General features: G+C 70.2%; 89 protein-coding genes, 3 tRNA genes and 5 pseudogenes (2 of these 97 cut by a window edge). 45 read left to right on the top strand and 52 right to left on the bottom strand.

Going from position 1 to position 115343, the window contains the following annotated elements; all coding sequences use genetic code 11:
- The 3 genes from mmsB to ACQCO7_RS13185 all read left to right on the top strand — a co-directional run.
- A protein-coding gene (mmsB, locus tag ACQCO7_RS13175; RefSeq protein ID WP_464072004.1) for a multiple monosaccharide ABC transporter permease crosses the window boundary here: on the top strand, positions 1-417 show its final stretch. Its footprint begins 831 nt before the window's first position; only the last 417 of its 1248 coding nucleotides appear in the window; its start codon lies off the left edge, out of view; it ends in the stop codon at positions 415-417.
- A gap of 57 nt (positions 418-474) precedes the next feature.
- Positions 475-1653 carry an aldose epimerase family protein gene (locus ACQCO7_RS13180; RefSeq protein ID WP_464072005.1) on the top strand — a complete coding sequence of 393 codons (1179 nt, stop codon included), beginning with the start codon at positions 475-477 and terminating at the stop codon, positions 1651-1653.
- A gap of 212 nt (positions 1654-1865) precedes the next feature.
- Positions 1866-3686 carry a pyridoxal phosphate-dependent aminotransferase gene (locus ACQCO7_RS13185; RefSeq protein ID WP_464072006.1) on the top strand — a complete coding sequence of 607 codons (1821 nt, stop codon included), beginning with the start codon at positions 1866-1868 and terminating at the stop codon, positions 3684-3686.
- 129 nt (positions 3687-3815) lie between these two features.
- On the opposite strand, the gene ACQCO7_RS13190 is transcribed toward ACQCO7_RS13185, so the two are convergent.
- The 8 genes from ACQCO7_RS13190 to ACQCO7_RS13225 form a co-directional block, all read right to left on the bottom strand.
- The gene (locus ACQCO7_RS13190) at positions 3816-4787 is read right to left on the bottom strand and encodes an arabinan endo-1,5-alpha-L-arabinosidase (protein ID WP_464072007.1); all 972 of its coding nucleotides are present in this window, start codon (positions 4785-4787) and stop codon (positions 3816-3818) included.
- Positions 4788-5026: 239 nt separating this feature from the next.
- Entirely contained in the window at positions 5027-5677 is a 651-nt protein-coding gene (locus ACQCO7_RS13195; RefSeq protein WP_464072008.1) for a DUF4360 domain-containing protein, read from the bottom strand.
- Positions 5678-5884: 207 nt separating this feature from the next.
- Positions 5885-6343 carry an RrF2 family transcriptional regulator gene (locus ACQCO7_RS13200; RefSeq protein ID WP_050373492.1) on the bottom strand — a complete coding sequence of 153 codons (459 nt, stop codon included), beginning with the start codon at positions 6341-6343 and terminating at the stop codon, positions 5885-5887.
- Positions 6344-6416: 73 nt separating this feature from the next.
- Positions 6417-7928 carry an arabinosylfuranosidase ArfA gene (gene arfA, locus ACQCO7_RS13205; RefSeq protein WP_464072009.1) on the bottom strand — a complete coding sequence of 504 codons (1512 nt, stop codon included), beginning with the start codon at positions 7926-7928 and terminating at the stop codon, positions 6417-6419.
- Between the two features lie 38 nt (positions 7929-7966).
- Positions 7967-8962: an arabinan endo-1,5-alpha-L-arabinosidase gene (locus tag ACQCO7_RS13210; RefSeq protein ID WP_464072010.1), complete on the bottom strand. Its 996-nt coding sequence runs from the start codon at positions 8960-8962 to the stop codon at positions 7967-7969.
- Positions 8963-8973: 11 nt separating this feature from the next.
- A complete protein-coding gene (locus ACQCO7_RS13215) occupies positions 8974-9834 on the bottom strand; it encodes a carbohydrate ABC transporter permease (protein ID WP_464072011.1) in 861 nt (286 codons plus the stop codon).
- Positions 9831-10778, bottom strand: a complete 948-nt coding sequence (locus tag ACQCO7_RS13220; protein WP_464072012.1) for a carbohydrate ABC transporter permease — start codon at positions 10776-10778, stop codon at positions 9831-9833. Before ACQCO7_RS13220 ends, ACQCO7_RS13215 begins: the two co-directional genes overlap by 4 nt.
- Positions 10779-10848: 70 nt before the next feature.
- Positions 10849-12207: an extracellular solute-binding protein gene (locus ACQCO7_RS13225; protein ID WP_464072013.1), complete on the bottom strand. Its 1359-nt coding sequence runs from the start codon at positions 12205-12207 to the stop codon at positions 10849-10851.
- A 226-nt stretch (positions 12208-12433) separates the two neighbouring features.
- Between ACQCO7_RS13225 and ACQCO7_RS13230 the strand changes: the two genes are divergently transcribed.
- The 4 genes from ACQCO7_RS13230 (at position 12434) to ACQCO7_RS13245 (ending at position 17038) form a co-directional block, all read left to right on the top strand.
- Positions 12434-13606, top strand: coding sequence for a M23 family metallopeptidase (locus tag ACQCO7_RS13230; RefSeq protein WP_464072014.1), 1173 nt, complete (start codon positions 12434-12436; stop codon positions 13604-13606).
- Between the two features lie 161 nt (positions 13607-13767).
- Positions 13768-14340, top strand: coding sequence for a toxin-antitoxin system, toxin component family protein (locus ACQCO7_RS13235; RefSeq protein WP_464072015.1), 573 nt, complete (start codon positions 13768-13770; stop codon positions 14338-14340).
- Positions 14337-15659, top strand: coding sequence for a DUF6545 domain-containing protein (locus tag ACQCO7_RS13240; protein WP_464072016.1), 1323 nt, complete (start codon positions 14337-14339; stop codon positions 15657-15659). Before ACQCO7_RS13235 ends, ACQCO7_RS13240 begins: the two co-directional genes overlap by 4 nt.
- The gene (locus ACQCO7_RS13245) at positions 15656-17038 is read left to right on the top strand and encodes an FAD-dependent oxidoreductase (protein ID WP_464072017.1); all 1383 of its coding nucleotides are present in this window, start codon (positions 15656-15658) and stop codon (positions 17036-17038) included. The genes ACQCO7_RS13240 and ACQCO7_RS13245 overlap by 4 nt, the downstream gene beginning before the upstream one ends.
- A gap of 82 nt (positions 17039-17120) precedes the next feature.
- On the opposite strand, the gene ACQCO7_RS13250 is transcribed toward ACQCO7_RS13245, so the two are convergent.
- Entirely contained in the window at positions 17121-17963 is an 843-nt protein-coding gene (locus ACQCO7_RS13250) for an SMP-30/gluconolactonase/LRE family protein (protein WP_464072018.1), read from the bottom strand.
- Positions 17963-18736: an IclR family transcriptional regulator gene (locus ACQCO7_RS13255; protein WP_464072019.1), complete on the bottom strand. Its 774-nt coding sequence runs from the start codon at positions 18734-18736 to the stop codon at positions 17963-17965. The genes ACQCO7_RS13250 and ACQCO7_RS13255 overlap by 1 nt, the downstream gene beginning before the upstream one ends.
- Before the next feature lie 169 nt (positions 18737-18905).
- Between ACQCO7_RS13255 and ACQCO7_RS13260 the strand changes: the two genes are divergently transcribed.
- Positions 18906-19487, top strand: coding sequence for a hypothetical protein (locus ACQCO7_RS13260; RefSeq protein ID WP_464072020.1), 582 nt, complete (start codon positions 18906-18908; stop codon positions 19485-19487).
- A gap of 12 nt (positions 19488-19499) precedes the next feature.
- Here ACQCO7_RS13260 and ACQCO7_RS13265 read toward each other — a convergent pair whose 3' ends face one another.
- Positions 19500-20366 (bottom strand): ATP-grasp domain-containing protein, encoded by an 867-nt coding sequence (locus tag ACQCO7_RS13265; RefSeq protein ID WP_464072021.1) that lies wholly within the window; start codon positions 20364-20366, stop codon positions 19500-19502.
- Between the two features lie 140 nt (positions 20367-20506).
- On the opposite strand from ACQCO7_RS13265, the pseudogene ACQCO7_RS13270 reads away from it, so the two are divergent.
- Positions 20507-20875 (top strand): annotated as a pseudogene (locus tag ACQCO7_RS13270) (PP2C family protein-serine/threonine phosphatase); the annotation flags it as partial.
- On the opposite strand, the gene ACQCO7_RS13275 reads toward ACQCO7_RS13270, so the two are convergent.
- Positions 20872-21597, bottom strand: a complete 726-nt coding sequence (locus ACQCO7_RS13275; protein ID WP_464072022.1) for a FadR/GntR family transcriptional regulator — start codon at positions 21595-21597, stop codon at positions 20872-20874. The pseudogene ACQCO7_RS13270 and the gene ACQCO7_RS13275 overlap by 4 nt on opposite strands.
- Before the next feature lie 335 nt (positions 21598-21932).
- Here ACQCO7_RS13275 and ACQCO7_RS13280 point away from each other — a divergent pair, with 335 nt between their 5' ends.
- From ACQCO7_RS13280 to ACQCO7_RS13320, 9 genes are all read left to right on the top strand, one after another.
- Positions 21933-23351, top strand: coding sequence for an SLC13 family permease (locus tag ACQCO7_RS13280; protein WP_464072023.1), 1419 nt, complete (start codon positions 21933-21935; stop codon positions 23349-23351).
- Positions 23352-23505: 154 nt separating this feature from the next.
- Entirely contained in the window at positions 23506-24948 is a 1443-nt protein-coding gene (locus ACQCO7_RS13285; RefSeq protein ID WP_464072024.1) for an acyl-CoA synthetase, read from the top strand.
- Entirely contained in the window at positions 24945-26432 is a 1488-nt protein-coding gene (locus tag ACQCO7_RS13290) for a carboxyl transferase domain-containing protein (RefSeq protein WP_464072025.1), read from the top strand. Before ACQCO7_RS13285 ends, ACQCO7_RS13290 begins: the two co-directional genes overlap by 4 nt.
- A 103-nt stretch (positions 26433-26535) precedes the next feature.
- Positions 26536-26877: a CU044_2847 family protein gene (locus tag ACQCO7_RS13295; protein ID WP_464072026.1), complete on the top strand. Its 342-nt coding sequence runs from the start codon at positions 26536-26538 to the stop codon at positions 26875-26877.
- A gap of 9 nt (positions 26878-26886) precedes the next feature.
- Positions 26887-28662 (top strand): VMAP-C domain-containing protein, encoded by a 1776-nt coding sequence (locus ACQCO7_RS13300; protein WP_464072027.1) that lies wholly within the window; start codon positions 26887-26889, stop codon positions 28660-28662.
- A gap of 32 nt (positions 28663-28694) precedes the next feature.
- On the top strand, positions 28695-29705 hold the full coding sequence (locus tag ACQCO7_RS13305) for an AAA family ATPase (RefSeq protein ID WP_464072028.1): 1011 nt from the start codon (positions 28695-28697) through the stop codon (positions 29703-29705).
- Complete coding sequence (locus ACQCO7_RS13310; RefSeq protein ID WP_464072029.1) at positions 29695-33789, top strand: SAV_2336 N-terminal domain-related protein; 4095 nt, start codon at positions 29695-29697, stop codon at positions 33787-33789. Before ACQCO7_RS13305 ends, ACQCO7_RS13310 begins: the two co-directional genes overlap by 11 nt.
- Positions 33790-33967: 178 nt before the next feature.
- Positions 33968-35005: a rod shape-determining protein gene (locus ACQCO7_RS13315; RefSeq protein ID WP_464072030.1), complete on the top strand. Its 1038-nt coding sequence runs from the start codon at positions 33968-33970 to the stop codon at positions 35003-35005.
- A 5-nt stretch (positions 35006-35010) separates the two neighbouring features.
- Positions 35011-36405, top strand: coding sequence for a sensor histidine kinase (locus ACQCO7_RS13320; RefSeq protein WP_464072031.1), 1395 nt, complete (start codon positions 35011-35013; stop codon positions 36403-36405).
- A 48-nt stretch (positions 36406-36453) separates the two neighbouring features.
- On the opposite strand, the gene ACQCO7_RS13325 is transcribed toward ACQCO7_RS13320, so the two are convergent.
- From ACQCO7_RS13325 to ACQCO7_RS13370, 10 genes are all read right to left on the bottom strand, one after another.
- Positions 36454-37041: a hypothetical protein gene (locus tag ACQCO7_RS13325; RefSeq protein ID WP_464072032.1), complete on the bottom strand. Its 588-nt coding sequence runs from the start codon at positions 37039-37041 to the stop codon at positions 36454-36456.
- 4 nt (positions 37042-37045) lie between these two features.
- Positions 37046-37876, bottom strand: coding sequence for a carbohydrate ABC transporter permease (locus ACQCO7_RS13330; protein ID WP_464072033.1), 831 nt, complete (start codon positions 37874-37876; stop codon positions 37046-37048).
- Positions 37873-38805 carry a carbohydrate ABC transporter permease gene (locus tag ACQCO7_RS13335; protein ID WP_464072034.1) on the bottom strand — a complete coding sequence of 311 codons (933 nt, stop codon included), beginning with the start codon at positions 38803-38805 and terminating at the stop codon, positions 37873-37875. The genes ACQCO7_RS13330 and ACQCO7_RS13335 overlap by 4 nt, the downstream gene beginning before the upstream one ends.
- Complete coding sequence (locus tag ACQCO7_RS13340) at positions 38802-40070, bottom strand: ABC transporter substrate-binding protein (protein WP_464072035.1); 1269 nt, start codon at positions 40068-40070, stop codon at positions 38802-38804. The genes ACQCO7_RS13335 and ACQCO7_RS13340 overlap by 4 nt, the downstream gene beginning before the upstream one ends.
- Positions 40071-40093: 23 nt before the next feature.
- Positions 40094-41002 (bottom strand): DUF6807 domain-containing protein, encoded by a 909-nt coding sequence (locus ACQCO7_RS13345; protein WP_464072036.1) that lies wholly within the window; start codon positions 41000-41002, stop codon positions 40094-40096.
- Positions 41003-41207: 205 nt separating this feature from the next.
- The gene (locus tag ACQCO7_RS13350; protein ID WP_464072037.1) at positions 41208-42770 is read right to left on the bottom strand and encodes an FG-GAP-like repeat-containing protein; all 1563 of its coding nucleotides are present in this window, start codon (positions 42768-42770) and stop codon (positions 41208-41210) included.
- Between the two features lie 449 nt (positions 42771-43219).
- The gene (locus ACQCO7_RS13355; RefSeq protein WP_464072038.1) at positions 43220-43639 is read right to left on the bottom strand and encodes a YeeE/YedE thiosulfate transporter family protein; all 420 of its coding nucleotides are present in this window, start codon (positions 43637-43639) and stop codon (positions 43220-43222) included.
- Complete coding sequence (locus ACQCO7_RS13360; RefSeq protein ID WP_464072039.1) at positions 43639-44313, bottom strand: YeeE/YedE family protein; 675 nt, start codon at positions 44311-44313, stop codon at positions 43639-43641. The genes ACQCO7_RS13355 and ACQCO7_RS13360 overlap by 1 nt, the downstream gene beginning before the upstream one ends.
- Entirely contained in the window at positions 44310-44627 is a 318-nt protein-coding gene (locus ACQCO7_RS13365; RefSeq protein ID WP_464072040.1) for a hypothetical protein, read from the bottom strand. Before ACQCO7_RS13365 ends, ACQCO7_RS13360 begins: the two co-directional genes overlap by 4 nt.
- A gap of 145 nt (positions 44628-44772) precedes the next feature.
- Complete coding sequence (locus ACQCO7_RS13370) at positions 44773-45273, bottom strand: VOC family protein (RefSeq protein WP_464072041.1); 501 nt, start codon at positions 45271-45273, stop codon at positions 44773-44775.
- 686 nt (positions 45274-45959) lie between these two features.
- Between ACQCO7_RS13370 and ACQCO7_RS13375 the strand changes: the two are divergent.
- The 4 genes and pseudogenes from ACQCO7_RS13375 to ACQCO7_RS13390 form a co-directional block, all read left to right on the top strand.
- A pseudogene (locus ACQCO7_RS13375) lies at positions 45960-48086 on the top strand (RHS repeat-associated core domain-containing protein); the annotation flags it as partial.
- A gap of 13 nt (positions 48087-48099) precedes the next feature.
- Positions 48100-48876, top strand: coding sequence for a hypothetical protein (locus ACQCO7_RS13380; RefSeq protein ID WP_464072042.1), 777 nt, complete (start codon positions 48100-48102; stop codon positions 48874-48876).
- A 59-nt stretch (positions 48877-48935) separates the two neighbouring features.
- Positions 48936-49378, top strand: a pseudogene (locus tag ACQCO7_RS13385) (RHS repeat domain-containing protein); the annotation flags it as partial.
- A 470-nt stretch (positions 49379-49848) separates the two neighbouring features.
- A complete protein-coding gene (locus ACQCO7_RS13390; protein WP_464072043.1) occupies positions 49849-50178 on the top strand; it encodes a hypothetical protein in 330 nt (109 codons plus the stop codon).
- Positions 50179-50443: 265 nt separating this feature from the next.
- Here ACQCO7_RS13390 and ACQCO7_RS13395 read toward each other — a convergent pair whose 3' ends face one another.
- From ACQCO7_RS13395 to ACQCO7_RS13430, 8 genes are all read right to left on the bottom strand, one after another.
- Entirely contained in the window at positions 50444-50632 is a 189-nt protein-coding gene (locus ACQCO7_RS13395; RefSeq protein ID WP_464072044.1) for a helix-turn-helix domain-containing protein, read from the bottom strand.
- A 343-nt stretch (positions 50633-50975) separates the two neighbouring features.
- Positions 50976-51941 carry a hypothetical protein gene (locus ACQCO7_RS13400; protein WP_464072045.1) on the bottom strand — a complete coding sequence of 322 codons (966 nt, stop codon included), beginning with the start codon at positions 51939-51941 and terminating at the stop codon, positions 50976-50978.
- 167 nt (positions 51942-52108) lie between these two features.
- On the bottom strand, positions 52109-54367 hold the full coding sequence (locus tag ACQCO7_RS13405; protein WP_464072046.1) for an RNA polymerase sigma factor: 2259 nt from the start codon (positions 54365-54367) through the stop codon (positions 52109-52111).
- Positions 54368-55258: 891 nt separating this feature from the next.
- The gene (locus ACQCO7_RS13410) at positions 55259-56698 is read right to left on the bottom strand and encodes a gamma-aminobutyraldehyde dehydrogenase (RefSeq protein ID WP_464072047.1); all 1440 of its coding nucleotides are present in this window, start codon (positions 56696-56698) and stop codon (positions 55259-55261) included.
- A gap of 336 nt (positions 56699-57034) precedes the next feature.
- Positions 57035-59350 carry a N,N-dimethylformamidase beta subunit family domain-containing protein gene (locus ACQCO7_RS13415; RefSeq protein WP_464072048.1) on the bottom strand — a complete coding sequence of 772 codons (2316 nt, stop codon included), beginning with the start codon at positions 59348-59350 and terminating at the stop codon, positions 57035-57037.
- Between the two features lie 17 nt (positions 59351-59367).
- On the bottom strand, positions 59368-59715 hold the full coding sequence (locus ACQCO7_RS13420) for a hypothetical protein (protein WP_464072049.1): 348 nt from the start codon (positions 59713-59715) through the stop codon (positions 59368-59370).
- A gap of 183 nt (positions 59716-59898) precedes the next feature.
- Positions 59899-61278: an APC family permease gene (locus tag ACQCO7_RS13425; RefSeq protein WP_464072050.1), complete on the bottom strand. Its 1380-nt coding sequence runs from the start codon at positions 61276-61278 to the stop codon at positions 59899-59901.
- 222 nt (positions 61279-61500) lie between these two features.
- Positions 61501-62484: a LuxR C-terminal-related transcriptional regulator gene (locus ACQCO7_RS13430; protein WP_464072051.1), complete on the bottom strand. Its 984-nt coding sequence runs from the start codon at positions 62482-62484 to the stop codon at positions 61501-61503.
- A gap of 267 nt (positions 62485-62751) precedes the next feature.
- Here ACQCO7_RS13430 and ACQCO7_RS13435 point away from each other — a divergent pair.
- Positions 62752-63095: pseudogene (locus tag ACQCO7_RS13435) on the top strand (transposase); the annotation flags it as partial.
- A 265-nt stretch (positions 63096-63360) separates the two neighbouring features.
- Here the strand turns inward: ACQCO7_RS13435 and ACQCO7_RS13440 are convergent.
- From ACQCO7_RS13440 to ACQCO7_RS13450, 3 genes are all read right to left on the bottom strand, one after another.
- Positions 63361-63434: transfer RNA gene (locus ACQCO7_RS13440), tRNA-Ile, on the bottom strand.
- Between the two features lie 190 nt (positions 63435-63624).
- A tRNA-Asn gene (locus tag ACQCO7_RS13445) sits at positions 63625-63697 on the bottom strand.
- Positions 63698-63702: 5 nt separating this feature from the next.
- Positions 63703-63775: transfer RNA gene (locus ACQCO7_RS13450), tRNA-Asn, on the bottom strand.
- Positions 63776-63911: 136 nt separating this feature from the next.
- Here ACQCO7_RS13450 and ACQCO7_RS13455 point away from each other — a divergent pair.
- From ACQCO7_RS13455 to ACQCO7_RS13470, 4 genes are all read left to right on the top strand, one after another.
- On the top strand, positions 63912-64202 hold the full coding sequence (locus ACQCO7_RS13455; RefSeq protein ID WP_010354784.1) for a hypothetical protein: 291 nt from the start codon (positions 63912-63914) through the stop codon (positions 64200-64202).
- A gap of 106 nt (positions 64203-64308) precedes the next feature.
- A complete protein-coding gene (locus ACQCO7_RS13460) occupies positions 64309-65760 on the top strand; it encodes an FGGY family carbohydrate kinase (protein ID WP_050373527.1) in 1452 nt (483 codons plus the stop codon).
- A gap of 219 nt (positions 65761-65979) precedes the next feature.
- Positions 65980-67713 carry an ABC transporter ATP-binding protein gene (locus tag ACQCO7_RS13465; RefSeq protein ID WP_464072052.1) on the top strand — a complete coding sequence of 578 codons (1734 nt, stop codon included), beginning with the start codon at positions 65980-65982 and terminating at the stop codon, positions 67711-67713.
- On the top strand, positions 67713-69641 hold the full coding sequence (locus ACQCO7_RS13470) for an ABC transporter ATP-binding protein (RefSeq protein WP_464072053.1): 1929 nt from the start codon (positions 67713-67715) through the stop codon (positions 69639-69641). Before ACQCO7_RS13465 ends, ACQCO7_RS13470 begins: the two co-directional genes overlap by 1 nt.
- 46 nt (positions 69642-69687) lie before the next feature.
- Here ACQCO7_RS13470 and ACQCO7_RS13475 read toward each other — a convergent pair.
- The 5 genes and pseudogenes from ACQCO7_RS13475 to ACQCO7_RS13495 all read right to left on the bottom strand — a co-directional run bounded on the left by ACQCO7_RS13475 (position 69688) and on the right by ACQCO7_RS13495 (position 76769).
- A pseudogene (locus ACQCO7_RS13475) lies at positions 69688-70935 on the bottom strand (RNA polymerase sigma factor).
- 369 nt (positions 70936-71304) lie between these two features.
- Entirely contained in the window at positions 71305-73203 is a 1899-nt protein-coding gene (gene dnaG / locus ACQCO7_RS13480; RefSeq protein ID WP_464072054.1) for a DNA primase, read from the bottom strand.
- A 58-nt stretch (positions 73204-73261) separates the two neighbouring features.
- Positions 73262-74518, bottom strand: coding sequence for an NAD(P)/FAD-dependent oxidoreductase (locus ACQCO7_RS13485; RefSeq protein WP_464072055.1), 1257 nt, complete (start codon positions 74516-74518; stop codon positions 73262-73264).
- Between the two features lie 88 nt (positions 74519-74606).
- On the bottom strand, positions 74607-75926 hold the full coding sequence (locus tag ACQCO7_RS13490; RefSeq protein ID WP_464072056.1) for a deoxyguanosinetriphosphate triphosphohydrolase: 1320 nt from the start codon (positions 75924-75926) through the stop codon (positions 74607-74609).
- Positions 75927-76007: 81 nt separating this feature from the next.
- Positions 76008-76769, bottom strand: coding sequence for a sirohydrochlorin chelatase (locus ACQCO7_RS13495; RefSeq protein ID WP_464072057.1), 762 nt, complete (start codon positions 76767-76769; stop codon positions 76008-76010).
- Between the two features lie 225 nt (positions 76770-76994).
- On the opposite strand from ACQCO7_RS13495, the gene ACQCO7_RS13500 reads away from it, so the two are divergent.
- Positions 76995-77681: a SanA/YdcF family protein gene (locus tag ACQCO7_RS13500; protein WP_464072058.1), complete on the top strand. Its 687-nt coding sequence runs from the start codon at positions 76995-76997 to the stop codon at positions 77679-77681.
- Here ACQCO7_RS13500 and ACQCO7_RS13505 read toward each other — a convergent pair.
- The 3 genes from ACQCO7_RS13505 to ACQCO7_RS13515 form a co-directional block, all read right to left on the bottom strand.
- Entirely contained in the window at positions 77668-78435 is a 768-nt protein-coding gene (locus tag ACQCO7_RS13505) for an enoyl-CoA hydratase-related protein (RefSeq protein WP_464072059.1), read from the bottom strand. The two genes, ACQCO7_RS13500 and ACQCO7_RS13505, sit on opposite strands and share 14 nt — an antisense overlap.
- A 61-nt stretch (positions 78436-78496) precedes the next feature.
- Positions 78497-79744: a ferredoxin reductase domain-containing protein gene (locus ACQCO7_RS13510; RefSeq protein WP_464072060.1), complete on the bottom strand. Its 1248-nt coding sequence runs from the start codon at positions 79742-79744 to the stop codon at positions 78497-78499.
- Positions 79741-81276 carry an amino acid adenylation domain-containing protein gene (locus ACQCO7_RS13515; RefSeq protein WP_464072061.1) on the bottom strand — a complete coding sequence of 512 codons (1536 nt, stop codon included), beginning with the start codon at positions 81274-81276 and terminating at the stop codon, positions 79741-79743. The genes ACQCO7_RS13510 and ACQCO7_RS13515 overlap by 4 nt, the downstream gene beginning before the upstream one ends.
- 685 nt (positions 81277-81961) lie before the next feature.
- On the opposite strand from ACQCO7_RS13515, the gene ACQCO7_RS13520 reads away from it, so the two are divergent.
- Together ACQCO7_RS13520 and ACQCO7_RS13525 are read left to right on the top strand one after the other, a co-directional pair.
- Complete coding sequence (locus ACQCO7_RS13520; protein ID WP_464072062.1) at positions 81962-83452, top strand: MFS transporter; 1491 nt, start codon at positions 81962-81964, stop codon at positions 83450-83452.
- Between the two features lie 78 nt (positions 83453-83530).
- On the top strand, positions 83531-83968 hold the full coding sequence (locus tag ACQCO7_RS13525; RefSeq protein ID WP_464072063.1) for a hypothetical protein: 438 nt from the start codon (positions 83531-83533) through the stop codon (positions 83966-83968).
- Between the two features lie 11 nt (positions 83969-83979).
- On the opposite strand, the gene ACQCO7_RS13530 is transcribed toward ACQCO7_RS13525, so the two are convergent.
- Positions 83980-84165, bottom strand: coding sequence for a DUF397 domain-containing protein (locus ACQCO7_RS13530; protein ID WP_464072064.1), 186 nt, complete (start codon positions 84163-84165; stop codon positions 83980-83982).
- 4 nt (positions 84166-84169) lie between these two features.
- Complete coding sequence (locus tag ACQCO7_RS13535; protein ID WP_464072065.1) at positions 84170-85057, bottom strand: helix-turn-helix domain-containing protein; 888 nt, start codon at positions 85055-85057, stop codon at positions 84170-84172.
- A gap of 163 nt (positions 85058-85220) precedes the next feature.
- On the opposite strand from ACQCO7_RS13535, the gene ACQCO7_RS13540 reads away from it, so the two are divergent.
- From ACQCO7_RS13540 to ACQCO7_RS13550, 3 genes are all read left to right on the top strand, one after another.
- Positions 85221-85400, top strand: coding sequence for a hypothetical protein (locus ACQCO7_RS13540; protein ID WP_464072066.1), 180 nt, complete (start codon positions 85221-85223; stop codon positions 85398-85400).
- Between the two features lie 521 nt (positions 85401-85921).
- Positions 85922-87724, top strand: coding sequence for a reverse transcriptase domain-containing protein (locus tag ACQCO7_RS13545; protein ID WP_464071883.1), 1803 nt, complete (start codon positions 85922-85924; stop codon positions 87722-87724).
- Positions 87725-87947: 223 nt separating this feature from the next.
- Positions 87948-88088 (top strand): ATP-binding protein, encoded by a 141-nt coding sequence (locus ACQCO7_RS13550; protein ID WP_464072067.1) that lies wholly within the window; start codon positions 87948-87950, stop codon positions 88086-88088.
- Between the two features lie 66 nt (positions 88089-88154).
- Here ACQCO7_RS13550 and ACQCO7_RS13555 read toward each other — a convergent pair whose 3' ends face one another.
- Positions 88155-89801 (bottom strand): M4 family metallopeptidase, encoded by a 1647-nt coding sequence (locus ACQCO7_RS13555; protein WP_464072068.1) that lies wholly within the window; start codon positions 89799-89801, stop codon positions 88155-88157.
- Between the two features lie 71 nt (positions 89802-89872).
- Between ACQCO7_RS13555 and ACQCO7_RS13560 the strand changes: the two genes are divergently transcribed.
- The 3 genes from ACQCO7_RS13560 to ACQCO7_RS13570 all read left to right on the top strand — a co-directional run bounded on the left by ACQCO7_RS13560 (position 89873) and on the right by ACQCO7_RS13570 (position 91870).
- Entirely contained in the window at positions 89873-90352 is a 480-nt protein-coding gene (locus tag ACQCO7_RS13560; protein ID WP_464072069.1) for a gamma-glutamylcyclotransferase family protein, read from the top strand.
- Between the two features lie 264 nt (positions 90353-90616).
- Positions 90617-91138 carry a hypothetical protein gene (locus tag ACQCO7_RS13565; RefSeq protein ID WP_464072070.1) on the top strand — a complete coding sequence of 174 codons (522 nt, stop codon included), beginning with the start codon at positions 90617-90619 and terminating at the stop codon, positions 91136-91138.
- Positions 91139-91252: 114 nt separating this feature from the next.
- Positions 91253-91870 (top strand): class F sortase, encoded by a 618-nt coding sequence (locus tag ACQCO7_RS13570; protein WP_464072071.1) that lies wholly within the window; start codon positions 91253-91255, stop codon positions 91868-91870.
- 10 nt (positions 91871-91880) lie between these two features.
- Here ACQCO7_RS13570 and ACQCO7_RS13575 read toward each other — a convergent pair whose 3' ends face one another.
- Positions 91881-92663, bottom strand: a complete 783-nt coding sequence (locus ACQCO7_RS13575; protein ID WP_464072072.1) for a sulfite exporter TauE/SafE family protein — start codon at positions 92661-92663, stop codon at positions 91881-91883.
- Between the two features lie 205 nt (positions 92664-92868).
- On the opposite strand from ACQCO7_RS13575, the gene ACQCO7_RS13580 reads away from it, so the two are divergent.
- The 4 genes from ACQCO7_RS13580 to nirD all read left to right on the top strand — a co-directional run bounded on the left by ACQCO7_RS13580 (position 92869) and on the right by nirD (position 97719).
- Positions 92869-93978: a polyprenyl synthetase family protein gene (locus ACQCO7_RS13580; protein WP_464072073.1), complete on the top strand. Its 1110-nt coding sequence runs from the start codon at positions 92869-92871 to the stop codon at positions 93976-93978.
- Positions 93975-94598, top strand: a complete 624-nt coding sequence (locus ACQCO7_RS13585; protein WP_464072074.1) for a biliverdin-producing heme oxygenase — start codon at positions 93975-93977, stop codon at positions 94596-94598. Before ACQCO7_RS13580 ends, ACQCO7_RS13585 begins: the two co-directional genes overlap by 4 nt.
- Before the next feature lie 182 nt (positions 94599-94780).
- Positions 94781-97372: a nitrite reductase large subunit NirB gene (gene nirB, locus ACQCO7_RS13590; protein ID WP_464072075.1), complete on the top strand. Its 2592-nt coding sequence runs from the start codon at positions 94781-94783 to the stop codon at positions 97370-97372.
- Positions 97369-97719: a nitrite reductase small subunit NirD gene (gene nirD / locus ACQCO7_RS13595; protein WP_464072076.1), complete on the top strand. Its 351-nt coding sequence runs from the start codon at positions 97369-97371 to the stop codon at positions 97717-97719. Before nirB ends, nirD begins: the two co-directional genes overlap by 4 nt.
- A 33-nt stretch (positions 97720-97752) precedes the next feature.
- Here the strand turns inward: nirD and ACQCO7_RS13600 are convergent, their stop codons facing one another.
- Positions 97753-99252 (bottom strand): sensor histidine kinase, encoded by a 1500-nt coding sequence (locus tag ACQCO7_RS13600; RefSeq protein WP_464072077.1) that lies wholly within the window; start codon positions 99250-99252, stop codon positions 97753-97755.
- Entirely contained in the window at positions 99249-100106 is an 858-nt protein-coding gene (locus ACQCO7_RS13605) for a response regulator transcription factor (protein WP_464072078.1), read from the bottom strand. Before ACQCO7_RS13605 ends, ACQCO7_RS13600 begins: the two co-directional genes overlap by 4 nt.
- Before the next feature lie 246 nt (positions 100107-100352).
- On the opposite strand from ACQCO7_RS13605, the gene ACQCO7_RS13610 reads away from it, so the two are divergent.
- The gene (locus ACQCO7_RS13610; RefSeq protein WP_464072079.1) at positions 100353-100958 is read left to right on the top strand and encodes a carbonic anhydrase; all 606 of its coding nucleotides are present in this window, start codon (positions 100353-100355) and stop codon (positions 100956-100958) included.
- Complete coding sequence (locus ACQCO7_RS13615; protein ID WP_464072080.1) at positions 100955-102715, top strand: SulP family inorganic anion transporter; 1761 nt, start codon at positions 100955-100957, stop codon at positions 102713-102715. The genes ACQCO7_RS13610 and ACQCO7_RS13615 overlap by 4 nt, the downstream gene beginning before the upstream one ends.
- A gap of 35 nt (positions 102716-102750) precedes the next feature.
- On the opposite strand, the gene ACQCO7_RS13620 is transcribed toward ACQCO7_RS13615, so the two are convergent.
- From ACQCO7_RS13620 to ACQCO7_RS13630, 3 genes are all read right to left on the bottom strand, one after another.
- A complete protein-coding gene (locus ACQCO7_RS13620; RefSeq protein WP_464072081.1) occupies positions 102751-103671 on the bottom strand; it encodes an oxidoreductase in 921 nt (306 codons plus the stop codon).
- 227 nt (positions 103672-103898) lie between these two features.
- A complete protein-coding gene (gene ppdK / locus ACQCO7_RS13625) occupies positions 103899-106619 on the bottom strand; it encodes a pyruvate, phosphate dikinase (protein WP_464072082.1) in 2721 nt (906 codons plus the stop codon).
- A 342-nt stretch (positions 106620-106961) separates the two neighbouring features.
- The gene (locus ACQCO7_RS13630; RefSeq protein WP_464072083.1) at positions 106962-108182 is read right to left on the bottom strand and encodes an ROK family protein; all 1221 of its coding nucleotides are present in this window, start codon (positions 108180-108182) and stop codon (positions 106962-106964) included.
- Between the two features lie 124 nt (positions 108183-108306).
- Here ACQCO7_RS13630 and ACQCO7_RS13635 point away from each other — a divergent pair, with 124 nt between their 5' ends.
- From ACQCO7_RS13635 to ACQCO7_RS13645, 3 genes are all read left to right on the top strand, one after another.
- Complete coding sequence (locus tag ACQCO7_RS13635; RefSeq protein ID WP_464072084.1) at positions 108307-109722, top strand: MGH1-like glycoside hydrolase domain-containing protein; 1416 nt, start codon at positions 108307-108309, stop codon at positions 109720-109722.
- The gene (locus tag ACQCO7_RS13640) at positions 109719-111656 is read left to right on the top strand and encodes an amylo-alpha-1,6-glucosidase (RefSeq protein ID WP_464072085.1); all 1938 of its coding nucleotides are present in this window, start codon (positions 109719-109721) and stop codon (positions 111654-111656) included. The genes ACQCO7_RS13635 and ACQCO7_RS13640 overlap by 4 nt, the downstream gene beginning before the upstream one ends.
- A gap of 197 nt (positions 111657-111853) precedes the next feature.
- On the top strand, positions 111854-113746 hold the full coding sequence (locus ACQCO7_RS13645; RefSeq protein WP_464072086.1) for a CDP-alcohol phosphatidyltransferase: 1893 nt from the start codon (positions 111854-111856) through the stop codon (positions 113744-113746).
- 4 nt (positions 113747-113750) lie between these two features.
- Here the strand turns inward: ACQCO7_RS13645 and ACQCO7_RS13650 are convergent, their stop codons facing one another.
- Both ACQCO7_RS13650 and dusB read right to left on the bottom strand, forming a co-directional pair.
- Positions 113751-114281, bottom strand: coding sequence for a hypothetical protein (locus ACQCO7_RS13650; protein ID WP_464072087.1), 531 nt, complete (start codon positions 114279-114281; stop codon positions 113751-113753).
- A 46-nt stretch (positions 114282-114327) separates the two neighbouring features.
- Positions 114328-115343: the 3' portion of a tRNA dihydrouridine synthase DusB gene (gene dusB, locus ACQCO7_RS13655; RefSeq protein ID WP_464072088.1), read on the bottom strand. It continues 127 nt past the right edge of the window; the window shows 1016 of its 1143 coding nt (coding positions 128-1143); its start codon lies off the right edge, out of view; the stop codon is at positions 114328-114330.

The raw sequence follows: 115343 nt of genomic DNA on the forward strand, positions 1-115343 counted from the left end.
CTGATGCGCAACTCGGTGTTCGGGCGGCACATCTACGCGATCGGCGGCAACCTCCCGGCGGCCAAGCTGTCCGGCGTCAAGGACAAGAAGGTCACCTTCCTTGTCTTCCTCAACATGGGCGTGCTCGCGGCCCTGGCGGGTCTGGTGGTCGCCGCCCGTCTGAACGCGGCCTCTCCGAAGGCGGGGCTCAGCTTCGAACTGGAGGCCATCGCCTCCTCGTTCATCGGTGGCGCGTCCATGAGCGGCGGTGTGGGTACCGTCCTCGGCGCGATCATCGGTGGTCTCGTCCTCGGCGTGCTGAACAACGGCATGAACCTTCTGAGTGTCGGCACCGACTGGCAACAGGTCATCAAGGGCCTGGCCCTGCTGGCGGCGGTCGGGTTCGACGTGTGGAACAAGCGCAAGTCCGGTTCGTAACCATCTCCGGGCCTCACCCTCCAGGGTGAGGCCCCACCCTCAAGGGGAGCCGCAGATATGGAACTGAACAGACGCACGGTCATCGCGGGCGCCGCAGCGGCGGGTATCGCCGCGAGCACCCTCGGCGGGACGGCCGAGGCGAGCACGGGTAGTACTTCAGGGGCAGCCTCGGGCGGCAAGGCTCCGACGCGGAAGCTCTTCGGCACGCTCGCCGACGGCACCAAGGTGTACGTCTGGTCGCTGGCCAACGGCGGGACGAAGCTCAAGGTCCTGTCGTACGGGGGTATCGTCCACTCGCTGGAGACGCCGGACCGTCACGGTCACTACGCGAACGTCTCCGCCGGGTTCGACAACCTGGACGACTACGTCGCCAAGTCCCCCTACTTCGGTGCGCTGATCGGGCGGTACGGCAACCGCATCGACAAGGGCCAGTTCACCCTGGACGGCAAGAAGTACCAGCTGTCCGTCAACGACGGCGTCAACAGCCTGCACGGCGGCGCCAAGGGCTTCGACAAGCACGTCTGGAACGTCGAGCCGTTCGTCAAGGGCACGGACGTCGGGCTGCGCCTGTACTACACCAGCGCCGACGGGGAGATGGGGTACCCGGGGACGCTCAAGACCAAGGTGACGTACACGCTCACCAAGCACGGCGACTGGGTCATCGACTACGAGGCCACCACCGACAAGGCCACCGTCGTCAACCTCACGAGCCACGTGTACTGGAACCTCGCGGGCGAGGGCAGCGGCACGATCGAGAACCACGAGCTGACGATCGCCGCCTCCCGCTACACCCCGACCGACTCCGGCCTCATCCCCACGGGTGAGCTGGCGCGGGTCGCCGGTACCCCCTTCGACTTCCGCAAGGCCAAGCCCGTCGGGCGCGACCTCCGCGCCGGGCACGACCAGCAGATCCTCGCCAAGGGGTTCGACCACAACTGGGTGCTGGACAAGGGGATCACGGCGAAGCCGGTGCACGTCGCGACGCTGCGCGACCCGAAGACCGGCCGTACCCTGAAGATCGCCACCGACCAGCCGGGGCTCCAGTTCTACTCCGGCAACTTCCTCGACGGCACCCTGTCCGGGACCGGCGGCCACGTCTACCGCCAGGGTGACGCGCTCTGCCTGGAGACGCAGCACTTCCCGGACGCGCCGAACAAGCCGGCGTTCCCGTCGACGACGCTGCGGCCGGGGCAGACGTACCGGACGCGGACGGTGCACACGTTCAGCGCGCGGTAGCAAGTCCCGTACCAGGGTGGGGATTTCACGAACGGACCCTGGTCATACGGACGTCGCCCACAGAAGACTCACAACTCCTTACCGATTTCTCAGTGGGTGAACAGCGCCACTCCAGCCTCCGTATGTAAGGGCGGCCCGTGCTTCTCCGCACGGGCCGCCCAGCCGCGACGGGCCCGGTCGTCCCCAACGGGCCCGCCCACAACGGAGGTTCCATGGCCGACAACGTCACCTCGTTGTTCCGCAGCACGGCGGCGCACAGCCCGTCGATGGCCGCGTTGACGCGAGAAGGCGGGGAGGGCACCGGCCCGGTCGACTTCTGTATCCCGTGCAACCCGTACTTCCCGACGCCCGCGATGTACGACGACATGGCGGCGCGGTTCCGCGACATCATCACGTACTACCCGAGCAGCGCCGACACGATCACGTCCGAGCTGTGCAACCTCCTCCAACTCCCCCCGCAGGCCGTGGCGATGGGGAACGGCTCCACCGAACTCATCACCTGGATCGACCACTTGCTGGTCCGCGAGTCGCTCGCGGTGCCGGTGCCGACGTTCGGACGGTGGACCGACCAGCCGATGGAGACGGGCAAGCGGGTCGACATGTTCCCGCTCCAGGAGGCCAACGGGTTCGTCCTCGACCTCGCGCAGTACGCGGAGTTCATCCGCGCCCGGGGGACGCGGGTCGCCGTGATCTGCAACCCCAACAACCCCGACGGCGGCTTCCAGCACCGGCAGGCGCTGGTGCAGTTCATGGACGCGATGGCCGACCTCGACCTCGTCATCATCGACGAGTCGTTCCTGGAGTTCTCCGACGCCGAGCAGGAGCCCAGCGTCGTCCAGGAGGCCATGCTGCGGCCGAACGTCATCGTGCTGCGCAGCCTCGGCAAGAACTTCGGGCTGCACGGGATCCGGTTCGGCTACCTCGTCGCGAACCCGTCGCTGGCCGGCAAGATCCGCTCGATGCTGCCGAAGTGGAACCTCAACTCCTTCGCCGAGCACGTGGTGTTCATGCTGAAGGACCACGGGCCCGAGTACGCCCAGAGTCTGATGCAGGTGCGCAGGGACCGGCTGGAGATGGCGAGCCAGCTCTCCGCGCTGCCGGGTCTCACGGTCTACCCCTCGCAGGGGAACTTCCTCTTCGTCCGTCTTCCGGTGGGAGCCGAGGGGACGGTGGTCCGCGACCGGCTGCTGACCGAACACCGGGTCCTGGTCCGGGAGTGCGGCAACAAGATCGGTTCCTCCAGCCGCTTCCTGCGGCTCGTGGTGCGCCCCCAGGTCGACGTACGCCGTCTGGTGTCCGGCATGGAACAGGTGCTCTACGGGACGCGCAGGGGCAACCCCGTGCCCGAGCTGGCCCCCGCGTTGGGGTACAGCTCCGGTACGGCCGCTGTCGACCGGCTGGTCACGAACGGCGCCGGCATGCAGGGACTTGCCGCTCAGGCCCTCGCGGCCGGCGCCCCGGCTCCGATGGCGGCGGCCGTCGGAGCCGGACTGCCTGGGCAGATGCCGGTGGCTCCGCCGGTTCCGCCGGTTCCCTTGGCTCCGCCGGTTCCCTTGGCTCCGGCGGCTCCCTTGGCTCCGGCGGCTCCCATGGCTCCCGCGGCTTCCATGGCTCCGGTGGCTCCGGTGGCTCCGGCTATGCAGCCCGCCATGATGCCTGCGGCGATGGCTCCGGCGCCCATGGCTCCCGCCATGGGGCAGGCGCCGATGGGGGCGCCGATGATGGCCGCTCAAGTGCCGCAGCAGATACCGATGCCGTCGAACGGGGCGGGCATTCCGATGCCGGCGCCTCAGGCGGTTCCGGCGCCTCCGCCCGCTCCGGCTCCGGCTCCCGCTCCGATGATGACCCCGGCTCCGCCGACCGGTGCGCCCGGGATGACGCCGCCCGGGATGACCCCGCCCGGGGTTCCGGCACGGGGTGGGCTCACCGCGGCTCAGGTCCGGGGGACGAACGGGCTGACCCCGGCGCCGGCCACGGGGTGGCCGAACGCGGGGAGCTGGCCGAACGCGGCGGGGATGGGGCAGGCGGGGTAGGGGCGGGCAAGGTAGGGGCAGACGGGGTAGTACCTGAGAGCCAGGGCGGTATCCGTAGTACTTCAGTATCGGGAGGGATACTGGGGGACTACGGGTGCCGCCCTTTCCTCGTGCCGGTGGCGGTGCCGGTCAGTAGGCCACCGGCCAGCCCGAGCTCCAGTTCAGCAGGTTGATGCCGAGCTTGGGGGTGCCATTGTCGTTGCCGTCGTAGTAGTGGTAGACGATCAGGTCGCCGTCGGAGTCGGCCATGACCGACTGGCCGCCGGGGCCGATGACACTGCCGTGGGTCTCCAGGACGGGGGTACCGCCGTTGTTCGTCAGGGCGACGCCGTTCTTGTCGTGGTACGGGCCCGTGACGCCGGTGGCGCGGCCGACCTTGACCTTGTACGTCGAACTCGTGCCCGCGCAGCAGGTGTCGTACGACGCGAAGAGGTAGTAGTACCCGTTCCGCTTCACGACGAACGGCGCCTCGACCGCCTTCGTCCCGGTGGGGCGGGACGCGATGGAGTACCGGGTCGTGTTGCTCGCGAGCTGCTTGCCGGTGCCGGGGTCGAGCTGGATCATCTTCAGCCCCGTCCACCAACTCCCGAACGACAGCCACCACTTGCCGTCGTCGTTCACGAAGAGGTTGGGGTCGATGGCGTTGTAGTCGCTGGAGGTGGCGGAGGTGTAGACGGTCCCCTGGTCGGTCCAGGACCCGGGCAGCCCGGTGGCCGAAGTGGCCAGCCCGATCGCCGACTTGTTGGACCCGAAGGTCGAAACGGCGTAGTAGAGCAGGTACTTGCCGCCGTGGTACGAGATGTCCGGCGCCCATGCCTCGGTGGCCCCGTACGAGGACCACCAACTCGGCTTGTTGGCGAAGGCGTCGCCCCCGGCGCTGAAGGCGACCCGGTCGGTGGAGGTCCGGTACGAGATCCCGCCCCCGGTCCCGTACACCAGGTACCGCCCGCCGGACGTCCGGATCATCGTCGGGTCGTGGATGACCGTACTCCCCGTCACCCGGCCGGGGTTGGGGTAGGCGGACGCCGCACTCGGCATCAACGCGAGCAGGAACGCGGCGGGCACCGCGAGCAACGCGGCCCGGCGGGAGGTACGGATCATCTGGACGCTCCTTGAAGTGGGGGGAGTTCGAGGGGAGGTTGCCGTTCGACGTCCCGAACGGCGGTCGCGTCATCGGACGGGACGGTAGAATCGAACCCTTTGCGCGTCAACGCCCCCGGCAGCCACTCGAAACTCTTCGAAAACACCGCACAGCGGAGCGGCCCCGGCGTCAACCAGGGCCGCTCCACCGGGTGTTGCCTCAACTCGCCACGTTCAAGCGGGAGTTGCTCCGGAGTGCGTCACTTCGCCGGGCACTCCTTCCACGCGACGTGGTAGATCGTCGAGAGCTCGCCGTCCGTCGAGTCCATGGTCATGAAGCTGACCTTGCCCGGCGACTGCGACCCGGCGGTCACCCGCACCTCGGTGTTGACGTTGAAGTTGCGCTGAACTCCGCAGGGCGCCCACACCAGTTGGGCCCACTCGGTGGAGTCGGTGGCCTGCCAGTTGTCGGTGAGGGCGCCGTTGAAGCTGTGGCTCTTGGACACCGTCTGAGGGGACCCCTGGAAGTAGTACGAGGCCCGCTGCATACCGCTCGCGCCGCGCTGGAGGGACGCGAAGCCCCGGTAGTCGACGCTCGCGATGGCGTAGGTGAAGCCGCCGGGGACGTGGACGACCATGCTGAGCTGACAGTTCTTGCGGAACGCCGTCGGGTCGGAGCTGCCGCCCGCCTGCGCGAGGTAGTCGCTGTAGGTGACGGTGAACGCGGTGTTGTCCTCGGAGACCGCGACGGCCGCGGTGCCCGCGGGGCAGCCGGAGCCGTTGATGGTCGCGAGGTTGATGACGATCTTGTCCGGCGGCGGGTCGACGAACACCGGGTCCGCCTGGGCGGGCAGCGCCGTGGCGAGGAGGGCGGCTGTCGCGCCGCCGAGCAGAAGTGCACCGGTTCTCATGGGGTCTCCCGTGAAACGGTCCGTGGGGGGTGGTCACGCCCCGGCCGGAAACCTGTGGAGAATCTGTGCGGTTTCCGTGAAGGCGGGGGCGAACGCATCGTAGGGACTGGGGAGTTCGGCGCCTACGTCGAACACCGGCCATTCACAGGAGTCCCGTTCACATACGGGTACTACGTGAGTACTACGTGAGTACTACACGGTTAGGACTCAGGGGTTCTCCCAGGCCGCCGGTTCCGCCGCCAGCGCCCGTACCGGACCCGGCAGCGCGTCCCCCGCGAGGTCCGCGATCGTGACGCCCTCCAGGATCCGCCGCACATTGGCCCGCAGCGCGATCCACAGCGGGAGCAGCGGCTCGGCGGTCCCCTTGTACGTCAGCTCCGTCGGCCGCTCCCCCCGTACGGAGACGATCGGCCCGTCCACCCCCCGGATGACGTCCGCGACGGTGATCTCGGCGGCGCCACGCGCGAGCCGGTATCCCCCGCCCCCGCCGCGCCGGCTGTCGACGACGCCCGCGCGGCGCAGATCGCCGAGGATCCCTTCCAGGAACTTGTGCGGAATGTCCTGCGCGAGGGCGACGGTCTCCGTCTTCACCGGGTCGTCGCCCTGGCGTACGGCGATCTCCAGTACCGCCCGTACCGCGTAGTCCGCCCGTGCCGAGATCCTCATGCGCCCATTGTGGGGGCAGTCTCCGGCACGGGCGGAACGGAGGCGGGCCCGCCTCACGCGGGGCGGGCGTGCCTCAGACGAGGCGAATGACGTTCCAGGAGAGCGGCTCCAGTACGGCGGTGAGGGTGCCGTCCGTCAGCGCGGTGCCCTCGGCCGCGTGCGGGGCGACCCGCTCGGGCTCGGCGAGGGTATTACGCGCATCGGGGTCGGCGTCGGCGAGGACGCTGTGCTCGACGATCCGCTCGACGCCGAGCCCCCCGAGAGCTACTTCCAGCGGTAGCTCCTCGGTACGGCTCCGGTTCACGGCGAACACGGTCACCGACCCGTCCTCCCCGCGTACGGCGGTGGCGTGCAGGAGGTCGGTCTCGCCGAACTTCTTCGTGTCGTACGTCGGCGAGTCGGCCCGGACGTCGAGGACCTCGCCCCGGCCGTACCGGGCTGCCTGGGCGAACGGGAAGAAGGTCGTCTGGCGCCAGGCCGGGCCGCCGGGCTCGGTCATGATCGGGGCGATCACGTTGACCAGTTGGGCGAGGCAGGCGACGGTGACGCGGTCGGCGTGCCGGAGCAGGGCGATGAGCAGCGAGCCGAAGACGACGGCGTCCATGACGCTGTAGTTGTTCTCCAGGAGGCGGGGGGCCTCGGCCCAGTCCCGCTCGCCGGAGTTCTCGATCTCGTGCCACTCCGAGACGTACCAGACGTTCCACTCGTCGAAGGAGAGGTTGATCTTCTTCTTCGACTTCAGCTTCGCGCCGATGTGGTCGGCGGTGGCGACCACGTTCTCGATGAAGGACTCCATGTCGACGGCGGAGGCCAGGAAGGAGTCGACGTCACCGTTCTCGGGCTGGTAGTAGGCGTGCAGGGAGATGTAGTCGACGAGGTCGTACGTCTCCTCCAGGACCGTCGCCTCCCAGGCGGCGAAGGTCGGCATGGACTGGCTGGAGGAGCCGCAGGCGACGAGTTCGACACCGGGGTCGATCTGGCGCATCGCGCGGGCGGTCTCGGCGGCGATCCTGCCGTACTCCCCGGCGGTCTTGTGGCCGGTCTGCCAGGGGCCGTCCAACTCGTTGCCCAGGCACCAGAGTTTGATGCCGAAGGGCTCCTTGTCACCGTGTGCTACCCGTAGCTCCGCGAGGGTAGTACCCGAGGGGTGGTTGGCGTACTCCTGGAGTTCGAGGGCCTCGGCCACCCCTCGGGTACCGAGGTTGAGGGCCATCATCGGCTCCGCCTGCGGGCCGAGCTTGCGCAGGAAGCCGATGTACTCGGAGAGGCCGAAGCGGTTGGTCTCGGTGGAGCGCCAGGCGAGGTCGAGGCGGCGGGGGCGGTCCTCGGCCGGGCCGACCGAGTCCTCCCACTTGTAGCCGGAGACGAAGTTCCCGCCGGGGTAGCGGATGGTGGTGACACCGAGTTCGCGGACCAGGCCGAGGACGTCCTGGCGCAGGCCCTCGGCGTCGGCCGAGGGGTGGCCGGGCTCGAAGATGCCGGTGTAGACGCAGCGGCCGAGGTGCTCGACGAACGAGCCGAAGAGCCGGGGGCTGACCTCGCCGACCGTGAAGGCGGGGTCGAGGGTGAAGCGGGCGGTGCGCATGTCTTCCTTTCGTGCTTCGGTGCTGTGGGCCGGGAGGGCTAGACGACGTGCGGCCAGCCGTCCCTCGTCCAGTCCAGTCGGTTCAGTCCCAGCTTCGGGACGCCGTTGTCCTCGGCGTCGTAGTAGTGGTACGCCAGCCAGTCCCGGCCCCGGTCCCGGAAGACCGACTCGCCCCCCGTACCCACGTACCTCCCGTGGCTCTCCAGTACGAGGTCGCCGCCTCCCTCCAGCATCGGCCGGCCCTGGCTGTCGGTATAAGGGCCGGTCACCGAGGTGGAGCGGCCCACCCTGATCTTGTACGTGGAGTTCACTCCGGCACAACAGGTGTCGTAGGAGGCGAAGAGGTAGTAGTACCGGCCGTGCCGGACGACGGACGGTCCCTCGACCGCGTAGGGCGCGTCGGGGCGGGTCGCGAGGTGGTGGACCTCGGCGCCCTCGACGGCCCGGCCGGTCCTGCGGTCCAGTTCGACCATGCGGATGCCGGTCCAGTACGAGCCGAAGCTCATCCAGAGCTTCCCGTCGGCGCGGATCAGCGCCGGGTCGATGGCGTTGAAGGCGTCGGTGCGTTCGGAGGTGAACGCCTTGCCGTGGTCGGTCCAGGTGCCGGGGAGACCGGAGGGGGAGGTCGCGAAGCCGATCGCGGAGTGGTTGGTGCCCCAGGACGAAACGGCGTAGTACAGCCAGTACGTGCCGCTGCGGTACGAGATGTCGGGGGCCCAGGGGTCGCCGGTGTCGTTGTACTCGTACCACCAACTCGGGGGCGTCGCGAAGGCGTTGCCCGCGTCGGTCCAGTGGACGCGGTCCGTGGAGAGGCGGGCGCCGATCACGCCGCCGGTCGAATAGGCCACGTATCCGCCGGAGTCGAGGCGGGTGACGGTGGGGTCGTGGATGATCTGCTGGCCGGTGATGGGCTGGGGGTCGGGGTAGACGGAGGTGGTTACGGGAGTGGGGGTGGGGGTTGCAGCGGCGTTCGCCGTCATGGGTGCGAACGCGAGGAGTGCTGCGGCCAGTACGGTCGTCGTCCGCAGGCGCATCGGAGCCCCTCTCACTGGCCCGCCAGACCGGTGTGGGCGACGCCGCGCACGATCTGGCTCTGGAAGAAGACGAAGACGATGATGAGCGGCAGTCCGGCGATGAGGCCGCCGGCCATGAGCTGCGGCCAGACGATGCCGAACGCGTTCTGGACGGTGGCGATGCCGTTCGGCATGGTCATCAGGTCGGGGTTGTTGGTCACCATGTACGGCCACAGGAAGTTGTTCCAGGACGCGATGAAGGTGAAGATGCCGACCGCCGACAGGGACGGCTTGGACAGCGGCAGCACGATCGTGAAGAAGATCCGCCAGCGGCCGGCGCCGTCGATGAACGCCGCTTCCTCCAACTCCCGTGGCAGGGACTGGAAGAACTTGTACAGGATGTAGACCATCGCGGCCGGCGCGCACTGCGGCAGGATCATCCCCCAGTACGTGTCGACCATGCCGAGGGACTGGACGGTCGTGAAGAGCGGCACGCCGAGGATCGCCGGGGAGAACATCAGGCCGGCCATGGTGAGCGCCAACAGGGCTGGTTTTCCCCGGAATTCGGTGCGCGCGAAGCCGTATCCGGCGAGGGCGGAGACGATCAGGACGAGGAAGGTGACGCAGACCGACACCACCACCGAGTTCACGAACCAGTTGGGGATGTTGCCGGCGTCGAAGACCGCCTTCCAGGACTCCAGGGTGAAGTCCTCCGGGATCCAGTGCGGGGCGGCGACCGACTCCTCGGGCGTCTTGAGGGACGTCGACAGCGCCCACGCGAGCGGGGCGAGCCAGAGCAGGGAGAGGCCGGCCGCGACGGCGGTCAGCGCGATCTGTCCGGGCGTCCAGGTGCTACGGGGCTTGCGGAGCACGGGAGTTGGCGTGGTGCTCATCGGGTGCCCGCCTCCTCTCGGTTGCGCAGCAGCCACATCCGGCCGAGCGCGACGGCCGCGACGATGACGAACAGGACCATGGAGATCGCCGAGGCGTATCCCACGCGGTAGTTGGTGAAGCCCTCTTCGAGGGTGTACTGCACGAACGTGCGGGTCGATTCCTCCGGTCCGGGACCGAACTGGTACATGACCACCACCTGGTCGAACACCTGGAGCGAGGCGAGGACTTGGAGTGCGATGACGAGCCCGGTGATGTTCCTGAGGCTCGGGACGGTGATGTACAGCAGCCGCTTGAAGGCGTTCGCGCCGTCCAACTCGGCGGCCTCGTACAGGTGTTGGGGTACCGCCTGGAGTGCGGCCAGGTAGAGGAGGAAGGAGAAGCCGACCGTCCACCACAGGGTCGCGACGACCACCGCGAGCAGGGCCGTCGACTTCTGGGTGAGCCAGGGGGTGTCGAGGCCGAGGACGTGGTTGACCATGCCGTTCGTCGGCTGGAACAGCCACCACCACAGGTTGCCGATGACCGCCGAGGGCAGCAGGAACGGCGCGAAGAAGCACAGCCGCCACACCCACTTGAAGTGCGCGGCGTGGTGCGCGATCAGCGCCATCAGCAGGGCGACGACGACGATCGCCGGGACGACGTACAGGGTGAACTTGACGCTGTGCCACAGCGAGGACCAGACGAGGGAATCCCCCAGCGCCTCACGGTAGTTGGCGAGTCCGACGAAGCTCGTGTGGTCGCCGGAGATGTTCGCGTCGGTGAGGCTGAGGTAGAGGCCGCGCACGACCGGCAGCAGCACGAACAGGCCGTACAGGACGAAGAAGGGGGCGACGAACCAGCCGCCGTGCTGGAAGCGGCGGCCCCAGCGGGCCTTGGCCGAGTCGGCGGCGGTGGCGGCATGGGGGCGCGCGGCGCGGGCGCCGAGTACGCCGGTGCTGCTCATACGTCAACTCCCTTGTGTTCTCCCTGGGGTTGGGCGATGTGGCGGGCGGCGCTCTCGCGGTCGGCGGTTCTCACGCGCTCTCTCCCTTCGCCTCCTGTGCGGCGGTCAGTCCGTCCATCGGGTTCTTCGACGCCAGCAGGTCCTCCAGCTCGCGCTTCATGCGGCGGGCCGCGTCGGCGGGCTTGCTGGAGCCGAGGCTGGAGGCGGCGATGACGGGGCCGACCTTGTTGGCCAGTACGCCGGTCGACCCCGCGAACCAGATGTGCGGCTCGGTCGCCGGGTGGTCCATCGCGGGCCGGGAGTACTCGTTCTGCGGGCTGAGCCTGACGTACTCCGGGTCCCTGAACGTCGGGAGATAGGCGGGGATATGGCCGCCGCCGGCCCACGCGGTGGCGTGTTTCACGAGGTACGCGGCGAGCCGGTGCGCGCCGTCGTTCGCGGCGCCGCCCCGGTCGGCCTGGTGGGGCAGGACGAAGGAGTGCGACTCGACGTGCGTCGCGGGCCTGCCGAAGACGGGCGGCAGCGGCTGCGCGCCGAACTCGACCTTGGCGCCCGCGTAGTACGGCACGGACCAGTTGCCCTCCCACGCGAACGGCGACCCGGCGATGAACGCCTCGCCGTCCGATGCGCCGACGGTGACGTACCCGTCGGTGACGTGCTTGCGGAGGAACTCCAGTACCTCGGTGGCCTTTTCGGTGTCGAAGGTGACGTGGGTGTGCGCGTCGTCGAAGTAACTCCCGCCGAGCTGCTGGTAGAAGGCGACGAAGAACCACCAGGAGAAATTCTGGTCGTTGGCGTGCAGCCCGAGTGTCTGTACGCCGGGCTTGAGCTGTTTCCTGGCCGCTTTGAGGACGTCGAACCAGGCGTCGACCGAAGTGGCCTCCGGCAGGCGGTCATTGGCGTCCAGGAGCCCGGCCTTGCGGCAGACGTCCTTGCGGTAGAAGTTGAGCTGCGCGTGGATGTCGAGCGGCAGGGCGTACAACTCGCCGCCGACGAGGCCGCGTTGCCACAGAACCGGGTTGAAGTCGGCTTCCTTCACCCCGTACTTGGCGAGGAGGTTCATGTCCCAGGGGTCGAGCAGCCGGCCCGGCGCGAAGCCGGGGACCCGGCCCTGGTGCATGATCCCGAGGTCCGGGGCGCGGTTGCCGGCGGCGGCCATGGCGAGCTTGGTGTAGTAGGGGCCGCCCCAGGAGAGGGTGGAGTCCTTGACGTCGACGTCGGGGTCGGCCTTGCGGAAGGCGTCGACCATCGCGACCATGTTGCCGCCGTCGCCGCCCTGGAAGAGGTTCCAGTAGCGCACCCGCGTCCGTGAGCCGGAGGCGAGCGCGTCGGCTCCGCTGCCGAGTGCGGCGAAGCCGAAGCTGCCCGCGACCACGAGGCCGCCGGCCGCTGCGAGAAGTTGCCTGCGATTCAGGTCAGGTCGTCCCATTGCCTGCCCTTGCTCTTCGAGTCCCGTTTATTGTCCGAAATATCGAATGATGCTCGTAACTTCGAACAGGGACCGTAGGTTCACTTCCGCCTCACGTCAATGGGTGCGACATGACTCGCGCGGAACGCGGACTCCGGGAGGAAACCTCGCCACATTCTTGATCGTCTTGCAGGTACCCCGGTAGCTGTAGTCCTCAGGTACCCCGCCCTCAGATAGGACCTCCACGATGCCCGACCTCCCCCCGGAAGCCGCGGCCCTGGCCCGCTTCCTCACGGCGGCCCCGGCCGACCGGCCCGCGCTGGCCCCGACCGTGGCCGAGGCGGTCGGTGCCGAGCGGCTGGAGGAGGTCGTCCAGCAGACCCTGGAGCGGATCGGCGGCTTCGAGGCCGTCGAGGACAGCCCCGACGGCCTGCTCCTGCGCGGCGGCAGTACGGACCGGGTCCGGGTCTGGGCGGCGACCACACCCGACGGCGAACTGACCGGCCTGCTCTTCGAGAACGTCCCCTACGCCCCGACACGCCCGGTACGCCGCCTGCCCGCGCCCCTGACCTGGGCGTTCACCCTGCTCCCGGTCGCCCTGTGGATCGTCCTGCCGCTCTGGGGCGCCGACGACCGCCTCACCTGGCTCGGCGACCTGTGCGTCCTCGCCGCGCTCCTCGTCCTCGCCGGCGGCTGGGGCGCGCCCGCCCAGCAGCCGCGCACCTCACGCCGGCTCGTCGTCACCGCCGCCGTCACCGCCGCCCTCGCCTCCGCCGTACGCCTGCCGGACCTGCCCACGGGTAGCCCCGGAGTACCCCTGGTCCTGGGGACGGGCCTCCTGCTCGGGGCCGTAGCCCTGGTGACGTACGCGCGCCGCTACCGCTGGGGTACGACTCTGTCGAGGCCGCTGCGCTTCCCGCTGGACGGCACCTGGTACGTCCTCCAGGGCGGCGGCGCGCTGATCAACCACCACGCGCGGATCCCCGAGCAGCGCGGCGCCGTCGACCTCGTCGGCCTCGGCCCGCTCGGCACCCGGACCGGACCGGGCCGCGACGCGCCCGCGTACGCCGCGTACGGGCGGGCCGTGCACGCCCCCTGCGACGGCCGGGTGGTCTCCGCGGCCGGCGCGATCGACGACCAGACGCCCGGCGAGATCCGCTACCAGCCCCTGTACGGCAACCACGTGTTCCTCGACACCGGGCACGAGATCGTCAAGCTCGCCCACCTGCGCCCCGGTTCGGTCACCGTGCGCCCCGGTGACATCGTCCGCACCGGCCAACTCCTGGGCGAGGTCGGCAACTCGGGCAACACCACCGAACCGCACCTCCACCTGCACGCCGAACGCGACGGCGTCGGCCTGGACCTGTCCTTCACCGACGTCCCCGGCCGGCTCTACCGGGGCCGGACGATCCGCCGGTGAAGGCGGCGGATCCGCTGGTGAGGGTCGCGGAGATCCGCTGGTGAGGGTCGTGGATCCGCCGGTGAGGGTGGCGCCGATTTCCACCGCTCCCTCATGACGCGGACACATCCACCCGCGTAGTCTCGAACCGGCTGCCGCAGGGCAGTCAGAAGGGGGCACCGATGGACATCGCGGGCGCGGCCCGGTTCACCTCCGCGCTGCGGCGGGCGAGGACCGGCTCGGCCATGCGCGGGCTCACCGCCGACCTGTTGGAGGGGCTCGGCCGGCGCGACCGACGCCCGTCCGGCGCACGGGAGTTGTGTCACGCGCTGTGCGAGGAGATGAGCGCGCGGCGGGGCGGGCGGCGGGTCGAGGTCCGGTTCGAGCGCTTCCCCGATGAGATCGATGTGACCGGACTGTGGGTGGAGTTCCAGGAGTTCGACCTGGTCATCGTCGAGGAGCGGGCCGAGGAGGTGCAGCAACTCGTCATCCTGGGGCACGAGTTGTGGCATCTGCACGCCCAGCACCGGCATCGGCACGCCGCCGTGGACGCGCTGTCCGGCTGGGAGGGCGTCCCGCTGACGGCCGCCGCCCGCGACGGCTCCCGCAAGGTCGACGAGGCCGAGGCCGACGACTTCGGCCACCGGCTCGCCGCCGCCGTACGCCCTTATCTGCGCCCGGAGAACGGCGAGTTGGTGACCGGAACAGCGCAACGGCTGCTGGGATACCCCGGGTTCGGGGGCCGGGGCCGATGAGGGTCGACCCGATCGCCGTCTCCTTCTGGGTACCGACCGCCATGCTGTGCGTGGCGCTCGCCATCAAGTTGCCGACGATCGTGCGGCTGTGGCGCGACCCTTTGCTGCGCGCGGTCGGCGGGCTGCTGCTGCTCGCCTGTGCGGTGTTCGTGTTCGTGGCACCGTCGACGATCCGCTGGACGAACCGGGTCACGGGCGTGCCCAACATCTCGGCGCCGTGGTGCTATTCGCTGCTCACCGCGTTCGCCGGTTCGTGTCTGCTGCTCATCATCGCCTGGCGCAACGGCCTTTCGGACCTGACGCCCTCGACGCGGCGCGCCATGTGGTGGGTGATCGGCGTCTACTCGGGGGTCATCGTCGCGCTGTGGACGCTGTTCCTCCTCGCGGACGTGCCCGTCGAGCGGGTCCGCGACCTGGACACCCACTACGCCAACACCCCTTTCATGCGGGAGGAGATCGTCCTCTACCTCCTCGCGCACTGCGTCGCCGTCCTCGTCACGAGCCGCCTCATCTGGAACTGGGTGCGCACCGAGGGCCTCGACGCGTGGCTGCGCTCGGGGCTGGTGTTCCTGGTCATCGGCTACGCCCTGAACCTGGTCTTCGACGCCCTCAAACTCACGGCGGTCGTGGCCCGTTGGACCGGCAACGACCTGGACCTGCTGAGTACGACGGTGGCGCCGCTCGCCGCGTGCCTGTCGGCGGTGCTGGTCGCCCTCGGCTTCATCCTCCCGCACACCGGTCAATACCTGCGCGAACGCTGGCTGTTGCACCGCACCCGCATCGAACTGCGCCCGCTGTACGTGCTGTTGAAGAGGGCGCAGGGGTCCGGCGTCCCGTTCACCTTGCGCGCGGGTGCCGAACTCCGCCTGATCCGGCGGGAGACGTTCATCCGCGACGTTCTGCTCACGCTGACCCGCCGCCTGGACGGGGCGGAGGCGAGCCGCGCCTACGAGGCGGCGGTGGCGCTGGGGCACCCCGCCGAGCGGGCCCGCGCGCTGGCCTCGGCCGTCGCGATCGAGGACGCGGTGACCCGCCCGGCCGACGGCGCATGGTCCGAGGCCGCCGACCATCCCGACCCGACAGCCCTGCTCCAGACCATCCTCGACGTCTCCCGCGCACTGCGCCGACCGGACGAGGTCGCCGCCGTGAGGGCCGCCGCCTGCCGGAAACGCGCTGCTCAGGAACCTGCCGCCGCTTTTCAAGAACCCACCGTCTCCCAGAAACCCGCCGTCTCCCAGAAATCCGCTGCCTCCCGGAAACCCGCTGCTTCCCGGAAACCCGCCGTCTCCGGGAAGCCCGCAGAAAGCAACCGCCCATGACCCGCACCGCCGTAGTCCTGGGCGGCTCCCTCGCCGGGCTGCTGGCCGCCCGCGCCCTCGCCGAGACCGCGACCGAAGTCACCGTCGTGGAAAGGGACTTGCTCCCCGACGAGGTCGCTCCCCGCAAGGGCCTCCCGCAGGCGCGCCACGCCCACCAGCTCTGGTCCGGCGGCGCCCGCGCCCTCACCGACCTCGTCCCCGGCATCGCCTCCCGCCTCGCCGAGGCGGGCGTACGACACCACCCGGTGACCGCCGACATGGTGGTCCTCTCCCCGCACGGCTGGTACCGCCGCTGGCCGGAGTCCCATCACATGCTGCTGGCGAGCCGGGATCTCCTGGACGCGACGGTCCGCGAGGCGGTCCTCGCCCACCCGCGTATCCAACTCCTCCAGGAGACGGAGGTGTCGGGTCTGACGGGAACGCGGCAGGCGGTCACCGGAGTGCGGGTCCGCCACCGGGACGGCACCGAACGGACCCTGGAAGCGGCCCTGTTCGTGGACGCGACCGGCCGGGCCTCCCGAACTCCCCACTGGTTCAAGGAACTCGGGCTTCCCGACCCGCCGCGCCGCGAGGTCGACTCCGGCGTCGCGTACGCCACCCGCCTCTTCCGCGCGCCCGAGGCCGCGCGCGGGTCGTTCCCCGTGGTCAACGTCCAGCCAGACCCGCGCACCGGCGAGCCCGGCCGGGGCGGGGTGCTGCTCCCCATCGAGAACGGCACCTGGCTCGTCACCCTGTTCGGCAGCCGGGGAGCCGAACCCACCGCCGACACCGAGGAGTTCAGCGCCTACGCCGGTACGCTGCGGCACCCGGTCATGGCCGACCTGATCGCGCGAGCGACCCCGCTGACCGACGTCTCCTTCACCCGGACCACCGCCAACCGGCGTTTCTTCTACGAACGTTCGCGGGTCTGGCCGGACAACTACACGGTGCTGGGGGACGCGTTGTGCGCCCTCAACCCGATCTACGGTCACGGCATGTCGGTGGCCGCCCAACAGGCGCTGATCCTGCGCGATGTAACGCTCCGTCACGGTCTGGGCGCACCGGGGCTGTCCCGTCGGATCCAGAGGGCGGTGTCCCGCCCGGCATCGGCGGCCTGGGACCTGGCCCTCGGCATGGACGTCTTCTACCCCGGGGCCACGGAGACGGGTCCCACCCTCAGGGACCGCGTCCTCGCGGCGTACGTGGGCCGGCTGCTCCACACGGCGACGGGCAACGGACGGATCGCTCGGGCCGTCACCGACGTGACCGCGCTGGAGCGAGGGGGCCACGTACTGCTGGCCCCCTCGGTACTACTGGCCGCCGCGATCGGCCCGCTCCAACCCCCGCTGACGGACGCGCCGTTGACGGCGGAGGAGAGGAAGCGGGCGGGGTTGGAGTAGTGGGAGGCCGACTGGGATGTGGGAGCGGCGGGGCGGGGCCCGAAAGCCGGCCCCGCCCCGCCACCGCTCAGGTCGGCTTCCCTCACCCCGCGAACGCGGGAAGCGCCAGCCCCTTCCCCGCCCCGGGCACCACCAGCAACGACCCCGCGACCGGGTGCGGATCCGTGAGTCCGATCCGCGCGGTCGTGATGTACAGGTCGCTCAGGTCGGCCCCACCGAACGCACAGGCCGTAACGCGCGGCGTGGGCAAGGAGATCACCCGGTCCAGCGTCCCCTCGGGGGTGTAGCGCCGTACCGCACCGCCGTCCCACAGCGCGACCCACACGCAGCCGTCCGCGTCGACCGTGAGGCCGTCCGGGGATCCGGCGCCGTCCTCGATCGTCACGAACTCCCGCCGCCCGCTCACTCGTTCGCCGTCGTAGTCGAAGACGTCGACGCGGCGGGTGGGCGAGTCGACGTAGTACATGAGCGTCCCGTCGGGGCTCCAGCCGGTGCCGTTGCTGACGGCGACGTCGTCAAGGACCGTCTCCAGCAGGCCCGTTGGGCCGAAGCGGGCCAGCGTGCCACCGCCCGGTTCCTCGTTGTAGCGCATCGTGCCGGCCCACAGCGTCCCGTCGGGGGCGACGGCCGCGTCGTTGGCGCGACGGCCGGGGACGACCTCGCGGTGCAGCCAGCGGAAGGTGTCGTCGGGGTCCAACAGGCCCACGCCGTCACGGAGGTTGAGGACGAGCCCGCCGCCGGCCCGGGGCTTGGCGGCGCCGACGTGCTGGTCGGTCGTGCGCAGGGTCCGCCGCCCGCTCGACGGGTCGTACGAGTAGACCCGCGACCCGAGGATGTCGAGCCACAGCAACGTGCCCGCGTTCGCGTCCCACGTGGGCCCTTCGCCGAGGGTCGCCTCGGCCCGTACCGCTACTTCGTACCCCATCACGCCACGCTCCGGTATCCGAGCCGCTCCGACAGGTCGACGGCACCCTTGGCCGCCAACTGCTCCAGTTCCACCCGCCGTTCGTCGCTCCACCGGATCATCGGGACGGAGATGGAGAGCGCGGCGACGACCTGCCCGGTACGGTCCCGGACCGGCGCGGCGACACAGCTCACGTCGGGGTTGGACTCCCTGCTCTCCACCGCGAGACCCCGCTCACGGATGACCGCGAGCGCCTCCCTCAACGCCCCTGGTTCGGTGATGCTGTTGGGCGTCATTCGCACCAACTCGGCGTCCACCGGCAGCCGTACGTTCAGCTCGTGCTCGGAGAGCGAGGCGAGCAGCATCTTCCCCACGGACGTGCAGTGCGCGGGAAGGCGCCGTCCGGCGGCGGAGACCATCCGTACCGCGTGCGTCGAGTCGACCTTGGCGATGTAGATGACGTCCGTGCCTTCGAGGATCGCGACGTGCACGGTCTCGTCGCAGGTCTCGGCGACGGACCGGGCGACGTTCTGCCCCTCCGCCGCGAGGTCGAGCTGCTCCGCGTACCGGCTGCCGAGCTGGTACGGCCGCACACCGAGCCGGTACCGTCCGGGCTGGCCGGGCACCGGCACGATGTACGACCGGGCGGCGAGGGTGGTGACGAGTTCGTGCACGGTGGTGCGCGGAAGCTGGAGCCGGCGCACGATGTCAGGGGCGGAGAGCGTGCCGTCCCCGTCGAGGAAAAGCTCCAGAATGTCCAGAGCCCGGGTTACGGCAGGTACCAGACGTCCCACGGCCGGCCCCCTCCCTATAAGTGTGTTCGATATTTCAACAGGCGATCGGGATGACGAACACAGGCTAATCAGAAGCCACCGACCGGGCAATGGTCGTGAAAAGACCCGATCCACATCGGTGCCGATGAGACCCGTACCTCAGAGGTACGCCATCGGCGACGATGGAAGCATGCCGTCCACCCCGCGCCCCTTCACTCCGCTCGACTTCCAGCTCGTCCTGCTGCGCCGTATGGCCGACCACAACCCCGGCCTCGTGGAGGAGGCGCGCCACCAACTCGGCGCTTCCGCAGGGGAGCTGCGCGAGGCGAACAAACGCTGGCAGGCGATGCGGCACGCACCGCGAGGGCGCGCGGCGGCGAATCGTTACCGTACGTTTCTGGGCGCCCCGGAGACCACGACCACCCGCCGCATCGGCGACCTGACCTGCGAGTCCCGGCTCTGGCCGGTCCCCCTGTGGCCCACCCTGCGCTTCGAGGTCCTGCTCTCCCCCACGGGCGCGATCTGGAACGAATGGCTGATCCGCTCCCCCGGTACCCCTCCCCCTACCCTGGAGGGACTCGCCGACCTCACCCCCTGGTCCTGCACGGTCAACGAGGCGGCCACCGCCTTCGCCCCCGCCCGCCCGCTGGAGGGCACCGCCCCCACCCGCTGGGGCCTGTCCTTCACAGCCCCCGACGAGCAGGGGGTACCCCGCCAGGTGGTGGCGGAGTTCACCTGGGGCCTCCTGCAACGGGTCGCAGTCAGGGGCTGAACCGGAGCGCGCTCACACCCGCTCCAGCACCGCCGCCACGACCCGGTCCACCGACCCGGTGTGCAGCGACAGGAACAGGTTCGGCTCGACCAGCTCCAGCTCCATCACGCAGGGCCGCCCGTCGTCCCCGGCGACGAGGTCGACCCGCGCGTACAGCAGTTCCTCACCTCCGGGCACGGCGGCCAACGCCCGCTCGGCGGTGGCGAGTTCGGCCTCGGTCGGCTCCCACACGGTCAGCCCCGGATGCGCGACCTTGTCCGCGTCGTACGCCGTCCCCGGAGCGAGCACCGCCCCCTTGCGGCTGGCGTGCAGCAGCCGCCCCCCGAAGAACTGGAGCGCCCGCTCCCCGTTGGCGTCGATGCTCCGCACATACGGCTGGATCATCGCCGTGAACCCCTCGGCGTGCATCCGCTCGATGTGGCGTACGGCGGTGTCGTGGCCGTCGGGGGTGTAGCGCGCGGCGAAGCGTGCGCCACCGGCGGAGGTGGGTTTGACGACGTACTCGTACTCGCGGGGTAGCTCCAAAGTCTCACCCGGCGCCACATACCTGGTGGGGACGGTGGCGACGCCAGCCGCCGCGAGCTCCCCCAGGTACCGCTTGTCGGCGTTCCACCGCACGATCTCCGCCGGGTTGGCGAGCTGCGTGAGGCTCGCGCACTTGCCCGTCCAGGCCAGGAACTCCGCCGCCCGCCAGGAGTAGTCCCAGGTCGACCGTATGACGGCGAGGTCGAAGGACGCCCAGTCCACCTCGGGGTCGTCCCAGACCACCGCCTCCGCCCCGGCCCCGGCCGACCGCAGCGCCGCGACCAGCCCCGGCAGATCGGGATCGGCGACGACCTCGGGTCCGGGACGGCAGGTGACGAGCGCGATACGAGACACGGGGACCCCTACTTTCGTACGACGGTATGAGCCACAAACGCTTTCGAACTGTAGATCCGGGCCCACCCCCACGGCCAACGGGAACCCCGTAGCCCTCAGGTACGACGTACCCCACCCGGCACTTGGCCTTCCCCCTCGGTATCACCCACGACCACAGCGTCGTCCAGTCCCTCCTGGACGAGGGACGCCTCACCGAGGAGGAGGCCCTCTCCCACCCGGACCGCATGCTCCTGTTGAAGTCCCTCGACGGAAGGGGAAGCACCACAGGTACTCCCGGCCTACACCTCCACGAGGCCCGCCCCGGCGACCGCTACCTGCTCTGCTCCGACGGTCTTACCCGGGTAGTACCCGAGGACCAGATCCGCGCCGTCCTCACAACGACCACGACCCCGGACGCCGCCACCCGCGCCCTGATCGACGCGGCCAACGCGGCAGGCGGCGAGGACAACGTGAGCTGCGTGGTCGCGGACCTGACGGAGGCGGCGGAGGCGGCTGAACCCGCGGCCTAGGCGTCCTCGGCCTCGGCCTCTGCCTCCGCCGGTTCCCAGTCCAGGAGCCGCACCTTCGCCACCGTCCGGACATGCGTACGCATCGCGGTCGCCGCCTTGCGCGCGTTGCGCTCGGCGATCGCGTCGAAGATGGCCTGATGCTGGGCCCACGACCGGCTCGGCCGGCCGGGCTGGCGCAGCGACTCCGTACGGCTCTCGGCGATCTGCTCGGCGATGGACCGCATGAACTCCGCGAGCAGCGCACTGTGCGCCGCCGCGGTCACGGCGGAGTGGAAGAGCCGGTCGCCCTCGATGCCGGGGGCGCCGGCCTCGATCTCCTCGGCCATGTGCGCGAGGGCGGCCCGCATGGCGTCGAGGTCCTCCTCGGTGCGCCGCTCGGCGGCGAGTTCGGCGAGTTTCGTCTCCAGCGCCTCACGCGCCTCCAGCACGTCCGGCAGCCGCCTGCGCCGCTCGACCATCCGGTCGACGGGTTCGACGTCGAGGCTGTCGCGCACGAGGTACGTCCCACCGCCGTGCCGCGCCTCGACCAGGCCCTGCACCTCCAGGACCACGATCGCCTGCTTGACGGAGGCCCGGCTGACCCCGAGCCGCTGGGCGAGATCCCGCTCCGGCGGGAGCCGGTCCCCGGCGGCGAGTCCGCCGTCGACCACGTACTGCCGCAACCGGTCGAGCACCTGCTCGTACAGGCGCTGCTTCATCATCGGCCGCAGGGCGTCGTTCACGGGATCCCCCTCTTTCGGGCGGGAGCCTAGCATCGGGAGGCTGGGCCGAAGTGGCTCGGTGGACGGGTGGCTGAGTGGCTGAGTGGTCAAGTGGCTGAGCCAATTCTCGCGCACCCTCTTGACGGCCGTCGAGCCGCGCAATCTAATCAGCCGACACAAGAAAGTGGCTCAGCCACTCGACCACTCACAAAAGTGGCTCAGCCACTCAGCCAATGAACCACTCGGCCACTTGCCCACCGAGTGGCTCGGCCACTCGACCACTCAGCCACTTGGCCACCCCACCCCCCACTCCCACCCCACCCCTGTCGCTCCGGGACCCAACGACGGGAGCCCGTATGTCCCCCGAACTCATCTCGATCCTCGTCCTGGTGGTCGTGTTCGTCATCGCCACCACCCGTTCCGTCAACATGGGCGCGCTCGCGTTCGCCGCGGCCTTCGGCGTCGGTGAACTCGTCGCCGACCTCGACGCGGACGGCATCTTCGCCGGCTTCCCCGGTGACCTGTTCGTCGTCCTGGTCGGCGTGACGTACCTCTTCGCGATCGCCCGCGCCAACGGCACCACCGACTGGCTGGTGCACGCGGCGATCCGGCTCGTGCGCGGGCGCGTCGCGCTCATCCCGTGGGTGATGTTCGCGCTGACCGGCGCGCTCACCGGCATCGGCGCGGTGAGCCCGGCGGCGGTCGCGATCGTCGCGCCGGTCGCGCTCAGCTTCGCCGCGCAGTACGGGATCAGCCCGCTGCTGATGGGCGCGATGGTCGTGCACGGCGCGCAGGGCGGCGGCTTCTCGCCGATCAGCATCTACGGCACGATCGTCAACGGCATCGTCGAACGCGAGAAGCTGCCCGGGAACGAGATCGCGCTATTCCTCACGTCACTGTTCGCGAACCTCGTCATCGCCGGGGTGGTGTTCCTGGCGTGCGGCGGGCGGAAGCTGTGGCGGCAGGGGGTGGTGCCGGTCGTGGGTACGGGGGGTGTGGAGTCCTCAGGTACTACGGGAGCTACGGGTATGACGGGGCCGTCCGGCGGCGGGGCCGGCCCGTCCGAGGGGGCGTCAACCGGCGGGTCCCCCGGAGGTATTACGGGTACTACGGGTGCGAATGCCCCCATCCAGACCATTCCCCGTGAGGCGGTGGCGGACACGTCGGACGGGGTCCGGCTGAACCCGGCCCGGATCGCGACCCTCGTCTCGCTGGTCGCGCTGGTGCTCGCCGTGCTGGTGCTCGACCTGGACGCGGGGCTCACCGCGATCACGCTGGCCGTGGTGCTGAGCACGGCGTGGCCGGCGGACAGCCGCAAGGCGGTCGGGGAGATCGCGTGGTCGACGGTGCTGCTGATCTGCGGGGTGCTGACGTACGTCGGCGTGCTGGACCAGATGGGCACGATCACCTGGGCCGGTGAGGGCGTCGGCAGCATCGGGGTGCCGCTGCTCGCGGCGGTGCTGCTGTGCTACATCGGCGCGCTGGTCTCGGCGTTCGCCTCGTCCGTCGGCATCATGGGCGCGCTGATCCCGCTCGCCGTGCCGTTCCTCGCGCAGGGCGAGATCGGGGCGGTCGGGATGGTGTGCGCGCTGGCGGTGTCGGCGACGGTGGTGGACGTGAGCCCGTTCTCGACCAACGGCGCGCTGGTGCTGGCCGCGGCGCCGGACGTCGACCGTGAGCGTTTCTTCCGGCAGTTGATGATCTACGGGGGGATCGTGGTCGCGGTGGTACCCGCGGTGGCATGGCTGGTGATGGTCGTGCCGGGCTTCGGGTGAGCCGCGTGGTACCCGTCATACCCGTAGTACCCCTAGTACTTCCGGGCTACGGGTATGACCTCCACCGAAGACCGAACGCCTGACACCGACCGACACCAAACGCCCGGACGCCCGACGCCCGACGCCCGACGCCGAACAGCAAGGAGTACGACGCGTGTCCCCTCTCTTCCCCGCCCTGACCGACGGCCCGTCCGACCGGCCGGCCCTATCCTTCGGCCCACGCTCCCTGACGTACGCGCAGCTCGCGGCGGCGGCCGGGGCCGTCGCCGAGCGGCTGGCAGGGGGGCGCCGGGTCGCGGTGTGGGCGACGCCGGAGCTGGAGACCGCCGTCGCGGTCGTGGGGGTGCTGCTGTCGGGCGGCACCGCCGTGCCGCTGAACCCGAAGTCGGGTGACAAGGAGCTGCGGCACATCCTGTCCGACAGCGCCCCCACCCTGGTCCTGACCGCGCCGGGCACCGAACTCCCCGAGGCGCTACGGCAGTTCGAGCGGATCGAGGTCGACGTCCGGGCCACCGGCACACTCCCCGAGGACAGCTTCAGCCCCGACTCCCCCGCCTTCGTGGTCTACACGTCCGGTACGACGGGCCCGCCCAAGGGCGCGGTCCTGCCCCTCCGGGCGATCACCCACACCCTCGACGCGCTCGCCGACGCCTGGCAGTGGACCGGCGACGACGTCCTGGTGCACGGCCTGCCCCTGTTCCACGTGCACGGCCTGGTCCTCGGCACCCTCGGCCCCCTGCGGCGCGGCGGCAGCGTCCGCCACCTGGGCCGCTTCTCCACCGAGGGCGTGGCGAAGGAGCTGAACGACGGCGCGACGATGCTGTTCGGCGTCCCGACGATGTACCACCGCATCGCCGAATCCATCCCGGCCGAACCGGAGTTGGTGAAGGCACTCGCCAACGCCCGCCTGCTGGTGAGCGGTTCGGCGGCGCTCCCCGTGCACGACCACGAGCGGATCGCGCGGGCCACGGGCCGCCGGGTCGTCGAGCGGTACGGCATGACGGAGACCCTGATGAACACGAGCGTCCGCGCGGACGGCGAGGCCCGTGCCGGAACCGTCGGACTCCCGCTGCCAGGCGTTGAGTTGAGGCTGGTCGAGGAGGACGGCACGGCGATCGACGGGTACGACGCGGAGCGCGTCGGCGAGATCCAGGTGCGCGGCGCCAACCTGTTCACCGAGTACCTGAACCGCCCCGACGCGACCGCCGCCGCGTTCACCCCGGACGGCTGGTTCCGCACCGGCGACATGGCGGTGCGCGACCCCGACGGCTATGTCCGGATCGTCGGCCGCAAGGCCACCGACCTGATCAAGAGCGGGGGTTACAAGATCGGGGCGGGCGAGATCGAGAACGCGCTCCTCGAACATCCGGGGGTACGGGAGGCCGCGGTGACCGGGGAGCCGGACGCGGACCTCGGCGAGCGGATCGTGGCGTGGATCGTGCCGAGCGACTCCGAACACCGGCCGTCGGCGAACGAGTTGGCGGATCACGTCGCTTCCCGGCTGGCTCCGCACAAGCGCCCCCGGGTCGTCCACTACCTCGACGCCCTGCCCCGCAACGACATGGGGAAGATCATGAAGCGGGCGCTGGCCTCGTGACCCGCTTCTCCGCCCGCGAGGTCATCGCGCTCGTCACCGACACGTTCACCGAACTCCCGTACCCCGACAAGGAGTCGGCGCCCGACGGCCCACTCGGCTGGGAGGGCTACGACGCCTCGCTCGCCCGCGCCGCCGGGCGTACGGGCGAGAGCGAGTCCGTGGTCTGCGGCACCGCGGACGTCGAGGGCACCCAAGTCGTCCTGATCGCGTTCGAGTTCGGCTTCCTCGGCGGCTCCCTCGGTGAACGCACCGGCGACCGGCTGGAGTCGGCGTACCGGCACGCCCGCGCGCGCCGGCTCCCGGTCGTCCCCCTCGTCGCCACGGGCGGCAGCCGGATGCAGGAGGGCATGCTCGCGCTCACCCAACTCCAGCGCGTGGCCCGCGAGTCGGCGCTCACCCGGGCGGCGGGCCTCCCGCAGATCGCGGTCCTGCGCGACCCGACGACCGGCGGCGGCTGGGCGACCCTCGGCGCGGGCGCGGACGTGATCCTCGCCCTGCCGGGCGCCCAAGTGGGCTTCGCGGGCTCGCGAGTTCGCCCGCCGGACGCGGACCCGGCCGCGTACACGGCGGAGGCCCAGGTGGCGGCGGGCTCGGCCGACGCGGTCGTACGTCCGGAGGAGTTGCGGGGGACGCTGGGGCTGTGGCTACGGCTGCTGAGCGGCACCCGGCAAGCCGAGCCGCCACCACCGGACACGCCGGCCGACTCTCTGTCGCCACCGGATGCCCCGCCCAACTCCCTGCCATCGCCGGGCACACCGCTCAACTCCCTGTCTTCACCGACCACTTCGACACCATCAAAACCCCGCCGCCCCCCGAACACGCCCACCCCCGCCCCGGTCCCCACCCCCCTCGGCGCCACAGACCTCCCCCTCTCCGGCTGGGACGCCGTCCAGCGCGCCCGTTCCCCCCAACACCCCCGCGCCCACGCCTACTTGGACACCTACTTCACCCACCGGGCCGAGATCAGCGGCGACCGCTGCGGCGGCACCGACCCCGAGGGCATCGTCTGCGGGTTCGGGCTGCGGCCGGACGGGCAAGTCGTCGCCTTCGCCGCCCAGACCGGCGCGGCGACGCGGCCCGCCGGGTACCGGACCGCCGTACGGCTGATCAGGCTCGCGGACCGGCTCGGCATCCCGGTGCTGACGCTGGTGGACACGCCGGGCGCGGCGAACGACGCGGAGGCCGAGTGGCAGGGGGCGGGCGCGGCGATCGCCGGACTGTTCACGGCCGTCGCCGAGGTGAGCACGCCGATCACGACGCTCGTCATCGGCGAGGGCGGTTCCGGCGGGGCGCTCGCGCTGGCCGCGCCCGGCCGGACATGGGCGACGCCGGACAGCTACTTCTCCGTCATCGCACCGGAGTTGGCCGCCGCGATCCTGAAACGTCCGCCGGAGGAGGTCGAGGCGACGGCCGGTCAACTCCGGATCAGACCGCAGGACTTGGCCGCGCTGGGCGTGATCCGAACAGATGACCGCCGGCCATGAGAAACCCACCCCGTTCACAAGAGGAACACGCAGGACCGCGCGACAACCTCAAGTACCGTACGTAACAATGGGGGTGCACTGAGGCACGTACTACGGGGGCGTCATGGAAGGGCTCGTGGAGTTCAAGACGGAGGACGGCGCGGTCGTCGCCGTCGAGGCCGTCGAGGAGCGGGCCGGTTCGCGGCTGGCGTCGCGGGACGGCAGCGTGCAGGCGGCGAGGACGTTCGAGGCCGCGCTGGACGGCGTACGGACGGCCGCGCAGTCGGCGCTGCGGGTGTTCCGGGACGGCGCGCTGAAACCGGACGGCGTGGAGATCGAGTTCGGTGTCAAGCTCTCCGCCGAGGCGGGCGCGATCATCGCCAAGGGGACCAGCGAGGGCCATCTGGTGGTGAAGCTGACGTGGGGGGCGTCACCCTCGGACTCCCCCGCTACCCCCGCAGAGTGAGAGCCGCCGATGAAGAGCGCCGCGTGGCACGCCCGGGTCGAGGCGTCCGGCAGGGTCCTGGGCGCCGGTTTCCTGGTCACCCCGGACACGGTCGTGACCTGCGCGCATGTCCTGGACGGCCGGACGGACGGGCTCACGGTGTCGTTCACCGAGCGCCCCGGCACCGACCCCCTACCCGTACGACTTCTGGCACACGGCGGCTGGAGCGCGCGGGCGGGTCACGATCGCGGGGACGTCGCCGTACTACGACTTGAGAGGGACGCCGGTATCACTCCCGCGGTACTGGCTCCACCGGAGGCGGTGCACGGGAGGGCTGCGGACGGGGGCCCGAGGAAACTCGTCGTCTACGGCTTCCCCGCCGGTTTCGACGAGGGGACGATCGCCGAGTACCGGGCCACCTCACGGCAGTTGATCAGCGACGAGTGGAACCAGCTGGAGTCCTGGCAGCAGGGCGGGCAGTCGCTCGCGCCGGGGTTCAGCGGAGCGGCCGTCGCGCTGGAGGACACGGGCGAGGTCGTCGGCATGGTGACGGCCGCCGCCGGGGCGCGCGGGGTGTCCAACGGGCGGATGATGCCGACCGAGGTGATGAAGCGGTACTGGCGCGACCTCGACGGGCTGATCCCGGTCGCCGGTCACCGCCCCGCCGACCGGGCCCGGCTGTACCGGCTCGTGGAGCGGGCCGAGTCGGCGGGCCTGGGCGGCAACTGGACGCAGCTCTACAACGCCGTACGCGACCCGCTCGACCCGAGGCCACCGGAGGACGGCTTCTCCTCCCTGCGGTCGGCGGCCCTGTTCGTGCTGTCGGAGCTGGAGGGCGAGGAGGCGGTGGGGACGGTGGTGCGGTTCGCGGAGCGACTGGAAGCACTGCTGGCCGCGTACGGCACACAACTCACCTCACCTGACACCCCGTTCACCCCGCCGGACACACAACCCACCCATCCCGGCACCTCGTTCACCCCGCCCGGCGCACCCCCCGAATGGGCCCCCATCCTCGTAGACCTCCACCACAGCGGTGCCGGCGACGACCGCGTCCGCGTCGATGTGTCGGCCTACAGCGGTGGCCGCCGGCACCCGATCGGCTCGGACACCGTGCCGAAGGACGGGCTCGCGGAGTACGTGCAGCGCCAGATCGAGGCGGCGTTCGGGTTCCTGACACCGGGCGCGGACGAGCTGATCGCGTTCGCGCTGCCCCGCAACTGGCTCGATCTGCCGGTGGACCGGTGGCCCAGCGGCCCCGACGACGAGACGCCGCTGGGCTGTTCGTTCCCGCTGGTCGTCACGGACCACGCGCGCCGCAGGAACAGCACCCGCCACGTCCTGACCCGGGCGTGGAAGCGGCTGGACTCCGTACCGGGCGCGCGAGTTCACCGCGTCGAGTGCGGAAACACCGAGGAGCCGGGGAAGCTGCGCATGCGGCTACGGAGACCGGACGCCTGCCTCGCGGGCTTCTCCACCGCCCCGGCCGCGCAGCGCACCCGCGCGCACTTCGACGTCACGCTCGTCGCCCCCGCGCCGATCGTCGTGTGGTCCCGCGAGGGCTGCGACAGCGGCCCGCAGGAGGAGTGCGCGGGCGGTGCCGGCTGCGCGGGCAAGACGTTCCTGGACCAGCTGGACTCGCGCGTGTCCGGGGTCCCGCCCGCCGAACTCCCGCGCCACATCATGGAATTGCGCGAGGAGGCGGCGGCCGAGGAGGAACACTGGGCGCGGGGCATCCAGCTCCTGTGGGACGACCCGAGACTGTTCCCCGACCTGCCCGCGGCCCACAGCCACTCGCCGGTGGCCTGACCGACACGACCCACGAGAAGAGCCCGACTCGCATGCCGCACTGGTCCGTCTACACCGGCTCGAACCAACCCCACGCCGGAATCCGGGAGTTGCCCGCCCCGCCGCCGTGGCGCGCGTTCGACGGCGCCCCCGTCCTGCCCGCGCCGCGCGACACGGACGACGAGTCGGCGGTCTCCCCCGACCGCGTCCACCGCGCCCGCACGTACGTCGCCACCCCGGAGAGCGTGGAACTCGTCAACGCGGCCCTGATCCTGCGCCGCCCGCTCCTGGTCACCGGCCCGCCCGGCACCGGCAAGTCGTCCCTCGCGTACGCGGTGGCAAGGGAGTTGGGGCTCGGCCCGGTGCTGCGCTGGAACATCACGAGCCGCAGCACCCTCACGGACGGCCTCTACCGCTACGACCCGCTGTCCCGCCTCTACGCGGCCCGCAAGGACGACGCGCACGACGGCGTCGAGGACCACCTGCGCCTCGGCCCCCTGGGCACCGCCCTGCTGCCGTACGAGCAGCCGCGCGTCCTGCTGGTCGACGAACTCGACAAGAGCGACCTGGACTTGCCGAACGACCTGCTGAACGTCCTGGAGGAGGGCCAGTACGACATCCCCGAACTCCTGCGCGCCGCACGGCGGTCGGCGGACGACGGCCCGACCGTGGAGGTCCTCGCGGACGGCTCCGAGACCCCCGTGGAGATCACCCGGGGCCGGGTCCGCTGCCGGGCGTTCCCCTTCGTCGTCCTCACCAGCAACGGCGAACGCGAGTTCCCGCCCGCGTTCCTGCGCCGCTGCGTACGGCTGCGGCTGCGGCGCCCCGACCGCGCCCAGCTCACCGACATCGTCCGCGCGCACCTGGATACGCCGCCCGCCGAGGCGGAGCCGCTGATCGAGCGCTTCCTGGAACGCGCCACGAACGGCGACCTGGCGACCGACCAGCTCCTCAACGCCCTTTACCTGACCGGAGTCACGGGTCTGGAAGTCGCCGACCGGAACGAGCTGGCGGAACGGCTCATGCCCTACCTGGACGCGGTGGCGGACGCGGATGGACTCTGAGGGCCCCCTCGCCCGGCTGGCCGCCCTGCTGGACGCCGCCGCCGAGGGAACGGGACCGACCCCGCGCGAACTGGCCGAAGTACTGTGGTTCGCGGGGCAGTTGAGCGACGACGCCGAGACGTCGTCCCCGAACTCCCGTACGCCGCTCGCCCGTTCCGAACCGCCCGTCCCCTGGCCCGACCAGCCCGACCCCGCCATCACCCTCCCTCCGACCCCCGACCCGCCCCGCGTCCCCCTCCACCTCCCGAACCCGAACGCGACCCCGGCCCCGGACCCGAACTCGCCCACAACACCACCCCCCACCGAAACCCAACCCCCCGCCCAGCCACCCGCCGAAGCCCGAACTCCCGCAGGGGGCAAGCCACTCAGCATCCCCGTCCCCCCGATGCTCCCCCACCCCCTGGCCCTCCAACGCGCCCTCCGCCCCCTCAAACGCACGGTCCCCGCCCCCCACGCGCACCTCCTCGACGAGCCCGCGACCGCCGACCGCATCGCCCGCCTCGGCGCCTCCCCCGAGGTGTGGCTCCCGGTCCTGCGCCCGGCCCGGGACCGCTGGCTGCGCCTGTGCCTCGTGCACGACACGGGCCCGACGATGCCCGTATGGCAGCCGCTGGTACGGGAGTTGCACACCGCGCTCGCCCAGTCGGGCATCTTCCGCACGGTCTCCCTGCACCCCCTCGCCCCCGACGGCCGCACCCGTGGCGTCATCGCCCCGGCCGACGGCCGCACCGCGATCCTCGTCCTCAGCGACTGCATGGGCCCGCAGTGGCGCCCGGGCCCGGCCGGCGACCGCTGGTACCGCACCCTGCGCCACTGGGCAACTCACGCCCCGCTGGCCGTGGTTCAGCCCCTCCCCGAGCACCTGTGGCCGCCGACCGCGCTCCCCGCCGAACCAGGCCTGTTCACCTCCCCGGCCCTCGCGGCCCCGGCGTCGGCACTCGCCTTCACCCCGTACGACCCCGACGTCACCGCCCCCGCACCGGACGCCGTCGCGCTGCCGGTCATGGAACCGGACGCGCCCTGGCTCGCCAACTGGGCGGCGCTGCTGACGAGTCCGGGCGGCGGACGGACCCCCGGCGCGGCGGCCTGGCTGACGACCGCGCCCGCCGCCCCCGAAGAGGCGTCGGACATAAGGGATCTGACGGCTCGTGAGATCGTCCTGCGGTTCGAGTCCACGGCCTCCCCGGAGGCGTTCCGGCTGGCCGGGCACCTGTCGCTGGCGGCACCCTCGGTGCCGGTGATGCGGCTCGTGCAGCACGCGGTGCAGAAGGACCCCCGGCCCCGGCATCTGGCCGAGGTGATCCTCAGCGGAATGCTCACGGCCGTCGACGGACCGCCCGGGTCGTACGCGTTCCGGCCCGGGGTACGGGAGCTGCTGCAACGCACGCTGCCCCGGACCGTGCGCGGACGCACGAGTGAATTCCTCGCGCGGATCGGCGAGTTGATCGACGAACGCGCCGGGTTCGCGCCCGGGGCGTTCCGGGCGCGCGGGGGCGGCGGGGCGGGGGACGGGGAGGCGTTCGCGACCGTACGCGGCGAGACCGTCGACCGGCTCGGGGGGGCGCCGGAAACCGCGCTCCTCGGCGGGCGGTACCGGGTGCTCGGGCAGCGGGGTCCGGGGCAGCGGGTGCGGGAGGCGGTGGACACGCGGACCGGGGAGCGGGTCGTCGTCCACCTCTACCCCGAACAGCCCGAGCACCTCGACCGGTTCGCGCGGGAGGCGCAGGTGCTCGCCGGGGTCGACAGCCCATATGTGGCGCGGGTGCTTGACCACGGGGTGGAGGGTCAAACCCCTTACCTGATCGCGGAGTTCGTGGAGGGGGTGACGCTGTCCGAGCTGATGGTGGGGAGCGGGCCCGAGGTGTCGCTGCCGGTGTACGCCGCGCTCATGGCCGACGTCCGGGACGGACTCCAAGCCCTGCACGCCGTCGGCCTGGTGCGGGGGCAGAGCGGCGGCAACGGCCTGCTGCTGCGCGCGGACGGCACCGTACTCATCAGCCGGTTCGCGCTGGGGCAGGAGTCGGTGGGCCGGAGCGCGTCGGGCGACCTGGTCGAATTCAAAGTTCTCCTAAGGAAGTTGAGGGATCGCTCCACGAAGATCCAGAGGTTCCACGGCTTTCACCCCAGTCCCGAACAAGTCGATGCCGCCCGCAACTCCCGTCCTCTCCAGATCCGGTTGGCGTCTCCCATACAGGTCACCCGAGATTCGGTCTCCCTGCACATCCATTCCCAGGAACTGATGGCACTGCTGGTCAAGTTGACGCACAGCCGGGGCCGTCGGGTGACGTCCGACGAACTGGCGCGCCTCCTGCCGGAGGGGAACCGGTCCACCGCCCGAGTCCAGGAGCTGGTCGCCGAGTTGGTCACCGGCTTCCTGGGTCCCAGTACCGTCGCCGAGGTCACGGACGGGTACGTCCTCCACCTCCCGGCCGCCGCCGTCGATTCCCCCCGCCCCCTCCGCTTCGAGACCCTCACCCCCCTCACCCCCGAGTCCCGCATCACCCTTGAGTACGCCGTGGACGAGGTCCTCTCCCGGGGCGGCCTCACACCCACGGAGTACGAGACGCGCGTACTGCCTCAGGGCTACCGCGTCGACATCTCCCCCGACACCTACCTCGTCCCCCTCCTCGCGGCGGCCGTCCGCTGGCTCCCCGGCCCGCTCGCCACCCTCACCGACCCGCCCCGCCTCCACGTCACCTTCGACGACGCCCCCGCTCCCCCGCCCACCGCTGCCCAGGCGACCGTCACGGTCCCGCCCGCGCTCTACGAGTCGTTCATCGAGAGTTCCGCGGCATACGGCCCGCACCGCTTCCGCCCGCTGTACGGCGAGGCCCTCGACTCCCCGCCGCTGGCCTGGTACTGCCCCCTCCCGGCCCCCCGCCCCGAGGACGACGAACGGGACCTGGTGAAGGGCCCGTACCTCGCCCGGGACCTGCGCGAGCTGCACCTCCCCGCGCCGGGCCGCTCGGCCGTCGTCCACACCCTCCCGGACGCCCCCCTCACCCTCCTCAACCCGGCCCAGCCGTACGGGAGTCGGCGGCCGGGCAGGGCGACGTACTACGAGGTGGACCTCATGCCGCAGAGCGCGACGCGCGAGCTGGGCCTGCCCAGTTCGGGCAAGGCCCGGTTCGCGGCGTCCGCGCACCTGACGTGGCGGGTGACGGACCCGGTCGCGTTCGTCCGCGCGGAGGTCCCGCACGTCGCGGACGCCCTGTTCGCGTACGTCGCCGAGAGGGCGCCGGGCATCACCCGCCACCATTCCCACAACCGCCCCCAGGGTGCCGAGCGGGCGCTGGGCAAGGAGCTGAAGCGGTGGCCGGTGCCGGGGCTCCAGGTGAGCTGCGAGGTGCGGATAGTGCCGTACGCGCAGCAAACGGTTGCACAACAGGCGGCGCCCGACCTGATGGCGCTGCTCGCCGCGCCCACCGTCCTGCTCGGCTTCGACGGCCCGCTCACCCGGCTCTTCCCGGCGGCGCAGGCCCGCGAGGCGGCGCTCGCGCTGCTGGCGGTGGCCGCCGAGCACCGGAACCCGGAGGACGCCCTGGCGGGCCGGCCGTTCGGGACGCCCCAGGCCCGGGACAGCGTCGTCCATCCCCTGGAAGTACTACGTACCTACGCCCACGACCCCGTCGGGCCGGTCCTGCGGGCGCGGCTCGACGAGCTGGAGCTGGCCGCCGTACCGGACGCGCCGACGACGCACAACGCGGTGGCGCTGGTCCGGGCACTGCACGCGGCGGGGAAGCGGGTTCTGGTAGTAACCGATTGCTGCGAGGAGGCGGTACGGCGGTACGTGGCGCCGTACCGGCTGCCGCTGGCCGGGGTCCACGGGCGGGCGGACGACCCGGCGGCGCTGATGCCCGACCCGGACTGCCTGCGGCGGGCGCTCGGCGAGGAGGCCGGGCCCGCCGTGTTCCTCGGGTCGACGGTCGCCGAGCTGACGGCGGCGCAGCGGGCGGGGCTGCCCTTCATCGGGCTGGCGCGCAACCGGACGGTGGAGCAGGGGCTGCGGGAGGCGGGGGGCGAGGTGGTGGTGCGATCGCTGGCACCGGTGCTGGAGGCGGCCCGCACGCTCGGTCGTACCTGAGCGCGCCCGGTGATACCTGAGAGGTAACGCACTACATCCGAGGTGGTGGACATTTCGGACAAATCATCCATTCGGTCGCTCCCTGCCCGGCCCATCCCAGCAGGCGCCCCTTCTCGCGCGCCCGCACGATGCGAAGGAGGCCGCCGACCGGCGGTCGTGCTCTCGGGAGGACCTGTCCATGACCGCCAGCTTGGAACAGTTGCGCCGCTGCCACTTCGCCGTCGACCTGGGCGCGGCGCGGACGCGGGTGTACGTGAAGGGGGCCGGGCTCGTCGTCGACCAGCCGTCGGCCGCCGCCGTCAACACCCGTACCGGCGCGCTGATCGCGGTCGGCGAGTTCGCCGAGAAGATGACCGGGCGCACACCCGACTACATCCGGGTGGTGCGGCCGGTGTCCGGCGGGACGGTCGTCGACATCGAGATGGCCCAGCGGATGCTGCGCCACCTCCTCGGGGACAGAATCCGCCGTCAGCTGCGCTACAAGCCGCGCCTGCGGGCCGCCGCCTGCACCCCGCACGACGCCGACCCGCTGGCGCAGCGCGCGACGATCGAGACGCTGGTCGGGCTCGGCGCGCGGCGGGTGGAGCTGGTGGACACGCTGACCGCCGCCGCGATCGGCTGCGGGCTGCCCGTCGAGCGGCCCGAGGCGACCATGATCATGGTGTGCGGCGCGGCGGCCACGCAGGTCGCGGTGCTCTCCCTCGGCGCGATCGTCACCGCCGAGCGGGTTCCCGTCGGGGGCGTGGCAGTTGACCACGCGATCGTCCAGCACCTGCGCCACCAGCACGAGTTGATCCTGCCGAGCCAGTCGGTACGGCCGCTCCAGCTCGCACTGTCGGGCAACGGCCTCTCCCCGCAGGGCCCTTCGTCGACGGAGATCCACGGCAGGGACGTCGCGACCGGTCTCGCGCGGTGCGTCCAGGTCGACACGGCCGCCGTCCGGGACGCGATCGAGACGCCGCTGACCGCCGTACTCGACGGTATCGGGCGGGTGTTGCGCAACTGCCCGCCCGACCTGGTCGCCGACCTCGCCGACCGGGGCATCATGATGGTCGGCGGTTCGGCGCTGCTGCCGGGCTTCGACCAGATGCTCCGCGAGGCGACCGGCATGCCGGTGCACATCGCCGACCGGCCCGACATCTGCGCGGCGCAGGGGCTCGGCATGATGCTCGAAGGGCGCATCCAGCCCATGGAGTTGGCCCCGCTGAGCGCCTGAAACCGGTGCGGCTCGACGCCCTCCTGGCCATCGGCACCGACCTCGAACTCGCCACGACCGTACGGCACATCGTGGACGCGGCGGCCGAACTCACCGGCTCCCGCAGCGCGGTTCTGGAGACGGGCCCCTGCGACGCGCCCGTCCTGCACGTCCCGGTCGAGGGGTACGGCCGCCTGCATCTCGCCGGCGGCCGTCCCTCCCCCGCCCTCGACGTCCTCGCCGCCCGCGCGCGCACCGCCCTCGCCGGCGCCCACCTCTACGAGGCCGCACGTCAGCGCGAACGCTGGATCGAAGGCGCCGCCGCCGTCACAACGGCCCTGCTGGGCAACGCCAGTTCGGCCGACCCCCTGATGACCGTCGCCGACCGCGCCCGCCTCCTCGCCGACGCCGCCGCCGGCGTCGTACTCCAGCCGACCGCCGAAGGCGGCATGGAGATCGTCGCGGCCTCCACGTACGACGACCCCGGTGACATCGTCGGTACGACGATCCGGCCCGGCAGCGCCGTCCTCGTCCAACTCCTCGGTGGTGAGCCGGTGTTCATCGACGACTCGGCGACCGATCCCCGGATGACGACCCACGTGCGGCACCGGTTCGGGCCCAGCATGATGCTGCCGCTCCAGGCCGACGGCCGCCTGATCGGCACCCTCGCGCTGCCCCGGCGGCACGAGGGGCGCCCGTACACCGACACGGAGAAACGGCTCGCCGTACAGTTCACGTCCCAGGCCGCCGTCGCCCTCATGCTGGCCGACGCGCGGCACCGGCGGGAGCGGCTCGCGGTGTACGAGGACCGGGACCGGATCGCGCGGGACCTCCACGACCTGGTGATCCAGCGGCTGTTCGCGACGGGGATGATGCTCCAGGCGACGGGGAGACGGGCGGCGGGCACGGCATCCCGGGAGCCGCGAGCCGGAAACGAGCACACCCGGAAGCCGCGAACTGGAAGCGGGCACGCCCAAGAGCCGCGAGCCGGAAGCGGGCACGCCGAAAAGCCGCGAGCCCCGGAGGCGCGAACCGGCGACCGACATGCCGATAAACCGCGAGCCGCAGACATCCATGCCCGAGACGCCATCGACACCGCCGTCACCGAACTGGAAGCCACCGTCCAGCAGATCCGCACCGCCATCTTCCAGCTCCAGCAACCCCCCGCCGAACCGCCGTCGGGCCTCCGCGCCCGCCTCCTGCGGGAGGCCGCCGCATCCCTCGGCACCCAGCCCTCCGTACGCTTCACCGGCCCCGTCGACGCGCTGGTCCCCGACCACCTCGCCCCCACCCTCCTCGCCGCCCTCCGCGAGAGCCTCGCCGGGCTCACGGACGCGGACATCGAGGTGTTCGCGGACGGCCGGAAGGGAGTGCGGCTGACGGTGGACGGCCGGACGGTGTGGGAGGCGGCGGTCGAGTGAACCCCTCCGGCCGACACCGAGCGACCGCCGCACGGACCCCTGACTTCCCTACGCCGTACGGCGTGTTCGCACATCGATCGCGCTCAGCGCCAGCGCCAACGGCCCCGGCACCAAGAACGCCAGCGGCAGCAGCATCCACGCGCACAGCGCGGCCGTAGCCACCGCGAGCAGCACGAGCGCGCTCCCCCCGACGTCCCGGACCGCGTCCTCGGCAGCCGCACGAAGCGCCGCCCGCCAGTCGCTCATCGACTCCGGCCGCCCACAGGCCCGCAGCCCGACCAGCAACGCACAGCAACCGATTACTGCCGCCACCACGGCGAACACCGCACCCCCCGGCAACCCCGCCCGCGCCAAGGCCAGATCGGCGAGGAACAGCAGCACCCCCGCCACGACCACCCCACCCGCGACCAGATCGCCGCCCCGCAACCGCCGCCGCAGCATGGAGAAGTACCGCCCCGCGGTCGCCGGCCGGTCCTCCCCCGCCCCCCGCAGCACCGCACAGGCCGTGGACAGCGCGGCCGGAATCGTCACAACAGGCAGACAGGACACGGCCGTTGCGAGTCCGACGCTCATCGTGTCGGCGAACAGGGCGAACCGGGGCCCGAACACCTCTCCCGGCTCCCGCACACCGCTCACCCCCTCACCCCTTCAGTCCGGAGCTGGCCATGCCCTCCACCAGAAACCGCTGGAAGGCGAGGAAGAACAGCACGATCGGCAGCAGCGCGATCACCGACATCGCGAACATCGGCCCGAACGACGACTGGCTGGACGCGTCGACGAAGGACCGCAGCGCGAGCGTGAGCGTGAACTTGTCGGGGTCGAAGAGGTAGATGAGCTGCGTGAAGAAGTCGTTCCAGGTCCAGATGAACGTGAAGATGGCCGTGGTGATCAGCGCGGGCCGGGTCAGCGGCAGGATGATGTGGAAGAAGCTCCGGAACGGCCCGCAGCCGTCGATCCTCGCCGCCTCCTCCAGCTCGCGCGGCAGCCCGCGCATGAACTGCACGATGAGGAAGACGAAAAACGCCTCCGTGGCAAGGAACTTGGGCAGGATGAGCGGCCAGTACGTGTTCACCAGGCCGAGTTTGTTGAAGATGATGTACTGCGGGATCAGCACGGCGTGGTGCGGCAGCATGATCGTCGCGATCATGAACGCGAACAGCGGACCGCGCATCCGGAACCGCAGCCGCGCGAACGCGTACGCGGCGAGCGAGCAGCTGATGACGTTGCCGAGGACCGCACCGCCCGCGATCACCAGGGAGTTGGTGAGCAGCCGGGTCACGGAAACGCCGTTCACACCGTCGAGCGCCGTGGAGTAGTTGGACCATTCGAGATGGCTGGGCCACAGGTCGAGACTGGCGATGACCTCGTTCGCGGGCTTCAGCGAGGTCGCGAGGAGCCAGGCCAGCGGGTACAGCATGACAAGCAGCGCGGCGAGACAACCGACGTGCAGGGCAACCCTGTTACGGCTCATCGCTCCCCCTCCGACGCGTAGAAGACCCAGGTGCGTGACGTGCGGAACAGCACCGCCGTGACCACGCCGATGACGAGGAGCAGCGCCCACGCCATCGCCGACGCGTAACCCATGTGCGACGCGACGAACCCCCGGTCGTAGAGGTACATCGTGTAGACGAGCGTCGAGTCGGCCGGCCCGCCCTTCCCCGCGCTGATCGCGAACGCGGGCGTGAACACCTGGAACGCCTGGATGGTCTGGAGGACCAGGTTGAAGAACAGGACGGGGGACAGCATCGGTACGGTGATGGAGACGAACTGCCGCCACCGCGCCGCCCCGTCGACCGCCGCCGCCTCGTACAACTCCCGTGGTATCTGCTGGAGTCCGGCGAGGAAGATGACCATCGGCGCCCCGAACTGCCACACCGTCAGCAGCGCCACGGCGAGCAGGGACCAGCCGGGTTCGTTGACCCAGCCGCCGGTGCCGAAGAGGTTGTCGACCGTGCCGCCGTCGTTGAAGATCGCCCGCCAGACGAGGGCGATGGACATCGACGCGCCGAGCAGGGACGGCGCGTAGAACGCCGAGCGGTAGAAGGCGCGCCCGCGTCGCATCGACTTGAGCGCGAGCGCCACGGCGAGGGCCAGGGCGAGTTGGAGGGGGACGGCGATGACGACGTACGTCAGGGTCGTGACGACCGAGCGCCAGTAGCGGGGGTCCTCCGTGAACATCTGCGTGTAGTTGCGCAGCCCCACCCAGCGGGGCGGGTTGAACAAGTCGTAGTCGGTGAAGGAGAGATACAGCGACACGGCCATCGGGACGAGCGTGAGGCCGATCGCGCCGAGCACCCACGGGGAGAGGAACACCCAGGCGGCGCCCTCGCGTTGGCGCTTCTTGCGAGCCGGCTTCGTCGGCGGATCAACAAGGCGAGCAGCAGGAATCGTGGTGGTCATGACCGCAGCTCCGCCTTCGCCTCGGTGACGTAGTTCTCGGCCGCCTCGCGGGGCGACATGCGCTCGTACGACACCTGGTCGTAGTCGCGCTGGAAGGTGGTCTGCAACGCGCTGTCGCCGGACGGCGGGGCCTGCGGCGGGTCCTTCAACTTCCCTTCCAGGGACGCCTGGTAGTCGGCGATCGTCCGGTCGAAGTCGGCGAGCTGAGGCTCGATGGCCTTGCGAACCGACTCGTTGACGGGGATGCCCCGGGTGGCGCCGAGGATCTTCGCCGCCTCCGGGTCGTTGATCATGAAGTCGATGAACGTGGCCGCTTCGGAAGGGTGTCGGGTGTCCGCCGAGGCGCCGAGGAACATCGAGGGCTTGAAGTACTGGCCGGGCGTGCCGTCCTGGCCGGTCGGCATCTGTGCGAGGGCGACGCCGCCTTCGAGCAGCGCCTTGAACCCGCTCGCCGGGGCGTCCCAGTTGGCGTCGGTGACCGACTTGCCGCGTCCCAGCGGGGTGTTCTCGACCGTGCCGTCGAGCTGGGTGGTCTGCTGGGCGGGCGATACGACGCCCTCGCGGCGCAACTGGTCGGTGAACGTCCACCACTTGGTCAAGTCGTCGGCGGTGAATCCGAGTTGGTTGTCCTTGGTGTACAGCGGCTTGCCCTGGCCGCGCAGCCAGACCTCGAAGCAGTCCTCGCTCTGGCCGGGGTCGGTGGCGCCGGGCTTGCCGATCGCCTTCGTCAACTCCCGCATGGTGTCTGCCCATTGGTCCCAGGTCCAGGGCCCTTTCGGGAGCGGTACGCCGGACTCGGTCCACGTCTTCACGTCGTACGCGACGGTCTCCGTACCGCGCCCCTGCGGGATCGCGTACTGGACGTCGTCCACGCGGCCGGTGGCCAACAACCCCGGGTCGATCTCCGAAGTCCGCAGCGCCGCCCGCTCCTTGCCGAGGTCGAGCAGGACACCGCCGTCCGCGTACTGGTCGATCTGCCGGTAGTCCAGCTGCATGACGTCCGGGGCGTCGCCGCCCGCCGCCTGCGTGGCCAACTTCTGTTTGTAGGCGTCGTATCCGGAGAACGACGTCTGGATGTCGATCCCCGGGTGCGCCTTCTCGAACAGTGCCACGGCCTTCTCCGTGCGCGCGGCCCGGTCCGGGTTGCCCCACCAGGTGTAGCGCAGGACGGCCTTGCCGTCCGCCGAGGCGGAGCCGCCGCAGCCGGCCAGCGTCGCGCACAGCAGCAGCGCGGCGGCGGCCGACAGTCCCTTCGTCCGGTGCATGCCTGCCTCGCTCTCCTCGTGCCTCAGGTCCAGGTGAGTCCCGCGAGATGGCCGGCGACGCGTTCTCGGTCCCAGGCACCGTCCGCGAACACCACCCGGTAGCGGTACGCGAACGACTCCCCCGGCGGCAGCTCGAACTCCTCGAAGAACGCCCAGGAGAACGAGACCGTCGGGATGGGCTCGGCGCGTACGAACCAGTGGTGCGTGGCACCGTTGTCCGGCCCGTGCTCGAAGACGAGCGTCGAGTGGCCGTCCACGTCGTCGTGTTCACCGCTGTACGCCAGCCACCGGCCGTTCGTCCCCATCAGCTTCTCGGCGCCGTCCCCCTCCGGGGCGAACGCGGCGCCGCCCGTGAAGTCGCGGGGTCCGCGCCAGTGCAGCCCCGTGTACCCGGCGAGTTCACGTCCGGCGGTGGTCGGCGAGCCGAAGGCGAGGGGTACGTCCCTGAGGTTGGTGAGCCGGATCGACCAGTCCAACGCCCAGGCTCCGGCGGCCTCGTCGACGGAGTGGACGCGAACTCCCCTGGTTTCCCGGGCCCATTCGGCGCCGCCGTTCTCGACCCAGGTCAACTCCTCGGTGAACGCGAGCTGTTGATCGTCGACCGCGAAGTCGGTGAACTTGTCGTGCCGCATCGAGCCGATGATGTCGGGCAGGTCGAGGTACCCCTCGCCGTGCACATAGCTGTGCCCGCCCCAGAAGTTCTGCTCCGAGAGGTGGCTCGCCGTCATCTGGAGGCCCTTGTGCCACCGGTGATCGCTGGGCCGGTACCCGCTCACCAGCCGTCCGCCCAGGGTCCGCAGCGGATGCGCGTACGGTTTGCGCGCCTCGTACGCCTCCGGATCGGGCCGGTACACGTACCGCAGGATCTCGACCCCGTTCGCGGCCTCCACCGCGACGTACTCCCCGTGAACGTGACTGACCCGGATCGCCATGCGTGCTCCCGCCGAGAACAGAGAGAAAGCGCTTGCCCGCGTGACCCTAGGGGCGGACGGAATGTCAGGACAACCCCCGTGCAGGGAATGATCGAAAGAACCTTCGCGGCCCAGGGAGCGAGGGGTTCGGGTACCACCGACGGCACAGCGGTCTCCCCCGCCCCCGGGAAGGGAGCGGGGGAGAGCCAAAGGCCGTCTCCGCCGGTCAGATGATGCGGTAGGGACCCCAGCCGGTGCCGGCCTGGCTGCGGCTGCCGAGGGTGTCCATGCCGGTCTTTCCGGTACCGGGGTACACCCACAGCGTGCCGTCGGACGCCTGCCGCGACAGCACGTCGGTCAGCCCGTCACCGTTGAAGTCCCCGGTACGGAAGACGTCCTGGCTCTGCCAGCTCCTCCCCACCTGGTACCGGGTGCCGAAGGCGCTCATGCCGGAGTTTCCGGTACCGGGATACACCCACAGCGTCCCGTCGGACGCCTGCCGCGACAGCACATCGGTGCGCCCGTCGTTGTTGAGGTCCCCGGTGACGATGGCGTCCTGGCTCTTCCAGCCGGTGCCGACCTGGTAGCGGGTGCCGAGGGTGTCCATGCCGGTCTTCCCCGTACCCGGATACACCCACAGCGTCCCGTCCGACGCCTGCCGCGACAGCACATCGGTACGCCCGTCACCGTTGAAGTCCCCGGTACGGAAGACGTCCTGGCTCTGCCAGCTCCTCCCCACCTGGTACCGGCCGGGGAAGGCGCCCATGCCGGGCTTCCCCGTACCGGGGTAGACCCACAGCGTCCCGTCGGACGCCTGCCGGGACAGCAGGTCGCCGATGCCGTCGTTGTCGAGGTCTCCGACGGTGACGGCGTTCTGGCTCTGCCAGCTGGTGCCGGCCTGGAAGCGGGGGCCGAGCGTGCTCATGCCGGATTTCCCGGTCCCCGGGTAGACCCACAGGACGCCGTCGTCCTCCTTGATCGCCGGGAGGTCGGCCTTGCCGTCGCCCGTGACGTCGTCCGGGTTGCGGGAGGTGGTCCGCTGGACCCAGGCGCCGATGTCGTCGACGCGGGTGTCGACGGCGCCCGTACGGGTCTCGGCGGGGTCCATGCCGAGGCAACCGCCTTGCCAGGAACGGGAGTTGACGGCGACGAGTTCCGTGACGCCGTTCACCGTGCGCAGGGCGGGACCGCCGGCGTCGCCCTGGCAGACGGTCGCGGTGCCGGAGCCGTCCAGATCCACGGTCGTGGCCGCAGTGGAGGCGACCGTGAACGAACCGGCGTGCAGCTTGTCGGGCACCCACTCGGTCTTCGTCCGCCCGAAGCCCGCCAGCGTCAGCACCTCGCCCACGGCGGCGGGCGTGGTCGCCAGCGGCACGGGCTCGACGGCCGGATCGGTGATCCTGGCGGCGAGTTGGACGAGCACCAGGTCCCGGTCGGCATGCGGGACGAGCCGGACGGCCGGCAGGACGCCGCCGCCGGTCTGGGTCAGGTCGGTGCGGCCCACGGTGACGGTGGTGGCCACCGCGGGGCTGCCCGCGGGGAGCGCGCCGACCGTCCCGAAGCAGGAGGCCGCGGTCAGCACCCACTGCGGGGCGACGAGGCTGCCGGTGCAGGCGGCCTCCTCACCGACGTTGATTTTCGCTACGTACGTCAGCTGCGCCGCGGCGTCGGTTCCGGTGAGAGCCGGGGTGCCGTTCACCGCCGTGGCCGGGAGGGTGCTCAGCGCGAGCGGGGTCGCGAGCAGCGTGGCGGCCAGCGCGGAGAGGCGGGCGCGTCGGGAGAGGTGCATGGACGTTGACTCCTGGAGACAGGGCCGCGCGTCCCACGGACACGCGGAAGGCGAGCAAGTGGGTGGGAACCTGCGGTTACTTGGCCGACCCGCTCCCCACGGCATCGCCGGGAACCTCCGCCGCGACCGCTCCCGGCACGCGCCGTCTCCACGGTGATCTGCTGTATTCCTTCATCGCATCCCCCAGTTCGTCGCTGACAAGTCGCTGACAGCCGGACGTACGTCACCGGTCTCGGATTCGGGTACGCGATGAGGAAGGCAGTCCCCACCTCTCGTATCGAGAGGCCCCCCGGTCTCGGTGATTGTCATCCGCCGCGCCATACCAACACGAAGCGCTCTCCAGGTCGAGCCCGGAAAAACACCACCCCCTGTGATCCGCGCCACGCTCGACTCTCGGGACGAGCGGGGCGCTCAGGGCAGCCGACGTGATCCGACCCCCTCGTACGGGGTCACACCTCGCACGAGCCCCGGTCGACCCGCACGAGGCGTCGGCCACCGGCCCAGCGGGCCAGCCTGACCCCGACGACGATGCCCGCGATGGTGATCACGGCGGGCAGGTAACCGCTGGCGACCTGGACGATCGGGATCGCCGGGCAGCCACCGGAGATCGCCCAGCCGATACCGAACAGCACCGCGCCGGGAACGACACCGGCGTGGATACGCCGTGCGCCCCGGCGCACCCGCAGCAGGGCGAACACGCTCGCGATGATCACGACGGCGCCGGCGAAGGAGAGGAACATCCGCAGGTCCTGGAAGGTGAACATGCGGTTGAGCTCGGCGTAGTCGCCGAACCCGATACGGGTCACGGTGAAGCCGAGAGCCAGCCCGGTGAGGAGGTTGGCCAGCAGGATGCCGCCCCGGGTACGCATCAGATCACCTTCCACAGGAGGAACGACACCGCGACGGCGGTGGCGCAGAACGTGGCCGTCGCGACGAGACTGACGGGGTTCAGCCGGCCGCAGCCGTTGAGCCCGTGGCCCGAACTACAGCCACCGGCCAGCCGGGTGCCGAAGCCGACCAGCACGCCTCCCACGAACAGCAGGACGACCATGACGACCGGGTTGCCGGTCACCACGTCCCGGTAGCCCGCCCCCATGTCGAGGCGGAGGTGGAACCGTCCGGAGGTGACGGCGGCGATCAGTCCGCCCACGAAGACCGAGGCCAGCAGTACGGCCTGGGTGACCAGCGGGGCGGGGCGCGGCGGCCCACCGCCTCGACGGCGTCCGTCCTTGTCCGGGACGTCCTTGTCCGGGACGTCTATGTCCGGGACGGCACCCGGCCCCGGGGCCTCGGGCGTGGTGGACGCCGGCGCGACGGGCACGGCGCCGAAATGCTCGGCGGTGGCCGCGGCGAGGGCGGCGGCCAGAACCCGTTCATCGGCGAACTGCGCCTCCACGCGCTCCAGTTCGGCTTCGCGCCGCCAGTGGAGCACGCGTTCCCAGGCGCCTGACACGCCGAACGACCGGTCGGCGGCGAGGGTGTAACCGATGGTCAGTACGGCGAGTCCGACAGCACCCGCCCACCAGGGCCAGTAGGCGGTCATGCGTTGCCCTTCATCCACTCGGCCAACCGGGCCCACCAGCCCCGTTCGGGTTCTTCGGCGGTCGGCGGCGGCTGTTCGTCCTGGCGGGGACCGCGCCCTGCGGGATCGGCGGACGCAGGCGTCAGTGCCAGATAGCGGGCGTGCCGTCCGTTGGGCAGCAGGGTGATGGGCACCCGCTCACCGGTGAGCGCCACCTGATAACGCGCGCACTCACGCCAGTTGGCCTCGCTGTCGCAGTAGTAGGAGCGCCAGCCCGCCAGACTCTCGTTGAGGTGCGGGAAGAGCGGGCACGTCGAAGTATGTTGGCAACCCACTCGGTTGATCCAACCATCAACCAAATGGGCAGACAACAGCTGTCGCGTGCGGACGAACGCGACGCCCTTCGCTTCGCACCCTTCAGGCTGTTTGCCAGGTTCCCCGGCACGCGGTGATCGCCGACTCACGGCTCCCGAGGCGCTGTTACGTGGCCGCCCCGGCAGCCGCTCCCGTTCTCAGCTCGGGGCCCCAACGGTCGATCGCCGACCGCAGATCCAGCGGGAGCGGTCTCTGGCCCTCCGCCGCAGCCGGCCAGTCGGCACGCGGGACGCGCCACATCACCTCGAACTCGTTGCCGTCCGGGTCCACGCCGTGCAGGGACTTGGCCACCAGGAAATCGGTACTCCCGGTCAGCGCCTGACGCGCCGTGAGCAACTCCGCCGTCTCGGCGAGCTCACCCAGCGTGCCGACCTCCCAGGCGAGATGGTGCAGTCCGGCGCGGTCGCGCTGTGGGCCGGGCGCGTCGGACCCGAGGGCGAAGAGGCCGAGATCGTGGTCGTTGTCGCTGCCCCGGGCCCTGAGGAAGGCGGCCCTGCCGGGCATCTCGTGCTCGACGGCGAAGCCGAACACCTGGCTGTAGAAGGCGACGGAACACTCGAGGTCACGGACGAACAGGACGACGTGGTTGAGCCGACGTACGGACATCGGCCCCCTCCCTCTCCGGGCTGGCACATGGCTGATCGACCTTATCGAGCCGAGAAAGCGATGATCGAGCCGCTTCACGGAACCACCACACGCGGGACGCCGCCCCGAGGCGTACGGCCAGGGGACGCTTCGCGTCAGGTTTCCCTGCACTTAGCCGCTCACCGCCCGCGAGAGCGGAAACCAGCAGCTCACCCCTGGCGCGATCAACTCAGCGGCAAGCGAAGCGAGTTCGGAAACGGAGGGAGGTGAACACGATGGACCCGCAGGACCGGACACAGGGCGGGCGCCACACAGGCCCCCACCCGGACCTCGGCCCTGAGACGGCGCCGGTTCCGCGTCCGCCCGAACACCGGCGAACACGTTCGTCGTACACCTCTTCGCAGCCGGGCGACCCGCCTTCGTACGCATCGCTGCCGGGCCCGGCGGAAGTGACCACGCGCCCAGAGTCGCCGCCGGTCCAGAAATCCCCACCGCGCTCAGGTGAACACAAACGACCCTCCGACTCCTACCGCGCGCAGCCACAACGGTTTCCCCGACGACGGCTCCTGCCGCTCCGCCTCGAGAACCTTCACGAGAACCGCCCCTGTCGAGCCAAGCGTCCGCCAGGGCCCGTACACCCCACTCCCAGCGCTCGCAGAAGTCCTCGAAGTCCACCGAGAGGCCGTGGTGTCCGGCCTCCATCCCCGTCATGGACAGAGGGCAACTGCCTCACCCACACCGACCCGTCCGGCGGTGTCTCCCGCTTCGAGTACACCCACTTCGACCTGCCGTCCGCCCGCACCCGACCCGACGGCGCCCGCTACGAGTTCGAGCACGACGCCGAACTCCGCCTCACCCGCGTCACCGACCCCCAGGGACTGGCCTGGACCTACACGTACGACGCCGCCGGCAACGTCGTCTCCGAGACCGACTTCGACGGCCGCACCCTCACCTACCGCACGGACGCCGCAGGCCAGCTCACCGCCCGCACCGACTCACTCGGCGGGACCGTCTCCTTCGAACGCGACGCACTCGGCCAGGTCGTCCGCAAGAACGCCGACGGCCGGACGACGGCCTACGTCCACGACAGAGCCGGACGCCTGCTGGAAGCCGCCGGGCCGGACAGCGAACTCCGCTACCAGTACGACCGCCGAGGGAACGTCAAGACCGAACTGGTGGACGGCCGTCCCGTCTCCTACGCCTACGACGCCCTGGGCCGCCGAACCCGCCGCACCACCCCCACCGGCCACGTCACCTCCTACACCTACGGCACCGACGGACGCCCCCAGCGCCTCACCACCGGCAACCACCGGATCGACTTCACCCACGACACCGCCGGCCGCGAACTCACCCGCGTCTTCGACGACACGATCACCATGGCCTCCGCCCGGGACGAAGCCGGACGGCTCACCGGACACCACGTCACCGCCGGAGCCCGAACCGTCAACCACCGCGCCTACACCTACCGCGCCGACGGCCATCTGACCTCGATCACCGACCAGTTGTCGGGCACCCGCACCTTCGACCTCGACCCGGTGGGCCGCGTCACCGCCGTCCACGCCCAGAACTGGACAGAGCGGTACGCCTACGACGACGCCGGCAACCAGACCTCCGCCTCCTGGCCCCCGCACCACCCCGGCGGCGAAGCCACCGGCCCCCGCACCTACACCGGCACCACCCTCACCCGCGCCGGAGACGTCCGTCTCGAACACGACGCCCTCGGCCGGATCACCCTGCGCCAGAAGACCCGCCTCTCCCGCAAGCCCGACACCTGGCGCTACCAGTGGGACACGGAAAACCGCCTCACCTCCGTCACCACCCCCGACGGAACCCACTGGAGATACCACTACGACCCCCTCGGCCGCCGCACCGCGAAACAACGCCTGACGGCCGACGGCGAACACGTGGCGGAGGAGACCCGCTTCACCTGGGACGGCCTCACCCTCTGCGAACAGACCAGCCACCAGCCCGACACCCCGAACACGATCGCCCTCACCTGGGACCACCACGACGTCGTCCCCCTGGCCCAGACCGAACGCATCCTCACGGCCGACGACCGCCAGGACGAGATCGACCGCCGCTTCTTCGCCATCACCACCGACCTCATCGGCACCCCCACCGAACTCATCGACGAGACCGGCACCATCGCCTGGCACACCCGCACCACCCTCTGGGGCACCACAGCCTGGTCCCGCAACAGCAGCACCTACACCCCCCTCCGCTTCCCCGGCCAGTACTACGACCCCGAAACCGGCCTCCACTACAACCACTTCCGCCACTACGACCCCGAAACCGCCCGCTACACCTCCCCCGACCCCCTCGGCCTCGCCCCCGCCCCCAACCCCCTCTCCTACGTCGACAACCCACACAGCGCATGCGACCCACTGGGCCTCATGCCCAAGTACACGAAGGAGGAGAAGGCCCAGCAGGCCAGGGAGAAGGCCATCCAGACCTCGGACGAGGTCATCGCGAGAGCGCAGGGCGACCGGATGAGGAAGGCCGGCAACTATCACGCGGATTCCATGCACGGCTTCAGCGACGAACGGGTCCTGGAGGTCCTCAAGAGCCCGGACGCGGTGTACCACTCGACGGCGGGCAGCGGAAGGTTGATCTTCCGGCAGGGGGAGGACATCGTGGTGGCGGAGGGTGGCGGCGCCGGGGCAGGCAACGTCATCACGGCATACGGCCCGTCCGGCATCAGGGGCGACTCCGGCGTCACGGCGCTCGGCGGCCTGCCCACCGATCCCGGCGGGCCGATCACCCACGCAGACGTGGTGGAGGGCAGGATTCCGGCCAAGAACGGCTACATGGCTCCTGGAGTACAGATTCGATGAGGCGGCATTCACCATGAGACTCACCCTCGACAGCGACTGGAACGCGACGGTGGCGGGCGAACCACTGCGCAGCACCCCGCGCTTCGACTTCCCAGGCCAATGCGTGCGCATTGCGGAGTACGCGGACGTGGAGGAATGGCAGCGGTTCCTCGTGGAGACTTTCGGCAGCCGGGAGTGGCTGTGGGACGCCCCCGACGAACTCCGGTTCTCCCCGGCCGGCCGGGAACTGGTCGGGGCGGGGTTCCAGTTGCCCTATGAATCCGCCGATGCCGAGGACTCCGCCCGCGTTCCCGCCACGCCTCTCGTCCGCCCAGGAGGCCTTCGCGCGGACGAGGCCCGGGACTTTCGTCTGGAGGTCGCCACGGAGCTCTGCCGCGCCCCCGGAGATGCCGTACTGACCTGCCTGCGCGACTTCGACGTCCTCGACGAACCGCTCGATGCCCGCATCGGCATCGCCCCCGACGTGGCGCTCCTCGTCCAGCACGGCACCGTCGTCGGCTGGAGCCTGACCGACCCGGCCCGGTACTTGACCACAGGGTTCGCCGCTCCCGACCCGGGCCCGCCCACCACCGCCACCCGCCGACTGCTCACCGAGTGCCTGGACCTGGTCACCACCCCCCTCCTCGACGAGGTGAAGAACCGGAACCCAGCCGCCCTGGCCCACCTCCGCACACTCGACGAGGCCCTGCGAAACCAGCGAGAGGACCGCCACCGCGCCGACGCCCTGCTCGCACTCATCAGCGACCTGGTCGAGGACTACGCCGACCGGCCGACCGGCCAGAAGCCGTGAACGACCGGCTTGCCCACCCGTCCTGACCTCTCCCGCGCGCGGTGATGTCCGCCAGCCGCTGGGACGGTCTGACTCTCTGCGAACAGACCAGCGTTTCCAGCGACTTGCCCCGTCCAGTGGCGCTCATCTGGGAGCACCGGGGCCTGGTGCCCCTCGCGCAGACCGAACGCATCCTCGCCCCGGACACCCGCCAAGAGGAGATCGACCGGCGCTTCTTCGCCGTGGCCACCGACCTGATCGGCACCCCCGCCGAACTCATCGACGAGACCGGCACCATCGCCTGGCGCATCCGTACCACCCTGCGGGGAACCACCGCCTGGTCACGCTCCAGCACGGCCCACACCCCGCTTCGCTTCCCCGGCCGGTATTACGACCCGGAGACCGGCCGGTACGCGTCTCCGGACCGCTGGGACTTTCACCGGCGCCGAACCCGGTCGCCTACGTGACCGACCCGCACACCGTCTGCGACCCCTTCGGTCTGTCGCCGTACCCGAACGGTGACGGGCCGACCATCGGTGAGTACACCTCCAAGGGCGAGGGCCAGGACCTCAAACGCTCCGCCATGGTGGGCGACGACCAGTGGCACTTCAACACCGGTCACGGCTACGACCGCGCCCACACCGGCCCGGACGGCACCACCAACCTCAAGCCCGACCAGACAGAACAGGCGATCGTCTCCGACGTGTACGCGTACATGAGAGACGGCGGGATCGTCCCACGCGCCAGAACCCCCGAGTTCACCGGCCCGCTCGACAGGTCGGTGCGGATCGATGGGCACGATGTCGGCTACCGGGTCATCCAGCGGCCCGACGGCGCCTACCCACTGTCCACCTACTGGCTCAACCCGTAGCGCCCGGTTCCCGAGCACGGCGCCGTATCAAGTGCCCAGGCGGCGTCGGCTAAGGTCTGGGCGCCTGTATCCGTCCACAGACGCCTCGGGGCGCCGGAAGAGTCCGTCAGGAGAAGCGAGAGATGCCCGATCCGACCCCCGCAGCCAGGAGTCTCAGCCAGGCGATCGACGGCGCGGACCATCAGCAGGCCAACGAAGCGGCCCGTGAGTTCGTCGAGAAGCTCACCTTCGCGACGGCCGACGAGATCCTCGCCATGCTCAGAGAGGTCCTCGACGAGGACTGGATGGCCCTGCCGCCCTGGGCCCGGAATCTCGCCTACCGCTTGGCATGCCTGCAACGCCCGGACGATCCGCAACTGCTCCGAGAAGCGGCCTCGGACCTGCTGTCCTTCGGGCCCGACTGGGACACGTTCGCCGAAGACCTCAAGAGGAACGCGGCGGAACTGGGGTAGGGACCGACTCGAGTCCCCCCGCCGGCATGGCGCTCCTCGCCCAGCACGACACTGTCGTCGGCCAGAGCCTCACCACCCTCATGCCTGCCACCCTGGGCCCGGCTCCGGGTTGCCGACGTGAGGGGAACTGTCAGAGGAACCCGGCCACTCAGCGGTTCACCTGGCCAAGAAGACAGGTCTGATCACCGAAGTCAGCGACGATCTTCGACTTGCCACCGAACGCCTGAACATACGCAGCCAGGGTGTCGACCTCACTCCGCTCCAGCTACCCCTTCTCGATACGCGAGACACGAGCCCGGGTAACCCCCATGGCCGCGGCAACCTGAACCTGTGTGGTGTGCTGCCGCTTCCGCAACTCGGCGAGGTCGTCCCAGGAGACGGCCTGCGGGTCGCTGAGGTGATCTCCATCGGTTCGCTTCAGATGCTCCGCGTACGCCTGCTCAGCCCGGAGCACCGCGACGCGGTACCAGCCGGACCAGTTGTCCCGCCGAACCGGGGCGCAGCTCCTTGAGGTTTCGAAAAACCACGTTCCCGCAGGTAAGAAGGTTTCTTCCCGCGTAGCGCACGGTGGGGCGGGTGGGACTCGAACCCACGGCCGACGGATTATGAGTCCTTTGAGGATCTTGGCGGTCCTTGCCGATCAACGCTCATCCTTGACGTTTTCGCAGCTCAGATGCGGTTATCTGTGTTGGGGCTAGTCAGCCCTTGTCAGTCTGTTCCTGTCCTTGCGGCCTCAGCTCGGCCTCAATGAGGCCCGACAGGAACGCGCTGAAGACACAGGAGACGATCGCGCCAGCTCAAGGACGGGGATCGAACCCGCGCGCAGCGGATTCTCCTTCCAACACGGAGAGGCTCCGCCCTCTGCTCGGGGCAGAGCCTCTGTGGCTGTTTTCATAGGCCAGACGTCGCCTCGTGAGCTTATCCGGCTCAGTTGCCTTCTTCCAGAGCGGGTTGATGGGAACGGGCAGGCTGCGGCTGACTGGTACAACGTCGCCCACCGGCACTCCGGAATAGCCATGCATACCCCCTTCGACGTGCACTTCGGCCTCGCCGACCAGCTCCGCGAGATGCGCGCCGACGTCCTCACGAGCGTCTACCGCCAGCACCCCGAACGATTCGTCCGCGGGGCACCCGAACCACCGAAACTCCCCGGGGCCGCCTGGATCAACAAGCCCCCGACCTCCGACACAACGGTCAAACGATCCCGGCACAGAGATAGAACGATCTACCTGCCTTGATCGCGCTGACAGCGGCACCCCCCTTTTTTGCGGGGCCGCGGCGGGTGATGTCTGGCGTGCGCCCGCGGCGTGCTGGTGGGCACGGACCGCGGTGGAGTCCACGGAGTAGTGGTTGAGGGTGTTGTTCTGCGACATGTTGCCCACGGGGATCTGCCACAGGACCACCGGCTTGCCCACGGACTCGGCCATCGTCTTCCAGACCCCCAGCTCGGCGGCGGCCTTCTGGTCCGTCCAGAACATGTCGCGGCTCCCGTGCGCCGGCTCGGCGTACCAGCCAGCGTCGCGGTCCGACACGTCGGCGACCAGGAAGTCGGCGTTCTGCGCCCCGAGGGTCGCGTAATCCTTGGCGCACGCCTGCGTGTTGCCCTGCCAGTCCCAGCAGGTGAGGTGCAGACCGACGGTCGCGTGAGGAGCGTACTTGCGGGTCATTGAGATCAGGCAGCGGGCCAGACCCGCCACACTGTTCGCCTGATTTCCGCAGTCGTTCGGGGCCGCAGCAGTCACCTGCGCCGGGACCTTGTTCACATCGCCCACGGTCGAGTAGCCGGGGCACAGCAATGTGCTCCGGCTACCCGACATCATCGACGGCAGCAGCTCACCGACGTCCCGCGGGCGGCCAGGATCACGCCGCGCAGGACCGGGCCGATCGTGCTGAGCGACGTGCCGACCGCGAAGGCAGCAGCCTTCTCACGCTATTTGAGCGGCGTGCCACCCGAGTTTCGGTAGGCGATCGTCTTCCGGAACAGGTTGCCGCCGTCGGTTTCAATCGTGGTCGACTTGTCCGATCCTTGGCCGAACATCAGAGCCGCGACATGGGCGCTCGCGACCCGGTCCATGTGCGAGAACAGCCAGTCCACCTTGTCGTCCTTGTAGTGGTACGGGGTGTTGTTCTGTCGCATGTTGCCGACCGGGATCTGCCAGACCACGATCGGTTTGCCGGACGCGTCCGCCATCGTCTTCCAATACGCGAGCTGCGCGGTCCACTTCTTTTCGCTCCAGAATGAGTTGTGTCCGCCATTCTCCGGCAAGGCATTGAGACCGGCGTCCGCGGCTTCAACCTCCCCGACCAGGAAGTCCGCATTTTTTGCCCCGAGGGCCACGTAATCCCTGGCGCATTTCTTCTCGTTGCCCGGCCAGTCCCAGCAGGTGAGGTGCAGGCCGACGGTCGCGTTAGGAGCGTACTTGCGGGTCATTGAGATCAGGCAGCGGGCCAGACCCGCCACAGTGTTCGCCTGATTTCCGCATTCGTTCGGAGCCGCCGCAGTCACCTGCGCCGGGACCTTGTTCACATCGCCCATCCCTCGGGCGAATCCCCAAAAGTCAGCTTCGAGATCGATCATGTCGTGCGAGGTGCCGATCTTCTGGACGAAGAAACGGTAGTCGTTCAGGTACCTGGTGAGGAGGTCGACCCGGTTGACCGCCTTCACCTCGTCCTGCCACGTCGCATTGGGGGTGAGGTGGGGGAGTTCAAACCACGACCACATCATCGTCTGCGGATGCGGTTGACCCTTATAGGTAGCCTGCGCAGCGCGGGCTTCCATATGGGGGACGAGCCCCCCGCGCCCACCCCACACGCATCCCCACCAGTTCGTCCCATTCGGGCAGGACTTCGCCGTGTACACGCTGCTCGACGGTGCGGGCGGACTGACGACGTATTGGTACTGAGCGTCGAATGGTGCGGCAACCGAAGGTTTATCGTTCGATATTCTTCCGATCATCACCGTGTTCTTGCCCATGAAACGTATCGTCGAGCTGGCGCCACCGGCCGCAGGAGACGACGCCGACGACGCTGCTGCCTTGGCGCTCGCCGACGCCGACGCGCTCACCGAGGCTGAGGCGCTCGCCGAGGCTGAGGCCGAAGCGCTCGCCACGGCCGCCGCGACACCCGCAGCGCCCGGCGCCCCCGCCGTGGCGGAAGGGGAACCCTGTGGCTGGTGGCTGGTGGCCGCGTAGACGACGCCCGCGCCGACGGCTACGGCGGCAGCTACCGCGGCCGCGACGAGTTTCGCGGACACGTGCGCGGCCAGCCCGCCCGATCTGCTGCCGTGGCTGCCGTGGCGCGACCGCTTCGCGGCCTTGCCTCTCCTCGCGACCCCTTTCGCCGCGGCGGCCTGCGCGCTCGGCGCGGACGGGGGCAGGGCGTGCCGCAGCCATGTGGCCGCGAGCAGTGCGGGTACCGGTACCAGGGCCGAGCCCGCCAGCAGCCGCTCGGCGGGCACCAGGTCCTGCCAGGACGCGACGCAGGCTACGCATTCGCGTACGTGCCGCGCGAACTGCTTGCGCCACGACGGGGCCGCCCGCCCGTCCCACCGGGTCGCTATCTGGGAGAGCTCAGCGCACCGGGGCGCGGCGTCCAGCGCCCGCACCACCGTGCGGGCGGCGTCCAGCCGGGCCTTGAGCCGCTGCACCCGCACCGCCGCGTGTCCCGGCTCGATGCCCAGCGCCCCGGCCAGCTCCGCCCGGTCCAGCTCGCCCGCCGCCTCCAGCCACCACAGCGCGAGCAGTTCGCGGTCACCCTCCTCCAGCCAGCGCGTCGCCAGAGCCGTCTCGCGCCTCTGGCCCGACAGCTCCAGTTGAAGGATCGTCAGGTCCACGAAGTCCGCGCCGGGATCGGCCGCGTCCGGCGCGAGCTCGAAGCCCCAGCCGTGCGCCGCCGAGGGCTGCGTCTGGTGGCGCCGCCACCGGTCGCGCACCTGGCGCACCGCGATCGCCACCACCCAGGCTCGGAACGCCGTAGGGTCGCGCAAATCCCCGATCCGGTCCACCGCGCGCATCAGCGCCTCCTGGACCACGTCGTCCACATCGACGTGTCCGTCCAGCGCCCGCCCGACGATGTTGTAGACCAGCGGCAGATACGCGGCCATCAACTCGTCCAGGGCTTGGCGGTCCCCGCCCTGCGCCGCCACCACCAAGTCCTGATCTGCACGCCCGTCCCGCTCTGCAACCCGCATCCGCACTCCTTCGCTCACCGGCCGGGCGCCCGCGCGCGCCCGGTCCGCCTCGATGTATAGGTGACGGCTGCGCGGCGGCCGGGTAACACTTCCGGCCACATTGTTTCGCCGGACCGCGCACTACCCGCGGGCGGCGGCGACCCAACACCGAGCAAACCAACCAGTAGACGAAACACCATGCGTCAGCTGACTGCCCGGCAGAACCACCGAATGGAGAAACGCACAGGTCATCGATCAGCAGCGCGGTTCACCACAACGCTCTCAGTCTTTCCGATCCTTGTGTCCAACCTGCGTCCAGAACGCGTCCTGGAGGACAAGCCCAACCGGATTCCGAGACGATCGCCCCAGCTCAGAAGTGCGCCTCGAACTCGCCCGCAGCGGATTCCCCTTCCACCGCGCGAAGGCACCACCCCAGGGCGCCAGGGCGGAGCCTCTGGGAGCACTTTCACCGAGCAACGCGTATACACAGAGCCCGAGCTACAGGACCGGAATCAGTCCGCGTCCAGCTCGGCCGCTTCGATGGGGTGCCGCTGCAGCCAAGCGTATGCGTTTCGCCTGTTGCTACCAACATCCCCGGGGCGATGCCGGCCTCAAACTGAGCCACCGTCAGCGCGCCCGCTGCGAGAACCGCATCCGCAACGCCCGTGCCACCGGCCTGCGCAACCTCCCCCTGCACGACTTCTCCTCGAACCAGATCTGGCTGGAGATCGGTCTGCTTCTATCCTTGCGTCCCGAACGCGTCCAGGATGGACGAGGAGAACCCGACTCCCCGGATACTGCTCCAGTTCAGAGGGGTTCTCGAACTCCTCCGCAGCGGATCCCTTCCTCACTTCGGGCGGATGTCGGGGCCCCTGCGGGGCGATCCCACTGGCACTGGCGTCGGCGCGAGCGTCACGCGTCCAGTGACGTCATGACGTGCTTGATACGGGTGTAGTCCTCGAAGCCGTACGCGGACAGATCCTTGCCGTAGCCGGATTGTTTGAAGCCGCCGTGGGGCATCTCGGCGACCAGTGGGATGTGGGTGTTGATCCACACGCAGCCGAAGTCCAGCTTCTTGGACATGCGCATCGCGCGTGCGTGGTCCTTGGTCCACACCGACGAGGCCAGGGCGTAGTCGACGCCGTTGGCGTATTCCAGGGCCTGTGCCTCGTCGCGGAAGGGCTGGACGGTGATGACCGGGCCGAACACCTCGTTCTGGATGATCTCGTCGTCCTGCTTGAGGCCGGAGACGACGGTGGGGGCGTAGAAGTAGCCCTTGTCGCCGACGCGGTGGCCGCCTGCCTCGACCTTGGCGTGGGCGGGCAGACGCTCGATGAAGCCGGATACCTGCGTGAGCTGGCCTGCGTTGTTGAGCGGTCCGTACAGAACGTCCGGGTCGTCGGGTCGGCCGGTCTTTGTGCCGGTGGCGGCCCTCGCCAGCGCCGTCACGAACTTGTCGTGGACCGACTCCTGTACGAGGACGCGGGTCGCGGCCGTGCAGTCCTGACCGGCGTTGAAGAAGCCGGCCACCGAGATGCACTCGACGGCCTGGGCGATGTCGGCGTCGGCGAATACGACGACCGGCGCCTTGCCGCCCAGCTCCAGGTGGACGCGCTTGACGTCCCTGGCCGCGGACTCGGCGACTTGCCTGCCGGCTCGTACGGAGCCGGTGATGGAGACCATCGCCGGTGTGGGGTGTTCAACCATCAGGCTGCCGGTGTCGCGGTCACCGCAGACGACGTTGAAAACGCCCTTGGGAAGGATCGACCCGATGATCGCGGCCATCAGCAGGGTGGAGGCCGGGGTGGTGTCCGACGGCTTCAGGACCACGGTGTTGCCCGCGGCGAGCGCCGGGGCGAACTTCCAGACCGCCATCAGCATCGGGTAGTTCCACGGTGCGACCTGCGCGCAGACCCCGACGGGCTCACGCCTGACGATGGAGGTCATGCCGTCCATGTACTCACCGGCCGATCGGCCCTCCAGCAGGCGCGCGGCGCCGGCGAAAAAGCGGATCTGGTCCACCATCGGTGGCACCTCTTCGCTCGCCGTCAGCCCCAGGGGCTTGCCGGTGTTCTCGGACTCGACGGCGACGAGTTCCCCGGTCCTCGCCTCGAAAGCGTCCGCGATCTTCAGCAGCAGGCGCTGTCGCTCGGCCGGGGTGGTGTCGCGCCACGCCGGGAACGCGGCCGCAGCCGCGGCCATGGCGGCGTCGACGTCCGCCCTGCCGGACAGCGGCGAGGTCGCGTAGGACTCGCCGGTCACCGGGTTGACGATCTCGATGGTCCGCCCGTCGGCGGCGTCCAGGGACTCGCCGCCGATGTAGTTTCGCAGCGTGCGCAGAACGGTGGTCACTGGGTCTCCAGTTGGCACATAGGTGGTTCCTCGCGTGTTGTTTCGGGTCCGGTTGTCGAGGGTGATGTCGGACGGCAGCCGCTGGGCCACGTGGACAGGGATGAGGACAGCAGCAGCACCAGCACGGTGCCGACATGGACCAGGTGCCAGTGCCGTGAATTCCCACGTGCCCCGACTCCGATCGGGCACCGACTCGGTGCCGGGTACCGGGGTGCGCGGAAGCCGCCGCAGAGCGGGGACTACGCCCCTGGGCCAAGTGCCGGTCTGCGCAGCCGGATGGCGTAAGGCGAGCTGCTCCGCCGGCAGAGCTGCTCGCCTTGGGCAACAGGGGGTGGCCTAGTCCAGCGGCTTCTCGTCGCGGAAGCGCCGCAGCACGTTGCCGGTGATCTTCGCGATGTTGTTGTCGTATCCGTGGTGGGACAGCGATCCGGTCCAGGCGATGGAGCCGACCGAGAAGAATCCGCCGCCGCCCTCCAGCGCGCAGTAGACCATGTCCGCGCGGACCGCCGGCTGCTCGGTTCCGCCCATCCCCGGGAGCATTTCGAAGATCTCCTCGGTCACCAGCAGGTAGTTGTCGGAGAACGGTCCGGAGGTGGCCAGGACCAGGGTTCCGGGCGGCGAGCCGAGCGCCGGGTTCCAGCAGTCGATCTCGGCACCGGCCGCGCCGCCGCCGATGATGCCGAAGTCGCCCAGGAGCTCGTTCTCGCCGACGCCTTCGAAGATGAAGGCCGCCCGCGGATCCCGGCTGTCCGCGAGGCGCTCGTAGTAGGTGCAGCGGTCGAAGCCCTGGGCCGCCATGCCGACTCCCACCAGACGCTGCGGGGCCTTGCCCTTGTTGCGCCACAGGCCGCTGGCCTCGCCCGAGGTGGTGTGGCGGCGTTCGGCGAAGGGGGATTGGTGGGGGCGGGTGCCGCCGTCGGCCCGGCGCAGCTCCATCAGGTGCGGGGCGTCGGGGTCGTAGGAGACGGTCGCGAAGAACCCGTTGCCGCCCAGGTACATCAACCGGCCGCCGTTCGCGGTGAACTCCTCAAGGGCATCGAGCTCGCGCCGCGTGACGTATTCGGGGTGGCTTCCGGTGATCACGACACGGTAGTCGCGCAGCAGGTCATGGCCTTCCCGATCGAGGTCCTCGTCGGTGAGGGCGTCGAACTCGCACTCGGCGGTCTCCAGCCAGTGCACGAGGGACAGGTCGGCGGGCAGACCCCAGGGGCCTTCGCTCATGAACGAGGCGCGGTAACGCGGCTGCAGGCTGATCAGCGGGCGGCGGACGCTCCCGAACACCACGCCGGACCCGTCGTTGTGGATTTCGTACAAGGAGCGGCCGAACTCGGGGTGGTCCTGCAGGACCAGGTCTTCCTTGTGGACGATGGGCGTGTGCCCGAGGAGCATCTCCATGCCGTCCGCCTCGAACGCGATCCGGTCGTTGGCATACGCCAGGTAGGTCGCCGTGGGGAACAGGACGGCGACGTCCTTGCGCCGACTGCCCGGCCCGACGAGGAAGGGCACGTGCTGCTCGATGCCCTCGGCCCGCAGCCGCACCGCGTAGACGCCGCTGGGCAGGTCCTCGGGCACCTCGAAGGTGAACGCCGCAGGCCACTGAGCATCAGCGATGTCGTCGTCGTGGAAGTGGATGGCGTCGAACTCCTCGGGTGCAAGCCGGAAGTCCTCCACGACACCTTGGAACTCGGGCCCGGTGACGCCCCGGACGGGCGCGTTGACGCAGCGGCCGTGCAGCATGTGAGGCCCCTCGTCGACCACATCCCACAGCAGCAGCCCGTCCGGGCGCCGACTGCGGCCGAAGTGCCAGGCAGCCACCGGCTCGCGCGCCGTGGAGACGTCGTCGATGGCCCGTTCGATACGGATTCCACCGATCTTCCCGTTGAACGCGCTTGCCGCGAGCAGCCGGTCATCGGTTCTGCGAGCCAGCGCGCCGATTCGGAATGGCATCGAGGAAGCCGTCCAGACCGCCGAGGCGGTTGCGCTCGCCTGCTCGGGTACGGCGGCTGCGGCGGCCGGTGCCACCCGGTCCGCGCAGTGGTCCAGCGGGGTCTGCCGCAGGGTGATCTGCCCCGCCGACCGTGGCAGTTCGGCTTCGAGCCGGTACCACTGGTGGGCCGTCAGCTCCTGTTCCAGGGTGAGGGTCCGCCGCTGACCGCCCTCGCTCCATACGACGGACGGCTTGCCGTCATCGAGCAGCAGGGCCCAGCCGGTCATGGTCGCCTCGTCCCAGGTGCCCATGACCGCCTGGCGCTCGCCGGTGAAGCCGACGGAGCTCTGGCTGACCCGATAGGCACCCAGGCTCCCCGAGCGGTTGTCGCGCGGGAGCGTCGGGAAGACGGCGGCGCGGATGACCAGCGCGTCGGGGTTCGCCAGCAGGCCCTTTGGGTCGGGGACTTCGACGTACGAGCCAGGCTGGCAGGTGTGGTACTGCCCCGGGTACGTCCCGTCGATGGCGGAGGGGACCTCGGCCTCCAGGAAACCCGGCCCCGCCTGCCCGTTGTAGCCGTGTCGCAGGCGCACCAGGGCGGCATCGTAGGCCGGTGGGCCTTCACAGCTGATGTGGAACGACAGTTGCTCGCCGGGACGGGCGGAGAAGCGATCGGTGTAGCCGAAGACGTTCTGGGTCGTCGTGCGGCCGCTCGAGAGTGCCATGAGCTCCTCGTTTCTTACTAGTTCTGCAGCAGTTGCGCACGGCGCGCCGTGAAGATGTACCGGATGGCGTCTTCGTAGTCCTCGAAGGACTGCTCGGTCAGGAGCAGGTTGCCCGGCATGCCCAGGGCGATCTGCGCCACGCGCCAGGGGCCGTCGGGTCCTTCGGAGAAGATGATGTGCTTGCCCGAGACGGGCAGGCTGCGCAGCGCCCGCAGCACGCGTTGAGTGCGGTCGTCGTGCAGTCCCAGCGGAGCCGCGTCATGGGCAGCGACGACCTCGTCGGTGCACTCCTTGCGCAGGCGTTCTTCGCTGCGCAGACGGAACACTTCGAGCAGCTCGGATGAGCGGTCTGCACTGGTGCGCATCAGTGCACCTCTTGCTGCTGGGACACCGTTGCGGTGCGGCGGGGCAAGGACGATGGGCTCACGGGAGGGTGCCTCTCTCATGTTGAAGTGGCTCGCGAGCGCCGGGCGGCGGCTGGGGACTGCGCCTCAGGCGACGGTGTCTCGGGCCGATGCCGAGTGCTGCGGCGGTGTGCGGGAGCACGGTCAGGCGTCGGAGCTGGCGAGCGAACGGCCGGTGAGCTTGAAGAACGCCGCCACGCCGAGGCCGATGACGAGCCAGCACGAGCCGACGATCTTGGCGTTGGAGTCCGCGTTCCACAACGCGACCAGGAGGAGTGCGCCGCCGAGGATCGGGGAGACCCAGTGGACAAAGAAGCGGCGGCTGCCGCCTCGGACGACGAAGTGGGTGAAGACGCTGACGTGGAGAAGGACGTACGCGGTGATCGCGCCGAAGGTCACCAAGGTGGTCAGCAGTCCCGACCGCTCCACGCCGAGGATGCCGACCCCCACCGACAGGACTGCGATGAAGATCATCGCGTTGAGGGGGACCTGGTGTCTGTCGCTGACCCGCGACAGGAACTTCGGCAGCTGCCCGTCGCGGGCCATGCTGAAGACCAGGCGGGCGGAGGTCGCGTTGGAGGCGATGGTGTTGGCGAAGATCGCGATCAGAGCAGCGGTCAGCAGGAGAACCGTCTTGAACCAGCCCGCCATGGCCGTGCCCACCACGTTGTAGAAGGCGTTGTTGACCGGGTCACCGTCGGCGAATTCCGTCCCGCTCGGGACCAGGATGCCCGCCACGAAGACCTGCACAACGAACAGCGCGGTCACCTGGTAGAGGACGATCATGGTGGCCTTGGAGACGGTCCTGCCCCCGCCCTCGGCCTCCTCGTTCAGTGTCGAGATCGCGTCGAACCCGATGAAACTCAGCGCGGCGACCGGAACTGCACCGAGGACCAGGGACCAGGAGCCGCCGTCGGCGGGGACGAACGGGCTGAGCGACAGATGGGCCCGGCCCTGGAGGAGGAGCACGGCCGCCCAGACCAGGAACACGGCCAGCACGACCAGCTGGATGTAGAGGAAGATCTTGTTCATCGTCGCGGTGACGCTGATGCCCATGATGTTGATCAGGGCGGTCGCGGCGACGAAGATCACCACCCAGATCCAGGCGGGCACCCAGGAGACCACTCCGGTCATCGCGCTGGCCGCGAAGACGCACAGCAGCGCGGGCAGCAGCAGGTAGTCGAGCAGGATGGCCCACCCGGAGACGAACCCGAGGAAGCGGTTGCTGCCCATCCGTACGTAGCTGTACACGGAGCCGGCGACCGGGAACCGGACTGCCATCTCCTTGTAGCTGATGGCACTGAACAGCATCGCGATGGCGGCCACCACGTACACCGCGGCGACGGCGCCGGCGGCCATGTTGTAGACGATGCCGAACACCGCGACGGGGGCGAGCGGCACCATGTAGATCAGGCCGTAGATGACGACGTCGGCCAGGCTGAGCGTACGGGCGAGCTCCTGCTCATAACCGAGCTCGTGCAGCCGGTCGCGGTCGCCGTCCGTGACGCCGGGTCTTTCGGACACTGCTTTCGGAGCTTCTGAACCGTTCATGGCCGGGCCTCCTGAGGGATGAACGAGCCCCGGTCGGCTGTCGGCGCGGTGGGCGACGACAGCGGGGGAGAACGCGGGGGTCGGCAACAGCCGGCTCGGCGGGTGAGGACCGCCTACAGCGCGGGCTTGTCTTCACCTCGAATATGGCGCTCGGCCACCTTGCGCCTCAATACGCATTCCTACCGACAGCGGCGGTCAGCGGTTCAAGCTGAGAATCCCGTCGCGCAGCGCCGACGCCACCGCGCCGGCTCGCGACGGCTGCTCCATCTTGTGGAGGATCCGCTCCACGTGCGTGGTCACCGTGCGCAGGGAGACGTCTCGCTGCGATGCCAGCTGCTGGTTCGAGAACCCCGCCGCCATCCCGTTCAGAATGTCGTACTCGCGCGGCGAGAGTGAATAGGGCAGGCCGGCCGTCGGAAGCTCCTGCACCAGTGCGGCCGGTTCCGGCCGTCCCAGCGGATCGGCCACCTTCAGGACCTGCAGCGCGAGCCACCCTTCGCTCGACGCCTGCAGCCCGGTCGCGGCAACCTGCGCCGAGGCCATGAAGCGACGCAGAAAGCCGGTGAACTCGGGCTGCGTGGGCGCGAGCGCCGGGGCACGCGACTCGACGGCCCAGGCACGGCCGATGTAGTCGATCAGGGTGGCGTTCGCTCCCGGCGGTATGGCGCATCCGGTGGTCTGCCGCCGGGCCACATCGCACATCCGCGCCAGCGCGGGTACCAGGGCCTTGAGGAGTTCGGCCGCGTCATCACGGAACGCGCCGCGCCCCGCCGCGGAGAAGTGCAGCATGCCCGTGTACACACCGCTGTCCGAGAAGAGGCAGGTGGTCATGCCGTCTGCGAAGCCGGCAGGTCCGAGCACCTCTCGGTACATCGGGGACCGTCGGTAGTCGCCCGGCACGTCGTCGATCCGCATCGGCAGGCGCCGCTCCCGGACCAGCCGGTTCTCGGCACTTGCCGCATAGCGGTCACCCAGTGCGGCAACCGTTTCATCACCGTAGGTGACCACAGCGAGTGCGCGGTGCGCACGGGCCGTCGGGTCCCAGAGCATGAGGGCGCCGGCGTCGTGATGGGTCACCGGCTCAAGCAGGCTCAGCACCGTCATCGCGGCCTCGCGCCGGTCACCGGCTCCGGCTGCGTAGGCCGCCTCGACCAGGACCCGGGTATGGGATGGCTCCATCAGCGAATCCCTCTCGAAGCCGGACTACCCAACCCCACGATAGCAACGGCCTTCAAGGATCTGAGGGTGAGAGCTGCGGTTGCACATCGCACTCGGGGTGACCGCGTGGGAGAAGGAGTCGGCTGGTCCTGCTTCCGCTCGGATAACCTCGCGCTTCCACGGGGTGAGGTGTCCGAGGCTTGATCAAATAAGTAGAGAGTACTCCTGAGCTGCAACGATGGGACTTGCCTAGGGTCCTGTTGGCTGCACGGAAAGAACACTCTCCAGGTGAAGAGGCGTATCGGGTCGTACCCGTGTGTCCGCACAGAGGGCGGCGGCCGGGCGGTGGTCTCGCAGGCCGGGGCGCGCTGCTGGTCGAGACCGTCCGCAAGGCCGGCTTGGATACCGCGATATCAGCGGAGCGGACGCCGTGGCGGAAGGCCCGGGCGGTGCACGATCCGGGCAAGATCCTGCTGGGCGTGGCGCCGGCGGTCGCGCTGGCCGGGGACTGTCTCGCGGATGTCGCCACGCTGCGGGCCGAGCTGGCCGTGTTCGGGCCGGCGGCCTCCGACCCTACGGTCTCCCGCCTCATCGACACCCTCGCAGCCTCCGGCGAGAAGGCCACACGCAGCCGCCTCGTCGAACAACGCCTCCGAGGCACTCCCCTGCGCCTCCGGCCTCAGGATGGCCTCAACACATGCCCCTGTCACAACGGAGCCGAGTAAACACGTCTCAGCGGCAACACATCCGCACGCGTCCATGCAGGCCAGAAGGGCATCAGCCGAAGCAGACGAACCCGGTGTCAAACTCACGAGCAGCGGATTCAGTCCGTTCAGGTAAAGTTGACGATCCGACACCCAAAAAAGAACGTTTCCGCAGGTCAAAGACCTGCGCAGGTGGGGCGGGTGGGACTCGAACCCACGGCCGACGGATTATGAGTCCGCTGCTCTAACCGGCTGAGCTACCGCCCCATAGCGGCGTGTCGCGTACATGTGTGCGCGCCGTCTGCCGCAGCATAGCCGGTCATACGATCTCCCGCTTCGGATGGTCGGCTTCCGCATGCCTGCTGACCTCGCCTTCGTATCCGGGAGGACCGCACCAGGTCGCGCATGGTTCCACCGGACATGAAAAAGGACCCCAACGGGGTCCTCGTTCAGCATGCTCCCCCGACTGGACTCGAACCAGTAACCTGCCGGTTAACAGCCGGCTGCTCTGCCAATTGAGCTACAGGGGACCGAGCTCCCCCGACTGGACTCGAACCAGTAACCTGCCGGTTAACAGCCGGCTGCTCTGCCAATTGAGCTACAGGGGAATGCCTCGTTGCATCGATCGTCGCCACCTGGGTACTTGCCAGGGGGCGTCCTCTCGCTGCGACACATACATTAGCGCAAGCAGGGGGGTGCTTCGCCAATCGGTATCCCCGCCGACACCAGGGAAGGGCCGCCGTCATGCGCTACCGGCTGACGTTCGCCGCCGGACTCGCCGTGGGTTACGTCCTCGGCACCCGTGCCGGACGTGAACGCTACGAGCAGCTGAAGAAATCCGCCCGCGCCGTCGCGCAGAACCCGGCGGTCCGCAACACCGCCGAATCAGCCGCCCAGCAGGGCCGCCAGTTCGCGGGGAAGGCGTACGAGAAGGCCGCCTCCCGCTTCCCGGACTCGGTGGCGAACCGGGTCCGTACGCTGCGTGAGCGCGGCGCGGCGACGGAGGACGACGACTGGGGAACCAGTAATACCTGAGTACCGGGTGCGACCAGCCACAACGCACCCGCACCCGAGAACCCACCGCACTCCCCACACACCTCACCGGCCCGAACCGGCGCAGCGCTACGGCAGAATTTGACCCATGGGGATAGTCGCCGGGCTGGACAGTGCGCCCGATTTCACTCGCATCGTCGTCTGTGACACGGACACGGGCGCCGTGCTCAGGCAGGGCTACGCCCCGCACCCGCTCGACACCGCGGAGGGCGGCGCCCGGCCGAGCGACGTCGACCCGCAGTCCTGGCTGCTGTCCCTCGGCGAGGCGGCCGGCGGCGGTCTCCTGGAGGGCGTGCAGGCGATCGGCGTGAGCGCGCAGCAGAACGCGGTGATCCCCCTGGACGCGCAGGGCAACACGGTCCGCCCGGCGATGACGGGCAGCGACAAGCGCGCCCAGGTCGCGGCGGCGGACCTGGTGGACGCGCTGGGCGGGCGCGGCGCGTGGGCGCAGGCCGTCGGCGCGGTCCCCCAGTCCGCGCACCCGGTGACGAAGCTGCGCTGGCTCGCGAAGAGCGACCCGGAGGCCGCCGCGCGCACGGCCGTCCTCCTCCAGGCGCACGACTGGCTGGTCTGGCAGCTCCTCGGCCGCCCGGCGCGCCGTACGACGGACCGGGGCGGGGCGTCCGGTACGGGGTACTGGTCGGCCGCGTCCGGCGGTTACCGTCCCGATCTGGTGGAGCTGGCGCTCGGTCACCAGGTGATGCTCCCGGACGTCATCGGGCCGTCGGAGGCGGCGGGTACGACGCCGGAGGGGCTGTTGATCTCGGCGGGGACCGGCGAGACGATGGCCGCGGCCTTCGGTCTGGGCCTGGGGCTCGGGGACGCGGTCGTGTCGCTGGGCGCCTCGGGCTCGGTGATGGCCGTGCACCCGGAGGCGCTGGTGGACAGCTCCGGGATGATCACGTCGCTGGCGGACGCCACCGGCATGCACCTGCCCGTCGTCACCACCCTCAACGCCGTACGCACCCTGCGCGGGACCGCCGAACTGCTCGGGGTGAAGGACCTGGAGGCGCTCTCGGAGCTGGCGACGCAGTCGACGCCGGGGTCGCACGGGCTGGTGATGCTGCCGTACCTGGAGGGCGAGCGGACGCCGAACCTGCCGCACACGGCGGGGACGATCACGGGTCTGCGCCGGGAGTCGATGAAGCCGGAGCACCTGGCGCGCGCGGCGTTCGAGGGGATGCTGTGCGGGCTCGCGGACGCGCTGGACGTGCTGCGCGGGCGCGGGGTCGACGTACGGCGGATCTTCCTGCTCGGCGCGGCGGCCGAGCTTCCCGCTGTGCAAGCGGCGGCTCCTTCGCTGTTCGGGGCCCAGGTGGTCGTACCGCAGCCGGCGGACTACGCGGCGATCGGGGCGGCGCGGCAGGCGGCGTGGGCGCTCGGGGTGTCGCAGGGGACGCTGGACCCGCGGACGCCTCCGGCCTGGCAGGGAGCGGCGGCGCAGGTGCTCGACCCGGGCGAGGATCTCGCGGTGGGCCAGGCCGTGCGCCAGCAGTTCGTGTCGGTGCGGGAGCAGATCCATCCCGGGGCCCTGCACTGACGCTCCGCTGAGGCGGGGCGCGCCTCAAAAGCGCGTTCCCGTAAGTTCCAACGCACCGGCCCGTCCCCGAGTTCCCGGTTGCGCTGTCAGCTCAAGAGGGCCACCTGATGGGTTAATCGGTTGAGGTAACGCGGGTGGAGTGTCCGACGATAGGGGCCAGGGGCAACCAGAAGGCCCCTGGCCGGAACCCACCGTCCACCCTCTGCCGAGAGACGTAGCGTGCTCATACGACTTCTGCGGACCTATCTCAGGCCCTACCGAAAACCCATCGGTCTGCTGGTGCTGCTGCAACTGCTCCAGACCAGCGCGACCCTCTACCTGCCCACGCTGAACGCCGACATCATCGACCACGGCGTCGTCAACGGCGACACCGGCTACATCCTGTCCTACGGCGCCGTGATGATCGGCATCTCGCTGGCGCAGGTCGTGACGAACATCGGCGCCGTGTACTACGGCGCGCGGACGGCGTCGGCGCTCGGCAGGGACCTGCGCGCGGCGGTGTTCGACCGGGTGCAGTCGTTCTCCGCGCGCGAGGTGGGCCAGTTCGGTGCCCCCTCGCTGATCACGCGGACGACGAACGACGCGCAGCAGGTCCAGACGCTGGTGCTGATGACGTTCACCCTGATGGTGTCCGCGCCGATCATGTGCGTCGGCGGCATCGTGCTGGCGCTCGGTCTGGACGTGCCGCTGTCGGCGGTGCTGGTGGCCGTCGTCCCGTTGCTCGGGATCTGCGTGACGCTGATCGTGCTGAAGCTGCGGCCGTTGTTCCGGTCGATGCAGGTGCGTCTCGACACCGTCAACCGGGTGCTGCGGGAGCAGATCACCGGCAACCGGGTGATCCGCGCGTTCGTGCGGGACGCCTACGAGGAGGAGCGGTTCCGCAAGGCCAACGCGGACCTCACCGACGTATCGCTCAAAGCGGGGAACCTGCTGGCGTTGATGTTCCCGATCGTCATGACGGTGGTGAACCTGTCGTCGATCGCGGTGGTCTGGTTCGGGGCCCATCGCATCGACAGCGGCGGGATGCAGATCGGTGATCTGACGGCGTTCCTCGCGTATCTGATGCAGATCGTGATGTCCGTGATGATGGCCACGTTCATGTTCATGATGATCCCGCGCGCGGAGGTGTGCGCCGAGCGGATCCAGGAGGTGCTGGAGACGTCGTCGAGCGTGGTTCCGCCGCTCGCGCCCGTGCGGGAGCTGCGGCGGCACGGGCATCTGGAGCTGCGGGGCGCGGGTTTCCGCTACCCGGGCGCCGAGGAGCCGGTGCTGAAGGCGGTGGATCTGGTGGCGCTGCCCGGCGAGACGACGGCCGTGATCGGCTCGACGGGCAGCGGCAAGTCCACGCTCCTGGGGCTCGTGCCCCGGTTGTTCGACGCGACGGACGGCGAGGTCCTGGTGGACGGCGTGCCGGTCGCCGAGATCGAGCCGGAGCTGCTCGCGAAGACGGTGAGCCTGGTGCCGCAGAAGCCGTACCTGTTCGCGGGGACGGTCGCGACGAACCTGCGGTACGGCAATCCGGACGCGACGGACGAGGAGCTGTGGCACGCGCTGGAGGTGGCGCAGGCCAAGGAGTTCGTGGAGCGGCTCGAAGGCGGGCTGAACGCGCCGATCGCACAGGGCGGGACGAACGTGTCGGGCGGCCAGCGGCAGCGGCTGTCCATCGCGCGCACGCTGGTGCAGCGGCCGGAGATCTACCTGTTCGACGACTCGTTCTCCGCGCTCGACTACGCGACGGACGCCGCGCTCAGAGCGGCGCTCGCGCGCGAGACGGCGGCGGCGACCGTGGTGATCGTCGCGCAGCGGGTGTCGACCATCCGTGACGCCGACCGGATCGTCGTCCTGGACGAGGGCCGGGTCGTCGGGACGGGGACCCATCACGAGCTGATGGACGGCAACGAGACCTACCGGGAGATCGTGCTCTCCCAGCTCACGGAAGCGGAGGCTGCCTGATGGCCGGGCCTGCGGCACGCATGATGGCCGGTACGGGACCCGACAGCCGGTCGCTGGACTTCAAGGTGTCCGGCAAGCGCCTGGTCGGGTACTTCAAGCCGGAGCGCCTCACGGTCTACGCGCTGCTGGTGTGCGTCGTGATCAGCGTGGGGCTGAACGTCGTCGGTCCGAAGATCCTCGGCAGGGCGACCGACCTGGTGTTCTCGGGGATCGTCGGGCGGCAGATGCCGGCCGGGGAGTCCAAGGAACAGGTCCTCCAGGGGATGCGGGACAACGGGCAGTCGTCCGTCGCGGACATGCTCAGGTCGACGGACTTCACGCCCGGCAAGGGCATCGACTTCGGGGCCGTGGGGGAGGTCCTCGGGATCGCCGTCGGCGTGTTCGTGATCGCCGGTCTGCTGATGGCGGTCGCGACGCGGCTCGTCAACAAGGCCGTCAACCGGACGGTGTTCCGGATGCGGGAGGACGTGCAGACGAAGCTGTCGCGGCTCCCCCTGTCGTACTTCGACAAGCGGCAGCGCGGGGAGGTGCTGTCGCGGGCGACGAACGACATCGACAACATCGGGCAGACGCTCCAGCAGTCCATGGGACAGCTGATCAACTCCCTGCTGACCATCATCGGCGTGCTCGCGATGATGTTCTGGGTGTCGTGGCTGCTCGCGCTGGTCGCGCTGGTGACGGTGCCGCTGTCGGCGCTCGTCGCGACGCGCATCGGCAAGCGGTCCCAGCCGCACTTCGTGCAGCAGTGGCGGACCACGGGCAAGCTCAACGCGCACATCGAGGAGATGTACACCGGTCACACGCTGGTCAAGGTCTTCGGGCGGCAGCGGGAGTCCGCGCAGCAGTTCGCCGAGCAGAACGACGCGCTGTACGAGGCGGGGTTCAAGGCGCAGTTCAACAGCGGGATCATGCAGCCGCTGATGCTGTTCGTGTCCAACATCAACTATGTGCTGGTGGCGGTCGTCGGCGGGCTGCGGGTGGCCTCCGGGTCGCTGTCCATCGGGGACGTGCAGGCGTTCATCCAGTACTCGCGCCAGTTCTCGATGCCGCTCACGCAGGTCGCGTCGATGGCCAACCTGGTGCAGTCCGGGGTGGCGTCGGCCGAGCGGATCTTCGAGCTCCTCGACGCGGACGAGCAGGAGGCGGACGCGAAGGACGCCGAGCGCCCCGCCGAACTGCGCGGGCACGTCGCGCTGGAGGGCGTGTCCTTCCGGTACGACCCCGACAAGCCGCTCATCGAGGACCTGTCGCTGACCGTCGAACCCGGCCACACGGTCGCCATCGTCGGCCCCACCGGCGCGGGCAAGACGACCCTGGTCAACCTCCTCATGCGGTTCTACGACGTCTCCGCCGGGCGCATCACGCTCGACGGCGTCGACGTCGCCCGCATGTCCCGCGACGACCTGCGCGCCGGGATCGGGATGGTCCTCCAGGACACGTGGCTGTTCGGCGGGACGATCGCCGAGAACATCGCGTACGGCGCCTCGCGCGACGTCACGCGCGGGGAGATCGAGGAGGCGGCGCGCGCGGCCCACGCGGACCGGTTCGTGCGGACGCTGCCCGACGGGTACGACACCGTCATCGACGACGAGGGCAGCGGGGTCAGCGCCGGTGAGAAGCAGCTCATCACCATCGCGCGCGCGTTCCTGTCCGACCCGGTGATCCTCGTCCTCGACGAGGCGACGTCCTCCGTCGACACCCGTACGGAGGTGCTGATCCAGAAGGCGATGGCCAAACTGGCGCACGGGCGGACGTCGTTCGTCATCGCGCACCGGCTGTCGACGATCCGGGACGCGGACACGATCCTCGTCATGGAGAACGGGTCGATCGTCGAACAGGGGTCGCACAGCGAGCTGCTGGAGTCGGACGGCGCCTATGCGCGGCTGTACAAGGCGCAGTTCGCGGAGGCGGTGGCCGAAGTCGACTGAGCCCTACGGGGGTCGGGGTGCCGTCCGGCAGGTACGGCACCCCGCCTCAGTCCAGGTATCCCCTCAACTGGTCCGCGAACGCGTGGTCCCTGAGTTTGTTGAGGGTCTTGGACTCGATCTGCCGGATCCGCTCGCGCGTCACGCCGAAGATCCGGCCGATCTCCTCCAGCGTGCGCGGCCGGCCGTCGGCGAGCCCGTACCGCAGCTGGACGACCTTGCGCTCGCGCTCCCCCAGCGTCGACAGCACGGCCTCCAGGTGCTCCCTGAGCAGCAGGAACGCGGCGGACTCGACGGGGCTCGCGGCGTCGCCGTCCTCGATGAGGTCGCCCAGGGCCACATCGTCCTCCTCGCCCACGGGTGCGTGGAGGGAGACGGGTTCCTGGGCGAGCCTCAGGACCTCGCCGACGCGCGCGGGGGCGAGGTCGAGCTGGGCGGCCACCTCTTCCGGTGTCGGTTCGTAGCCGCGCTCCTGGAGCATGCGGCGCTGAACGCGTACGACACGGTTGATGAGTTCGACGACGTGGACGGGGACTCGGATGGTCCGGGCCTGGTCGGCGAGGGCCCGGGACATCGCCTGGCGGATCCACCAGGTGGCGTACGTCGAGAACTTGTACCCGCGCGCGTAGTCGAACTTCTCGACGGCGCGGATCAGGCCGAGGTTGCCCTCCTGGACGAGGTCGAGCATGGTCAGGCCGCGGCCGACGTACCGCTTGGCGACGGAGACGACGAGCCGCAGGTTCGCTTCGATGAGGCGGCGCTTGGCCATCCGGCCCATGACGACGAGCCGGTCCAGGTCCAGTGCCAACTGGCTGTCCAGGTCGGGGGTGTTGAGGAGTTTCTCCTCGGCGAACAGGCCCGCCTCGACGCGCCGCGCCAGCTCGACCTCCTCGACCGCGGTCAGCAGCGGGATGCGGCCGATCTCGCGGAGGTACTGGCGGAACAGGTCGGAGGAGGGTCCGCCGGTGTCGGCGGGGCGGATCCGCTCGGGGGGTTCGTCAATCTCCTCCGTCGGCGGGCCCGCCTCGGGATGGTGCGCGGCGGCGCCCTGCGCGGGCACCGCGGCCAGCACGTCGGCCTCGGCGTCGGGCTCCGCTTCGGTACTGACGTCGGTCTGGGTGAGCGTCTGGGTCTGCACGGGGGCGACCTCCAGGATGATCGCTGCCAGGGGTACGACAGCGGTACTTCGGGGGCGGAGTGGACGGCCTCGCCGCAGTCCGTCCCGTACGCGGTGAGCGTCGGCCTGGGTGGGGGTTTCGTGGGGGACGGATCGGCCGCGCTCCGAGTACTCAGGCACCGCCACCCAGTGTGGGGTACGACACATCACCGCCACGAGGGGCGTGCGGTGACTTTTTGAGTCCGGGACGTGACCGGCCGGTGACCCGTACGCCCCCACCTGCGAGAACCCTCCGGCACCCGCGTCCCTGTACGAAACACACCTCACCGTCGACCGTCCCGGTCCGGAGCGCCTGCGCGCGCCGGTCCGCGTGACGATCGAGTCGGTGCCGTGGGCTGGACGCGCTCGGCTGGCGACCTCGGTCTCGGCGTCGTACCGCGCCTCTGGGGGCTCCGCGGCCCCTGGGTGGCCGGATAGTTCGACGGCGTCGTGAAAGCCGCCGAGGAGGCCGTACAGGGCTTCGGTGCGGCGGCCTTCGACTCAGAGAGCTCAGAGAGCGATGACGCCGTGTGCCTGCAACGCCCGGTCGTACTCCTGGAGGACCCACAACTCGTTCTGGACGGCGGCCAGTTGGGCGGGGTCGCCGGCTGTGGCGAGGCGGGTCAGCTGGGACTGGATGTCGTGGATGCGGCGTTCCACGGCGCGGCGGCGGACAGTGACCAGCTGGGCGCCCGCGTACACGTCGTCGACGGTGCGGCGCATGATCGGTTCGACGGCGAGTTCGGTGACCATCGCGCGGACCGTGTCGTCGGGGGCGACCTCGCGCACGCACATCAGGTAGTCCTGCGCGTCCTCCGTGCCGTACTCGGCGCCGCCCGCGTCCAGGATGGCCTGGCGGACGGCGGCGTAGGGGGCGCAGGTGAACTCGTCCACGCCGTACGCGTCGAAGGCCGGGGAGACCAGTTCGGGGCGCTGGAGGGCGAGTTTGACGAGCTCGCGCTCGGTCGCGTAGACGGGGTTGCGCAGTTGGAGGGCGGGGCCCTTGAGGGCGGGGCGGGGGCTCTCCTCGTACGGCTGGCGCGAGCGGCCCGCCTGCCCCGGGGCGTCGCCCTTGCCCCGGGCCCAGCGGGCGAGTTGGGCCACCCGCTTGACGACGAACTGGGTGTCGAGGATGCCGAGCAGGCCCGCGAGCTGGACGGCGACCTCGTGCTGGGCGCCGCTGTTCTTGATGCGGGCGACGACGGGGGCGGCCTCGTCGAGCGCGGCGGCGCGGCCTCCCGGCGTGTCGAGGTCGTAGCGGGCGACGATCTGCCGCAGCGCGAACTCGAAGAGCGGCGTGCGGGGTTCGGCGAGGTCGGCGACCGCCTCGTCCCCCTTCGCGAGGCGCAGTTCGCAGGGGTCCATGCCGTCGGGGGCGATCGCGATGTACGTCTCGGCGGCGAACTTCTGGTCGTCCTCGAAGGCGCGCAGGGCGGCCTTCTGGCCCGCCGCGTCGCCGTCGAAGGTGAAGATGACGCGCGCGCTGCCGTTGTCCATCAGGAGGCGGCGCAGGATCTTGATGTGCTCGCCGCCGAAGGCCGTACCGCAGGTCGCGATGGCGGTCGGGACGCCCGCGAGGTGGCAGGCCATGACGTCGGTGTAGCCCTCGACGACGACCGCGCGGCTGGACTTCGCGATCGCCTGCTTGGCGAGGTCGATGCCGTACAGGACCTGGGACTTCTTGTAGATCGGGGTGTCCGGCGTGTTCAGGTACTTGGGGCCGGTGTCGGCCTCGTACAGCTTGCGCGCGCCGAAGCCGACGACGTCGCCGCCGATGTCGCGGATGGGCCACATCAGGCGGCCCCGGAAGCGGTCGATGGGGCCGCGGCGGCCCTCCTGGGAGAGGCCGGAGAGGGTGAGTTCGCGGTCGCTGAAGCCCTTGCCGCGCAGGAAGCGGGTGAGGTGGTCCCAGCCCTGGGGGCTGTAGCCGACGCCGAAGTGGACGGCGGCGGCCTGGTCGAAGCCGCGCTCGGCGAGGAACATGCGGCCGGTGTCGGCCTCGGGGCCGGTGGCGAGCTGTTCGGCGTACCACTCGGCGGCGATCTTGTGGGCCTCGACCAGGCGGATGCGTTCGCCGCGCTGGTGGGAGGGGTTGTAGCCGCCCTCCTCGTACCGCAGCGTGATGCCCGCGCGCGCGGCGAGGCGCTCGACCGACTCGGAGAACGTGAGGTGGTCGACCTTCATCACGAACGTGATGGTGTCGCCGCCCTCCTGGCAGCCGAAGCAGTGGAAGAGGCCCTTGCTGGGGCTGACCTGGAACGACGGGGACTTCTCGTCGTGGAAGGGGCACAGGCCCTTGAGGTTGCCGCCGCCCGCGTTGCGCAGTTGGAGGTACTCGGAGACCACGGCGTCGATCGGGACCGCGTCCCGTACCGCCTTCACGTCCTCGTCGTTGATCCGTCCTGCCACGCGGGAATTCTACGGGGGCCGACCGACACTCCGGTGCCGAGGCGGCCCCCGTCCGGGCTCAGGCGACCAGGGACTCCAGGGGGGTGCCCGGGTTCGCGAGGGCGTCCGGGTCGAGCGGGGCGCCGCTCTGGATCAGCCGCTGGATGTGCTCTGTGACATCCCACACGTTCACGTTCATCCCGGCCAGGACCCTGCCCTCGCTCAGCCAGAACGCGATGAACTCCCGCTTCCCCGCGTCCCCGCGGATGACGACCTGGTCGTACGAGCCGGGCGGCGCCCACCCGCTGTACTCCATCCCCAGGTCGTACTGGTCGGAGAAGAAGTACGGCACCCGGTCGTACGTGACGTCCTTGCCGAGCATCGCGCGCGCGGCGGCCGGTCCGCCGTTGAGGGCGTTGGCCCAGTGCTCCACGCGCAGGCGCGCGTCGGCGAACGGGAACGCGGCGACGTCGCCGGCGGCGTAGATGTCCGGGTCGGAGGTGCGCAGGCTCGCGTCGACCTCGATGCCGCCGCCGTGCGCGCGGTCGGCGAGCGTGAGTCCGGCCGCCTCGGCGAGGCCCGTGCGCGGGGCCGCGCCGATCGCCGCGAGCACGTCGTGCGCCGGGTGCTCCTCGCCGTCGTCCGTGCGCACCGCGAGGACCATGCCGTCCTGGCCGGTGATCTCGGTGAGGCGGGCGCCGAAGTGGAAGCGGACGCCGTGCTCGGCGTGCAGGTCGGCGAAGAGCTGGCCCAGTTCGGGGCCCAGGACGCCGTGCAGGGGCGTCGGTTCGGGTTCGACGACGGTGACCTCGGCGCCGTACGTGCGCGCCGCCGCGGCGACCTCCAGGCCGATCCAGCCGGCGCCCGCGACCACCAGGTGGCCGTTGTCGCGGCCGAGGGCCTTGAGGACGTGCCTGAGGCGCTCGGCGTGCGCGAGGCGGCGCAGGTGGTGGACGCCGGCGAGGCCGGTGCCGGGGACGTCCAGGCGGCGCGGCTCGGCGCCGGTCGCGAGGAGGAGCTTGTCGTACGCGATCAGGGTGCCGTCGCCGAGGCGGACGGTCTTCGCGGCGCGGTCGATCGCGGTGACCGTCTGGCCGAGGTGCAGCTCGATGTCGTTCTGCGCGTACCAGGCCGGTTCGTGCACGAAGACGCTGTCGCGCTCCTCTTTACCGAGGAGGTAGCCCTTAGAGAGCGGGGGGCGCTCGTAGGGGTGGTCACGCTCGTCGCCGATCAGTATCACGCGCCCGGTGAAGCCCTCCGCACGGAGCGTCTCGGCCGCCTTGGCACCGGCCAGGCCACCTCCGACGATGACGAATGTCTGATCCGCGTCGACCACTTGATGCCTCCTCGTAAGGGTGTCGCCACATGCGAGCGTCCCGCACGCAACGTTCGGGGGGAAGGGGTAGTGCCCCGTCGGGGCGATCTCAGGGGCGGCCCGTCAGCCGTGTGTGCAGGGCTCTCGCGGACGCGTCGGTGAGGGAGGCGATCTGGTCCACGATCACCCGTTCGCGGGCGTGGTCGTCCGCCGCCTTGACGTACAGCGCGTGGAACTGGGGGTCCAGTCCGTACGGCGCCCGCGCGGTGAGGGCCTCGGCGAGTTCCGTGATGACGATCCGCTGGTCGGCGCGCAGGCGCTCCTGCTCGGCGCGCTGCATGACGTACCGGTCGGCGACCGCCTTGAGGACGGCGCACTCCAGGCGGGTCTCGTGCGGGACGACGAGTTCGGCGGCGTAGCGCGTGAGGCGGCCGGTGCCGTAGCGCGCGCGGGTGGCGCCCTCGGCTGCCAGGCAGAAGCGGCCGATCAGCTGGCTCGTCGCGTCCTTCAGGCGGGCCTGGGCGACCGCCGTGCCGTCGTAGCCGTGCGGCCACCACTCCTGCGCGAGGAGGCGGTCCAGGGCTGCGGCGAGTTCGGCCGGTTCCGTGTCCCCGGGGACGTAACGGCCCACCGCCACGCGGAAGATCTCCTCGCGTTCCGCTCGCGCGGACAGGGCGGCCGGGGCGATGTGGCCCGCGTGCAGGCCGTCCTCCACGTCGTGCACCGAGTAGGCCACGTCGTCCGACCAGTCCATGACCTGGGCCTCGAAGCACGCGCGCGTGCCGGGTGACTCCTTGCGGATCCAGTCGAAGACCGGGCGGTCGTCGTCGTACACGCCGAACTTGGGGGAGGTCGGGTCCGTGGGGTGTTCGCCTCGCGGCCAGGGGTACTTCGTCGCCGCGTCCAGCGTCGCGCGCGTGAGGTTCAGGCCGACCGAGCCCTCCGGGGTGAAGCGCTTCGGTTCGATGCGGGTCAGCAGGCGCAGGGACTGGGCGTTGCCCTCGAAGCCGCCGCAGTCCTTCGCGAAGTCGTTCAGCGCTTGTTCGCCGTTGTGGCCGAAGGGCGGGTGGCCCAGGTCGTGCGCCAGGCAGGCCGCCTCGACGAGGTCGGGGTCACAGCCGAGGGCCGCGCCGAGTTCCCTGCCGACCTGGGCGCACTCCAGGGAGTGCGTGAGGCGGGTACGGGGGCTGGCGTCCCACACGGGGCCCTGTGTGCCCGGTGTGACGACCTGGGTCTTCCCCGCGAGCCTGCGCAGGGCGGAGGAGTGCAGGAGGCGGGCACGGTCGCGCTGGAAGGCGGTGCGGCCGGGGCGTTTGTCCGGTTCGGGGGCCCAGCGGTCGGCGGCGGAGGGGGGGTAGGCGGGGGTGGCGGGGACGGGGTCGGTGTTCGAGTCTGTGTCCGAGTTGGCGTGCGGGTCGGTGCCTTCCATGCTTCGACAGTAAGGGCAGGCGCTGACAATTCGGCTGTGCGCCTCGGGGCGGGGCGCGGGGAAGTGCGGGAGCGGGGTGGATCATGCCGCCTTGCTGGTTCCTGCCGTCGTCGCCGCCTCGTCGTAGCGGGTCAGTACCAGGCGGGCCATCGCCTCGTGCGCGCCCAGGGGGGCCGAGACGATCCACGGGGCCGCCTGCGCGCACTCCGTCGCGAAGCGGCCGGGGGCCGTGAAGTACGAGGCGACCGCCACGCGCGTGCAGCCGCGCGCGCGGAGGTCGGCCAGTGCCTTCGGGACGGCCGGTTCGGCCGTCGAGGCGTACGCCGGGAGCACCGGGACGCCCAGGCGGGCCGAGAGGAGGTGGGCCGTGCGGTTGGTGTCCGCCGCGTTGTCGGGGTCCCGGGAGCCGGCCGCCGCGAGGACGATCGCGGTCCCGCCGTGCCCGGCATCCGGCCGGGAGGGCCAGCCGGCCTCTTCCAGGCGGGACACCAGCGTGTCGATCAGGAGGGGGTGCGGGCCCAGCGCTCCCCCTACGCGTGCGTGCGGGTGCGTCTGCGCCGCCATCTCCGGGATGTCGCGCTTGATGTGGTAGCCCCGGCCCAGCAGGAGGGGGACCAGGACGACGTCCTGCGTGCCCACGCGCGCGAGCGTGTCCGTGAGCAGCGGCTCGTTCAGCTCGATGTGGCCCAGGTGGACGTCCAGACCGGGGCGCTGCGCGCGGACGCGGTCCAGGAGGGCGCCGACCGTGCGCAACGCGCGCGGGTCGCGGCTGCCGTGGGCGACGACCACGAGCGCGGGCTGGGCGGGGCGCCGCCGGGCGAGGCGGCTGAGCTGACTGGACATGGGTCGATCCTCGCGCGGGGGCGTTGCGGGGTGGTTGCGTGACCGTCACGGGTGTTTTCCGGGGGTTCACGGTGGGGGTGGGGGTGGTGTGAGGGCGTGCTCGTGAGGGCCGGTCCGTGGTGGGTGCCGAATGGGGCGCGTGAGTGAACCTAATCCGTGCCGGGTGCGTCTTGCCTGGTGAACGTCGTCAGGGGTGGGCCGGGGAGGGTCCGGGGAGGGGTGTCCATGCGGAGGCCGTCGCTGCGCAGGCCGCGCCTGCCGCGTACGCGTGCCGGTCAGCGGCGGCTCGTGCAGGCCGTGATGGCGGTGTGCGTGCTCGCGCTGCTGCCGTCGACGTGGCTGTTCGTCTCGACGTCCGGCCGGTACGGGACGACGGCGGACGCACCGCGCACGGACGTCGCCGTCGTCTTCGGCGCGGGGCTGTGGAACGGCGAGCCGTCCCCGTACCTGCGCGGCAGGCTGAACGCGGCGGCGGACCTCTACCGCGAGGGCCGCGTCAAGGTCGTCCTGGTGACCGGCGACAACAGCCGTGAGGACTACGACGAGCCGGACGCGATGCGCACGTACCTGACGCGCCACGGCGTCCCGGACGACCACGTGGTGAGCGACTACGCGGGCTTCGACACGTGGGACTCGTGCGTGCGCGCCAAGAAGATCTTCGGCGTCCACCGCGCGGTGCTGATCAGCCAGAGCTTCCACATACGCCGCGCCGTCGCGCTCTGCGAGGCCGCGGGGATCGACTCGTACGGCGTCGGCGTGGCCGAGAAGCACGACGCGACGTGGCTGTACGGCGGCGCCCGCGAGGTGTTCGCGGCGGGCAAGGCGGCGCTGGACGCGGTGTTCACGCCGGACCCCCGGTTCCTGGGACCACGGGAACCGGGGGTCGGGCAGGCGCTCGCTAGCGCCCCCTGAACCGTGGCGGGCGTTTCTCCAGGAACGCCGTCATCCCCTCCGTCTGGTCGCCGGTCGCGAACAGGCCGTGGAACGCCCGGCGTTCGTAGCGGATGCCGTCCCTGAGGCCGGTCTCCAGCGCCCGGTCGACGCAGTCGCGGGCCGTCCGGACGGCGAGACGGCCGTACGAGGCGATGGTGGCCGCCGCCTCCAGGGCCTCCGGGAGCGCCCGTTCGTCGGGAACCACCCGGGACACCAGCCCGGCGCTCTCCGCCTCGCGCGCGTCCATCGTGCGGCCGGTGAGGACCAGGTCCATCGCCTTGGCACGGCCGACGAGGCGGGTGAGGCGTTGGGTGCCGCCGATGCCGGGGATCACGCCGAGCCTGATCTCCGGCTGGCCGAACCGCGCCGACTCCCCCGCGATCACGAGGTCGCACATCATCGCGAGTTCGCAACCCCCGCCGTACGCGACGCCGTTGACGGCGGCGATCTTCGGGACGCGGAGGTCGGCGAACTCCTCCCACGCCCCGAAGTAGTCCTCCGCCACCATGTCGGCGGCGCTCTTCCCGGCCATCTCCCTGATGTCGGCGCCGGCCGCGAACGCCCGCTCGGAGCCGGTGAGGACGACGCAGCCGACCTCGTCGTCGGACTCCAACGGCCGGACGGTGTCGAGGAGTTCGGCGAGCAGCTCGGAGCCGAGCGCGTTGAGGACCTGCGGCCGGTGCAGGCGGACGAGCACGACACCGTCGTACCGCTCGGTCTTGAGGTGATGCATTGCGGTAACCCCTTTCTGTGGAATTTCTGTCGGGGTTTCTGTTGGGGTTTCTGTTGGATTTCTACGAGTCCCAGATCGCGCCGTACGCCGGTATTCCGCGCCGTTCGAGGCCGTGGACGACCTGCCAGGTGAGCTTCTTGTTGGAGATGCAGATGACCGCCTCGGCCCCGAAGTCGCGGTAGGCGGCGTGCGCGAGGGCGACCATGTCGGGTTTGCCGTGGCGGGAGGTGTCCCAGACGACCGCGTCGGGCTGGACGGCGAGGATCTCGTCCACGAGGGCGTCGCCGTAGGTGACGCGGGGGTCGCGGGTGGCCCAGACGAGGCGGGAGGGGACCTCGGCTGCGAGGAGGTGCGGCAGGCAGGGGCCGATGCCGCTGCCGGTGGCGACGTACACCACCTTGCTGAAGAGGACTTCGATGTTGGCGACCCCGGCGGTCGTGATTCCCTTGACCCACACCTTCGTCGGGAGGTCGTCGATGAACTTCCCCGTCCAGTCACCCGCCCGCGAGATGGTCAGCCGGAAGCCCGGACTGCCCGGCGAGGGGACGTTCGCGAAGGAGTGCCACTCCTTGAGCGGGCTGCGGCTGACGGCCGTGGAGGACCCGGCGAACGGGGTCTCGCCGTAGTCGAAGCGGGCCAACACCACGTGCGGGGACGGCCGTTCGACCCGTACGCCGACCTTGCGCAGCCGCAGCCAGGGCAGCGCGACGCTGAACGTGACGACCGCGAGCACCGCCGGTTCGACGGGCCCGGCCGCCGTCAGGATCGTGTGCGCCCAGAAGAGGGCGAGGGCGCCCCAGCCGCCGAAGCGGTGGATCTTCTCGAAGTGGTCGTGGTGCCGGGACCGGAAGGGCGGCAGCGCGGTCGCGACGATGACCAGCAGCAGGACGAGCAGCGCCCAACTGACCGCCAGGACAGCCCTGTCGGTGGTCGTGAGGGTGAGCGCGGCGAACCACGCCGTCCCCGCGAGCGCGCCTCCGATGTGCAGTCCGCCGAAGTGGTAGACCTTGCCCAGCGTCCAGCGGACCCGCAGCGGCCAACTGACCGGGGCCGAAGTCGCCACCCGGAAGAGGAAGTTGATGACGTACTGCTGGCGGATCAGGATCGCCAGCGTGAGGTTCGCGAGGACGGCGTGGGCCATGCCCTGCTCGGTGACCGGCCAACTCGCGTACAGGCAGACCGCGTTCACCGCGAACACCGTTGCCGCGAGCCGGTTGTAGTGCATCAGCCGGGGGTGCTTGAGGAGGCGGCGCGGCAGGGAGGTGAGGGGTGGGAGCGGGGTGCCGGTACGGCTCAGTTCCGTCGTCATCGGGCCACCGCCGGTCGGTCCGGGGCGAGTTGGAGGAGCGCCGGTTTGTCGATCTTGCCCCGGTCGGTCTCCGGCAATGATGTCAGGGGCATGACATTATCCGGCACGCAGTAGTACGGCAGGGCGTCGGCGACCGCGCGGCGGGCCGCGTCGGGGTCGACGTCCGCCGGGCAGACGAAGGAGACGAGCGTGCGGTCGTCGCGCTTGAGGGTGACCGCGCGGACGACACCCGGCACCTGCTCCAACACCGAGGAGACGGAGTCGAGTTCGACGCGGAAGCCGCGTACCTTCACCTGGTCGTCGGTGCGGCCGAGGTGTTCGAGGCGGCCGTCCGGAGTCCAGCGGCCGAGGTCGCGGGTGCGGAACATGCGCCGGCCGCCGCCGAGGAACGGGTCCGGGGCGTAACGCTCTCTGTTCAGACGGTCGTTGGGGTCGTCGGTGAGGTAGCCCGCCGAGACGCAGTCGCCGCCGGCCCACATCTCGCCGACCTCGCCGATCGGGAGCGCGCGGCGGTCGGCGTCCAGGACGTACACGGTGTTGTTGGGGGTGGGGCGGCCGATCGTGAGGAGGGGGTTCCTCGGGTCGTGCCGGGACATGGTGTTGACGATCGTCGTCTCGGTCGGGCCGCAGCAGTTGAAGAACGCGGCCCGGCGCGCCCATGCGTCGGCGAGCGGGCGGGGGCAGGGTTCCCCGGCGACCGCGACCGCGCGCACCCGGGGGCAGGCGGCCGGGTCGATGCCGGACAGGACCGTCGGGGTGGCGATCAGGACGGTCGCGGTGCGGGCGGTGGCCGCGATGTCGCGGTCGCGGATGACGAGGGTGGCGCCGTGCGCGAGGCAGCCGAGGATCTCCCAGGCCGCCATGTCGAAGGCGATGTTGAGGAGTTGGGCGACGCGGTCGCCGGGGCCGATGCCGAGCGAACCGGGTTCGGTGAGCAGGATGTTGGCGACGTTGCGGTGGGTGACCTGCACGCCGTTGGGGCGGCCGGTGGTGCCGGAGGTGAACAGGACGTAGCAGCCGTCGTCCGGTAGCGGCGGCGGGAGTTGGAGTCTCGCGGGTGGCAACGGCTCGTCCAGGTCGATGAGTTGGTACCCCTTGTCCGGCGGGAGCGGGACGCGGTGCGCGTGTTCGGCGAGGGTGAGGACGACGCGGGTGCGGGCGGTGCTGATGACGTGGGCGAGTTGGGCGGATGGTGCGAGGCCGATGTCCTGGGGGACATATGCGGCGCCCGCCTTGAGGATGCCCAGCAGGCCGACGAGCATCGGCAGGGAGCGGCGCACGAAGAGGCCGACGTGGTCGCCGGGGCGGATGCCCTCCGCGTACAGGTGTGCGGCCAACGCCTCGGCACGCGCGTCGAGTTGGGCGTAGGTGAGAGTCTGGTCGCGGTGTTCGGCGGCGATCGCGTGCGGGGTGGTGGCCGCGTGTCGAGCCACGGACCTGTGAATCAGCGGGTCCGGCACGAAGGCGGTGGGGCCGGTGCCGTGGAGCAGGAAGAGCCGCTGATCGTGGGGGGTGAGATGGCGCAGAGGCATGGTCGAGGGACCTCCTGGCTGCTTCGAGTGTCGACGACATGGCCGCCAAGTGCTGCGGCCTGCCCGGGAGTTCGAACGCCGTGCGGGTGGTGGTGCGGAGGCCGTGCGGGATGGTGCGGATTCGCTGCGCGGAAAGGGGCGTGGCCGCGCGGGGCGGGCGCCCGTCGGCGGGGCCGTGCGGGGACACCCGTGTCGGACGACTGTAGCGGTGCTCCTTCAACGCTCAAGCGTCTGGGACCGGCCAAGTAGCGGTACGGAATGAGTCACTTGTGGCTGACGCCGTCGCATCAGCAACTCGCGCCGGGGGTGGCGGCGACTGGGGTGGGGGCATGTGCGCCGGGGGGCGGCGGGGCCGAGGGCCGGGAGCGACAGAGTCCTTGAAGCCGGGGAGGCGGACCGACCGGCGGGGGACGCCGCCGGCGTCGGCCTGGTGCCCGCCTGGCGGCCGGCGAGTCCGGTGGGGTTCCCGGAGCGGCGAGACGGCCACCGTGAACAGCGTGTCGGCAGCGGTGTCGTAACCCGCCGCGCCGCGTCGCGCCGCGTCGTGAGCAGCGGCGACAGCATCCCGACGGCTGACGGCCACTCCAGCCTTGCGCACACCGTTCCGCACGGCGTACAGTGTGCGCAACGGCAGCGAGAACACCGTACGCATCAGGCGCACGATGTTCGCAAGGGAGGGAATCCGATGGACGAACACGGCAGGAGCGGGCGGCGCTGGTGGATTCTGGTCGTGCTCTGTCTGAGCACGGTCGTACTGACGATCGACAGCATGGCGCTGACCGTGGCGGTCCCGTCGATGACCTCGGACATCGGCGCGAGCGCGCAGGACACGCAGTGGATTCTCGACTCCTACATCCTCGTCTTCGCGGGCCTGCTCCTGACCTCCGGCAGCCTCGGCGACCGGTTCGGCCGGCGGCGGGTGATGCTGATCGGCCTCGTCCTCTTCGGGGCGGCCTCGCTGGCGGCGGCGTTCTGCTCAACTCCCGCCGAGGTCATCGCCGTTCGGGTCGCGATGGGGGTCGGCGGGGCGCTGATCATGCCGTCGACGCTGTCGATCCTGATCACCGTCTTCGACGAGGAGGAGCGGCCGAAGGCGATGGCCGCGTGGGGTTCGGTGTCGATGCTGGGCCTGGTCGGCAGCCCGGTGCTCGGCGGCGTCCTGATCGACCACTTCTCGTGGCACTCGATCTTCTTCCTCAACGTCCCTGTCGTGGCACTGGCGTTGGTCGCCGGGGTGACGTTGATGCCGGAGTCCAGGGCACCTTGGCAGAAGGCGGACCCGATCGGCGCCGTGCTGTCGGCGGTTGGGATGACCGCCCTCGTGTGGTGGATCATCGAGATCCCCAAGCACGGTGCTTTTGAAGGCCGTTCGGCGCTCACCCTGGTGGTCTCGGTGTTGGCGCTCGCCGGGTTCGTGGTGTGGGAGAACGTCACCGCGTCACCGATGGTGCCGCTGGTCCTCTTCAAGTACCGTAATTTCAGCGGGGGTTCGCTCTCGCTGGCGCTCGTCCAGATCGGCAACGGCGGTCTGCTGCTGGTGCTGACCCAGTACCTCCAGTTCGTGCTCGACTACTCGCCGGTCGAGGCGGGGCTCGCGTTCCTGCCGCTGGCGGTCGCCGCGCTGGTCGGCAACGGGGTGGGCGTGAAGCTGTCGGCGCGGTTCGGGAACCGGGGCGTGATCTTCGCCGGGATGCTGGTGATGGTGGCGTGCTTCGCGCTGATGACGACGGTCGGTGCGGACAGCGGGTTCGCAACTCCCGCCGTGGCCCTCGGACTTCTCGGCCTCGGCGCCGGGCTCGCGATGCCGGCCGCCGTCACCGCGCTGATGGGGACCATCCCGGCCGACAAGGCGGGCGTCGGCTCCGCGCTCAACGACACGATCCAGCAGGCGGGTACGGCGCTGGGGATCGCGATCCTCGGCTCGCTGCTGACCAGCGGGTACACGGAGCGGATGCCGCAGGGCGCCCCCGAGGCGGCCCGGCAGTCGATCGCGGGCGCCACCGAGCCGGGGGTGCTGACCGCTGCGCGCTCGGCGTTCACCGACTCGATGGGGACCACGTTCATGGTGAGCGCGGTGGGGGTGCTGGTGGCTGCGGTGGTGGCGGTGCTGGTGATGCGGGACGGTGAGCGGGGGGTGGCCGAAATGCCGGTGGAGGAGCCGGAGTTGGTGGCCTGATCCCCGCGCTCACGGAAAGGCCGGTGCCCTCTTGGGGGTGCCGGCCTTTCACGTATTACCGTGCGACAGACTGCGGTCATGTCCACCGAAGTGAACGGCGTGATCGAGTGCAGGCCGCTGGCGCGGATCTGGGGCGCCGACGACGAGGACGCGGTGTGGCACCCCACGATCGACCTCTTCCTCCTCAACTCCGGTAACGCGTATAACGCGTTGGCCTGCCTCTTCGGTGTCCGCAACTCCTATGGTTTCCGGCCGTTGACCGAGGGGCGGGGGCTGCCGGTGGATGCTTCGGAGAGCGTTCGGGATCAGTTTCACGCCCATGCGTACGGGGAAACGTGGATCACCTGGGCCGAGTTGGAGACGGTGGACTGGGAAGAGACGGACGCGTCCGGCAAGTTGAGCCGACGCGCAGCCGCTGGCGCGGGGACGGGGTGGGCGCCGGTGTGGGACGTGATGAGAACGCTGGCCGGGGTGCATGGGGGTGAGCATGTGCGGCTGGTGGTGTGGTTCGACTGACTCCGGGTCCGTCAGAGGGTGCCTTCGCGGACGGCCGTTTCGAAGGCTGTCCAAGTCGGCGGGGTGAGACGGAGGTTGGGGCCGGTGGGGGATTTCGAGTCGCGTACGGCGATGAGGGTGGGGAGGTTGGTGGCTACCTCGACGCATTCACCGTCCTCGTGGCTGTAACTGGACTTGCGGTACTCAAACACGGACACGGGCTCACAGTTCCTTGCGCAGTTTCTCGACGAACGCCTTCGACTCCCGCTCGTCGAGCGAGTGTTCGGCGATCTTCTCGAACAACGCATCGTAGATGGCTGCGCCTTCCCCGCCTTCCACCCAACGTTTGGTGTAGCCGGACTCCATGTAGACAACGTCCATGGCACCCGGTTCGGCGAACGACATGATGTTGAACGGGCCGTTGAGGCCCTGGTGGGTTCCACCGCTGAACGGGAAGATCCTGAAGCTGACGTTCGGCAACTCCGATGCGCGGAGTAGCTCTTCGTACTGGGCCGTGGCTGTCGCTGCCCCGCCAGGGATGTTGCGGAGCACGGCTTCGTAGACCAACGCCCGCAGCACCAGCGGAGGTTCCTCGACCAAGCGGCGCTGGCGAGCCAGTCGAGTCGCGGCGAACTGCTCGTCCGGTTGCGCTCCCTTCTCCAGCATGGCCACCGGCGCCTGCCTCACCGCTCGCACGTACTCGGGAGCTTGCAGCAGCCCGGGAATGTATCCGGTCTGCCACGACCTGATGACCGTCGCCACGTTTTCCAACGCAACGTACTCCTGCATGACTCCCCGGACCTTGTAGTCGTCCCACCAGCCCTTGGCCTTACGGCGTTCACGATCGATCCTGGCCAACTCCAGCAACCCGCCGATGACCCCGAGGTCCCGCACCCCGTACAGCTCACACAACGCCCGGATGTCCGGGTCCCGGATCGGAACCCAACCGCCCTCCATCTTCGCCACCTTGGCGCCAGACGACGTGAGCACTCGGCCGGCATCCCCCTGCGTAAGCCCCGCAGCTGTACGGAGTTTGAGGAGTTCGCCGCCAAGTCGGCGGCCCAGGACGCTGGTTGTGCTGTTGCCCTGTCGAGCCTGACCCTGAGTCACTTGCCTGCTCCTTAGCGTACGCGCGCCGCCAGTCTGGCGGGCGGGAACGTCTCTGGCAAACACGAACGGTTGAATTCAACCGGGATGCACTTGAAGCGGCGACGCTCGACCAACTACCTTGCGTGGCGTACCAGTCACGCACTCCGAGTGTGGAGGTCTCCGCATGACCGCACCCACCGAACCCCTGCATCACGACCTCGTCGAATACACCCCGTACCCCAAGAACGTCACCCTCGCCCGCCACCGCGCCCAGCGCCTCGTCAACGACTGGGGCCACCCCCAACTCGCCGAGAACACCGGCCTCTTGGTCTCCGAGCTCGCAGGCAACGCCGGTGCGCCATGAGGCGCTCTGTTGTATCCCCGGTTCAACCGGGAGGAACTGAAGGGAGGTTCCTGGGTCTGATGGCTTACCTGGATCCGAAAGGTGAAGGGGACAGCAGCATGCCAGGAAATCAACGATCACGTTCAGGTATGGAAGTGATGCGTAGAGGGACCCGCGCGATACGGCGAAAGCTGTACTGCCTGAACCCCAATCTCCAAGGGATGAAAGGGCTGGCATCCATCGGAAACCTACCTGACACCGATGCCGCGTCCTGTGGTGGAGTAATTGCGTATCCACCACACCCTTCGGGGCGCGGACTGATTCCCAGTGAGGGAATTCAAGGAGATGAGTGGGGCGCCTAAGTCGCGCTAGATACGTACAACAGAGACGAACATGGGATCACCTAAAGGGCGCGAGCCCCAAGGTGACGGAGGCCCCGTAGTAGTCGCAGGAATAACGACCTGCCAAGGAGGACGGGAAAACCGTCCGCAGGGCGAAGGGGGCCAGGTGATCGGACATCACGATGCTGGGAGGTATGCGTAATGCAGAACGCCGAAACGGTGCTTGATGTCCTGCGTGAACGCGGCAGGCAGAACCTGCCGTGTGATGAACTGTATCGACAACTGTTCAACCCGAACCTGTATCTACTGGCATACGGGCGCATCTACGCCAACCACGGCGCGATGACACCCGGAGCCTGCGGGGAAACCGCGGACGGCATGTCCGGAGCCAAGATCGGGCACATCATCGAAGCCATGCGCCACGAGCGTTACCGCTTCCGCCCGGTAAGGCGCGTCCACATTCCGAAATCAAACGGAAAAACGCGCCCGCTCGGTCTGCCGTCCTGGTCGGACAAACTCGTCGGCGAAGTGATCCGCCTTCTGTTAGAGGCGTATTACGAGCCGCGCTTCTCCGGCCGATCCCACGGTTTCCGCCCCGGCCGGGGCTGTCACACGGCACTGTCCGAGGTGACATACAACTGGACCGGGACAACCTGGTTCATTGAAGGAGACATCTCCGACTGCTTCGGCTCGCTGGACCATGAAGTCCTGCTGGCCATCCTGTCGGAGAAGATCCACGACAACCGGTTCCTCCGCCTCATCCGACAGATGCTGAAGGCGGGATACCTGGAAGACTGGAGATGGCACGCCACGCTGTCGGGATCCCCGCAAGGCGGTGTGCTTTCCCCGCTTCTGTCCAACATCTACATGGACCGGCTGGACACATTCGTCGAGACAGTTCTCATCCCGGAATACGCCCGAGGGAAAACCCGCCGCAAGAACCCGGCCTACAAGGAGCTGGAGAACGCGATCGGGGCTGCCCGGAAGCGGCTCGCCTACAGGAAGGAGAACACCGAGTCCGCCCAAGTCCGCCAATGGCGAAAGGAGTTACGCCGTCATCCGGCCGGAGATCCACACGACCCGGGCTACCGGCGGCTGCGCTACATCCGCTACGCGGACGATCACCTCCTCGGGTTCATCGGACCCAAGGCCGAAGCCGAGACGATCAAACAGCGCCTGGCCACATTCCTGCGCGACGACCTCAAGCTGGAACTCAACCAGGACAAGACGCTGATCACCCACGGCCGCACCCAGGCGGCCCGCTTCCTCGGCTACGAGATCACCGTCCAGCACGCAGACGAAAAGGTCTCCCGGGGTGGTCGCATCAATCGCGGCCTCCGCTCCATCAACGGGAAGATACAACTCCGTGTGCCCAAAGACGTGATCAAGGCCAAATGCGCCCCGTTCCTCCGCCGTGGCAAACCCACGCACCTGCTCCCGCTGACGAGTTGCACACCCTTCGACATCATCGGCATCTACGGAGCGCAGTACCGGGGCATCGTTCAGTACTACCTGCTGGCCGGCGACGTCTGGAGACTCGACCGGCTCAAGGGGGTCATGCTGACCTCCATGCTCAAGACCCTGGCCGCCCGGCACCGGTCAAGGGTGACCACGATGGCCAACCGCTACAAAACAACCATCAGGACACCCCAAGGACCACGCAGGTGCTTCGAGGCCAGGATCGAACGCGAGGGCAGGAAACCACTGACCGCACGGTTCGGTGGCATTCCCCTCACCCGGAAACGGACGGCCGTCCTCGACGACCTCCCGTCCACCTTGTTCACCCCACGCAGCCGCCCGCGCGGCAGCCAACTCATCGACCGGCTACAACGCGGACAGTGTGAACTCTGCGAGAGCCGAACTGAAGTGCAAGTACACCAAGTTCGCTCCCTCGCAGAGCTAAGAAGCGCAGGAGAACAGCCCGCATGGGCGCAACTGATGCTCAAGAAACGACGCAGAACCCTCGTGGTCTGCCCGCCTTGTCACGGAAGCATCCATACGTAACCCGGGTGAACAGCACGCAGTAGTCACTGGAGAGCCCGCTGCACCGAAAGGGTGCACGGCGGGTTCGGGCCGGGGGCCACTGGAAAAGGGACTGCACAGCGGAAACCTCGCCAGTGGCCTACCGGTACTCTTCCACGGCACCCTCCGTGGCCGCCTCTTCCGCGTCGAACTCTTCCTCACGGAGAAGGCTCTCCGCATCGAAGTCACCGACGCGCGAGGCGAGTTGCTGCCGACGCCGCGCGCCGCCACCCCGGACGAGAACTTCGGCCGGGGACTGATGATCGTCGAGGAGACCGCTGACCGGTGGGGAGTCAGCGAGCTGATCGTCGGCAAGACCGTGTGGTGCGAGCTGGACACGGCGTGAGCGTACGCAGACGGAACGGCCGCCCTGGTCAACTCCCTTACCAGGGCGGCCGTTTCAACGGAACCGCTAGTTGACGTTCACCGCGCTCCAGGTCGCCGCCACCGCGTTGTACTCGACGCTGCCGTTGCCGTACAGGTCGCGCGCGGCGTTCAGCGTCGCCGTCCGCGCGCCCGCGTAGTTCGTCGAGGACGTCATGTAGACGGTCAGCGCGCGGTACCAGATCGCGCCCAGCTTGGCCCGGCCGATCCCGGTGAGGGTGGAGCCGTTGGACGTGGGCGAGTTGTACGTCACCCCGTTGATGGTCTTCGTGCCGCTGCCCTCCGCCAGCAGGTACGCGAAGTGGTTCGCGACGCCGGAGGAGTAGTGGACGTCGAGGCTGCCGACCGAACTGCTCCAGTAGTCAGCCGAGTTGGCGTCACGGCTCGGGCGGTCCATGTAGCGCAGGGCGTCCCGGCCGAAGCCCGAGCGGACGATCTTCTCGCCGATCAAGTAGTCGCCCAGGTCATTGGAGTTGGCGGCGTGGAACTCGACGAGCGTGCCGAAGATATCGGAGGTCGCCTCGTTGAGGCCGCCGGACTCACCCGAGTACGTGAGGTTCGCCGTCTTGGACGTGACGCCGTGGGACATCTCGTGGCCCGCGACGTCGAGGGCGACCAGCGGACCGAGCTGCGTGCCGTCACCGTCGCCGTACGTCATGCAGAAGCAACTGTCGTCCCAGAAAGCGTTGTTGTAACCGTTTCCGTAGTGGACGCGGTTGTAGGAGCCCTTGCCGTCGTTGCCGATGCCGTTGCGGCCGTGGACGTTCTTGTAGTAGTCCCAGGTGACGTCGGTGCCGTACTGGGCGTCGACGGCGGCGGTCGCGCGGGACGCCGTAGTACCCGTACCCCAGTGGTTGTCGGCGTCGGTGAAGAGCGTCGCGGGCGCGCGGACGATGCAGATGCCGAAGATGCAGAGGTCGGTCTTGTTCTCCGCGTCGCCGGTGTACGTGTTGCCCCGGCTCGGATCCTTGAGCTGGTATGTCGTACCGGAGAGGGTCGTCTCCAGCGGGACCGTACCCCCGTAGAGGGACTGCCCGTCACCGGTGGCCGTCTCGATCGCGTCCCAGGCGTCGATCTGGACCCCGGTCCGCGCGTCGGTCACGACGGTCCGGGCGACCGGGTTGCCCTGCGCGTCCAGCCCGACCGCGTCGGTCTTCCAGGCGAGCTTCGGCGCGCCGTGCAGGGCGTCGACGACGAGTTGCGGCTTGGCCTTGGCCTGCCGGACCCCGGCGCCGAGGTGCGCGGCGCGCAGCGCGTTCACCGCCTTGTCGGCGGCCTCGGGCGCGGGCACGGCCGGGGTGATGGTGGGCAGCGCGATGGTGCTGCGGGTCGCGCGGTCGGCGTCGCGGTACGCGCCGTCGGGCGCGAGGTGGACCACGAAGTCGCCTCCCAGCACCGGGAGTTGCCGGTACGTGCGGTCGTAACGGACGTGCTGCGTACCGTCCTTGTCGACGACCACGTCACGGACGCTCGTGCCCTGCGCGGAGTTGATGCCGAGACTCGCGGCCCGGTCGGCCACGGCGCTCGCCGCGTTGTCGATCGCCTGGGCGCGGGTGGGTCTGTCGGCCGCGTCGGCCACGGGGCTCAGCACCGCGGCCATCAGGGTCGCCGTGGTGGCGGCTATGCCGGCCGCGGCGAGACGGGAACCTCGGACGTGCTGCCGGAAGGGGCTCATCGGTCTCCTCGGGGGCGCGTGGTGGGGGTGGCGCTGACGTCGACTGCGATTTATAGGCGCCGCGACTTGTCATGTCCATAGCGCACCCACAGGGGCAGCCGGGAGACAATCCCTCCGTGACCCCCGCACCCCTCCCCTTCTTCGTCTACGGCACCCTGCGCCCCGGCGAGACCAACCACGCCCTGTTCCTGTCCGGCCGCACCCTCACCGAGGAGCCCGCGCATCTGACCGGCGCGGTGCTGTACGACGGCCCGGGGTACCCGTACGCCGTGGAGGCACCCGGCGGCCCCCTATACGGCGACCTCGTCACCGTCGCCCCCGAGTACTACCCGGCTACCCTCGGCGAGCTGGACGCCCTGGAGGAATACCGGGCGGACGACCCGGACAGCCCCTACCTGAGAGTTACCCGGGAAGTAGTACGCGGCCGTAGCTCCGAAGTCGTACGCGCCTGGGTGTACCTCGCCGGCCCCCGTATCTCCACCCGTCTCCGCGACACCGGAACCCTCATCGAGAACGGCGACTGGCTCACCCGCCGCGCGCCGCAGCACTGAACCGGCGATCCCCCGCCGCCCCACGCCCGCACCGACCTGACGGCGTGTCGGTCACCCGTTCACCCCTCCCCGGAAAGGTTTTCCCCGGCCTCTCCCCGCACCACCACTGACCTGCTGAAACGACAGCAACACCACCTCTTCCCCGCCACCCGTTCATCCCATTCCTGACGCCTCCTCAGGAAGCGCGCCCGCCCCGCTGCCTCTTTTCTCGGAAGGGCACAGGCACGAAGGGCACAGGCACGACCGAGGCTCGGAGGAGCACCGATGCGACGTACCGTCCGGCTGCTGACCGGCACCGCGTTCGCCGTGGTCGCGGTGGGCGGCGCCGTGGCGCCCGCGTACGGCGGGGACGGCGGAAGCCTGGAGGTGTATCCGTCGACCGTGGTGCCGGGCGGGCAGGTCACCGTCAACACCGACGCGTGCGGGGACGGCGGGAGCGCCGCCGGGGACGCGAGCGCGGTCGGCGCCGGCCGGTTCACGCTCGCGCCGTCCACCCACGAGGGCGACGCCATCGGCCAGTTCGGGGTGCCGCCGAGCGCCCAGCCGGGGACGTACGAGATCGTCGCCACCTGCGCGGAGGGCGGTAAGAAGGTCACCGGAGATCTTGTGGTAACGCTTGCTACCGCTCGGCAGCCGGCGTATCCGAGGGGGAGTGTGAAGACGGGGGTCGGCGGCGCGCTAGGCCCCGACCCCGTGCAGACCGCGGCCGGTGTGGCGGCACTCGCCGTCGCCGCCGCGGGCGGTACCTGGCTCCTGCATCGCCGGGCGAGAGGCGACGGGATCTGACGGACACCCTCCGCTGTCCGTCCTCCGGTACCGCATACCCCTCCCCCTCCGGGTCCGACGCCCCTCGTGGCCCGGAGGGGGTACGGGGACCCGTAGAGGAGAGGGGTACGTCTCATGCGCAGGGTCGGCAACACCGCGATAGCGGCCGTTACGGTAACCGCTCTCTGCTCAGGTGCCTGGTTGTTGCACAACGGCACCGAGGAACACGCACCGCCCCAGCCGTCCGCCGCGCAGGCCCGCACCGCCGCGGTCGACCCCCGCTCGGCCCCCGCGCTGCCGCCCTCTCCCCCGGACCGCATCCGTATCCCGTCGATCCGGGTGGACGCGCCCCTGATGGGACTGGGCCTCACCCCCCACGGCAGTCTCGACGTCCCGCCCGCCGCGAAGAAGAACCTCGCGGGCTGGTACGAGGCCGGCACCACGCCCGGCGAGACCGGTACCGCCGTGGTGGCGGGCCACGTCGACAACGCCGACGGCCCCGCGGTCTTCTACTCCCTGGGAGCCATCCGCAAGGGTGCGACCATCGAGGTACAGCGACGGGACGGCACCGTGGCCCTCTTCACCGTGGACGCCGTCGAGGTCTACCAGGCGAACGCCTTCCCCGACGAGAAGGTGTACGGCGCGACCGGCCGCCCCGAACTCCGGGTGATCACCTGCGGCGGCCCCTACTCAAGAGCTACGGGGTACCAGGGGAACGTGGTGGTGTTCGCGCACCTCACGGGGACCAGGTGATACCGGTGGCTCAGGAGAGCCACTGCTCGTACGCCATGTTCGCCACCAGCGCGAACACCACCGTCAGCAGCACCACCCGCACGAACCCGCTCCCCTTCTTCAGCGCGGTCCGCGCCCCCACCGTCCCCCCGATCAGGTTGAACACGGCCAGCAGCGCGGCGAGTTGCCAGATCACCGCCCCCTGCCAGGCGAACGTGACCAGCGCGCCGAAGTTCGTGCAGCAGTTGACGATCTTGGCGGTCGCGGAGGCGGTGACCAGGTCCAGGTGGAGGATCGCGGTGAGGGCGAGGACGAGGAACGTACCGGTGCCGGGGCCGACGAGACCGTCGTAGAAACCGATTCCCACCCCGGCCAGCCCGATCGCCGCAAGGACCCGACGCGGGCCCGCAGGGCCGGTCGCCGGCGCCGTACCGAAGGCCGGGCGGGCGATGACGAAGGCCCCGACCGTGACCAGGACGACCATGGTCACCGGCTTGAGGACCTCGGTGCTCATGCCCGCCGCGAGGAAGGCTCCGCCACAGGAGCCGAGCAGGGCCGCGACGCCGATGCGGACGGCGAGGCCGACGTCCACCTTCGTCTTGCGGACGTAGGTGACCGCCGCGCCGGACGTGCCGACGATCGCGATCGCCTTGTTCGTGCCGAGCGCGTGGGCGGCCGGGGTGCCCGCGGGGAGGCCGAGGAGGAGCGCGGGGAGCAGGAGGAGGCCGCCGCCGCCCACCACCGCGTCGATCCAGCCCGCCGCGAGCGCGGCCAGGCAGAGCAGAAACAGGGTGGTCAGGGGTATGTCGGGCATGATCGGGAGCCTACGGACGCGGTAGGTGCAGAGTCCATCGATATGAGGGGCTCCTGAGGTTCGGCGGGGGTCGGGTCCGCCGTCCACAAACGGTCTTTCTCGGCCAGAAAATGTCACCCTCCGTCGCATTCGATGGCCGAAGGGCATCTGGACCGGACCGGCCACGGGCCCGGATGCTGCATAGGTGGAACCGGTTGCTACGGATGTGGAAAAGATCGTCCGCCAGGACGCGGCCCTCTTGGAGGACGACCTCGGCGCGTTCCTCGACGCGCTGACGGACGGCGGCGGGCCGACGCGTACAGAGGCGTGTACCGAGGCCCGTACCGACGTGTACGCCGACGCCCTGCGCAGAACCCTGCACGAGCCGGCGGCGGACGCCCTCGGCTCGAAGGCGGGCCAGCAGGCGCTGCCCCCGAGACCGGACGCCCCTGGCGGCGCGGCGCCGCTGAGACCCTCGATGGTGTACTGGGCCTACCGCAACTACCGAGGTCTCCCGGGCGAGTTCGGCAACGACTTCGCCGCGGTCCGGCGCACCGCGGTAGCCGTCCGCGTCCTCATGAAGGCGGCTGTCGCGCTCGACGACATCCAGGACGGCAGCACGATCCGGTACGGCGAACCCGCCCTGCACGCCACGCACGGCGTACCGGTCGCCCTGAACACCGGCGCCTGGCTGATCACGTCCGCGATCCGGCATGTGGGCCAACCGGCCGCCGCGCAAGCCCTGTTGGAGAGCGTGAGCCGGGGCTTCACCGGCCAGGCGGGCGACCTCGCGTCCCGTACGGACACCACCCGCGCGTCCCTGCTGGCCGCGCCCCACGCCGACCGCGTCCACTTCTGGGAGTCCGTCGCCGCGCTCAAGACCGGCACCCTGTTCCGGATGCCGCTGGAGGCCGCCCTCGCGGCGCTCGGCGTCCAGGAGGACGACCGGGACACGCTGGACGACGCGATGCGCCGCCTCGGCCTCGCCAGCCAGCTCTTCAACGATCTCACCGACGTCGTACCGGAGTTCGGCGGCGCCAACACGCACGAGGACTTCGACGGCCTGGGCAACCGGGTCTTCCTGGAACTCCTCGACACCGAACCGCCGTCCGGCGAAGCCGACTTGAGGACGTACGTGCTCGACCACCCGAAGCTGGACGAGACACTCCTCCAACTCTCCGCCGAGGCCGTCGAGTTGAAGCGCGCGGCGAAGGAGGCCGTCCACTCCGTCTGCCGGTCGGACCTCAGCGCCGCCTACTTCGACCTGACCATCGACCGCAAGGGCCACCTCATCGACCGCCTCCACCGCACCCTCGCCGAGCGGAGCGGCGCGTGAGCACCTCGGCCGTGGAACGGCTTCGGGCCCGTACCCGGGGCTGGCACGACGCCCTGGAGCGCACCGGGTTCGCCACCGCGATGGTCACGGGGACGCTGCCGGTCGAGCTGTACGTCAGTCAACTCGCCGCCTACCGACCGGTGTTGGCGGCGCTGGAGGACGAGCTGGCGCGGTCGCCCCGCCCCGCCGTACAGCGGGTGTGGTCGGCGGAGCTGGCGAAGGTGCCGTACATCGACCGCGACCTCGGGCACTTCGCGGCGTCCGGCGTCCTGCCCCGGCCGGGCCTGGTGGCGGCGGAGGTGCGCGCGTTCACCGGGGACGTCCGCGAGACGGCGCGCACGGCGCCGGAGGAGCTGCTCGGGTTCCTCTACGTACTGGAGGGGTCGACGATGGGGGCGCTGTTCCTGCGGGGTCCGGTGTCGGCGGCGTACGGGCTGACCTGCGGCGACGGGGTCGCGTACTACGGCAGCGGCGACCGGGCGCGCTGGCGGGCGGTCGCGGCCCGGCTGGACGAGGCGCTGCCGGGGCCCGAGGAGCAGGAGCGGGTGGTCCGGGCGGCCGAGCGGGCGTACGCGCATACGGCGGCGGTGTCCCGCGCACTGTCCCCGTCCCGGGTCTGAGCTGCGGAAACGCCGCAGTAATCGGTTTCACCCCCGTTGCTGCGGCGCTCCGGCCCGCGACCTCACACCCCGTACGGACCCTCGCTGAGGGCAGCGTTCCTCGTGGGAAACAGGCGTGATGCGGTCGGGTAACGTCCGCGCCGCAGTCTCATCGGCATGACCTCGAATGACGGAGGCTGCTGATGCCCACGGACAACACCCCCACGATCGTGCTTGTCGGCCATGGCATGGTCGGCCAGCGCTTCCTCGAAGCGCTCGCCGCGCGCGGCCTGACCGCCACGCACCGCGTGGTCGTGCTGTGCGAGGAGCCGCGTCCGGCGTACGACCGCGTCCAGCTCACCTCGTACTTCTCGGGCACCAGCCCCGAGGAACTCTCCCTGACCGACCTGGAGTTCATCGCCGAGCACGGGATCGAGCTGCACGTCGGCGACCCGGCGGAGACGGTCGACCGCGAGACGCGGACAGTAACCTCCCGTTCCGGTCTGCGAGTCGAGTACGACACCCTCGTACTCGCCACCGGCTCCTACCCGTTCGTGCCGCCCGTGCCCGGCAAGGACGCGGCCGGCTGCTTCGTGTACCGGACGATCGACGACCTGCTCGCCATCGAGGAGTACGCGAAGGCGCGGGCGACGGTCGGCGCGGTCGTCGGCGGCGGGCTGCTCGGCCTGGAGGCCGCGGGCGCGCTCCAGGGCCTCGGACTCACCACGCACATCGTGGAGTTCGCGCCTCGGCTGATGCCGGTGCAGGTCGACGAGGGCGGTGGCGCGGCGCTGCTGCGGACCATCGAGGACATGGGCCTGAGCGTCCACACCGGCACGGGTACGCAGGAGATCGTCGTCGGCGAGGACGGCATGGTCACCGGCATGAAGCTGTCCGACGGGTCCCAGGTAGCCACGGATCTGGTGGTGTTCAGCGCCGGGGTCCGCCCGCGCGACCAACTCGCCCGGGACTGCGGCCTGTCGGTGGGCGAGCGCGGCGGTATCGCGGTCGACGAGCAGTGCCGTACGGTCACCGACCCGGCGGTGTTCGCGATCGGCGAGTGCGCGCTCGCGGCGGACGGCCGGGTGTACGGCCTGGTCGCGCCCGGCTACGAGCAGGCGGAGACGGTCGCCGCGACCATCGCCGAGGACGAATCGGCCTTCCTGGGCGCGGACTTGTCGACGAAGCTGAAGCTGCTCGGCGTGGACGTCGCCTCCTTCGGGGACGCGCACGGCACGGCCGAGGGCTGCCTGGAGGTCGTGTACTCCGACGCCCGCTCCGGCCTCTACAAGAAGCTCGTGATCGCCCGGGACGGCACGCTGCTCGGCGGCATCCTGGTCGGCGACGCGGAGGCGTACGGCACGCTGCGCGCGTTCACCGGTTCGGTGCCGCCGGTCTCCCCCGAGTCCCTTGTCCTGCCCGCCGGTTCGAGCCGCGGCGCGCAGCTCGGTCCGTCCGCGCTGCCGGACGAGGCGGTCGTCTGCTCCTGCAACAACGTCACCAAGGGCGCGATCCGTGGGGCGGTCACCGAGCACGCGTGCACGACCGTCCCCGAGGTCAAGAAGTGCACCAAGGCCGGTACCAGCTGCGGCAGTTGTGTGAAGGTGCTCGGCCAGCTCGTCACCGCCGAGCTGGAGGCGAGCGGCGTCGAGGTCGACAAGGGCCTGTGCGGCTGCTTCGGGCAGACCCGCGAGGAGCTGTACGAGATCGTCCTCGCGCTGCGCATCAACACCTACCGCGAACTCCTGGACCGCTACGGCCGCGACGGCGCCAAGGGCGGTGACGGCTGCGAGGTCTGCAAGCCGGCCGTCGGCTCGATCATCGCGTCCCTCGCGCCGGTGATCGGCGCGAGCGTCTACATCCTCGACGGCGAACAGGCGTCCCTCCAGGACTCCAACGACCACTTCCTCGCCAACATCCAGAAGAACGGCTCCTATTCGATCGTGCCGCGTATTCCCGGCGGCGAGATCACCCCGGAGAAGCTCATCGTCATCGGCGAGGTGGCCCGCGACTTCGGCCTCTACACGAAGATCACCGGCGGCCAGCGCATCGACCTGTTCGGCGCCCGCGTCGAGCAACTCCCGCTGATCTGGGCCCGGTTGGTGGACGCCGGTTTCGAGTCGGGGCACGCGTACGGCAAGGCGCTGCGGACGGTGAAGTCCTGCGTGGGCCAGACCTGGTGCCGCTACGGCGTCCAGGACTCCGTGCGGATGGCGATCGACCTGGAGCTGCGCTACCGGGGCCTCAGGTCGCCGCACAAGCTCAAGTCGGCGGTGTCGGGCTGCGCCCGCGAGTGCGCGGAGGCCCAGTCGAAGGACTTCGGGATCATCGCGACGTCGGGCGGCTGGAACCTGTACGTCGGCGGCAACGGCGGCGCCACCCCGCGCCACGCGGACCTCCTCGCGCAGGACCTGGACGACGCTCAACTCGTCAGGCTCATCGACCGGTTCCTCATGTTCTACATCCGCACCGCCGACCGTCTGGAGCGCACCTCGACCTGGCTGGAGCGCATCCCCGGCGGCCTCGGCCACGTCCGGGACGTGGTGGTCGACGACTCCCTCGGCATCTGCGAGGAGCTGGAGTCGCTGATGGCCGCGCACGTCGCGAACTACCGCGACGAGTGGGCGGAGACCATCAACAACCCCGAGAAACTGGCCCGGTTCGTGTCCTTCGTGAACGCGCCCGACACCCCCGACCCGGTCGTCGGGTTCGTCCCGGAGCGCGAGCAGATCAAGCCCGACCTGCCCCTGCTGTCGATCGGCATGCGTCCCATGGAAGGAAGTGCCCAGCGATGACCCTGGCACCCGAGACGACCGATCTGAAGGTCCAAGTCGGCCTGGACGACGCATGGCTGACGGTGTGTGACCTCTCCGCGCTGCTGCCGGGCCGGGGCGTGGCCGCCCTGCTGCCGGACGGCCGTCAGGTGGCCGTGTTCCAGGACCGGAACGGCGACCTGTACGCCATCGACAACCGGGATCCCTTCAGCGGGGCGGGAGTTCTCTCCCGCGGCCTCACCGGCACCCACCAGGGCCGGCCGTTCGTCGCCTCGCCCCTGCTGAAGCAGCGCTTCGACCTGGCGAGCGGCGAGTGCCTGGACGACGATGCCGTGAGCGTCACGACGTACGAGGTACGGCTCGGCTGACCCCCTAGCCCCGTCCGCTCGGCTGACCCTCGGCTAGCCCTGTCCGCGCACCGCCTGGAGCTGTCTCGCCGGGCGGTGCGTCGGCGTGTTGCCGCCATGTCCGGTGCCCTGCTTGGTGGTTGGCGCGACCGGCAGCCGTACGAAGGCGTCCAGCCCGCCCAGCGGAGCCGTCCTGAGCAGCGCCTCGCCCCCGCTCGCGTGGGCCAGGCGCTGGACGAGGGCGAGGCCGAGGCCGGTGCCGCCCTTGGGGGCGTCGGGGGCCCGCCAGAAGCGGTCGAAGGCGCGGCGGCGCTGCTCCTCGGTCATGCCGGGGCCCTCGTCCATGACGTGCACCTCCACGAACGGCTGGGTGAACTGCCGCGCGGTGAAACGGCGTTCGTGCTGCGCGGTGCGGCGGACGTCGATGAAGACGGTGGTACCGGCGGGCGAGACGCGCAGCGCGTTGGAGAGGAAGTTGTCGAGGATCTGCTCGACCGCGCCCGGCACGGCGGTCACCTCCCCGACCGGCTCCCCCGCGAGCGCCAGCCGGACCCCGTGCCGCTCGTACAACGGCCGCCAGGCGTGGTGCCGTTCGGCGCGTACGGCGTCCAGGTCGACGCGTTCGCGTTCGGCGGCCTTCTCGTCGAGCCGGGCCATCGCGAGCAGGCCCTCGACCATCCGCGCGAGCCGGTCGGTCTCGGTCATCGCCGCGCCGAGGCTGCCGCGTGCCTGGAGCGCGATGTGGTTCTCCAGGTTCTCCAGTCTGAGGCGCAGCGCGGCCAGTGGCGTCTTCAGCTGGTGGGACGCCTCGCCCGCGAAGGCGCGCTGGGAGGACACGAGGTGTTCGAGCCGGGCGGCCGTGTGGTTGAACGTGGCGGCCAGGCTGCGGACTTCGGGCGGGCCGTCGTCGATCGCGACCGGTGCGGCGGCGGCGCCGGACGCCAACTCGCGGGTCGCGCGCTCCAGTTCGCGGATGGGCCGGCCCGTCCAGCTCGCGATGGCGAACCCGACGACGGTGACGGCCGCGAGGACCGCGATACCGCCCGCGAGGAGCAACAGCCATACGTGGTGGACGCGTTCGTGCACCATCTCGGTCGGGACCGTGATCCGTACGGCGCCCTGCGACTCGACGCCGTGCCGGACCGGCGCGGAGGCCGCGAGGTACTGGACGCCGCCGATGGTCGAGGTCCGGACGTCGGCCGTGGCCGCGCCCTTGAGGGCGGCGGCGATGCCCGGCCAGGCGGCGAGGCCCTGCGCCTCCGTGCCGGTGAGGGGATGCGAGGAGGCCAGCAGGGCTCCCTGGGCGTCGACTATCAGTACTTTGCCGCCGATGCGTTCCGCGCAGTGCGCCGCGCGGGCGGGGAGGTCCTGGGCCGCGTTCCCCGTCAGGATGGACAGCGAGGCGTACGCGGAGACCGACTCGGCCTCGTCCTCGGCCCGGTTGACGACCCGCTCGCGCTCCGCGCCCGAGTACACGTATCCCAGGGGGATTTCGAGGCAGAGCAGGACCAGCGCGGCGAGCGTCAGGTAGCTGAGCAGCAGGCGGCGGGTCATCGGGCCGCTGTCCAGTCGTAGGCGGGGGTGGGGGCCGGGGCCTGGGGCTGCGGCTGGGTCTGCACGGCCAGCCGGAAGCCGACGCCGCGCAGCGTCTGGATCCACGCCGGGTTACCCAACTTCCGCCGCAGGGTGGCGACATGGACGTCCAGGGTCTTGGTCGGGCCCTGGTAGTGGGGGTCCCAGACCCGGTCCAGGATCTGCTGGCGGGAGTAGACCGCGCCGGGGTCCTCGGTGAGCAGGGCGAGGAGGTCGAACTCCTTGGGGGTGAGGACGACGGGGTCGTCACCGACCCAGACCTGCCGGGTGCGCCGGTCGACCACCAACGGGCCGGTGACTGCCGGGGGTTGGGCAGGTGGCACAGCGGAGGAGTACACCGGGTCAGGACTTGAGGGGTACACGTTGTTCGGTACGACAGGCTGCGCCGGGTACGCCGGGTACGCCGGGTACGTCGGATAAGCGTCCGGCGTAACGAACTCCCCTCCCCCGCTGACCCGTTGGGACCTCCGCGTCACCGCCCTGATCCGTGCCACCAGCTCCCGCATGCTGAACGGCTTCGCGAGGTAGTCGTCCGCCCCCAGCTCCAGCCCCAGGACCCGGTCGGCCTCTTCGCCGCGCGCGCTGAGGATGATGATCGGGACCTCGGAGACGCCGCGGATGCCCCGGCAGACGTCGATGCCGTCGATGTCCGGCAGCCCCAGGTCGAGCAGGACGACGTCACCGTACGGACCCCGCAGTCCCTCGGCTCCGGTGCCGACGTGCTGCACCGTCAGTCCGAAGTGGCCGAGCCCCTCGACGAGCGGTTCGGCGATCGTGTGATCGTCCTCGATGAGCAGGACTCGTACACCACCCATGCGTTTCCGTCTCTTCCATTCGATGGATTCGACACGGTACAAGAGGCACGGGAAATCTTCGCCCGGTTCCTTGAAATTGTGAGCAGCGACTCAGCGGCCCGTCACCGTGCGCCAAGAAATGTCCGGCAGCTGTCGGCGATTTAGTGTTCCGCTAACCTTCCGCTGGTCGACGCTCCTCTAACGTTCTGGAACACAAACCTCTGACCTGCGGATCTTCTCCGCAGTACGTGTTCATCGGGAGGAATCGTGCAGGCTTTGCTGGACCGTGCGCGGTCGTTCAAGCGGCGGGTCGACTTCGAAAGCGGCGAATACCGGAAACTGGCCGAAGGGCAAAGTCCGGAGGTTTTGTTCATCACCTGCTCGGACTCGCGGGTGATACCGGCGCTCATCACCGGCGCGCGGCCCGGCGAGATATTCGAGCTGCGCAATGCGGGGAATATCGTTCCGCCGCACGACGGACAGGGCCCCTCCGGCGAGGCCGCCACCATCGAGTACGCGCTGGAGGTGCTCGGCGTTCAGGACGTCGTCGTGTGCGGTCACTCGCACTGCGGGGCGATGGGCGCGATCACCTCCGGGGACGACCTGTCGACGCTGCCCGGTGTCGCGGCCTGGCTGAGCCTCGCCCGGCCGGGTCTCGCGCCCGCGCTGGAGTCCGTGCCGCAGGAGCCGTCGCTCCCGGACGTCACTCAGCTGAACGTCGTCAACCAGCTTGCCGAGCTGGGGAGTTACCCGGTCGCCCGGCGGCGGGTGGAGGAAGGGAGGCTGCGGCTGCACGGGTGGTACTACGAGGTCCACACCGGCCAGGTGCACGAGCTGGACACGGACGGGTCGTTCCGGGTGCACGCGGCATGAGCGGGACGCACGCGGCGAAGGTCGGCCGGGGACGAAGTCGGCGGCAGGGCAGGGAAGTTGGAGCGGCATACTCGGACACTCCCTACCCCGCTCCGCCGGCTTCCTCCCCGGCCGGCCGGAAGCCGAAGGCTCCCAAGGCCGACCTCGGCACCGAGATCACCGCCTCCCTCGTCGTCTTCCTCGTCGCCCTCCCCCTGTGCATCGGCGTCGCCGTGGCTTCAGGCGTACCGGCCGAGTTGGGGATCATCTCCGGTGTCATCGGCGGTCTGGTCGTCGGCGTCGCCCGGGGCTCCACGCTCCAGGTCAGCGGCCCCGCCGCCGGGTTGGCGGCGCTGGTGGCGGAGACCGTACTGGAGCACGGAGTCGCCATGCTCGGCGTCATCGTCCTGTTCTCCGGGCTGCTCCAGATCGTGCTGGGGCTGGTCCGGCTGGGCCGGTTCTTCCAGGCGATCTCGCTGGCCGTCGTCCAGGGGATGCTCGCCGGGATCGGGCTGCCGCTGATGTTCAGCCAGGCGTACCCGATGATGGACGCGAAGGCGCCGGGCACGCCGATCGAGAACATGGCCGGTGTCCCCGGGCTCCTCGCGGACACGTTCGCGAACCCGCAGGCGCTGATCGCGGCCGGGCTCGGCGTCGTCACCGTCGTCTTGAGCTTCCTGTGGAAGAAGGCGCCGGGGCCGATCAAGAAGGTGCCGGCGGCGCTGGTCGCCGTGGGGATCGGGATCGGGGTCGCGGCGCTGCCCGGGGTGGAGGTGAAGACGCTCCAGGTCGGCAACCTGCTGGCCTCGGTCAGTGTGCCGGGTGCCGAGGAGTTCGCGGGGCTCGCGGACGCCGGGATCATCACGGCGATCCTGACGTTCACGGTCATCGCGTCCGCCGAGTCGCTGTTCACGGCCGCCGCCGTGGACCGCATGCACGACGGTGAACGCACGCGCTACAACCCGGAGTTGATCGCGCAGGGCGCCGGGAACACGGTCGCGGGTCTGCTGGGCGCGCTGCCCATCACCGCTGTCGTGGCCCGGAGTTCGGCGAACGTGCAGGCCGGTGCGAAGACGCGGCTGTCCCGAACCCTGCACGGCGTCTGGCTGTTGGCGTTCGCGCTGCTGCTGCCGCAGGTGCTCGCGCTGATCCCGATCTCCGTCCTCGCGGGCGTCCTCGTGCACAGCGGGTGGAAGCTGTTCGCGCCGGAGGAGTTCCCGAAGATGTGGCGGCAGGACCGGGGCGAGTTCGCGGTCATGACGATCACCACGCTGGTCATCGTCGCGACCGCCCTGCTGGAAGGCGTGGTGGTCGGTCTCGCCGCCGGGATCGTGCTGCTCGCCGTACGTATGTCGCGGACCGTGATCCGGCGGCACGAGGAGGAGGACACCGCGAAGGTCGTCATGGCCGGCAACGCGACGTTCCTGCGGCTGCCCGAGGTGATCGAGGCGCTGGAGGGCGCGGCGCAGGCGGGCAAGCCGCGCATCCGGCTCGACCTGACGGGGGTGACGCACCTCGACCACGCGTGCCGCAGCCAGGTGGAGGAGTTCGTGGCGCAGCAGCGGGGCAAGGGGCTGCGGGTGGAGCTGCTGATACCGAACGAGAAGACCGAGCCTGTGGAAACGCGGGAGAAAACGGTTACGGAAACACAATCGCCCGTCCCTTCCGCCACGGCGGAGTGGTTCTACCTCGACACGACACCGGTACCGGAGGAGTACGGGTACTACGGGTCACCCCAGGAGTCGTACGAGTCGTACGGGTATTACGCCAACCGGTGACCCACCCCGCCGCTCACCCTGCTCGCCTCACCCCCTCACCCCTCCCCCACTCCCTCGTACCCCACCCCCGTCATCCGCTCCGACACCTCCCACAGCCACTCCGCCACCCGGTCGTCCCTGGTGCGCGGCGCCCGCCAGGACGGCGCCGGTGCCCCCCGCCACATCGCGAAGGACGGCCCGGTGAAGGAGTCGGGGCGGACGGCGTCGGCGGTGGCCGCGTAGAGGATGGGGAGCGCGCCGGTCTCGGCGGACTGGGCGAACGAGCGGTCACCGAGTTCCATCAGGAACCGGCTGCCGCGCCCGCCGACCCCGGACGCGAGCCCGGTCGCCGCGTACCCGGGGTGCGCGGCGGCGGCCACGACGGGGGAACCGGCGTCGGCCAGGCGGCGCGCGAGGGCGTGGGTGAAGAGGAGGTTGGCGGTCTTGGAGCGGGCGTACGCGGTCCAACGGTGGTAGCTGCGCAGGCCGTTGGGGTCGCGGAGGTCCACGTTGGACATGGCGTGCATCATGCTGGAGACGGTGACGACGCGGGCGCCGGGACCGGCTTGCAGGAGCCGGGGCAGCAGCAGTCCGGTGAGCGCGAAGTGCCCGAGGTGGTTGACGCCGAACTGCGTCTCGAAGCCGTCCACGGTGGTGCCGTACGGCACGGCCATCACCCCCGCGTTGTTGACGAGCAGGTCGAGCTGGTCGTACGGGAAGCGGTCCGCGAAGCGGTGTACGGAGCGCAGGTCGCCGAGGTCGAGGAGGCGGACCTCGGCGTCCGCGCCGGGCACCTCGCCCCGCAGGCGTTCGGCAGCCGCTTTCCCCCGTGTCTCGCTCCGGCACGCCAGCACGACGTACGCCCCCTTGCGCGCCAGCTCGCGCGCGGCGATGTACCCGAGGCCGCTGTTGGCCCCGGTGACCACCGCCACGCGGCCCTCCTGATCCGGCATCTCCCCCGTGCTCCAGCCGCCCATGGCCCGCCGCTCCCTTCTCAAGTGGTGATCTATCCACCCTAGGAGGGACACTGTCGGGGCGGCGTATGTACGCGGCACGGACAGCGTGAAACCGCGTACGGAAAGTTGCACAGGAACCGCACGGAGGGCGGCGCCCCCGCACAGGGCGCCGCCCTCTCCTGTGTACCGGAACCGCCGCCGATCGGTGAGGGTCGGGGACCGACGGCGGTTCCGGGGCCGGGAGTCGGTCAGCGGTGGTCGCTGCCCTCCGACTGGGTCGCGGCGCGGCCGGCTTCGAGGCGGGCGACGGGGATGCGGAACGGGGAGCAGGAGACGTAGTCGAGGCCGACCTCGTGGAAGAAGTGGACGGACTCGGGGTCGCCGCCGTGCTCGCCGCAGACGCCGAGCTTGAGGTCGGGGCGGGTGCGCCGGCCCGCCTCGGCCGCCGCCTTCACCAGGGAGCCGACGCCGTCGCGGTCGATGGTCTCGAAGGGGGAGACCCCGAAGATGCCCTTCTCCAAGTAGGCGGTGAAGAAGGAGGCTTCGACGTCGTCGCGGCTGAACCCCCAGACGGTCTGGGTGAGATCGTTGGTGCCGAAGCTGAAGAACTCGGCGGCCTCGGCGATCTGATCGGCCGTCAGGGCGGCGCGGGGCAGTTCGATCATCGTGCCGATGGCCAGCTTGAGTTCGGTGCCGGTGGCGGCCTCGACCTCGGCGATGACCTGGTCGGCCTCCTCGCGGACGATCTCCAGCTCCTGGACGGTGCCGACGAGCGGGATCATGATCTCGGCGCGCGGATCGCCCTTGGCGGCCTTGCGGGCGGCTGCGGCCTCGGCGATCGCGCGGACCTGCATGGTGAACAGGCCGGGGATGACGAGTCCGAGACGTACGCCGCGCAGGCCGAGCATCGGGTTCTGCTCGTGCAGCCGGTGGACGGCCTGGAGGAGGCGCAGGTCGTTCTCGTGCGGGTCCTTGCGGGACTCCGCGAGCGCGACGCGGACCGACAACTCGGTGATGTCGGGCAGGAATTCGTGCAGCGGCGGGTCCAACAGGCGTACGGTGACGGGGAGTCCGTCCATCGCCTCGAACAGCTCGACGAAGTCCCGCTTCTGGAGCGGGAGAAGCCCCTTCAGCGACTCCTCGCGCTCGACGTCGGTGTCGGCGAGGATGAGCTGCTCGACCAGCTCGCGCCGGTCGCCGAGGAACATGTGCTCGGTGCGGCACAGGCCGATGCCCTGGGCGCCGAACCGCCGTGCGCGCAGGGCGTCTTCGGCGTTGTCGGCGTTGGCGCGCACCCGCAGCCGCCGCTTGCGGTCGGCGAACGCCATGATGCGGTGGACGGCCTCGACGAGTTCGTCGGCGTCGTCGGCGCCCGCGTGCATGCGCCCCTCGAAGTACTCGACGACCGGCGAGGGCACGACCGGTACCTCACCGAGGTACACCTTGCCGGTGGAGCCGTCGATGGAGATGAGGTCGCCCTCCTCCACAACGTGCCCGCCCGGTACGGTCATTCGGCGCCGCTTGGTGTCGACCTCCAGCTCCTCGGCCCCGCAGACACAGGTCTTGCCCATGCCGCGCGCGACGACGGCCGCGTGCGAGGTCTTTCCGCCGCGCGAGGTCAGGATGCCCTCGGCGGCGATCATGCCGTCGAGGTCATCGGGGTTGGTCTCCCGGCGGACCAGGATGACCTTCTCCCCGGAACGCGACCACTTGACGGCCGTGTACGAGTCGAAGACGGCCTTGCCGACGGCCGCGCCCGGCGAGGCGGCGATGCCCCGGCCGACCTGGTCGGCCTTGGCGTGCTCGTCGAAGCGGGGGAACATCAGCTGCGCCAACTGGGCGCCGGTGACGCGCTGGAGGGCCTCGGTCTCGTCGATGAGGCCCTGGTCGACGAGCTGGGTCGCGATACGGAACGCGGCACCCGCCGTACGCTTGCCGACCCGGGTCTGGAGCATCCACAACTGGCCGCGCTCGATGGTGAATTCGATGTCGCAGAGGTCCTTGTAGTGGTTCTCCAGCGTCTCCATGATCGCCATCAGCCGGTCGTAGGACGCCTTGTCGATCGTCTCCAGCTCCGCGAGGGGGACGGTATTACGGATACCGGCGACGACGTCCTCGCCCTGGGCGTTCTGGAGGTAGTCCCCGTAGACCCCCTGGTGTCCGGAGGCGGGGTCGCGGGTGAAGGCGACGCCGGTGCCGGAGGCGGGGCCGAGGTTGCCGAAGACCATGGAGCAGACGTTGACGGCGGTGCCGAGGTCGCCGGGGATGCGCTCCTGGCGGCGGTAGAGCTTGGCGCGGTCGGTGTTCCAGGAGTCGAAGACCGCGTGGATGGCGAGGTCCATCTGTTCGCGCGGGTCCTGGGGGAAGTCCCGGCCGGTCTCCTTCTTGACGATCTTCTTGAAGGTGGTGACCAGCTTCTTGAGGTCGGCGGCCTCCAGTTCGGTGTCGACCGTGACCTTCTTGGTGTGCTTGGCCTTCTCCAGCGCCTCCTCGAAGAGGTCGCCGTCGACGTCGAGGACGGTCTTGCCGAACATCTGGATCAGGCGGCGGTACGAGTCCCAGGCGAACCGGTCGTCGCCAGCCTGCGCGGCGAGGCCCTGCACGGACCTGTCGGAGAGGCCGATGTTGAGGACGGTGTCCATCATGCCGGGCATGGAGAACTTGGCGCCCGAACGGACCGACACCAGAAGGGGGTTGTCGGCCTGGCCGAGCTTCTTGCCCATCCGCGCCTCAAGGGCGTCGAGGTGGGCGCTGACCTCGTCACGCAGTGCCACGGGTTCGGCGCCGGTCTCCAGGTAGACCTTGCACGCGTCGGTCGTGATGGTGAACCCGGGGGGTACGGGAAGCCCGAGGTTGGTCATCTCGGCGAGGTTCGCGCCCTTGCCACCGAGGAGGTCCTTGAGGTTCTTGTTTCCTTCGGTGAAGTCATAAACGAACTTCGGGGTCTGCGGTGTTTTGTTCTCCGACACAGTTCTCGACTCCTCAAGGACGCGGCGGCTGCCCTGACGACGAGGAACATACCCAGATCAAAGGCTTCTCGGGAGGTCCAGGCACGCGTCACACGCCTGTAACCCGCCGTGCACCACGGGATCGAGAGCAGTCCATGTGTTCACTTCTTGAAGACAACCCCCCATCCCCACTCCAGTCTAGCGCTCATATGAGCGCGATTCCACACGTCTGATTTTGATCGATGAACAATCAAGGGGTGACACTGAGTGCCACCCCTTGAGGAAGTGCAACCACCCTTGATCCGCTCATGTGAGCGAAACCTCTATCAAGCGTGGCGAGAATCACTCCCGAGAAGTACCCGTCTAGTACCCGAGAGCCATCAACCGCTCCTCCACCCGCTCCGGCGCGTACAGGTGCTCCACGACCAGCGCCCCCGCCCCGATCAGCCCCGCCCGCTCCCCCAGCAGGGAGGTCACGACCTCCAGATGAGCGGTCGAGCGCGGCAGGGCCCGCTGGTAGAGCAGCTCGCGCACGCCGGTCAGGAAGGGCGTGCCCGCGAGATCCCCGGCGATCATCAGGACGCCCGGGTTGAGGAGGGTGACGACGGTGGCGAGCACGTCGCCGACCTGCCGCCCGGCCTCCCGCGCGAGCGCCGCCGCCCCCGTGTGCCCCGAGGCGAGCAGGTCCCGTACGTCGGCTCCCGACGCCGCCGGCACCCCGCTCTCCGCGAGCCTGCGGGCGACGGCGCCGCCGCTCGCGACGGCCGCGAGACAGCCGTACGACCCGCAGCGGCACAGCGCGTCGGTGCCCACCCGGATATGGCCGATGTCGCCCGCGCCGCCGTCGATCCCCCGGAAGATCGAACCGCCGACGACGACGCCGGCGCCGATCCCGGTCGACACCTTGACCAGCACGAACGCCGAGCAGTCGGGGTGCGTGGCGCGCTGTTCGCCGTACGCCATGAGGTTGGCGTCGTTGTCGACGAGGACCGGGACCGTCGGGGCGCCGGTGCGGTCGGTGAAGGCGCGGGCGAGGCGGCCCCGTATGTCGTACCCGTCCCACCCGGGCATGATCGGCGGCTGGACGACGCGGCCGGTCTCCATGTCGACGGGGCCGGGGACCGCGAGGCCGATGCCGCACACCTCGTCCGGCCGGTGGCCCGCCTTCTCCAGCAACTGGGCGAACCAGGCGCCGAGTTCGTCCAGAACCTGGTCCGGGCCGTCCTCGATGACGAGGGTCCCGGAGTGCTCGGCGAGGATCTCCCCCGTGAGCGTGAGGACGGCCGCGCGGGCGTGCCGCGTATCGAGGTCCGCCGTGAGGACCACGGCGTGCGCGTCGTCGAACTCCAGGGTGATGGAGGGCCTGCCCCCCAGGGGTGAGTCCACCGGGCCCCCGGCGCCCTCGCGCAGCCAGCCCGCCCGGAAGAGCCGGTCGAGCCGCTGGCCGACGGTGGCCCGGGACAGCCCCGTCATCTGCTGGAGCGCACCGCGCGTCGTCGCTCTGCCGCTGCGGACGAGTCCGAGCAGCTCTCCGGCGCTCGCCTGACCCCGAACCTGACCCCGTGCGGACGTACGACCGGTCATGCGCACCCCCTTGTGTTTCTCAAGCTTGCATTACATATTGAGTTTTGCGTGTTAAATAGACGTAACCCTACGGTAGCCACTACCGAACCGGCCGGTCAGCCATGTCGTCGTCGGGGAGCCCCGAGTGGATCGCACCGCCCAGCTCATCGCCCGCTCAGCCGGGCACACCACTGCATACGATCCCGGTGGTACGGGGTCACCGTCCTCCAGGGCGGTACGGGTACTACAGGAGAACTGGACCGGGACCTCGACGGTCCCCTCGCGCAGCCTGTACCCGCACCAGTGGTCGTGGGACTCCGCGTTCATCGCGATCGGCCTGAGGCACGTCTCGCCGGTGCGCGCGCAGACCGAACTGGAGACGCTGCTCGCGGCCCAGTGGGGCGACGGCCGGATCCCGCACATCGTCTTCAACCCCTCCGTCCCGCTCGACGCGTACTTCCCGAGCCCCGACTTCTGGCGCTCCTCGGTCGCCGGGCGCGTGGCGGGCGCCCCGCGCACGGTACAGACCTCCGGCATCGTGCAGCCACCGGTCCACGCGCTGGCCGCCTGGCTGGTGCACTGCTCCGACCCCGGCCTGTCGCGGGCGCGCGGCTTCCTGTCCCGGGTCTACCCACGGCTCGCGGCCTGGCACCGCTATCTGCTGCACCGCCGCGACCTCGGGGGCGGCGGGCTGGTCTCCGTCGTCCACCCCTGGGAGCAGGGGATGGACAACTCCCCTTGCTGGGACGCCCCGTTGGCGCGGATCACACCGGCCCCCGCGCGGTCCTTCCGGCGCGCGGACCTCGACCACGGCGCTCCCGAGGACCGGCCGACGGACCTCGACTACGGGCGGTACGTCCGGCTCGCGACCGACTACCGGGACCGCCAATACGCCGACGGAGCACGGGAGTTCGCCGTCGAGGACCCCGCGTTCAACGCGCTGCTCGTCGCCTCGGAGCACGCACTCGCCCGTATCGCCCACGAGTTGGGGGCGACCGGCACCGCACGGCACGCGCGCGCCGAGCGCCTCACGGCCGCGCTCCTCGACCGGCTCTGGGACCCGGCCGAGGGGATGTTCTTCTGCCGGGACGTCGTCGGCGGCGACCTGATCCGCGAGCGCGGCGTCTCCGGCCTCGTCCCGCTGCTGCTGCCCGGCCTGCCGACCGACGTCGCGCGGGCGGTCGTACGGACGCTGCGCGGACGGCACTTCGGGCTCGGGACGGCCACGCGGCTCGTCCCCTCCTACGACCTGCTGGGCGAGGCGTTCGACCCGCACCGCTACTGGCGCGGGCCCGCCTGGTTCAACACGAGCTGGCTGCTGGAGCGCGGACTTCGGCAGCACGGCGAAACCATGCTGGCCGACGCGCTGCGCGCCGACTTCCTCCGGGCCGCCGACGCCTCGGAGTTCGCCGAGTACGTCGACCCGTACACCGGCGAGGCATGCGGGGCGACCGGCTTCGGCTGGACCGCCGCGCTCGCACTGGATCTGCTGCACGACACAGAACTTGACGAGATGTCAGACATGAGCATCGCGGGGACCATGGGAGGGGACCGGGCATGACGGACCGGCATCATCTGCTCGTGTACGGCGGTACGTTCGCCGCCGTCGGCGACCGTGGGGACATCAGCGGCGTAGGCTCCGGGACCTCCCTGGAGGGCCTCTTCGTGCGCGACGCGCGGCACTTGAGCCGCTGGCAGCTCACCGTCGACGGGGCCGTGCCGGAGGCGCTGACACCGGTCACCGCCGGGGACACCGCCGCGTGCGTGCTCGTTCCGCGCGGCGGGCGCAACGAGCCGCCGTCCTGCACCCTCTTCCGTGAACAGGCCGTCGGGGACGGGTCGTTCATCGAGTCGCTGCGGGTCGTCAGCAACCGGCCGGTGCCGACCGTCGTACGGCTCGCGGTCACCGCCGACGCGGACTTCGCCGACCAGTTCGAACTCCGCTCCGACCACCGCACCTACGCCAAGACCGGCATCGTCCGGCGGCGACAGGTCCTCGACGACGGGGTCGAGTTCACGTATCAGCGCAGCGAGTGGCGGTCCCGTACGACGGTCACGGCCGACCCCGCGCCCGACGGGGTCGAGGAGACCGGGACCGGGGCCCGACGGCTCGTGTGGGCACTGGAGCTGGAGCCGCACGGGGCCGCCGAGGTGACCTTGCGGGTGATGGCCCGGCCGCACGGGGAGAAGCGGGCGTTGCGCGTGCCGCGTTCTCCCGCCGCGGTCGGTGAGCAACTCCTCGCTGTCGAAGGGGAGTTCATCGAGGGGGTCGCGTTTCCCACCGGGTGGCCCGAGCTGGCCGCCGCCTGTGCCCGGGGGCTCGCCGACCTCGCCGCGCTCCAGGTGCCCGCCGTCGGGCCCGACGGGGAGGAGCTGCGGGTGCCGGCCGCCGGGGCGCCGTGGTTCCTCGCGCTGCTCGGGCGGGACGCGTTGCTGACGTCCCTGTTCGCTCTGCCGTACCGGCCCCAGCTGGCGAGCGCGACGCTGCTGGCGCTGGCCGCGAGCCAGGCCACCGAGACCGGGCCGCATGCCGTCTCCCAGCCCGGGAAGATCGTGCACGAGGTGCGGCACGGGGAGCTGGCGCACTTCCAGCAGGTGCCGTACGGGCGGTACTACGGGTCCGTCGACGCGACGCCCCTGTTCCTCGTCCTCCTCGGGGCGTACGTCGAGCAGACCGGGGACCTCGCCCTCGCGCGGCGGCTTGAGGGCCATGCCCGTGCCGCCGTCGACTGGATGCTCGACCACGGGGGGCTGTCCTCCCGGGGGTACCTCGTCTACCGCGCCGACCAGGGTGGGTTGTCCAACCAGAACTGGAAGGACTCCCCCGGTGCGATCTGCTCCGCCGACGGGACCCGGGCGCGGGGGACCGTGATGGCCGCGGGGGCCCAGGGGTACGCGTATGACGCCCTTCGGCGTACCTCCTGGGTATCACGTACCGCCTGGGGGAACGAGACGTACTCCGCCCTGCTCGAACAGGCCGCCGCCGATCTGCGGGACCGGTTCCAGCGGGATTTCTGGATGCGGGACGCGTCCTTCCCCGCGCTCGCCCTCGACGGGGAGGGGCGGCAGGTCGACGCCATCGCCTCCGACGCCGGGCATCTGCTCTGGTCCGGGCTGCTCGACAAGGAGTACGGGGAGGTCGTGGGGCGGCGGTTGCTCGAACCCGACTTCTTCTCCGGGTGGGGGGTGCGGACGCTGGCCGCCGGGCAGGCCGCGTATCACCCTCTCTCGTACCACCGGGGGTCCGTGTGGCCCCACGACAACGCGCTCATCACGCTCGGGCTGGCGCGGTACGGGCTCCATGACGAGGCGCGGACCGTGGCGCACGCCCTGGTCGACGCGGCGACCGCCACCGGGCACCGGCTGCCGGAGGTACTCGCGGGGTACGGAAGGGATACCCAGGGGGTACCGGTGCCTTACCCGCACGCGTGCGTTCGCGAATCCCGTTCGGCTGCGACGCCGTTGGCTTTGTTGACTGCGGTGGGTGGGGCCTAGCGCGGTTCGGGGTGCCTCGGGAGGTCGTCCGGTGGCTGCGGGTCCGTCGCGGTCGCGCCCACGCGGCGGTAGCCGCAGATCAGACACAGCCCCGCGCCCCTTAACGGCGTCGTTCAGCCCTTGGTTCGCCGTTTGCCCGGCGTTTGCCTATTTCTGCCTCCGGTGACTGAACACGTGCGCCGAACAGCCCGTACGAAATGATGGCGGACCCGGACCTCCACACCGGGTCCGCCGCCCATCTGGGCCACTGCCTCGTACGGAAGGACCTTCGGGTGCCTGTCTCCACAGACTCACGCCAACAACCGGAACCGACGCCGTCCGAAGAGACGGGGGATGCGGTGAGCACCGAGGCGGAGCAGGCGGTCGAGGAACCCGAGGTCGCAGAGAAGGCCGAAGGCCCGAGCGAGCCACCCGCCAAGCGGTTCGCGGTCGTCCGGGAGTGGCGGAGTCGGTATCCCGTCGCCGCGAAGGTCGTGTGGTGGACCGGGACCGTGCTCGCCGTGCTGCTGGTCTACACGTCGTTCCTGCTGCCCGTGTCCGTCGCCGCCTTCAAGTGGTCCACGTTCATACGGCTGCCCGGTGAAGCCATCGTCGTCGCCGCCCTGTTGATCGCCCTGCCCCGGCGGGCCCGGTTCTGGTTCGCCGTCGTCGGGGGGATCGGGCTGGCCGCGCTGACCGTCGTCAACGGGCTGGAGATGGGGTACCGGGACTACCTCGGCCGGAGCTTCAACCCGGTGCTGGACTGGGAGTTGCTCGACGACGCGAAGTCGTACGTGGCGGACTCCTCGGGGAGGACGGCCGCGAACCTGCTCGCGGTCGGGCTGGTCGTCCTCGTCGCTGCGCTGTTCGTGGGGATGGTGGGCGCGCTCGTCCGGATCGGGAACATCCTCGGGCGGGATATCCAACTCGCCACGCGGGGCACGTTGTTGGTCGGCACCGCGTGGATCACGTGCACGATCCTCACCGTGAACGTCGCGGGCATCCCGTTCGCCTCGTACCGGGCGGCGGCCGGGTTGAACTCCCAACGGCGGCAGGTCGAGGCGACGTTGAAGGACGAGGCCGCGTTCAAGAAGATCGCGAAGAGCGACAAGTTCGGCAACACGCCGCCGTCGCAGCTCGTTCCGGACCTGCGCGGCAAGGACATGCTGTTCACGTTCATCGAGAGCTACGGCCGCAGCGCGATCGAGGACCCGATCATGGCGCCGGGCGTCGACAAGATGCTCACCGAGAACACGGCGGCGCTCGCGAAGATCGGATTCCACGCCAAGAGCGGCTGGCTGACGTCGTCGACGTACGGCGGCGGCAGCTGGTTCGGGCACTCGACGACCATGTCGGGCCTGTGGATCGACAACCAGCAGCGCTACCGCACGGTGATGGCGAGCGACCACCTCTCCCTCACGAAGGCGTTCCAGAAGACCGGCGCGTGGGACACGGTCGGCATCATGCCGGGCGTGCAGAAGAGCTGGCCGGAGCAGAAGTACTACGGCCTCGACAAGGTCTACAACGCCTTTCAGATGGGGTACCAGGGACCGAAGTTCAGCTGGTCGACGATGCCGGACCAGTACGCGCTGGAGTCGTACCAGCGCCTTGAGCACAGCAAGAAGCGCGACAAGCCGCTGATGGCCGAGATCATCCTGACGTCCAGCCACATGCCGTGGGCGCCGATCCCGTCGCTGGTCGACTGGGAGGACGTGGGCGACGGTTCGGTCTTCGACGCGATCCAGAAGGCGGGCAAGAAATCCTCGGACGTCTACAGCGACGACACCAAGGCCCGCGAGGAGTACGGCAAGGCGGTGCAGTACTCGGTGACCTCGCTGACCCAGTGGATGGAGCGGTACGCCGACGACGACACGGTTCTCGTCTTCCTGGGCGACCACCAGCCGAACGCCAAGGTGAGCGGCACCAAGGCCAGCCGCGACGTACCGATCTCGATCGTCGCGAAGGACCCCAAGGTCCTGGAGAAGGTGGCGGACTGGAACTGGACGGACGGCCTCAAGCCCGCGCACGACGCGCCGGTGTGGAAGATGGACCAGTTCCGCGACCGCTTCCTCACGGCGTACGGCTCGACCCCGCACCCGAAGACCAACTGACGCTTCACAGCGGCTCGTTCATCGCGTCGCGCGCCGCTTCCACGAACGCGGCCAGGGAGGCCGAGTAGACCTCCATGGCCGCGTCGAAGCGAGCGAACGCCTCCGGCTCGCCCGGGGAGATCCCGGCGAGGGAACCGTTGGTGCGGGTGGCCGCCGCCAGCACCGCCTGGGCCGGCCCCACAAGCCCGCCGGGTCCCTCCAGCGAGATGACCCGCACGCTGTGCATGAGCGGGTCGTACGCCTCGCGCGCCTCCACCCGCAGTTCCTGAACGCGTGTCAGAAACCGTTCGGGGTCGGCGGGTTGGAAGCGGACCTCGCCGACCTTCCAGTACAGCTCGCTCATCCCGTGCGCCCGGCGCATCAGCTCCAGGTACGCGTCCCGCCGCAACTCCCGTACCCGGCTCTCCTGTTGGGCCTTCGCGGACGCCTCCGCCTGGACCCTGGCCGCGCGGACGTTCCCCAAGGTGGTGACCCAGCCCGCCAGTACGGCCGTACCGCCGGTCAAAGCCGCGACCCACACCGCACTGTCCGCCACGCGATCAGTGTCGGCGGGCTCCGGCGCGGTGTCGAGAGGGCGTCGATCAGCCGCCGGAGGTGTCGAGTTCGGCGTCCTCGCCGATGCCCGCGCAGTCGTACGGGTCCTTGAGCCAGCCGTCCGGGAGGACGACGCGGTTGTTGCCGGACGTGCGGCCCCGGGGGCCGTCGGCGCCGGTCGGCCAGGGCTGGTCGAGGTCCAACTCGTCGAGCCCCGCGCGGAGTTCGGACAGGGACGAGGTGATCGCGAGGCGCCCCCGCATCTCGCTGCCGACCGCGAACCCCTTCAGGTACCAGGCGACGTGCTTGCGGAAGTCGATGACACCCCTCGACTCGTCACCGAGCCACTCGCCGAGGAGGGTGGCGTGGCGGACCATGACGTCGGCGACCTCGCGGAGCGACGGGCGGGCGAGATCGTCCAAGCGCCCCTCGAAGGCCGCGACCAGGTCCGAGAACAGCCACGGGCGGCCCAGGCACCCCCGGCCCACCACCACTCCGTCGCAACCGGTCTCCCGCACCATCCTCAGCGCGTCCTGGGCCGACCAGATGTCGCCGTTGCCGAGGACCGGGATCTCCGGGACGTGCTCCTTGAGGCGCGCGATGGCCTCCCAGTCGGCGGTGCCGCCGTAGTGCTGGGCGGCGGTACGGCCGTGCAGGGCGATCGCCGTCACGCCCTCCTCGACGGCGATGCGGCCGGCGTCGAGGTAGGTGATGTGGTCGTCGTCGATGCCCTTGCGCATCTTCATCGTGACCGGGAGGTCCCCGGCGCCGGAGACGGCCTCGCGGAGGATCGCGCGCAGGAGGTTGCGCTTGTACGGGAGGGCCGAGCCGCCGCCCTTGCGGGTGACCTTCGGGACGGGGCAGCCGAAGTTCAGGTCGATGTGGTCGGCGAGGCCCTCTTCCGCGATCATGCGGACGGCCTTGCCGACGGTCGCCGGGTCGACGCCGTACAGCTGGATCGAGCGGGGGGTCTCGGTCGCGTCGAAGCGGATGAGCTGCATGGTCTTGTCGTTGCGCTCGACCAGCGCGCGGGTGGTGATCATCTCGCTCACGAACAGGCCCT

This window comes from Streptomyces saintjeani (genome assembly GCF_055409605.1).

Bases quoted from the DNA above. Each gene is read 5' to 3' on its own strand.
- ACQCO7_RS13500 (WP_464072058.1), top strand. From the start codon at position 76,995: ATGCGGAGGCCGTCGCTGCGCAGGCCGCGCCTGCCGCGTACGCGTGCC.
- ACQCO7_RS13315 (WP_464072030.1), top strand. From the start codon at position 33,968: ATGACCGCCAGCTTGGAACAGTTGCGCCGCTGCCACTTCGCCGTCGAC.
- ACQCO7_RS13545 (WP_464071883.1), top strand. From the start codon at position 85,922: ATGCAGAACGCCGAAACGGTGCTTGATGTCCTGCGTGAACGCGGCAGG.
- ACQCO7_RS13555 (WP_464072068.1), bottom strand. From the start codon at position 89,801: ATGAGCCCCTTCCGGCAGCACGTCCGAGGTTCCCGTCTCGCCGCGGCC.
- ACQCO7_RS13230 (WP_464072014.1), top strand. From the start codon at position 12,434: ATGCCCGACCTCCCCCCGGAAGCCGCGGCCCTGGCCCGCTTCCTCACG.
- ACQCO7_RS13280 (WP_464072023.1), top strand. From the start codon at position 21,933: ATGTCCCCCGAACTCATCTCGATCCTCGTCCTGGTGGTCGTGTTCGTC.
- ACQCO7_RS13615 (WP_464072080.1), top strand. From the start codon at position 100,955: ATGAGCGGGACGCACGCGGCGAAGGTCGGCCGGGGACGAAGTCGGCGG.
- ACQCO7_RS13460 (WP_050373527.1), top strand. From the start codon at position 64,309: ATGGGGATAGTCGCCGGGCTGGACAGTGCGCCCGATTTCACTCGCATC.
- ACQCO7_RS13305 (WP_464072028.1), top strand. From the start codon at position 28,695: ATGCCGCACTGGTCCGTCTACACCGGCTCGAACCAACCCCACGCCGGA.
- ACQCO7_RS13295 (WP_464072026.1), top strand. From the start codon at position 26,536: ATGGAAGGGCTCGTGGAGTTCAAGACGGAGGACGGCGCGGTCGTCGCC.
- ACQCO7_RS13250 (WP_464072018.1), bottom strand. From the start codon at position 17,963: ATGGGGTACGAAGTAGCGGTACGGGCCGAGGCGACCCTCGGCGAAGGG.
- ACQCO7_RS13605 (WP_464072078.1), bottom strand. From the start codon at position 100,106: ATGGGTGGTGTACGAGTCCTGCTCATCGAGGACGATCACACGATCGCC.
- ACQCO7_RS13240 (WP_464072016.1), top strand. From the start codon at position 14,337: ATGAGGGTCGACCCGATCGCCGTCTCCTTCTGGGTACCGACCGCCATG.
- ACQCO7_RS13345 (WP_464072036.1), bottom strand. From the start codon at position 41,002: ATGGCGATCCGGGTCAGTCACGTTCACGGGGAGTACGTCGCGGTGGAG.
- ACQCO7_RS13260 (WP_464072020.1), top strand. From the start codon at position 18,906: ATGCCGTCCACCCCGCGCCCCTTCACTCCGCTCGACTTCCAGCTCGTC.
- nirD (WP_464072076.1), top strand. From the start codon at position 97,369: ATGACCCTGGCACCCGAGACGACCGATCTGAAGGTCCAAGTCGGCCTG.
- ACQCO7_RS13570 (WP_464072071.1), top strand. From the start codon at position 91,253: ATGCGCAGGGTCGGCAACACCGCGATAGCGGCCGTTACGGTAACCGCT.
- ACQCO7_RS13495 (WP_464072057.1), bottom strand. From the start codon at position 76,769: ATGTCCAGTCAGCTCAGCCGCCTCGCCCGGCGGCGCCCCGCCCAGCCC.
- ACQCO7_RS13180 (WP_464072005.1), top strand. From the start codon at position 475: ATGGAACTGAACAGACGCACGGTCATCGCGGGCGCCGCAGCGGCGGGT.
- nirB (WP_464072075.1), top strand. From the start codon at position 94,781: ATGCCCACGGACAACACCCCCACGATCGTGCTTGTCGGCCATGGCATG.
- ACQCO7_RS13390 (WP_464072043.1), top strand. From the start codon at position 49,849: ATGCCCGATCCGACCCCCGCAGCCAGGAGTCTCAGCCAGGCGATCGAC.
- ACQCO7_RS13565 (WP_464072070.1), top strand. From the start codon at position 90,617: ATGCGACGTACCGTCCGGCTGCTGACCGGCACCGCGTTCGCCGTGGTC.
- ACQCO7_RS13210 (WP_464072010.1), bottom strand. From the start codon at position 8,962: ATGCGCCTGCGGACGACGACCGTACTGGCCGCAGCACTCCTCGCGTTC.
- ACQCO7_RS13360 (WP_464072039.1), bottom strand. From the start codon at position 44,313: ATGACCGCCTACTGGCCCTGGTGGGCGGGTGCTGTCGGACTCGCCGTA.
- ACQCO7_RS13350 (WP_464072037.1), bottom strand. From the start codon at position 42,770: ATGCACCTCTCCCGACGCGCCCGCCTCTCCGCGCTGGCCGCCACGCTG.
- ACQCO7_RS13540 (WP_464072066.1), top strand. From the start codon at position 85,221: ATGACCGCACCCACCGAACCCCTGCATCACGACCTCGTCGAATACACC.
- ACQCO7_RS13190 (WP_464072007.1), bottom strand. From the start codon at position 4,787: ATGATCCGTACCTCCCGCCGGGCCGCGTTGCTCGCGGTGCCCGCCGCG.
- ACQCO7_RS13195 (WP_464072008.1), bottom strand. From the start codon at position 5,677: ATGAGAACCGGTGCACTTCTGCTCGGCGGCGCGACAGCCGCCCTCCTC.
- ACQCO7_RS13620 (WP_464072081.1), bottom strand. From the start codon at position 103,671: ATGGGCGGCTGGAGCACGGGGGAGATGCCGGATCAGGAGGGCCGCGTG.
- ACQCO7_RS13505 (WP_464072059.1), bottom strand. From the start codon at position 78,435: ATGCATCACCTCAAGACCGAGCGGTACGACGGTGTCGTGCTCGTCCGC.
- ACQCO7_RS13215 (WP_464072011.1), bottom strand. From the start codon at position 9,834: ATGAGCACCACGCCAACTCCCGTGCTCCGCAAGCCCCGTAGCACCTGG.
- ACQCO7_RS13470 (WP_464072053.1), top strand. From the start codon at position 67,713: ATGGCCGGGCCTGCGGCACGCATGATGGCCGGTACGGGACCCGACAGC.
- ACQCO7_RS13405 (WP_464072046.1), bottom strand. From the start codon at position 54,367: ATGCGGGTTGCAGAGCGGGACGGGCGTGCAGATCAGGACTTGGTGGTG.
- ACQCO7_RS13575 (WP_464072072.1), bottom strand. From the start codon at position 92,663: ATGCCCGACATACCCCTGACCACCCTGTTTCTGCTCTGCCTGGCCGCG.
- ACQCO7_RS13455 (WP_010354784.1), top strand. From the start codon at position 63,912: ATGCGCTACCGGCTGACGTTCGCCGCCGGACTCGCCGTGGGTTACGTC.
- ACQCO7_RS13300 (WP_464072027.1), top strand. From the start codon at position 26,887: ATGAAGAGCGCCGCGTGGCACGCCCGGGTCGAGGCGTCCGGCAGGGTC.
- ACQCO7_RS13185 (WP_464072006.1), top strand. From the start codon at position 1,866: ATGGCCGACAACGTCACCTCGTTGTTCCGCAGCACGGCGGCGCACAGC.
- ACQCO7_RS13560 (WP_464072069.1), top strand. From the start codon at position 89,873: ATGTCCATAGCGCACCCACAGGGGCAGCCGGGAGACAATCCCTCCGTG.
- ACQCO7_RS13340 (WP_464072035.1), bottom strand. From the start codon at position 40,070: ATGCACCGGACGAAGGGACTGTCGGCCGCCGCCGCGCTGCTGCTGTGC.
- ACQCO7_RS13335 (WP_464072034.1), bottom strand. From the start codon at position 38,805: ATGACCACCACGATTCCTGCTGCTCGCCTTGTTGATCCGCCGACGAAG.
- ACQCO7_RS13220 (WP_464072012.1), bottom strand. From the start codon at position 10,778: ATGAGCAGCACCGGCGTACTCGGCGCCCGCGCCGCGCGCCCCCATGCC.
- ACQCO7_RS13430 (WP_464072051.1), bottom strand. From the start codon at position 62,484: ATGGAGCCATCCCATACCCGGGTCCTGGTCGAGGCGGCCTACGCAGCC.
- ACQCO7_RS13235 (WP_464072015.1), top strand. From the start codon at position 13,768: ATGGACATCGCGGGCGCGGCCCGGTTCACCTCCGCGCTGCGGCGGGCG.
- ACQCO7_RS13415 (WP_464072048.1), bottom strand. From the start codon at position 59,350: ATGGCACTCTCGAGCGGCCGCACGACGACCCAGAACGTCTTCGGCTAC.
- arfA (WP_464072009.1), bottom strand. From the start codon at position 7,928: ATGCGCACCGCCCGCTTCACCCTCGACCCCGCCTTCACGGTCGGCGAG.
- ACQCO7_RS13645 (WP_464072086.1), top strand. From the start codon at position 111,854: ATGATGGCGGACCCGGACCTCCACACCGGGTCCGCCGCCCATCTGGGC.
- ACQCO7_RS13515 (WP_464072061.1), bottom strand. From the start codon at position 81,276: ATGCCTCTGCGCCATCTCACCCCCCACGATCAGCGGCTCTTCCTGCTC.
- ACQCO7_RS13490 (WP_464072056.1), bottom strand. From the start codon at position 75,926: ATGGAAGGCACCGACCCGCACGCCAACTCGGACACAGACTCGAACACC.
- ACQCO7_RS13520 (WP_464072062.1), top strand. From the start codon at position 81,962: ATGGACGAACACGGCAGGAGCGGGCGGCGCTGGTGGATTCTGGTCGTG.
- ACQCO7_RS13640 (WP_464072085.1), top strand. From the start codon at position 109,719: ATGACGGACCGGCATCATCTGCTCGTGTACGGCGGTACGTTCGCCGCC.
- ACQCO7_RS13225 (WP_464072013.1), bottom strand. From the start codon at position 12,207: ATGGGACGACCTGACCTGAATCGCAGGCAACTTCTCGCAGCGGCCGGC.
- ACQCO7_RS13310 (WP_464072029.1), top strand. From the start codon at position 29,695: ATGGACTCTGAGGGCCCCCTCGCCCGGCTGGCCGCCCTGCTGGACGCC.
- ACQCO7_RS13355 (WP_464072038.1), bottom strand. From the start codon at position 43,639: ATGCGTACCCGGGGCGGCATCCTGCTGGCCAACCTCCTCACCGGGCTG.
- ACQCO7_RS13525 (WP_464072063.1), top strand. From the start codon at position 83,531: ATGTCCACCGAAGTGAACGGCGTGATCGAGTGCAGGCCGCTGGCGCGG.
- ACQCO7_RS13370 (WP_464072041.1), bottom strand. From the start codon at position 45,273: ATGTCCGTACGTCGGCTCAACCACGTCGTCCTGTTCGTCCGTGACCTC.
- ACQCO7_RS13510 (WP_464072060.1), bottom strand. From the start codon at position 79,744: ATGACGACGGAACTGAGCCGTACCGGCACCCCGCTCCCACCCCTCACC.
- ACQCO7_RS13330 (WP_464072033.1), bottom strand. From the start codon at position 37,876: ATGAGCCGTAACAGGGTTGCCCTGCACGTCGGTTGTCTCGCCGCGCTG.
- ACQCO7_RS13245 (WP_464072017.1), top strand. From the start codon at position 15,656: ATGACCCGCACCGCCGTAGTCCTGGGCGGCTCCCTCGCCGGGCTGCTG.
- ACQCO7_RS13420 (WP_464072049.1), bottom strand. From the start codon at position 59,715: ATGCGCACCAGTGCAGACCGCTCATCCGAGCTGCTCGAAGTGTTCCGT.
- ACQCO7_RS13630 (WP_464072083.1), bottom strand. From the start codon at position 108,182: ATGACCGGTCGTACGTCCGCACGGGGTCAGGTTCGGGGTCAGGCGAGC.
- ACQCO7_RS13200 (WP_050373492.1), bottom strand. From the start codon at position 6,343: ATGAGGATCTCGGCACGGGCGGACTACGCGGTACGGGCGGTACTGGAG.
- ACQCO7_RS13600 (WP_464072077.1), bottom strand. From the start codon at position 99,252: ATGACCCGCCGCCTGCTGCTCAGCTACCTGACGCTCGCCGCGCTGGTC.
- ACQCO7_RS13380 (WP_464072042.1), top strand. From the start codon at position 48,100: ATGAGACTCACCCTCGACAGCGACTGGAACGCGACGGTGGCGGGCGAA.